Below are 112,981 nucleotides of genomic sequence, written 5' to 3' on the forward strand. Positions count from 1 at the left end.
TAATAATCAGCACCGTGTGGTGGTGGATTTTGCGCCCTTTCTTTTTCATTCGCCCCATCCAGACTATGTCATCTATCAAGATCGCGCCCATTTCCTGCGCTTTCAACTCCTGGATGGCAATCTTAACTGGGATGATTACCGGATGATTTTTCCTATCGAAGACCTGTATCATCAGCGACTGATACCAAGCTGAGGCCATAGCAGCATCATATGACCTCCGCCAGCAGCGCCTCACCCTGTGCTGATGGAGACCAATCAATGAACCCAGTGCGCCCAAACAAGCTTCAACTCAGTAAATGGACAGCCTTACAACCTCGCGACAAAGAAAAACACTTTCTGGTGACACAGGTGGAATATGATGAAGAAGGTCGGGTGAGCTTATGCCTGCTTGAAGCCATCATGTCAAAGCACGAATACAGTATTGATTGGACAGAACTCAAAGATGCGGCCCGCTGGCGGCAAGGCTGGCACTAGGTTAGGCCTGCATGGAGAAGAAGATGGATTTTCAGTTTTCTACTGGGCAACACTTTGATCACTGGCTCGATCCTGAGCGTCAGTGGTTTTTGTTTGTCGAAAGCTTTGATCTGCAACGCTTCAGTCTGCGTGTTGGCAGCGTTGTCGATTCAGAAGACTTGGGCTCTTGCATCGCACAGGATGATGCCACACTCAACCACCAACTACGCCAGCTCTATCAGCACTGGCTGGATCAGCGATCTCGCTAAAGCCAGCGCATCAGGAGACCTCTATGCCTCTGTGGCTTTTTACTCTACTCTGCTTTTTACACCTACAGTTCACCGGCATGATCGCGATGGGCTTGATTTTTATGGCCTGTGCAGAAGGCAACTATATCCATGAGCGCAAGCATAATGACCGCTTGGTAAGACTCTGGTTTCTCTATAGCTTTTCTATCCCGTTCAGCTTGGGATGGCTCATTTATGGCTATGCCACCGACCAGAGCCCTCGCTTCTACTGGTGGTTTGCCCTGCCTTGGGCACTCCTACTGCTGATGCTCAGCTACTGGCGAATCACCGGGGTCTCGCCTCGGCAAGCGTCCAGCCAAACAGAGCAAGAGACAGACCACCCAGATTAAATGCCACCTCAAACACGTCTTGTTTCTTGTCTTCTGTGCCGCGCAACCTCTACACTGTAAGATTAGTTATCGAGCGCAACTACATTTCAGCCACAAGACACAGACCTAACCGAGACGGCATTGAACATCTTTAGCTTGCTTAACCTCACCAGCGGCCTGCTCCTTTTAGGCCTCTCTGGCTTGGCTTGGCGTTATCGCGCCTTTCCTGCCGGCAAGACCTTTATTGCTCTGATGCTGTGTGCTGCCACCTATAGTGTGGGGCTGGGATTGGAAGCCTTAAGCCACAATCTGGATCAGGCCTGGTGGTGGAGCCGCGTGCAATATCTGGGTATTCCCTGGATCTCTCCACTGATTCTGCTGCTGGTTCTGCAGTTTTGTGGCTATGCACTCAACACACCCGCCGCCCGCGTTGGGCTCAGCCTGATGTTCTCTTTTTCTGCTCTCGTGATGTTGGCGCATTGGACCAGTCCCGGCCATGACTGGTACTACCTGAACATACAGCTGGCCCACTGGCACAAGATTGGCATAGTGCAATTTACACCTGGTGGCCTGTATCAGGTGTTCAGCGTCTATTATCTTGGCGCATCTTTTTTTAGCCTGTTGATCCTCGCGCTACGCTCAATGGAAGTGAAAGGTGTCTTACGCCGCCAGACCTTGATCGTTCTGCTGGGTATTTCTATCCCGCTGGCCTTTAACCTCTCCTACCTTTTTCACTGGACACCCGAGCAGCTCGATATCACCCCACTGGCCTTTGCCTTGGGAACCCTGCCTCTGGCCTATGGGCTGTTTGTCAAACGCCTACTGGATTTACAACCTATTGCCATGCGGCGCGTCTTTCGCTCTATGCCCATCGGTTGTTTGGTAACAGATCAGCGTGGCCTGCTACTGGATTACAATCCCGCTGCACGGCAGATCTTTCCGCTGTTAACGGAACAGTTGATTGGCGAGCCGCTCGCTGAACACCTCCCCGCTGAACTCGAGCTGGTCAATAAACTCCAGCAAGGCAAGCGTTTAGATCGGCTGGATCAGCCGTGGACCTTAGATGGACAGCATTTCTATCGTGCTGAAATCACAACACTTTATGACGCCACTGGGCCTGTTGGGCGGCTGGTGATGATCCATAATGTGACGGAGCACTACTGGGCTGAGAAAGCACTGCGCCAACTCGCAGAGCGCGATAGCCTGACCCATCTATTGAATCGGCGCAGCTTTGATGAGCAGTTCACCTTACTCAGCCACAGCAGCGAATGCTACCGCCAGCCATTGGCCCTGATTTTGCTAGATATAGATCACTTCAAACAGCTGAATGACACCCAGGGCCATCAACAAGGCGATCAGGCTTTGATTGCCGTGGCTCAGTGTTTAAACGAACTGCAACGTCCGCAAGATATCGTCGCGCGCTATGGGGGTGAAGAATTCGTCCTTCTGCTCCCCGAAACCTGTCTCGATGAAGCCCTAGAACAGGCCGAACACATCAGAGCGCAGATTGAGGCGACCACACCTGTCACCGCCAGCCTCGGCGTCGCAAGCTGTACTTCGATGCAGGTCTGCAATCAGCAGCAGCTGCTTCAATTAGCGGATCAGGCTTTATATCGTGCTAAACAGGCCGGCCGCAATCAGGTACAAGCGCAAGCCAGCATAGCGAGTTGACCTTTAGCAAAGGATTGCGACTAAAGAAGGGCACGCTGCCAACAGCGAAAAACACATATTTATGCTATAAAAAGATCAGGCAAGATCTTCACGTCTTAACAAGAGGGAGAAGTCATGGCCACCTTACCTGCTTCACAAGAGCAACTCACCGGTCAGAAGCTGCGCCTAGCGATTGATGAAGGCATTCAGCATCAGCTGATTCGTCTCCAGCCAATGGAGAAAGATGACCTACCCAATGGCGATCAGACTTGGAAGGTCGATCGCGTCCTTTTGGTGCGTGAGACCCAGCGCCTCAAGCTGACACTCAGCGCGAATGAAGCCGACTTGGCTTTTCTAGCCAAACATCATCTTTTTCGTGTTTATGTCAAATTTCGCAACCTGCTTCATCATAGTGAACCTCTCGAGGTAGAGCGCATCCAACCTGGCACCAAAAACCTGACGCTGGAACTGCCTCTCCCTCAGCAGCTCACTCAGGTGTTTCATCGCGAGTTCTTTCGTGTCTATGTTGCCGGCCATCTGAACATTGAGGCCGAAGTCCAGACATCCATTGGTAGCCTGCGTGGCCAACTGGCCGACTTATCTGCCTCTGGCTGTCGGATTCAACTCCCGCCTCAAATGGCCTTACACCTGCTGCGCCCATTGGATCCTTTATTTAGAGTACGGCTGATTTTCCCCTCGCAAAAGGATATTCATACCCCTTTTGAGATGACCTATCTGCGTCCAGATGATCAGTTTGAACATGCGCTACTGGGCTGCCATTTCTTACATGCTGATCAAGACGAGGAAAGACGCTTCTTTCGTCTCACGCTTGATGTCGAGCGCGAATTGGCGAAGGTGACACGTCAGGATCAAAACCATAAGCGCTCATCATCACTTTTCTTAGCACCCAGTAAAAGCAGTCATCATCGCCCAGTCAAGGCCACCAGCAAGCCCTTGCCTTCGTTGATTCAGCCCGAGCAGCGCAAAAAAATTCAGCGCATGGCAGACCTTCTGGCCTGCCAAGCCTTTTTGATTGCCCTGCAAGAAAACCTGAATGCAAAAATGATGCAGCAGCTGGCTAGTTCGCTGCTACAAGAGCTAGAAAAAGATGAACAAGGGTTTATTTTTGCCCTGAATCAACCTCACCCCAAAATCCATCCGACTATTTTGCATAGTTTGCGTGTAGCGGCACGCAGCTTTCCGTTGATGATGAAGATCGGGGTGAGTCATCGCATCGAGCTGGCCGTGATGGCCTCGCTCCTGGTGCATGATCTTGGCAAACTCTTTGTCAGCCGCCATCCCTGCTTTAATCCGCTGAAGCTCTCCCCTGAGCATTTACGCTCGATGAAGCGCCAGCATATCGCTGTTTTACGCTCTACTGCATCGATGAAATGGATTCCACAACGCATTGGTGAATCCATCATCGTCAACAGCAATGAGCGCTTGGACGGCAGTGGCTATCCACGTGGTTTGGCCGGCGAAAAGCTCGATTCTTTGGCCCGCACGGTTGGTCTCGTCAAGGTACTGGACTGCCTTGTGTCTGGCCTCAATGATCCGGCCGTGACTTGGCGTGATGCCTACCGCTGGGTCGGCCAGCACAAGGAATGGTTTGATACAGGTTTGCTCAAGCGCTTTATGCAGCATTATGGGCTACGCCCTCTTGGCGCTTATATCGAATTTGGTGATGGCAAGGTCGCCAGTGTCAATCGTGTCGATACCCAAGGCATCGCGACCAGTGTGATCCTGATCGAAGGCAATGATCCAGGCAGTGAGGTCAAACTCACCCCCGAACTCGTCGAGCAATGGGGTGGCATCAAAGCAGAAGTGCTCGCGCCACCAGTGGAAGAAGCCTGAGCACAAGCCGACTAGAAGCGCTTGTCCTTGCCGCCGTGATCATCTTGTCTCCCTTTGCTGGAGACGGCTGCTTGCCCACTTGCCTCACGCTGTGCCACCGCGGATAAGTCGATCTTGGCATGCAAATCACAGCCGTGTCTGACCTGCCCATTCTGACGCTCACTCTGGCTGGGCATGGGCCAATAAATAAGCCTGCCAAGCTTCGGCGGCCAGTGGTGGTGAGTAGAAATAGCCTTGCACTCGGTCGCATCCAAGTTCACACAGTATCTGCTGCTGCTCTTGTGTTTCTACGCCTTCTGCAATCACGATGTGGCCGAGCATATGGCCGAGGTTAATCATCATCTCAACCAGCAGTCGATCTTCTTTATGCTGCTCTAGGCCAGAGATAAAAGCACGATCGATCTTCAGCTTATCCAGCGGCAATTGTTGCAGATGGCTCAAGGACGAATAGCCAGTACCAAAATCATCCATCGCCACCTTGATGCCTCGATCACGCAAGCCTGCAATCAATTGCTGCAAGGCGGCAGGGTCCTCCATCATCATGCTCTCGGTGATTTCAAGCTCAAGGTCTTCAGGTGTAATGCCGGTCTTCTGCAAGGCCTGATCCACCTGATCAAGAAAATGCGGATCGATTAACTGGCGCATCGAGACATTCACCGCCACAGTCAAGCGTTGCCCTGTTTCACGCCACCAACGCTGCTGCTCATGGCAGGCGGTCTCCAACACCCAGGCACCGAGAGGCACGATCAACCCCGTGGATTCAGCCGCCTCAATAAACTCAATAGGCGAGACCAGCTGCCCAGCACGCCGCCAGCGCAGCAAGGCCTCTGCGCCCATCAAGGATTGTGTTTGCAGGCAGTGTTGCGGCTGAAAATACACTTCGAGCTCACCACGCTCAATGCTATAGCGCAGTTCTTGGGCCACGCTCAAGCGCTGCTGCAAAGCACGCTCAAAGGCATGATCAAACAAGCTCAGCAAACCACGACGTGTATTCTTGCCATGCTTCATCGCAATGCTGACGTTTTGCAGCAAGGCTTTGGCTGTCTCTCCCTGTCCCGGATAAAAAGCCAGCCCAAGAGTGAAGCTCAACGGCAGGTCGTAGCCTTCGACATCCAATCCCTGATCCGTGGCTTCTTTAAAGGCTTCGACCCAAGGGTTAATCTGCTCAAGGCTGGCCTGTGGCAGCAACACGCTAAAGGTGTCCGCCGAGAGGCGAGCAATCAAAGCCGCTTGATGAAAATGCTGTTTCAACAGCACTGCGATCTTTTTCAGCATCGCATCGCCAACGCCATAGCCCAGCCCATCATTGATCGATTGAAAATTATCGACATCCATCATCAACACCGCAAAGGGTGTTTGATCCTGAATCAAACGCTCACAGGCCTCAAGGCAAGCATGCCGATTGGGCAGCAGCGTTAAGGTATCATGTAAGGCTTGGAACTCCGTTTGCTCGAACAGCTGGGCATTCTCAAAACCCACGGCGATATTGATTGAAAACAATTCAATGAGGCGAATATCCATCTCGGTCAAAGGGCGATGGGTTTCAATACGCACCACCAGTTCATCTTGGCGCGGCGATTGAATATAAAGCAGCATATAGTCACTGCAGATCACATTCTGCTTGCTGCGCATGGCGTCGAGGATGGCCTCACGCACAGTGAGATCTTCAATATCCTGCACGCTCTGCCCGATCAAGTGTGAGTAATGCCCTGCGCCCGCCAGAATTCTAACCTGCTGATCTTGACTGTCCTCATGGCAGCAGATAAAACCATTTTCATCTATATCCAACAGGCTACACAACTGCAGCAGCACGCCCTGGGCGAAATCCTGTGCCGAATGGCGCAAAAACAAGTTCGGCGCATTCTTGATAATCATCGCTAGACCAGTGCGGCTTTGTTCCAGCATACGAATTTGCTGATAAGAACGCAGCGAAGCAATCAATGCCGTCACCAAGCGTGTGCGCGATAGCTCACTCTTATGCTTATAGTCATTAATATCGTACTTTTTGATGACCTCCAGCTCTGGCGCATAACCAGGCTGACCCGTACGCAGCACGATACGCACCTGCTGATCCTGCAGCTGATCACGAATATAGCCGACCAGCTTCAGGCCGGCTTGCTCTTCTTCCATCACCACATCAAGAAAGACACAGGCAAAAGGCCCTGCTTGCTCTAAAAGTTGACGCGCTTCAGCGGCTGAATAGGCGCTCATACACTCAATAGAACGTCCTAAGACTTCCAGCCCGAAAAAGGCCATTTTAGTGGCTTGATGCACATCGATATCATCATCAACAATCAAAATGCGCCAAGCTGGGCCTTCCATCAGCGGAGCCGTGATCGACGCCTCATCGGCAAAGAGTAAAAGATCGTCTTCATTCGACTTCACGTGGCGTGTCTCCCTTAGACTGTTTTTGAGGTGCGATAAGCGGTAAAACCAAGCGAAAGACCAGTCCTTGACCCGCTGGGTGAGTCACACTGATCTTTCCCCCAAGCACGCCTTGCACCAGGTTATAAACAATATGCAGCCCTAACCCTGAGCCACCTTGACCCAGCTTAGTCGTAAAAAAAGGATCAAAGGCTTTGCCGAGCATCTCTGGTGGCATCCCTTGTCCTGTATCTTCGACCCAGATCACCACCTGCTCACCCTCTGGCGGTTCCATACGCAGGGTGATCACCCCTGCCTGCTGATCAGGAAAAGCGTGGATTAATGCATTACTGACCAGATTGCTGATGACTTGACCTAGAGCGCCAGGGTAGCTATCCATCTGTACGTGAGGCAGCAAATCCAGCTGGATCTGATGCGGCGTAGATTTCAATTGCGGCTTCAAGGTATAGACAACCTCTTCCAGCGTTTTTTGCAAATCAAAACGCCGTCGCTGGGCGCTGGTTTGATCAACCGCCACCTGCTTAAAATGCTGGATGAGATCAGCGGCCTTTTGCACATTGCGATACAAAAGCTGCCCAGCTTCTTGCATCATCTCTAAATAGCCCTGTAAATCAGAGCGCGTCAACTGACCACCGGCCACCTTCTTGCTCAGGCTATCCGTATGATCGAGCATGGTGGTGGCAACCGTGACACTGTTCCCCACAGGGGTATTGATCTCGTGTGCCACCCCAGCCACCAATCCACCCAAGGAAGCGAGCTTTTCTGACTGAATCAAGCTCTCCTGCGCCTGCTTGAGTTGCGCCAAAGCCTGCTCGGCGGCTTCTCGGGCACGATGAGCACGTTCTTCAGCTTCAGCCTGAATCTGCAAGCTCTGGTTGTATTCATAGATCAACTGACCCAGTTCATCGGAAGACTGCCAGTTCACTGGCTGCTTTTCTCCCGTGGCTTGGTAATGACGCAGGCTGCGTGAGAAAGCGCGTAAGGGCCGCAAAATCATCTTCTGGAAGGTGCGCAAAGTGAAAGAAGCAAAGACGGTAAAAATCAGCAGGGTCAGCAGCAATGAATAGATGATTTCGCGCACTAATGCGGGTAGCGAAAACGAAGAAGTCGCCCAAACAGTCAACTCAGCGAGTTCTCGTGGCCCACCTGGTGACTGATACACCACAGGTCGGCTATAAACTTCCATTCCAGCAGACTGTTGATCACAAGAGCCAAGCTGGACAGGCTGACGTAAATCACGGGCATGCTCGAGCCGCACGCAGACCACCGGCTCCTCCTGATAGAGACGAATCAGAATGCTGTGGATCACGCTATCCGAGAAACGCCACACGGGTTCTTCCAGTAGCTGTGCGGTTTGCCCCATTTGAATCTGCATAAACTGATCTTGTAAGGCTCGCTGGTTATGCAGCTGCTGATAAAGCATCTCTGCAATAAAGAAAAGCAGCACCAGCAATAAGGCAGGTAGCATACGCCGCAAGTAAAGTTTTTTTAATGACAGGGCTGGAGTGCTCATCTCTCATCCTCGTTCAGCATCCATTCAGATGACCTAAGTCCAGTCTAGCCAAAGCAGTCCAAGTTTGCTTTTTCTTTATCAATCAGCCACTCCTGATGTGATTCCTTTCTTTTTTGTCTTTTTTTGCCTTCATCGACTCAAGGATGCTAGGGTTGAACTTCTCGATCCACGCTGGCGTTCTACTGCGAGACTCATCCTATGCATCGTTTCTTACTGCTTGTGTGCTCTGGCTGGCTCCTTTCTCTGTCCCCTGTCTCTGCCGCTGAGCCTATTCGCCTCTGTATTGGTGATGGTAACCCTTGGCCACCCTATTCTTATTTTGAACGCACTGCAGAAGGTGAGCCTGACCCGTCGACACTTGATGGCAGTGCGACGCAACAGCTGCGCCAAGCCCTTGACCAGGCCGGGCTCGACTACCAGTTCTTCTTTATGCCCTGGGCCAGAGTGATGCACGAAATGGCCGCCCAGCAAGGGCTCTGTGATGTGGTGTGGAATGTCAGCTATTCTGAGCAACGTGCCACTTTTGCGCTATTTTCTGAAGTGCAATATCACACCCAGCTGGTTTTATTTTCAATGGAGGCCTCAACAGCACAACACCAGCCATCATCACTGGCACTTGCTGAGTACTGTGGCGTTAATGGCTATAACTATCAGCCCTTTGGTTTGTCAGAGAGCGAGTTGATCTTAGGAGATTCCATTCAACAGGTGCTGAATATGCTTGAAGCCCAGCGCTGCCAGTTTTTTCCAAGTGAGAGAGAACCCTTACTGAGCGGCGGCGAACTGGGCATTTATCAACTTCCAGTCGGTTTAACTTATCAACCACTCCACCTCACCAAGGCCTTTCATGTCATGATCAGTCGCCGTCATCCACAAGCCACCACCTTGCTCGAGTTGATCAATCACGCCATTGCCACACACCCCCTGGATGAGACACTGTCTTTTTAAACGATCCGCGTACAACAGGTGAGGGCCACCAGAGGGTGAGGACTATTCAGCATCCCTTTCCAAGTACAGCCTATCAAAAAGATCAATAAAATCATGGTAGTAATGATAACCATGCCAGTGCGCGAGGGTAAAAGCCAGATGCCCTGTGTGCCGCTCAACCACACGGATTTCTTGCGGTAAACTCCCCTGCCATTCGCCATCTTCCACCATACGTGCCAGCTCCTGTTCGATGGAAAGACGATCATTCATATAACAATCAATACGTTGATCCATCAGCATCAACAGATTCTGCCAGTTGGTTTCTGCTTCACTGAGCTGCACCTCACCTCGTTGCACCGCCAGCCAGAAGGCCTCACCACCAAAAGCGAATCCCTGGTTGATGCCAATAACGCGCCCAAAAAAATCAGCCGGCCAACGCCGTGGATGAGAGGTAAACAGGTTTCTGCGACAGAAGAGCACCACTTCTTCTTGATAGAGGGGAACAGAATAGTGGCCGATATAAGGCCGAACTGAGGCAGGATAAAAATAGGGAGGAAAGATGGCCAGCACTTCACCGGCTTCTAAAGCAGCCAGAGCCCGCTCCCAGGGCACCAGCTGGATTTCGATCGCATAATCGGTCATCTGGTCAAAAATAGGGCGCAATAAATCAACATAGATGCCACTCGGCTCACCGGCCGCATTCAGATAACTATAGGGCGGATAGTTCGCATCGCCGAAAATCACCACTGGCTGACGCGCGACAACAGAGGACGAATACCCGAATCCGGCCAATAGCAGAAAAAGAAAAAATCGGCGCATAAAAAAACCTCGGTAACAGGCCTATGAGATCTAGTCTAGCCAAGCCATCAAGGTTTTGCTGTGCAGAAGAGGGATGAGCCGCTGACGGCCTATCTAGCCGCCAATAATCGCCACGGCGATGGATTTAATGACAAAGCCGACCACACCCAGCCCAAGCGCAATAAACAAGATGGTGGTACCAAAACCACCAGCATTGGATTTACGCGCTAAGTCCCAGACGATAAACCCCATAAACAACACCAGCCCACTGATCAACAATGGCAGGGCCAGGGCCTCGAGTTGCGTGTAATGCATTTTCTTTCCTCGTTTAATCAAGAGGTTGTAGGGGAGCAAAGCCCATCACCAGCCACTTTTCTCCAACCTGATCAAAATGAATTAACAGTCGTGTTCTCTCGCCCTGTCCTTCTGCATGCAGAATCACGCCCGTACCAAACTTTTTATGGCTCACTCTTTGACCTATTCGCAGCGCTTGAGTTGCAAGCGCATCCTGTCCGGCCTGCTTGAGGGTGGAAGAAGCAGAGCGCACTACGGCCGCATTGGGCAGGGTCGAACTGGCTGACGGGCGCGAAGAAAAGCTAGATGGGCGCTGCGCCGTGCTGCTACCCGTTGCATAGGGGCGACTGACACTGGATTTCAGGCGCACCTCATGCAGCAGCTCAGCGGGCAGCTCCTTCAAAAAGCGCGAGGTCCGACAAGGCTTTTCACGCCCATAAACGCGCCGACTTTCAGCATGGGTCAGATAGAGCTGGCGCATGGCACGCGTGATGCCCACATAACAAAGCCGTCTTTCTTCTTCGAGGCCAGTGGCACTATCACGCATGGCCATTTCGTGGGGGAAGAGGCCTTCTTCCATCCCGCAGAGGAACACAATCGGAAACTCAAGGCCCTTGGCAGTATGCAGTGTCATCAGCTGTACCGCATCCTGATCTTCTTCTGCCTGCTGCTCGCCGGCATCCAGGCTAGCATCCGTTAAAAAGAGCGCCAGAGCTTCGCGGCCTTCGACTTCCAGCTCGGCTGGCTCCTCAACAGGTTGACCAGATACCAGTTCAGCCGCCAACTGGGCGAAGGGCATGCTGGGTTGATAAGCACTGACAGCGGACACCAGCTCTTTTAAGTTATCCACACGGGCTTGGCCCTTCTCGCCCTTTTCCTGCGCATGAAAATCCAGCAATCCAGATTCTTGAATCACGGTTTCAACCGCATCAGCCAGTTTGAGGGCATAGATTTTTTCATCCAACCGCTCAATCAGCTCAATAAACTGACGCACACTCTGCTGGGCTCGGCCAGTGAGCTTATTTTGCGCCAGCATTTCAACGCTGGCATCCCACAGTCCAAGACCTTCATCACGCGCATAGACGCGAATTTTTTCTAGACTGGTTTGCCCGATGCCCCGCGTTGGGGTGTTGATAATCCGCTCAAATGCGGCATCATCCGCACGATGGACGATCAAGCGCAGATAACCCAAGGCATTTTTAATCTCAAGGCGATCATAAAAACGATGGCCGCCGTAAACACGATAAGGAAGGTTCTGGCGTAACAAGGCTTCTTCTAAAGCGCGTGATTGGGCATTCGAACGATAAAGCAGTGCACAATCGGACACTCGCCCTCCGGCCGCCTGATGCTGCTGGATCATCTCGACAATAAAGCGCGCTTCATCCTGCTCATTAAATGCCGCGTAGACCTTCAGCGGCTCACCTTCTTGGTCCTCAGTCCACAGGGTTTTGCCAAGACGATCCGCATTGTGATCAATCAGCGCATTGGCGGCGTTGAGAATCCGGCTTGTCGAGCGATAGTTTTGCTCAAGGCGTAGCAACTGAGCCTCTGGATAGTCACGCCGAAAATGATGGATATTCTCTATTTTTGCGCCTCGCCAGCCGTAGATGGATTGGTCATCATCGCCGACCGCCATCAAATGCCCTTGATCGCCCTTGAGGAGACGTAGCCATGCATATTGCAAGCTATTGGTATCTTGAAACTCATCCACCAGCAGATGCTGAAAACGCTGCTGATAATGGCGCAACAAAGCTGGGCTATCGCGCAGCAGTTCTAAGGCGCGCAGCAGTAGCTCGGCAAAATCCAGTACACCTTGGCGCTGACACAGCTGCTCGTAAATCGCGTAGACCTCGGCCAACTGCTGCTCATGGAGGTTGCCTCGCACATAGGCTTGCACCTGCGCGGCGCGTCGTCCTTCTTCTTTGTGGCCGTTGATAAAGGCGCGGACATCCTTGGGGTTGACCTGCTCCATATCCAAGTGCTGATCCTTCATGATGCGCTTGATCAGACTCAGCTGCTCATCACTGTCGAGTATCTGGAAAAACTCGGGGAGCCGTGCTTCTTGCCAGTGCAATCGCAGCAGGCGATGCGCCAGACCATGAAAGGTACCAACCCACATACCACGCAGACTCAGATTGAGCTGGCTTTCCAGACGCAAGCGCATCTCCTTGGCTGCTTTATTGGTAAAGGTCACCGCTAAAATGGCATAGGGGGATAAACCCTGATCACGCACCAGCCAAACAATGCGTTGTACCAAAACACGGGTTTTACCACTACCGGCACCGGCTAAAACCAGCATATCTTGATGAGGCGCAGCAACCACTTGGGCCTGAGCGGGATTGAGACCTTCAAGGAGAGGATGAGTCGCAGACATAAAACAACCTGAGCAGTCAGAAAAGTGCCCCAAAACGAGTCAACACGCTTGAGGAGGAAAAGGGATGCTTGAGTCACCAAATACTAACATAGTCTGCATAGCCAGCTGGATTGAAGTCTGTTATACCTAACAGTCAGCGCGATTTTTTGAGCGTCAACAGGATTGCATTGACGCTCATCACCGGACAATTTCAGATAATAACAACAATGTTGACGACCCCAAGATGACTGCACATCAGCACAAATTCAGGGTGGCGCCCCATCTTCTCCAGCAGGAATGGCTGAGTTCTTCTCTCACGGATGCCGAAGCCTTCTATTGGGTCTCGCTGGTTGCCGCCAGCCTCGCCCTGCCTTTTCTTTGGTCGTGGATCGAACCCAGTCTGCTCGGTGGCTGGTGGCTGAGTCTACTGCTGCTGACGCTCGTCGGGCGTGCGCTTACCCAGCGGGCGCGGCCAGATCCAGCAGAAGCACCCGCGCCTCAACCTCAGCAGGATGCCCGCCGCCTCGCTCTATTACAGCTAGGGGCCTTATGCCTTGGCTCTGTCTGGGCGGCACTCCTGGCCTGGAGCCTGCCCGCTCTTCAGCACCAGCCCTTTGCAGTCGGGATGCTGCTCTGCCTCTGGTTTGCTGTTTTACTCCTTGCCTCTAGCATTTATATCTATTTCTTTAGTGTGGCGCTGGCCTTTACGCTGCCGGGGTTGATCAGTTTGCTTTTAGTCAGCTGGACGGAATCGCAGCTTTTCTGGAGCTTGCTGGCGCTACCGGCACTGGCTGCAGTGATTTTCAATGCTTGGCATAATCGACGCTTACTGCGCAAAATGCTGGCACATCAGCTCCAGATTGCTGCCTTGCTCGAAGAGCAGCAAAAGCAACACAGCCAATTAGAAGATATGGTGCAGCAGCGCACGCAGGAGCTGGAGGCCGCCCTGGCACAACATCAGCACACCAGTTTAGAGCTCCAGCAACAACGCCAGCGTATCAGCCAAGCCATTGAGGCCAGCCAGCTTGGCCTCTGGGATTGGGATCTTGATAGCGATTCCATCTACCACTCACATTTCAGCCAGATTTTTGGCTATGCCGAAGATGAAATCCCGCATTTTATGGGGCATTTGCAACCACTGGTGCACCCAGATGATTATCCTCACCTGCGCCAACAACTGATTCACGCGATGAAGGGCCAGACGCGCCATTTTCAGTGTCGTTTTCGTATTCAACACAAAACACTGGGCTGGCGTTGGATTGAAGATCATGGCGAAGTTGTTGAGCGGCATCCGATTAATGGTAAGGCCCAGCGTATGCTCGGCACGCGTCGTGATGTGACCGAAGAACAAGAAAAAGATGACTATCTCCAGCTGGCGTGGCGCGCCTTTGAGGCTTCCAGTGAGGCCACCTACATCATTGATGCAGAGAGCCGCATTATCTTCGTTAATCAGGCGTTTGTGGAGACGACAGGCTATTCGCGTCAGGCCGTCTTACAGCAGAACTTCTGGCAATGCCCCTGCTTTGCACGGGAGCAGGCCACCTATAAGAAAATCGCACAGCTGCTGCGCCAGGAGCCACGCTGGGAAGGCGAGCTGATACAAGAAAGGCAAAATGGCGAGAGCTATCCCCAGTGGCTGCGTGTGGTGCGCGTCACCAGCGGCTATCAATCCAGCGCCTATACGATAGGGATCTTCTCTGATCTCACCCAGAAGCGCCTGACTGAAGAACGCCTGCTGTATCTGGCTGAATATGATGAACTCACAGGACTGGCCAATCGGGCTCAATTTTATGATCGCCTCCATCAAGCACTCGGGCAGGCCCGTCTTTCAGGCCAGCCCTTAGCACTGCTGAGTTTTGATGTCGATCGTTTTAAAGCCTATAACAACTCGCTCGGACACCATGTCGGTGACTTCTTGCTGAAGAAGATCGCTGAGCGTGCGGCCTATCAGCTACCTGATGCAGAGATACTCGCACGCACCGGAGGCAATGAGTTTGCAGCCTTGCTGCACGCGGATCTCGATCAGGCGCTGGTATTGGCTCAGGATCTGATGAGCAGCATCCATCAAACCATCCACTATGAGCAGCATGAACTGCGCCTGACACTGAGCCTGGGCATCAGCGCCTATCCAGAACATAGCCATGAGCTGCAAGTGTTGATGAATCAGGCTGATCAAGCCAGATTGCGCAGTAAGGCCCTTGGGGGGCATCAAGTCCATGTTTATAACGATGCGATGCGCCAGAGCAATCTAGAGCAGCTGCATCTCGAACAGGAGTTACGCCTCGCGCTAGAAGGACAGCAGCTGGCCGTCCACTTTCAGCCCAAGTTAGATCTGGCAACTCAGCGCATCAGTGGTGTCGAAGCCTTGGCCCGCTGGCACCATCCGGACATGGGGTGGATTCCGCCCAGTGCATTTATCCCCTTGGCTGAGCGCACCGGATTGATCCACCAGCTTGGATCATGGGTTTTAGAGGCGGCTTGCGCCCAGGCAGCGCATTGGTTTGAGCAGGGCTACAGCATTCAAGTGGCAGTGAATATCGCCGCCCAGCAGATCGAGTCAGGCCAGCTTGTGCACGAGGTGGATCAGCTGCTCAACCAGCATGGATTACCAGCCCAGCTGCTCCAGCTGGAGCTGACAGAAAGCACACTGATGGAAGATGTCGAGGCCTCAGTCAGCGAGATGCAACGCCTGCGTCAACGGGGGGTGTCCCTCGCGATTGATGACTTTGGCACTGGCTACTCCTCCTTGAGTTATTTGCAGCGTTTTCCATTAGATCTGCTCAAGATTGATCGCAGCTTTTTGCAAACTCAGCAAACCTCACATCAGCAAGGCACACTGACTCAGGCGATTATTGCACTCGGCCACGGCTTAGGGCTCAAGGTGGTCGCTGAGGGGGTGGAGTATGCTGACCAGCTCGAAGCCTTGCGCGGCTTGGGCTGTGACTATGTGCAGGGCTACCTGATTAGCCGCCCTTTAGCCGCCGAACAATTACAACCCCTGCTGGTGGAGAAGGCAGACAGGCGCGTGACACAAGACAACCCACTTTGAAAGGAAAGCCCGCGCTGAAGGACATCAGCGCGAGTCAGATCAAGAACGCAGCCGATCTGGCAGGCGCAGACCCTGCAAGCTGCGTTTGACCGCTTGCAGATGCTCCACCAATTTTGGCCCGCGCATCTTCGCCACGCCAACGGCCAGCACATCAATCAACACCAGATGCACAATACGTGAACTCATCGGCGTATAGATCTCGGTATCTTCAGGTACATCCATAAAAAGTGGTAAGGTCACCATCTCAGCCAGAGGCGAACCTGAAGGGCACAGACCAATCACACTGGCTCCAGCTTCCTTCGCCAGCTGAACGCTTTGCATCAAAGACTTGGTGCGCCCTGTTTGCGAGATGGCCACCACCACATCCCCCGGTGACAGGGTGACCGCCGACATATTCTGCATATGGGGATCAGAATAAGCCGCCGTCGACATTTGCAAGCGGAAGAACTTGTGCTGGGCATCCACAGCAACCGCGCCTGAGGCACCAAAACCATAAAACTCAACCCGATTAGCATGGGTCAGCAGCTGAATGGCCTCATGCAAGAGCCCGGTATCCAGCTTATCGCGCACCTGCAACAGCACACCAATCGTGGAATCAAAAATACTGCGCGAGAACTCAGCGACGGTATCGCCATCATTCATTGAAAATTGCGTGAAGCTATTATCTGTGGCCAGCACCTGAGCTAAACGTAGCTTAAAGTCTTGAAAGCCATCACAACCCAAAGCACGGCAAAAGCGCACCACCGTCGGTTCACTGACATGGGCCTCGGTCGCCAAATCGACAATGCGCATATGAATCACTTCATTCGGATTCTTTAACACATAGTGGCCGACCTTCTGCTCTGAGCGCCGAAAGGTGTCCATGGTTTTTCTGAGGTGTTCCAGAATATTAATCACTGTGGCTCTGCTTCATCATCAAGGAGTAAGCTTTTATTCTACCCGCCTGTTCCACAAGTGATAACCCATTTTTCTTTTTTCTCTGGTGTTGGCTGGCTGATCGCTCACGACAGCTGTGCCCAACAGCACCCAACCCTGACTGCATTGCATCAGCAGCACTTATTTTTAATGCATACGGCCAACTTGCAATCTTGGCGTAAAAAATGCAGATTAATTTAACAGGTGACCCTTCCATAGGAATCAAGCCATCTTGTTTTAGGAGGTGTGTTATGCCCGCAACATCAACCCCTTTAGACCAAGTGAAAGCTGATTTACTTGATATTTTCAAGAATATTAAAGAAGAAGAACGCCGCTCGCTCGATGCTTATCGCACTCAACGCTGGCGCAAAGCACGACAATCCATCGAAGAAAAAAATGAAGCTGAGCGCTTAAAGCAGGAACTCAGCGATGGCTGGGAGGAAGAGGCTGGCCCACGTCATCACTAGCCCTACCTCATCCAAGGCTTGACTTGACCTGATCAGCAGAGAACTTTTCGCCTCAAGCAGGGTATAAAGGGTTCGCTCTGCTGCTTTATTGCCTGTCACCAGTGTGAAACCCCCTCAAGGTTTTACGCTGGCTTTCTATTTTTTATTTGAAGGAGATCATCTTGCCACCCTTGCTGACTTGGATCGGCCGTCACGCCCTCTTCCTGACTTTTCTTGGTTCCAGCCTGATTCTGGCTTCTGCTTTTGCCTATGAAGCCATCACTGGCCTGCAACCCTGTCATCTGTGCTGGATTCAACGCTGGCTGTTTGCTGGCCTCGCCCTAATCAGCTTTCTGGCTTGGTGCCTGCCTGCTCAGTGGCTGCGACGCCTGCTCGCACTGCCCTTTGTGCTGCTGGCTCTCAGTGGTATCGGTGTGGCGCTGCGCCATCTGTATATCAAACTCAACCCTCATACGGTCAGCTGCGGGATGGATGTCGAAACCCTGCTCGATTTCCTGCCACTGCGTGAGGCAATTCAAGAAATGCTGCTCGGCAGCGCCGATTGTGCTCAGGTGGCCAACTTCTTAGGCTTGCCTCTGCCCTCCTGGACGCTGAGTGGTTATCTGCTCTTAGGTGGGCTTGGGTTGTATGGTTTGCTGGCTCGTCGCTCACGGCGCTCAGCATCTCAGCTGCTGTAATCCATCACGCTAGAAGAATCTGGCCGCACCGCCAATCACCTCTCTTGCTCCATCAAAAAAGCCCCGACAAGATCGGGGCTTTTTGTTGCCAAGCGCTCAGCGCCAGCCATGATACCTGCTGAACGTCATCCCTACTGGAAGGTTCTGGGTCTGACCACAGCAGGGCGCAGTATCGGCTTTTCTCCCAGATTGTCATGATCGCCTAAAAGACGCCCTTGCTGCTCAGTACCGTAATCACCATGCACATGGAAGGTATCGAGATACAAGGCGCGTGTCTCATGCACATCCCCGGTATAACGTGGGTCCTGGGGACGCTCTTGACGGTTGATATAGGCCGCAATATCCCAAGACTGCTGCACGCTCATGGTATAAGGCTGGCCCAGCGGCATATTGTGATGGATAAAACCCGCCAGCGTATGATGACGAATAATCCCCGCCCCCCAGTTGTAGGACAGATCCCCCCAAACCGCGGGGAAATGGGGTGTGCCATCAACACGCATACCACTGCCATCCTGCGCATGACACAGCGCACAGTTGGCCTCATAGAGCGCCTGCCCCCGTTCATAAGAAGGCTCTTCATCTGGGCGGTCAATCGAGTAGCCACGGCCATAGTAGTCGGTCAGCTGATAGGTGGGGACACCCCGCGCCAGCCACTGGTGATAGGCCGCCAATGCGACCATATTATCGCTGCCATATTCAGGTGGAATCCCATTCATCGAATAGGTAAAACAACCGGCAATCCGCTCTTCCAGGTTGTTCACATGCTGATTCTTGGGACGAAAATTTGGCAGCACCACCGCAGCACGCCACACAGGGCCAGCAAAGGGAAGACGCCCTTCGCCCATATGACAGCTGCTACAGTTCATATCATTAAATACATTCTCGCCACGCAGCTGTTGGGTGTTCACAAACAGATCATGCCCGCGCCGAATCACTCTTTGTAACTCAGGGTGCATGCCTGAGGTTTCCAGCTCATCCAGCGTGGGGGGCACATGCACATACTGGCCTTCTCTTGGCTCAGGAGGATTGACCGGAAAACGCAGCTCGCGCTCGGCCAGCAGTTGTGTTGCTGAGCCCAGCAAAATCAACGCGCTCAGTGCAGAAAGAACAGGTAAGGGTCGAAAATTGAATGTCATGGCAGCATCTCCTATTGCGCAGGCTGAGAAGCCAGCCAAGCTGAAACAGCGCGAATATCGCGATCATCCATCCGCTCAGCAATCGCCAGCATCAGATGTTGAGGGTCGTTATCCCGCTGGCCTTGCTGCCAGTCTCTCAGCTGACGCTCGATATAACCGGCATGCTGGCCCGCTATACCCGGAAAATGCGCTCCTGCCCCCTGATTATCTGGACCATGACAACTGGCACAGGGCACGATATAACGATCCCAATCACCGCGTGTGGCTAGGCGCTCACCGTGCGCGAGCAGCTCTGCATCCACACCTTGATAGCCTGAGGCAGGTGTCGCCGGCAGCTGACTATAGTAGACAGAGACATCGCGTAGCTGCTGATCATTGAGCATCTGCGCAAAAGGGGCCATCGTGGCATTGGTGCGACGGCCCTGCTGAAAATCCAGCAGCTGTTTGTAAAGGTGCTCGGCATTCATGCCCGCTAGGCGCGGCCAGGATTCACCGCCTGGGATATTCAAACCACTGCCATCGGCTTGATGGCACGCCATGCAGACGGCCGCCGCCGCTTGCCCCCGCTGGGCATCACCTTCGAGTGCCCACACTGGCAAGGTCAGGCTCACCAGCCCAGCCGCCCAGAGTAGTTGCTTTATTTTTTTCATGATGTTCCCCTCATCCATCGGCACCGCGATTCTTGCGGTCGGTTTAACCCTACCGAATCTAAGGTCAAGGGGCTATTAGGAGATCCCCTCACCCACTAAAGGATTTTCTTATTCACGGCAGGTCGATGGAGAAGAAAAACAAACGAGAGGTAGCCTCTTCTTAGCTGGGCAAGGTTGAGACCCAACCCAAACGATAGGCCTGATGAATTAACGCGGCCAGATGCTGCGCCTGCATTTTGCTCAGAATATGATGCCGATGAACATCCACTGTCTTCACACTGATCTGCAACTGATCAGCAATCCGCTTACTGGGGTGGCCTGCCACCAGCCACTGCATCACCTCCTGCTCTCGGGCTGTTAACTGCGCATAGCGTTGACGCAGCTCGGTGACGGCCTCAGCCGCCTCCAGGCTGGCCTGATGTGCCGCCAGTGCTTGGTGGATGGCATCAATTAAAGCCTGATCCGACATGGGCTTTTCAAAGAAATCTCGTGCGCCCTTTTTAAGGGCCGTGACCGCCAGCCCAACATCGGCATGACCGCTCATCATCAGCACCGGCACTTCTGGGTGGCGCTGCTGCAAGGCGCTCAGCACATCCAAGCCATTCACCTGCGGCAAGCGAATATCCAGCAGCACACAAGCAGGATGCTGCGCATCAAAGGCCGCCCAGAAGGGCTCCAGCTGCGTAAAGGTGCGTGCTTTTAAGCCCACCGTGGAGACCAGCCAAGCCAGAGAATCACATAAGGCTGGCTCATCATCCAGAATCCAGACACACGCCTTGGCCTGGGGAGAGTGCATAGGTAGCAAGGTTTCCATTAGGGATCTCCTCCTGATGGGAATGGATCAAGACGGCAGGGGCAGGCGGATACTGGCCACCACACCGCCATGCGGACTGGAGCACACACTCAGTTCACCTTGGTGGGCCTGAATCAGCGTGCGACTTAAACTCAGCCCCAAGCCCATGCCCTTGGCCTTGGTGGTATAAAAAGGCTCAAACAAGCGCGCTGGATCTTGCAGCCCACAGCCATAATCCACCACGCTGAGCAACAGATGCGGCCCTTCTCGCTGGGCCTGAATCTCGATCTGCTTGTGTTCGGCCTCGGCCAGCGCATCCAAGGCATTGGTGAACAGATTGAGCAGCACTTGCAACAGCTGAACAGGATCAGCATACAGGCTTTGTGCACGCAGGGCGTCACTGCAGTGCCATTCAAGCGTGACCCCCTGCTGCTCGACTTGGGTGGCAATCAGTTCTTGCGCCTGATCCAACAGACTCCCCAAGGTGAACGGCTGTTTTTGTGTCTCACCACGACGCAAAAATAAGCGCAGACTTTTGATCCGCGCGGCCGCCTGCTCAGCTTGTAACGCAATCCGCTGGGCCACTTGATGCAAAGCAGCCTGCTGCTCAGTGGCCATCGGTGATGGTTGATCGGTCACAGCGGTGGCCAACAAGCGCTCAGCACCTCGGGCATAGTTGACTATCGCCGCCAAGGGCTGATTGAGTTCATGAGCCAGACCAGCGGCCAGCTCCCCCATCAGCGCATAGCGTGATAAATGCTGTAGCTCACGCTCCTGCTGACGCAGGCGAGCCTGAGTCTGGCGCTGCTCTTCCAGCGTGGCTTCCAAGACGCGGGTTCTGTGGCGCACCAGCCGCTCCACCCAAAAGTGATGGGCAAAAATCAGCAGCAAGACCAAGGCAAAAGAGAAGATCCAAGCGCGATACTCAAGCAGGACGGCCTGCAAGGGATTTTTGGGAAAAGCGGCAAAAGGGCCAACGCGGAGGCGCTCAAACAAGGCATACACGGCTTGATAAGAGGCGGCTGCCGACCAGAGCCGGTCACCTGTGCTTGCATCCTGCATCTGTAGCAAGGCCATCAAGACCTGATCCGTGACCTCTGTTGGTGCACGCCCCGTACTAAGAAAAGGCCAATCTGGATAGAGAGGCGTAGATGTCAAACAGGGATAGCCCTCCACCGGCTGGGCTTGCAGCACCCGAAAAGCCTGCATATCGATCTGGCCCTGCGCTGCCAGCTGCTCCAACAGGCAGGAGCGCAGCACGATGGCATCCACCTCGCCAGCAGTCAGCAAGGGCAGCAGCCCCTCCATCGGAAAACCAGTAAACACCCACTCGCCCACATCCTGTTCTCGATCCAGCCCATGGTGTTCTAGCGCATCCCAGATCAGCTGAAAACCACCAAAAGCAGCTGGCTCAACCGCAGCAATCCTCGCCATCGCCAGATCTTGCCAATGCTGTAAATGCGAGTCTTCTGCACGCACCACCAAAGCCGAACCCACTGCTTGGGTGCGCTGATGAATACCTGGAGCACGAAAGGTTGCCAGCGGCGCGAGTTCAAAATGAGGTGTCAGGGTCACAAAATGCCCTGGATTGGTGAGCAGATAATCCAAGCGGCCAGCAGCCAGCGCCTGTTCGATTTCTGCCAGAGATAAGGGCTCTAACACCCATTCAATTTGAGGAAACTCCGCCTGTAAAGCGTTCAGCGTCGTTGTCCATGAGGAGGTGGGCGCGTCAGTCCAACTCAACACGCCCAAATGCAGCTGGACAGGTGCCGCTTGTGCCACACCTGCCCCAAAACACAGCATCCAGACTAAACAGATTAAGCTTCCTTGGCGCATCGTTCATCCACTTATGCTACTTTTTGGAACATCTTAATCTGAATAGCCCTTTTTTGGTGCAAATTATCCTACGTTCTCTTAGAGGTGGCCCACGAAGACCACGACCACACCTATCGGTGCCAAGAAGCGCGTGATCAGATTCCAGACGCTGAAATCATAGACATCCATACCCAGCTCTTGACGCACGCTTTCTTTATCCAGAATCCACGACACAAACAGAATGACCCCAAAGCCAGTCAGCGGCAGCAGGTACTTACTAGTCAGCGTATCGAGGAAATCAAACACATTCAGGCCAAGGAAGAGGACTTCTTCCCAGACGTTAAACGACAAGAGCGCGGCAATGCCCAGTAACCATACAGCCAGACCCGCAGCCAAGGTTGAACCAACACGGCTTAAAGGCGTGCGCTCTTCGACCAGCTCAACGACAGGCTCCAGCAGCGAGATTGCTGAAGTAATAGCCGCAAAAGTCAGCAGCACAAAGAAGGCCACGCCAACAAACCAACCGGCTGTGATGTTACCAAAAGCCACAGGCAGGGTGATAAAGATCAAACCTGGGCCTTGGCCGAGATCCAAATTGTTAGCAAAAACAATCGGGAAGATCGCCATACCGGCTGCCAGCGCAATCACGGTATCCATGATCACCACAGTGCGTGCTGATTGCAGCAGATTGATATCTTCACCCAGGTAAGAACCATAGGCCATCATGATGCCCATACCCAAAGACAGGGTGAAGAAGGCATGACCCAAGGCGGCCAAGAAGGTGGAACCGTCCACGCCGGACCAATCAGGCTTGAACATAAACAGCAAGGCTTCTTTAAAGCCAGAGGTGGTCATACCATAGATGACCAACAGCAGCAACAAAATACCCAGCGCCGGCATCAAAATCGTGGCTGCACGCTCCAAACCACCCTTCACACCACGCGCCACAATGCCGACAGTGATCAACATAAAGAGTGTGTGCCACAGCACCAGCTTCCACGGATCAGCCAACATGCCGACAAAGAGGGCGAGGATGCCATCGCCCTGCTGACCGCTGAAATTACCAACCACAGCGTCTTTAATGTAGGCCAGCGACCAGCCACCAATGACACTATAAAAAGAAAGAATCAGGAAGGCCCCCAACACACCAGTGATACCAAAGAGTACCCAGATGCGCGAGGCATTATTCTTCTCAACCAGTTCCACCATGGTGTTGATCGGGTTCTTCTGACCACGACGGCCCAACAACCATTCAGAGACCAGAATGGGAAGACCAATCATAAAAATACACAGCAAGTACAGCATCACGAAGGCCGCGCCCCCGCTATCACCCACCATATAAGGAAACTTCCAGATGTTACCTAAACCTACAGCTGAACCCGTCGCAGCCAGGATAAACCCCATACGCGACGACCACTGTCCGTGTACTTTGGTCATTGATGACATAGCTAGCCTCTTTTAACAGCCAAAAAAAGAAAATGATCGCTCAGAAGTGAGCTCCGCCGAAACTTATGCAAGTTTTGTACCCAAACACCAGTTGAATCCTCCTGATCCACGCTTAAATAGCGACTAAAGCCAGTGGGCTCTGCTAAACTGTGCCGATCCTCTGTCCACTTTTTCTGGAGACAAAGACCCCATGACGCAATCCAACAGCGCGACCCCAACGGCTTCTGCACAGATCGAGAAGCTGTGGGGTGGACGCTTTAACGAACCCACCGATGCCTTTGTTGAAGGCTTTACTGCTTCAGTCCAATTTGATCAGCGTTTATACCACCACGATATTCAAGGCTCGATTGCCCACGCCACCATGCTGGCCAAGGTTGGCGTGCTGACCGAAGCCGAGCGTGATGCCATCATCGAAGGATTAAACGCAATCCGTCAGGAAATAGAAAGCGGGAAATTTAACTGGTCGGTCAGCCTAGAAGATGTGCATATGAACATCGAAGCTGCGCTGACCGCTAAAATCGGGATCACCGGCAAGAAACTCCATACTGGCCGCTCACGTAATGATCAGGTGGCCACCGATGTGCGCCTCTATCTGCGTGATGAGATCGATCTGATTGCCGCTGAGCTGACACGGCTACAACAAGGCCTGATTGCGCTGGCTGCACAAGAAGCCGCCACCATCATGCCCGGTTTTACCCATCTCCAAACAGCCCAGCCCGTTACCTTCGGCCACCACCTTCTGGCATGGAATGAAATGCTGCAGCGCGATTATGAGCGCTTGATGGATACGCGTAAGCGGGTCAACTTCCTGCCACTAGGGGCGGCGGCCCTGGCGGGAACCACCTACCCAATCGATCGTACTCTGACCGCTGAGCTGCTTGGCTTTACTCAGCCTACACGCAACTCGCTCGATTCTGTCTCCGATCGGGATTTTGCGATCGAGTTTTGCAGCTTCTCCAGCCTGCTGTTGATGCATCTCTCACGCATGAGCGAAGAGCTGGTGTTATGGACCAGCGCCCAGTTTGATTTTATTCGCCTGCCGGATCGCTTCTGCACTGGCAGCTCGATCATGCCGCAAAAGAAAAACCCCGATGTACCTGAACTGGTGCGCGGCAAAACCGGCCGTGTCTATGGTCATCTAATGAGCCTGTTAACGCTGATGAAATCTCAGCCGCTGGCCTATAACAAGGATAACCAAGAAGACAAGGAACCCTTGTTTGATGCGATTGATACCGTCAAGGGCTGTTTGCGCGCTTTTGCCGATATGGTGCCTGCGCTGGAGCCTAAGCGTGAAGTGATGCGTGAAGCGGCACGTCGTGGCTTTGCCACCGCAACGGATCTGGCAGATTATCTGGTACGCAAGGGCATTGCTTTCCGCGATGCGCATGAGATAGTGGGTCAATCCGTCGCTTACGGTGTTGAAACAGGGCAAGACCTGGCCGACATGACGCTTGAAGAACTCCAGCGCTTTTCTCAGGATATCGAAGAAGATATCTTTGATGTTTTGACCTTAGAAGGCTCAGTCGCCGCTCGGGATCACCTGGGTGGCACCGCCCCTAAGCAGGTTCAAGCTGCCGCTGAGCGTGCACAGGCGCTGCTGGCCGAACGAGGCCAGTAAGATGCGCTTCTGGCTAGGAGGGCTCTTTTGCGCGCTCTTGCTCAGTGGTTGTGGGCAGAAAGGAGATCTCTACCTGCCCACCGCCCAACTGGAAGCGCAATCCATTTCGCAGCATTCTGAGGTGAACAGGCACTATGGACTACTTTAATTACCGTGATGGCCACTTATACGCCGAAGATCTGGCCGTTAAAGAGCTGGCCGAAGAATTTGGCACGCCACTCTATGTGTATTCTCGCGCCACACTCGAAAGACACTTTCAGGCTTATGATCAGCCGCTGCAAGGCCATCCTCATCTGATCTGCTATGCCGTCAAAGCTAACTCGAATCTGGCCGTTTTGAATGTCCTCGCTCGCCTTGGTGCGGGTTTTGATATTGTTTCTCAAGGTGAGCTAGAACGTGTACTCGCCGCTGGGGGCGATCCTGCGCGCGTGGTTTTCTCTGGCGTGGGCAAGCAGGTCAACGAGATTCGCCGTGCGCTGTCTGTCGGCATCAAGTGCTTTAATGTGGAGTCTCTGCCAGAACTAGAGCGCATCGATAGCGTGGCAGAATCCATGGGCGTCATCGCACCGATTTCGATTCGCGTCAACCCTGATGTCGACCCCCAAACCCACCCCTATATTTCAACCGGCTTGAAAGCCAACAAGTTTGGCATCGCCTTTGATGAAGCCCCAGCGGTCTATCAGCGCGCAGCCAGCCTGAGTCATTTAAAAATCGTCGGCGTTGATTGCCATATTGGCTCCCAGATTACCCAGCTTGCGCCCTTCCTGGATGCTTTAGAGCGTTTACTGGTATTGGTTGAGCAGCTCAAAGAGCAAGGCATTCAACTTCAACACCTGGATTTAGGCGGCGGATTGGGCGTGACCTATGATCAGGAAAATCCACCTTCTCCTTCAGACTATGCCAAGGCGGTCATCGAGCGTCTTGGGCAGACAGATTATGAACTGATTTTCGAGCCGGGCCGTTCCATTGCCGCCAATGCGGGATTGCTGATCACCCGCGTCGAATATCTGAAACAGGGCGAAGAAAAGAACTTTGCGATTATTGATGCAGCGATGAATGATCTGCTGCGTCCCGCGCTCTATGACGCCTGGCAGGCCATCGTGCCAGTCGAGCCACCCAAGCCAGGAGCGCTGCCTGCACGCTGGGATCTGGTCGGCCCAGTCTGCGAAACGGGCGATTTTCTCGGCAAGGATCGACAACTGGCGCTGCTGCCAGGAGATCTGCTCGCCGTGCGCTCTGCTGGCGCCTATGGCTTTGCCATGGCCTCCAACTACAACACGCGCAATCGCCCAGCTGAAGTGATGGTGGATGGTGCCCATCGGCAGCTGGTACGCCAGCGTGAAAGCTACGAGCAGCAGATGGCGGGTGAACAGCTGCTCTCTCGTTAAGGCAAGGAACCTATGCTGCTGCACTTTACTAAAATGCATGGCCTCGGTAATGACTTTATGATGCTCGATCTGATCAGCCAAAAAGTCCGCCTCAGGCCAGAGCAAATACGCCGCCTCGCGGATCGTCATCGAGGCGTTGGCTTTGATCAGCTGCTGACAGTCGAAGCGCCTGAGCGCCATGATGCGGACTTTAAATATCGCATCTTTAATGCAGATGGCTCAGAGGTCGAAAACTGCGGCAATGGCGCACGCTGCTTTGCGGTATTTGTGCATGATCGTCGCCTAACCCATAAAAAAGAACTGCTGGTTGAAACCGCTGGCGGCCTACTGGGCTTAAAGCTGGCAGATCAAGGTCAGGTGAGCGTCGATATGGGCGTCCCTCGCTTGCATCCCGACGCTCTGCCTTTTCTCGCCCAAGCACAGGCCACAAGCTATGCGCTCCAAGTCGAGCAGCAAACCTATGACATTGGTGCCGTATCGATGGGCAACCCGCATGCCGTGTTGCGTGTCGAGAGTGCGATTCAAGCCCCAGTCGAGACGCTTGGCCCGCTGATTGAGCAGCATGCTCGCTTTCCCAAACGGGTCAATGTCGGTTTTCTCGAAGTGCTGGATCGCCAGTCTGGCCGCTTACGTGTTTATGAGCGCGGCGCTGGAGAAACTCAGGCCTGCGGTACCGGTGCCTGCGCGGCAATGGTCTATGGCCGCCTGCGCGGCTGGTTTGATGAGCAGGTCACACTGCAGCTCCCAGGAGGGCATCTGCAGATTCACTGGGCGGGTCCAGATCAGCACCTGACCATGACCGGCCCGGCTCAAAGAGTCTTCGAAGGACAGATTTATCTATGACTTGTGATACGACCCTTGGCTCACAACCTGCGACCATCACCCCATCCCTCAGTGAAGCAGAGGTGGCAGCCTGGCTGGCAGAGCATCCTGATTTCTTTCAGCAGCAGCCTGCACTGCTCAGCCAGATGGAGCTGAGCCACCCTTGCGGTGATGCTGAATCACTGCTGCTCTATCAGCTGCGCCTGCTGCGCCAGCAACTGGGCAGCTTACGCACACGTCACGATCAGCTGCTCGCCATCGCGCGCGAGAACGAGCAGCGCTTAAAGCGTTTTGAGCGGCTGCTGATTCAACTGGTGGAAACGCTCAATACAGCTGAACTGCTGCAGGTTCTCAGTGAGCAGCTCCAGCAGGAGTTTGCTATTCCTCAGCTTCGGCTCTGGGGTTACCATCAGATGGACACGCTGCTGCAAGCGGACGAGGCACGACAGAAAGCCCAGCTCAATCTGCTCGGCCATCGTGCGGCGCGGGCCTTCACCCTCCAGCAGGAACACCTCGCGCTGCTTGGGCTCGATGAACAAGTGGCTGGCGGCTCAGCCGTGATTTGTCTGCTCGAACATGAGCACACCGCTGGCCTGTTAGTGCTCGCCCATCCTGAAGCCGAGCACTTTCGACACCGAGATACTTTATTTATCGAGCATCTCGGCAAAGTAATCAGTCATCTGCTGTATCGTGATCTTCGGGTGCGTACTCAGGACGAGCCTCGACCAGCGTCTCAGTCTCGGTCTCCACGCTAGCCCCCACTTCAAGCTGCTGGTCCAGCCATCGCCACACAGGGGCGCAGCCTTCGCTCTTTAAAGAGGAGAAGAGCGCCACCTGCGCCGCGATGCCTTCTTCTTCAAGCTGCTGCTGAACCGCCAACAACTGGTTCTTGGCTGGTCCACGCTTGAGCTTGTCGGATTTGGTCAGCAGCACCAGCAGGCATAAGTCACGCTGATGCGCGACCTGAATCAACTGCCAGTCATAGTCGGTCAGCGGATGACGTATATCCATTAACAGCACAAAACCCCGCAAGGCCTGACGCTCCAGAATATAGCGCCCCAGCTGCTCGCCCCACTGACGCCGCATGGCTTCAGGCACCTTGGCATAACCATAGCCCGGCAAATCCACCAAACGCCGCTGCTCATCCAGACTGAAAAAGTTGATCAACTGCGTCCGTCCTGGCGTTTTACTGGTGCGCGCCAAGCGGGCCGAAGTGAGACAATTCAGCGCACTGGATTTCCCTGCATTGGAGCGCCCAGCAAAGGCGACCTCCCAGCCGGTATCCTCTGGGCACTCTTTCAAACTCGGCGCACTCAGTAAATACTGCGCCTGTGCATAAAGTTGGGGTTGCTTGTCCGCGCTGGGCTTACCCTGCGGTTGATAAATAATCGGAGGATGTGTGGCTTTTTTCTTCTTGACCCGACGCATGGTATTGGCCCGTTGAATGGTTTTAGCTGAATGGATAAGAGATCTGGCATTCCAGTTAGCGCCAGGCTTAGCTATAATGCTACGACTTTAAAAGTGATAGTTTATCACTGGGCGTCCGTTGGTGCGATGCGCGGGTCTATCGGCTAAGCAATGCGGGCGACAGCTTCAAAGAATAAGCCAATTGATGAGAATGGACCAACCATGAAAAAACTTCTACTCGCAGCAACTTTAACTCTTGCCGCCACTGGCCTTGCTCAAGCTGCTGGTGATCCTGTTGCCGGCCAACAAAAAGCCGCTGTTTGTGCCGCCTGTCACGGTGCTAATGGTGTCAGCATGGTCCCGAACTGGCCAAATCTGGCGGGTCAGCATGCCAGCTATCTGACTAATCAAACAATCGATATCCGCGATGGTCGCCGTAGCGTGCCTGAGATGGTTGGCATCGTCGACAACCTGACCGATCAGGACATCATGGATATTTCCGCTTTCTACGCGCGCCAGCCTGCCAACCTGGGTCAAGCCGATCCGGCTCTGGCCGAGCGTGGACGTGATCTCTACCGTGCTGGCGACATCGCCAAAGGCATTCCAGCTTGTACAGCCTGCCACATGCCCAATGGTGGCGGTAACGGTCCTGCGGCCTTCCCAGCTCTTTCTGGTCAGCACCCAACCTACACCATTAACCAGCTGCAAGCCTTCCGCGATGGTCGCCGTCATAACGACCCGAACGCCATGATGCGCATGATTGCTGAAAAAATGACCGATGCTGAAATGGAAGCGGTGGCCTCCTACATGTATGGCCTACATGGAACCAACCGCTAAGCCAAGGATCAGAAAAGGGCCGCTCGGCCCTTTTTTATTGGAGAAATCAGATGTTATCGATCAGAAGACCACTTCTTGCCTTTTGTTGTGCCCTGTTCATCTCGCTTCCAGTTTGGGCGCAAGGTTATACCCAGCTCAGCCAGCCTGTTGAAACTCAAGTCGCCGCCTCCAAAATCGAAGTGGCCGTCATTTTTTCTTATACCTGCCCTTACTGCTTTCAGCTAGAGCCTTTAATCCAGGCCTGGGAGCTGCAGCAGGCTGACGATATTGAAGTGGTTCACCTGCCTGCTGCCTTTAATCCCACTTGGCAGCACTTTGCTCGGGTTTACTATATTGCCGAAGCCTTAGACCTGCTCGATCAGGCCCATATGGCTATTTTTGAAGAAATTCATATTCGCAACAATGGCAACGCTCTGGCCAGCATGAACGGCCTCAAGCGCTTCTTTGCCCGCTTTGATGTTGAGGGTGATCAAGTCGAGAGCCTCTACAGCAGCTTTGGCGTAGAAAGCTATTTGCGCGCTGATTTTGAGCGCTTGCGGGCTTCACAGGTACGGGCTGTGCCTGCATTGATGATTGATGGTCGCTATATTGTCGATGGACGCAGTGCACAAGGTCTAGGTAATATGCTACGCGTGACCGATCAGCTGATCTCACAGATTCGTACTGAGCGCGCACAGTAGCCATCGCTTGCAACTCCTGTTCAGCTGACGTAAAAGAGCAGGAGTTGTAGAAAAGGCTGCCAAGCTTTACAGGCTGAAACGGACAAAGCCTGTTTTTGGCACTATGATAGTGGCTCTATCTCCCTCTGCTCGACAATGGTCTTGCTGTGAATACAACCGACGAAAACTATGGACAGACGCCTCAGCCTGCTGAGACGACCCAACCTGGCTCCTTCGCTTCTAATATGAAAAGCGAAACAGAGGAAGCCAAGGAGAGTCGTGTCGCACGCGAGCGCGAGCGCTTACGTTGGGAAGAAGAAGAACGTCAACGTAAGATCGAAGAAAGGGAAAAGGCAGAGAAAGAGCGCCTTGAAGCTGAACGTCGGGCCCTCTATGCCGAGCTGGAGAATGTCGATTATGACCTGCTCGCCCTGCTGGACTATCCCACGGATCACGAAATTTATGCGGCCAAGCGCTCCCGCACCCTATGGTTTATTGCGCTGGGCTCTGCTTTATTCCTCTTTTTAGCCAGTTTGTTGAGCTTAACCAGCCCTTGGGTAGGCGGTATCGCAGGTGGCCTCGCTTTTGTTTTATGGCTGACCCATGGCGCAGGCATGATGGCCTACTTTCCTTCTTTAAATCGCTACCCTCAACTGGTGATGCAGCGTAAGCGCTTAAAGAGAAATCTGATTGAATATATTCGCAACCTCGAAGGCCGTCAGGGATTTATTCACCGCATCTATCCCCTAGCGCAGCATAATGCTCGCCTTGGTGCGCGACGTTTCAAGCGCCTGGCGCTGATGTCTCGCGAGCATACGCTGTTAGCGAATCTGAAAACTCTGCAGGATACACGTGCCTACCATGAATTTATGGTCGAGGCCTTGCGCGGTTATAAAGAGCTACTGCAAAAAGAAAAAGAAGATGCCTTCGTCCAGTCGATGGACTTCGATCCTGATCTGCTCGAAGAACAAGCCACACCAGAAACAGCCTCAACCCAGGCTGCTGCTCACACTGCACCAGCCGAGCCTGATCCCTCAGCAGCGCAAGCAACTCCCACTGCACGCCCTGCTGCACAAAGTGTTGAAGATATCCTCAATAAGAGCTCTTGAGCAATGAAGGGCTCTTTATCAGGTCTGACTGCTGACCTAGGAAACCTCTGATTCACGACTGCGCTGGGTGATGCTGCGTTGAAGTTGACCTGACCTGCGCTCATGACGTTAATCAGAGGCTGCCTAGGCAGACTTGAGCCATTCTTTTCAGCCTATGGCGAGTCAAGGTGGCGCTTAGTCGCCACCCAGAGACCTTCAGTATTCAATCAATCGGGCGCAGGCCCACCTTCAGAATCTCGTCACCATCGACTTCAACCACCACCCAGTTAATGCCATGCCACTCCATCTGATCGCCGACAACAGGGTGGCCGCCAAAGCGATTTTTCAGCAGCGCACCCAGCGTCAAATGCTGCTGATCTGGGCTGATCGTCAGTCCATATAAGGCCGCCAAATCCTTGAGCGGTGCATCACCCGCCAAAGTAAAATCACCAAAGAAATGACGAAACTGTTGTTTGGCTTTCGGTGCTTCATTGAACATCCGGTTCAAAACAGGCAGATCGGCCTCACGCCCGATAATGCATAAAACATCCTGCTGTTGGAGGCGCGTACTGCCCGAAGGATGGATCAAACGCTGATCACGAAACAAGGCTCCGATTCTGGCACCGGAAGGAAAGCGCAGATGGCGCAGCTCCACTTGATCCAAGGCATCACTGTTCACGGTATACACCATGCATTCATAGTCTTCTTCTGGATAGATGCCCAGCTGAGTACGGCGCTTGGGTTCAAAACTCTTCGGCACTTCCACTTTAAAACGCTTCGCGGCCCAAGGTAGGGTCGAGCCTTGGATCAGCAGAGAAATCAGTACGACGTGAAAGGCAATATTGAAAAACAAACTCGCCTGCTCCACCTGCGCAATCACTGGGAAGATCGCCAGCACAATCGGCACAGCGCCGCGCAAACCCACCCAAGAGATAAAACCCAGCTCGCGCCACTGAAATCTAAAGAAGGGCTTCAGACAAAGCAGAACCGCCAAGGGCCGCGCAATAAAAATCATCGCTAAAGCCAGCGCCGTGGCAGGCAACGCAATCGCCAGCATCTCATGTGGTGCCACCAGCAAGCCTAAGATCAAGAACAAACCTATCTGACTGAGCCAAGCCAAACCATCATGAACCGGCAAGATATGCTGCAAATGACGCGAGCGGCTATTGCCAATCATCAAGCCAGCCAAGTAGATCGCGACAAAGCCGCTGCCACCCAGCATATTCGTGGCGGCAAAAAGACCCAAGCCTGCTCCCGTCACCAACAGGGGATACAGCCCTGGCGTTAAATCTACCTTTTTCAGCAGCTGCACAAACAGCCATCCACCCAGCACGCCCATCGGCAAGCCCAGACCAAACTGCTGCACAAACATCAGTCCGGCCTGCCAGATACTGCTGGTTTCTTGAGTGATGAGTGTGATCAGTGTGATGGTCAGGAAGATGGCCATCGGATCGTTGGTGCCGGATTCGATCTCCAAGGTGGCACTCACCCGCTCATTGAGGCGCACCCCCTTGCCACCCAGCATCGAAAACACCGCCGCCGCATCAGTTGAGCCAACAATAGCCCCAACCAGCAGACCTTCCAGCAGACTGAGATTAAAAATCCACATCGCCAGCAGGCCAGTCACGCCACTGGTGCAGAGTACGCCCAGTGTAGCGAGCGACAAGGCCGGCTTCAGGCCGACCCGAAAGGTCGTCATACGCGTGCGCATTCCGCCATCAAGCAGAATAATCGCCAGTGCCAGATGGCCGATAATATAGGCCGCATCATAATTGCTGAACGCGAGACCACCTACCCCATCCTCACCCGCCAGCATCCCTATACCAAGGAACACCAGCAGCAACGGCAAGCCGGAACGGGCCGAAATCAGACTCGCCAGAATACTCGCGCACAGGAGCAGGGAGCCAATCAAAAAGAGACTATTTAAGTTATCCACAAGGGGCTCTCTATGGATGGATCATGTCACGCATTGTGCCATAAGCTAGGATCGAGGCGCACCTGAGTTTATGGGTGATCGCCTCGATCTGGCTTGGCGTTAACGGCCTGCTAGCTGCGGTAAGAAGAGGGCGATCTGCGGGAAGGTCATGATCAGCGCGGTGGCCAGCAGCAGAATCAGCACAAAGGGCGGCGTGCCACGAATCACCTCCCAGTAGGGGCGCTTAAATACCGCAATCGCTGTAAAAATATCACAGCCGAAGGGCGGTGTCGCAGAGCCGATCGCCACCATCAGGGTGATCAGCACACCCACCAGCACTGGGTCCAGACCGGAACTGGCAATCGCTGGTGCAAAAATGGGTGTCAGCACCAGAATCACGACGATCGGATCGACAAACATACAGGCAATAAAGAAGGCGATGGCAATCGCAAACAACACCCCAACGGGGCCAGCCTGGTTGATGCCAAAACCTTCAAGCAGCAGCTGTGGAATCTGGGCAAAGGAGATAATCCACGAAAAGCCATTTCCGACGGCCACCAGAATAAACACCACGGCAGTGATCAAGCCAGTCGAGCGGGCAATACTGAATAAATCCTTGAACTGCAAGGAGCGAAACACGACAAATTCGAGTAACGCCGCATAGAGCACACAGGCCGCGGCGGCTTCTGTCGGGCTGAACACCCCACCATAGATCCCACCCACGATAATGATTGGAAAGCCCAGCGGCCAGAGAGCCTGCTGAATGGCCTGCGCTCTTTCTGCCCAAGTTGCCTTAGGTTCCGTCGGGACCCTGTGTCGCCAGGCGTAATACATGCTGTAGGCCGAAAAAAGCAGCAGAATCAGCAGGCCGGGGCCGATTCCTGCCAAGAACAAATCACCTATCGAGGTGCCGGACACCACGCCATAGATAATCATGCCGATACTGGGTGGAATCAAAAACGCAATATCACTGGCATTGATAATCAGCGCCAGCGTAAAAGAATCCTTATAGCCCGCTTGGAGCATGCGTGGACGCAAGGGTGTGCCTACGGCCACGACGGTTGCCTGCGTCGAGCCTGAGACCGCACCAAAAAGAGTGCAGGAGGCAGCCGTACTGACAGCCAATCCGCCTTTGATATGACCAATAAAGGCCATCACCAGATTGACCAGACGCTGCGCAGACTGACCACGGGTCATGATGTCGGCAGCCAGAATAAACATTGGTACGGCAATCAAGGCCGTGGGCCGAATCCCCGCCATCATTTGTTGAATCAGGGTTTCTGTATGCTGCAGATCACCAAAAACCCACACCAACCCCACCAGACTGCCAACAGCAAGAGGCACCAGCATCGGATAGCCCAGCAACAAAAGCAGCAGCATGGTGATCAACATGGCGGTCATCATGATGGCGTGTCCTCACTGGGGGCATAGCGATCCACCACCTTGGTGGACAGATAGGGCTGGCGGCTAAGCAGATTTTTAAGGCCCGTCAGCAGATATTGCAGTGCTGTGAGTGCAAAGCCTAGCGGGACCCAGAGGTACATCCAATAAACAGGAATACCTGAGACTGGCAACACCCTCCCCGTGCCATACACACCCTGCACATAGAGAAAGGCGTAATAACTCAGCATCCATAAGAGCGCTGAAGTCGTCCACGCCATCACCAGCATCAGATAACGCCGCCCCTGCGTAGGCAAGAGATCATAAAAAGCCGACATACGAATATGTCGGCCCTCGCGTGCGGCATAACCTATTCCGGCAAAGGTCACCAAGACGATCAAGATCCGATTGACCTCTTCGGCAAAGTGTAGACTTTCACCCAACGCGAAGCGGCCGATGACATTGGCCATAGTGTTGATGGCCATCAACAGAATAGCTGCGACCAGCACACTGGATTCAATGCGACTGATCAACCGACCCAGCGCATCGGTCACACGCTGGATCGGTTGCAACCAGGTCGGTTTTTGGCGCGTCATGCTGCTGGTTACTCTTTGCGTACGGCGTCAAGATCCGCCTTAAACTGCTCCAGCAACGCCGCACCACGCTCTCCGGTCATTTCGATAAAGCGGGCTTCTACCTGTGGGGCACGATCACGAAAAGCTTGGCGCTCTTCTTCAGTTAAACGTGTCACGGTGACCTGATCACTGGATTCCAGAATGCGCTCCAGCATGGCATCGCTCAAACCAGGCACATATTCAGTGATGTAGTCAAAAGCATAGGCAGTGGCATCGCGCACCAGCTGCTGATCTTCTGCGCTCAGACCATTGAAGAAGTCCTGATTCGCCATCAAGGCTGTAGTGAACTGGCCATGGCCGGTAAAGATCAGGTTGGGTGAAACCTCATACAATGCACCGGATTGAATCCAGAAGATCGGGTTTTCCTGACCTTGCAGAATATTGGTTTGCAAGCCGCCATAGACTTCACCCCAGGGCAGTGGGGTCGGTGTCGCGCCAAAGGCACGATAGGTTTCTGTTAGCAAGGGATTCGGCATGGTACGAATGTTCTTGCCACGAAAATCCTCAGGGCTGCGCACTGGCGTATCTGCCGTCACCACCATCTCGCCTTCTGGATACATGGTGAGCAGCTCTAAGCCTTGCTCTGCATAAAGCGCAGGAAACAGCTCGTTGATCGCGCGGCTAGTGCGAAAGAACTCGACCATCTGCTGGTCATCAACAGGCAGGAGATAAGGAATAAAGAAAATCTGGGCCTCGGGTATCAAGGCACCGGTAAAGCCAGGAGATTGGTTCACAAAATTCAGGATACCGGCCTGCGTCTGCTCCATAATATCTTCTGATTCACCAAGATCACCAAAACGGAAAATCTGCACCTGATGCTCTGAGTGGGTCTCGATATACTCGCGGAATTTTTGTGCAAACACATCCTGTACATCGCCTTCAAATTCTTCATGGGCATAACGCCACTGCTGTCCTTGGGTGCTGGCTTCTTCGCTGCTACAGGCGACAAGCCCAGTCAGAAACGCGCCAGCGACCCCTGCGGCAAGAAGTTTTTTCAGTTGCATGGTTTTCCCTCTTCACTTAGTGAAATCTGTGGATCAGTCCACCTGCCTCTCTTATCCACCCTCTTTTAGGCTGGGCATCGGCTCAATAAGTCGTCAGACTGGCCGAATAGATCGACGCGCATCACAGGTTCTAGCGGATCGCGCGGTAGGAGAGCGCAGGCTCAGCCCACAAGAATGGCAAAGCAGCTTATAGATGGCAAGCTTTATGATAAAAAAATATTATCAATCATCGAGAGAGGCAGTGAATGAAAGCGCTGATTCAACGCGTTAGTCAGGCCAGTGTGACCATTGAAGGTGTCGAAAAAGGTGCCATTACTCAGGGGCTGGTGGTCTTTCTGGGCATTGAGAAAACCGACACCCCGGCCATTGCACAAAAGCTGCTCAATCGCTTGATTGACTATCGCATCTTTAGTGATCAAGAGGGTAAAATGAACTTGAGCCTGCGTGATATTCACGGTGGGCTGCTGATCATTTCTCAATTCACTCTCGCGGCAGAAACGCGCAAAGGACTTCGTCCGAGTTTTTCGAGCGCCGCCCCCCCTGAGCCAGCAAAAAACCTCTATACTTTTTTTGTTGAACAGGCGCAGCAGCAGCTGGATCAGGTTGCCCAAGGGGAGTTTGCCGCCGATATGCAAGTACAGCTGATCAACGACGGGCCAGTGACCTTTTTGCTTGAGGCCTAGGCGCAGTCATCACCTTGCTGATGCAAGGTTTTTTTAAGGAGTAGCGAGCTTGAGTCAATCGAAATCCAAACCTGTTGCCCTAATTACAGGCGGTGCACAAGGTCTCGGCCGTGCCATCAGCGGGGCCTTATTGCAACAAGGATGGCAGGTCATGATCGCAGACCTAGATGGAGAGGCAGGCACTGAATGCCTGCATCTGTTTGATCATCTAGGTCCGGTGGCTTTTGAGGCAGTGGATGTGGCTCAGGAAGCCCAAGTCAAAGCCTTGATGCAGACCACTGCAGAACGCTTGGGGCAGGTACAGCTGCTTGTCAATTGTGCGGGTATCAGCAACCCTTTTAGCGGTGCGCTGGAGGATCTCGATCTGGCCACCTGGCAGCGCTATATTGATGTCAACCTGACGGGCACCTTCCTCTGCGTCAAGCATGCAGCGCCGATGCTGCGCGCCACACGGGGCAGCATCATCAATCTGGCATCAACACGCGCGCTCCAATCAGAACCAGATACCGAAGCCTATTCCGCCAGCAAGGGCGGTGTCGTCTCCCTCACGCATGCCTTAGCGATCAGCCTTGGCCCCGAGGTACGCGTGAATGCAATCAGTCCGGGCTGGATCGAGGTCGGCGAATGGCAAAAATCCAGCTCACGCTATCAGCCCTTCCACTCCCAAGAAGATCATGAGCAGCATCCTGTTGGCCGTATCGGCAAGCCAGATGATGTGGCTGGCTTGGTACTCTGGCTGGCCTCAGATCTGGCGAGTTTTGTCACTGGGCAAAACTTTGTGCTCGATGGTGGGATGACACGCAAGATGATCTATCAGGCCGACTAGCCACCGCATTAGGGACAAATCGATCCAATAAAAAAACGCGGCTACCAAGGCAGTCGCGTTTTTTTATCCTCGCTCACTCAGCCATCAGAGGCTGACCAAGACCAGACTCAGGGTTTAGCGGGCGATATCGAGCAGCTCAACCTTAAACACCAGCGCTTCATTCGGGCCAATCGCGCCACCGGCACCATTGCTGCCATAAGCCAGTTCAGCTGGGATATAAATCATCCACTCGCTACCGACAGGCATCAGTTGTAGCGCTTCCTGCCAACCCTGAATCACTTGATTCACACGGAAGCTGGCGGGCTGGTTACGGGCATAGGAGCTATCAAACACCTCGCCATTCACCAGACGGCCTTCATAGTGGACCTGCACCTGATCGGTCGCGCTAGGACGGGCACCCTCCCCTGCACGCACCACTTCATACTGCAAGCCACTGTCGAGAGTTTGAACGCCATCACGCTGCGCATTTTCAGCCAGATAAGCTTGTCCACGCTCGAGGTTCGTCTGTGCTACCTGCTGATGACGCGCCATAGATTCTTCCATCAAGCGCTCTTGCAGTGCATTGATGATTTCACCTATCTGCTCATCATTCAGACGTGGGGTATTGCCAGCATAGATATCTTGCAGCGCCAGCGTAAAGCTCTCGATATCCAATTGATCGATATCTTCATGCAACTGACGACCCACCATCACACCCAAGCTATAACCCGTACGGGCTTCTTCCGTGTTCAGCTCATTGGCCATGACCTGAGTGGCCGTTAAGCTTGTCAAGGTGAGGCCTGCGGCCAAAGCCCATTGCCCTAAGGGTTTCAACATACCAACTCCTTCATTCATTGTGACATGAACCAGCGCCATCAGGCACACCGGCTTGTATTACCTTTCTAGTGTCTCTATTGGAGCACTGAAATTCAATAAGTTCACTGATCCATTTGGCCTTTTTTATCTTCCAAGGACGCTGCCACCAAGGGTCTGGCGATCACATCAGCCCGCGCCTGCACGCGCGCGATCACTTGCGCGGCCACTTCTTCGGCCTCAGATTCATCCAGATAAAGAGTCAGCAAGGTCAACAAGGCCGCCACATTCAGGGTCTGGGCATCATCAAAGCACTCGATCAGATTGGCGATCAAGGCCGCCTGCGGCTCTTCACACACCACGAGACCCTGACGCTGCTGATAGTAGTAGTAAAGAATCGCCTGCTCCTGCTGCTCAGAGTATTCCTCTGCCTTTAACAGATGCTCACGCATCCGATGCAGCGGGCCATGTTCATGACGATCACCGCGTGCGGCCAGAGTTTTTAACTGACGACGTTGCAAGCGCAGACTTTGGGTAAAATCCTGATTCCAGTTATGGAACTGACGAAAGGCCTGCTGCCAATCGGGTGCCAAACGCAGTTTCTGTCTGGAGCTCCACAAGGCAAACAACAGCAGGTTGATATTCGCGCCCGATTCATCCTGCAAGGTCAGACACGCCTCTTCGAAGCGTTGGACCTGATAGAGTCCCAGCGAAAAACGCCAGAAAGGGTTATCATGCAGCAGCATTTTTTTGATCCTTTTTTGTTGCCCCAGGAGCCAGAACCATGATTTCTCTCAATCAGCTCACACTCAGACGTGGTGCCTTATGCCTGCTGGATCAGGCCAGCGTCAGCCTGCATACAGGCTGGAAAGTGGGGCTGACCGGAGCCAATGGAGCTGGCAAGTCATCGCTGTTTCAGCTTTTGCTCGGCCAACTTACTCCAGATGCCGGCGAGCTGCAAATGTCTGGCTATCAAGCGATGGCCCATATGGCGCAAGAGGTCGATGCGCGCCAACGGAGTGCTCTCGATTATGTGCTCGATGGCCACCAAGCTCTGCGTCGGGTCGAGGCAGGTTTGATCGAAGCTGAAGCGCAGGATGATCATCAACGGCTGGCCGAGCTACACGGCGAATATGATCTGCTGCAAGGCTATAGCAAGGTGGCTGAGGCGGAGCAGCTACTGGCTGGCTTGGGCTTTGCTCAGGAGAGCTTTCATCGTCCGGTCAGTGACTTCTCCGGTGGCTGGCGTATTCGTTTGAATCTGGCACAAACCCTGTTTATGCCCTCGGATCTGCTCCTGCTGGATGAGCCAACCAACCACTTGGATCTGGATGCAACCCTCTGGTTAGAAGGCTTTTTGAAGGCCTACAGCGGCACGCTGATTCTGATCTCTCATGACCGAGACTTTCTCGATAGCGTGATCACCCATCTGCTGCATGTTGAGCACAAAAAGCTCAACCTCTATAAAGGCGGCTATAGCGATTTTGAGCGCCAGCGGGCCGAGCGTCTGGCGCAACAACAGGCGCAGTATGATAAGCAGCAGCGTGATATTGCCCATATGGAAAATTTTATTCGCCGCTTTAAAGCTAAGGCCAGCAAAGCCAAACAGGCGCAGAGCCGTGTCAAAGCGCTCGAAAGAATGGAGAAACTGCTGCCCGCGCATCTGGATTCACCCTTTGAGTTCAGCTTTCCGGTTGCAGAGCAGATGTCCGATCCACTGGTGGTGCTGCGTGAGGCGCAGCTCGGCTATGCGCAGCAGCCCGTCTTAACCAACGTCGGCTTCACGCTACATCCTGATCAACGTATCGGCCTGCTAGGACCCAATGGCGCGGGCAAATCAACGCTGATCAAAAGTCTGGTCGGTGATCTGCCCCTCGTACAAGGCACCCGCGTGGTCGGCGAGCACCTCAAGATTGGCTACTTTGCTCAGCATCAGCTAGAAGCGCTGGATATCCATGCCTCACCCCTGCTCCATCTACAACGCCTTGCCCCGCAAGAGCGCGAACTGACGCTGCGTAAGTTCCTCGGCGGCTTTGGTTTTCAGGGGGATGAAGCCTTGGCGAGCATCCAGCGTTTCTCTGGCGGCGAGAAGGCGCGTTTGGCCTTGGCAATCATTGCGTGGCAAAGACCCAACCTGCTGCTGCTTGATGAACCCACCAACCATTTGGATCTGGATATGCGTCATGCCTTGACGCTTGCACTCCAAGCCTTTGAGGGGGCGGTGCTTGTCGTATCGCATGATCGCCATCTGCTCAAACATTGTGTGGACGACTACTGGCTGGTTGCTGAAGGGCGTGTCGCGCCGTTTGATGGCCTGTTAGAAGACTATGCCCAGTGGTTGAAGCAATATCAGCTGGCGCAGAAAAAAGGCAAGACGACCTCGGCTGAGCCTTCACCCAGCGAGCCTTCAGCCACAACCCAGATCGTGGATAGCACACCCAGTACGACGGGCAATAAAAAACTTGATCGCCAAGAAGCGGCCAAAAAGCGTGCCCAGCTGCAACCGCTGAAGAAAAAAATCCATCAATTAGAAGACAGGATGGAGCAACAGCGCCAACAGCTGGCTCAGATAGAAGAGCAGCTTGGAGATGCTGAGCTGTATCAAAATCCGCAAAAACGTGATGCCCTGCAGACTCTACTCAAACAGCAAAGCCAGCACAAGCAAACGCTGGAAGAGCAGGAAATGCAGTGGTTAGAACTCAGCGAAGAGCTGGAAGCGCTGACCCTGGCTCTTGGTCTGTAAATCGGGGGCTTTCAGTCAGGCGCCTGAGTCTCTTCAAAATCAAGCATAAAAAAAGCGGCCCTGCCAACCCGAGGCAAAGCCGCTTTTTTGCAAGGTGACAGATCAAAGCATCGACCTGAAACCCAAGCGGATCTCAGCACAGCAACTTAGGGCTTCATGTCTTCAAAGAACTTTTTCACACCATCAAACCAGTTGTTCTTTTTGGGAGAGTGCTTCTCGCCACTGGTATCTTCATGGAAGCGACGCAGTAAATCTTTTTGCGCCTCAGAAAGATTGACCGGTGTTTCCAGCACCACACGGCACAAGAGATCACCCGTCATGCCGCCACGCACGGGTTTGACACCCTTACCGCGCAAGCGAAAGAGCTTGCCTGTTTGCGTCTCCGCTGGAATCTTGAGCTTCACGCGGCCTTCCAGCGTTGGGACTTCCAGCTCACCGCCTAGTGTGGCATCCACAAAACTGACGGGGACTTCGCAGTAAAGATCCGCACCCTCTCGCTCAAAAATCGGATGGGGACGCACGTTGATCTGCACATAGAGATCGCCCGTTCCGCCACCAAGACGTCCGGCTTCACCCTCGCCTGAAAGACGAATCCGATCTCCGGTATCCACACCAGCGGGGATTTTGACTTCAAGAGTTTTGGTCTTCTGCACTCGACCTTCACCATGACAGCTCTTACAAGGGTTACGAATCACCTTGCCAGAGCCGTGACAGCGTGGACAGGTCTGCTGGATCGCGAAGAAGCCCTGCTGCATCCGCACCTGCCCCATGCCATTACAGGTCGAACAGGTTTCGGCTTGGCCATCTTCTGAGCCAGTGCCGTGACAGGCATCACACTCATCCAAAGTGGGCACCTTGATTTTCACGCTGGTGCCTTTGACGGCATCTTCTAAATCCAGATCCAGCTGGTAGCGTAGATCCGCACCACGCTGAGCACCACTGCGACCGCCTCGGCCACCACCGCCGCCAAAGATATCGCCAAACATATCGCCAAAGATGTCGCCAAAACCGGCACCACCTTGGAAGCCACCGCCACCACCGCCCATTTGCGGATCCACACCAGCATGCCCAAAGCGATCATAGGCTGCACGCTTATCGGCATCGGCTAGCACTTCATAGGCTTCGGTCGCTTCTTTGAATTTTTCGACTGACTCAGGGTCGTCTGAATTGCGATCCGGGTGGTATTTCATCGCCAAGCGACGGTAGGCTTTTTTGATCGCCTTCTCATCGGCGTCGCGTTCGACCCCCAGGATTTCGTAATAATCACGTTTTGCCATGGTTTCTCGTCACCGCTTTTGCCACCCGTTACAGAAAAACCAACGCGGGAACTGGCCCGCGTTGGCATCAGGCGCAAGCCGCTGCTCGCGCACTGTGTGGGTGTAGAGTTAAATGGGTGCTTACTTCTTGTCTTCTTTCACTTCTTCGAACTCAGCATCCACTGCATCATCTGGGCCCTTGCCAGCTTCTGGCTGGGCTGCACCTTCAGCTGCGCCTGCATCAGCATAGAGCTTCTGCGCTAAGCTGCCTGAAGCGGTGGCCAGAGCTTGCGTCTTCTCTTCGATCTGCTCTTTGTTATCTGATTTGAGCGCCTCTTCGAGATCGGCAATCGCCTTTTCAATCGCTTCTTTCTCACTGGCTTCAACCTTATCAGCGGCTTCAGTCAGTGTTTTGCGCGTGGCGTGAATCATACCATCGGCTTGGTTACGTACTTGCACCAGCTCTTCAAACTTCTTGTCTTCTGCTGCATGAGCTTCGGCATCACGCACCATCTTCTCGATTTCTTCATCCGACAAGCCAGAAGAAGCCTTGATCACGATCGACTGCTCTTTGCCTGTCGCCTTGTCTTTGGCCGATACATTCAAAATACCGTTGGCATCCAGATCAAAGGTCACCTCAATCTGAGGCACACCGCGCGGTGCGGGTGGAATATCAGCCAGATCAAAACGACCCAGGGATTTGTTCTGTGCCGCTTGCTTACGCTCACCTTGCAACACATGGATGGTGACCGCATTCTGGTTGTCATCCGCTGTCGAGAAAACCTGCGACTTCTTGGTTGGGATGGTGGTGTTCTTCTCAATCAGAGAAGTCATCACGCCACCCATGGTTTCAATACCCAGCGTCAGTGGTGTGACATCCAGCAGCAGAACGTCTTTCACATCACCCGAGAGTACCGCACCTTGAATCGCTGCACCCACGGCAACGGCTTCATCTGGGTTGACATCTTTACGTGCTTCTTTGCCAAAGAATTCAGCAACACGGGCTTGCACCTTCGGCATCCGCGTTTGGCCACCCACCAGAATCACATCATCGATATCTGAGGCTGACAGGCCAGCATCTTGTAAAGCCGTACGGCAAGGCGCTAAAGAACGCTCAACCAGATCTTCAACCAAGGCTTCGAGCTTGGCGCGGCTGACCTTGACGTTCAAGTGCTTAGGACCTGAGCTGTCTGCGGTGATATAGGGCAGATTGACATCTGTTTGCTGGCTAGAAGACAGCTCGATCTTGGCTTTTTCAGCCGCTTCTTTCAGACGCTGCATCGCCAGAGGATCACCCTTCAGATCAATACCGCTGTCTTTTTTGAACTCGTCTGCGAGATACTCGATCAGGCGCAGGTCAAAGTCTTCACCACCCAAGAAGGTGTCACCATTGGTGGCCAGCACTTCAAACTGGGTTTCGCCATCAACATCGGCCACTTCGATAATCGAAATATCGAAAGTACCACCACCTAAGTCATAAACTGCGATGGTTTTGTCACCACGCGATTTATCCATACCATAGGCCAGTGCTGCTGCTGTTGGCTCGTTGATAATACGCTTCACTTCAAGGCCAGCAATACGGCCGGCATCTTTAGTCGCCTGACGCTGGCTGTCGTTGAAGTAGGCGGGGACAGTAATCACCGCTTCTGTCACTTCTTCGCCAAGATAGTCTTCTGCTGTTTTCTTCATCTTTTTCAAGACTTCGGCAGAAATCTGTGGAGGCGCCATCTTCTTGCCTTTGACTTCCACCCACGCGTCGCCATTGTCGGCTTTCACGATGCTGTAAGGCACCATTTTGATGTCTTTTTGTACCACTTCTTCTTCAAAGCGACGGCCAATCAGACGCTTGACTGCATAGAGGGTGTTTTGTGGGTTGGTCACGGCCTGACGCTTGGCACTCATCCCCACCAGGGTTTCGCCATCTTCTGCATAAGCGATGATGGAAGGCGTGGTACGGCCACCTTCAGCATTTTCAATGACCTTTGCCTTGTCACCATCTAAAACAGCCAAACAAGAGTTAGTTGTACCTAAGTCAATACCAATAATACGGCCCATAGTCTTTCTCCAATAATCAATTCATTCTGTTCATGCTGAGGGCTCAACGCATGAGCCTTGGCGTTCTTCTACTGCTTGATAACCCTTAAATGTGTTCACTGAGGGCTGTTTTCAAGTCAGTCAGTCATCTTTTTTTGCTGGACCACCTGTAGCCACAACCACCATCGCAGGGCGCAGCAGGCGCTCATTCAGGGTGTAGCCTTTTTGCAAAACGTCCATCACCGCATGCGCAGGCAGCTCAGGGTTGGGCACCATGCTCATTGCTTCGTGGAACTGGGGGTTAAAAGTCTCGCCTTGAGGATGGACCTGGTGAATGTTGAACTTCTCCAACGCACCGATAAACATCTTCAGCGTCATCGCCACACCTTCACGCTGGGATTCTTCGGCGCTGACCATCGCATCGCTGGCTTTTTCAAGGCTATCAGCAACGGGCAACAGCTCTTTAGCAAACTTTTCAAGCGCGAATTTGTGCGCCTTTTCAATATCCGCTTCAGCACGGCGACGGGCATTTTGTGCATCGGCCGCCGCACGCAGCATCTGGTCCTTGGCTTCAGCCAGTTCTTGCTGCAAGGTTTCTATCTGTGCGGTTAAACCGGCAATCTGCTCTTCTGGGCTGAGATCGAGCGGCTCAACAACGGCCTCATTAGTCTGCTCTTCAGCCGCTGTTGGCTTGCTGTCCTCTGGATGACTCATGCTTAACTCCGTTGGGTCACTTAGGTTAGTCTGTGGATCGGCCTGAGAGGGCTAGGAAACCCCTCATGAACTCGCTAGTGAACCTAGCATGCGGCCGAAGCGGGATGGATTAAATGATCAGATGAGGGCAAGCCCCCAGTCTTTCAAGGGGTGAATAAAAAATTATTGACGCGACTTGTTCCGCTGCGCAGACTCAGGTATAAAGCTACTGTATAAAATATCAGGGAGCCTGCCATGCTGCTCAGCCTTTCCATCCAACAACTGGCCATCGTGGATCATCTGGAGCTGGATTTTAAACCCGGCATGACGGTGATCACTGGTGAAACCGGCGCGGGTAAATCGATCCTGCTTTCAGCTCTTGGTTTGGCGCTGGGCGATCGTGCCGATAGTGATAGCGTGCGTCATGGCGCACAACGCGCTGAAATTACTGCTCGTTTTGATATCACCCATCTTGCCGAAGCCCGAGATTGGCTGGCGGAGCATGAGCTGGAAACCCGCGAGTGTATTTTACGACGCAGCCTGCTCGCCAACGGCCGCTCTAAAGCCTGGATCAACGGGCAACCCTGCCCAGTTCAGCATTTGAAAGAGCTCGGTGAGCTGCTGATGGATATTCATGGCCAGCATGCACACCAATCGCTCCTGCGCCGCGACCAGCATTTGCGCCTGCTGGATCACTATGCAGGACTGGATCATCGACTCACGCAGCTCAATAGCCAGTTTCTGTTGTGGCAAAAAGCCCAGCGCCAGCTCAAGCAGTTCGATACGCAAGATGCGGCCCAGCAAGCCAGAATCCAGCTGCTGAGCTATCAGGTAGAGGAGCTCGACCAGCTCAACCTACAAGAAGGCGAACTCGAAGAGCTTGAAGCCGAACAGCATCAACTGGCGCATGCCGAGGCCCTGATTCAGACCAGCCAAGAAGCCTTGGATTTGTGTGATCATGATGAAGGCGCAGCCCTACAGGCCGTGAATCAGGCTCTGCACCGTCTCGCCAGTCAACAACACCCCAAAATCACTGAGATTCTTCAGCTTCTCAGTGAGGCGCAGATACAACTTCAGGAAACCAGCCGCGAACTCAGCCATTTTATCGGCCAGCTCGAGCTTGATCCGCAGCGGCTTCTCTGGGTTGAGGACAGACTGAGTCAGGTGTACCAAATTGCACGCAAGCATCAGATCGATCCTGCTGAACTGCCGCAACATCATCAACAGCTCCAACAATCACTCCATGATTTGATGGGGCCAGAAGGCGGTCGTGAAGCCTTGGAGGCGGAGCTGATCCAGCTCGAACAGATGTATCTTGAACAGGCCGAAGCCTTGAGCCAAGCGCGTCAGGAAGCGGCACGACAGCTCGAGGCAGCTGTTGATCAGCAGCTCGCTCATCTGGGCATGGAAAAAAGCCAGTTTAAACTTGCCTTCCAACGCACCGCCCATTATCAGGCCAGCGGTCTTGATGAAGTGGAATTTCTGATCGCGCCGAATCCAGGTCAACCGGCCAAACCTTTAATCCGCATTGCCTCTGGCGGTGAACTGTCACGTATTAGTCTGGCGATTCAAGTCGTTACCGCACAAACCAGCAGCATTCCCACACTGGTCTTTGATGAGGTAGATGTAGGTATCTCTGGCGCGACCGCCGAAATTGTGGGGCGCTTACTCCATCAACTGGCGCAACGCGGGCAGATTCTCTGCGTCACCCACCTACCGCAAGTGGCGGCGCAGGGCGATCAGCATTTGCATATCCACAAAGAAAGCGATGAACACTCAACACTCACACGGATGCAGCTGCTGGATCAGGCTGGGCGTATTGCCGAGCTAGCACGGATGCTAGGCGGTATTCACCTGTCTGCCCAAACCCTAGCTCATGCTCAAGAAATGCTCCAAAGTCGCCACCATTAGCCGCACTCAGCATCAAAAAGGCTCCCTAAGGAGCCTTTTTTAATCGCTATTATTGAACCCGCTTGGTCTTACTCTGCGTCTTTTTTACGGCGCACATATAAAACCAAAGAGTGATCCACCAACTCAAGGCCATGCGCCTTCGCCAGTGCATGCTGACGTTTTTCGATCTCTTCATCGAAAAACTCGATCACTTCACCCGTATCCACATCCACCATATGGTCGTGGTGCTTCTCGCCCGCCAGCTCAAAAACAGCATGGCCGCCATCGAAATTATGCTTATCCACCAAGCCTGCTGCCTCAAACTGAGTCAGCACACGATAGACAGTTGCCAAACCGACGTCTTCACCATTTTCAATCAGAATACGGTAGACATCCTCTGCGCTGAGGTGATCTTCTGCATGTTTCTCAAGCACTTGCAGTATCTTGATCCGTGGCAAGGTTACTTTCAGGCCGGCTTTTCTTAACTCATGATTTTTGTCTGCCATCAGAATTCTCTTTTATAAAGTGATCAGAATGCTTAGCCCAACGGCTCGCTTGTGAGTAGAATGCTTTAGCAGGTATTATCGACTGAACTGACTCAGAGTTAAAGCGCTTCACCATGAAAAATCCGACTAAATTACTCACCTTTGTTTTTTTCGCCCTGTTTTTAAGCGGTTGCGGCCTTTTTTCTCCTTTCCAACAGGAAATTCAACAGGGCAATCTGCTCGATCAAGACGATGTGGCCCAACTGCGTGAAGGCATGACCGCCGAACAGGTCACCTTCTTGCTCGGCTCTCCCTTGCTTCGTGACCCTGAGCGCCCGCTTGAATGGCACTATATTGAGCAAAAGCGTGTAGGGCGCGCCCTAGTGCACCGCCATGAAGTACGACTGGTTTTTACTCAACAGCAAGGGCAACTGCGCGTGGCATCAATTGAAACCACCCGCTTGACCAACCAGTAAAGCTCAGACTAAGATCGGATACAAACCCACATCCAAGGAAGGGACTAGCCATGCAACCAGTAGGAACAAACAACCTATTCAACTCGATGGCATTTCAGTCTTTTACTGAAAAAAGCAATCAACAGCTTGTTGATCCTCAACGTTATGCTGATTTCACGGTGGAAGTTGGTGAAGAAACCAGCTCCAGAGGGATATTAGGCGGTGTGCTGAGTCAGGAAGACTATGACAAGTTCATGGAAATCATCAAAGACTTTAATGTACTTGATGCCAGCACCAATGAAATGAAGCAGCTAAGAAGTCAACTAATTCAAGCAGAATTAATGGATTATGAAGTCGGCAGCACGTTCAGCGGACCCGCCACCTTTGCACTCGATAAAAACCCAGAAAATTATGATAAGAAATACAATCAGCTCGGTTATCAATTTGGAAAACTACCACGTTACGCAGGCAAAGAATACGATCAAGTACGCGATAAAGTCATAGATGCTTTTAAAATTGTCGCTGCTGTTGCCAACAGCTCACCTGCTACGGGCCAAACTATCTCACCTGATGTCGGTTACACACTAGAAACTCCAGCTGGCGTTCAGGTTAATATCTCAGAGTTTGCTCAACGTCTCGCTGCTGGTGAGGATATCGAAGAAGACAAAGAGCCAGACCTGATGGAGATCATCAAGGCGCTTCAGCTTGCAGCACAAATGCGCCGTGAAGCTGAACAGCATAATGAAGAAAAGGAATAAAGCGGGCCGAATCCGAGGATCAACCCTGCTCTTTTTTCTCCGCTCTTTTTGCTCTAGATTGTTTGGGATCGGCAATCAGCGGGCGGTAGATTTCAACACGATCCCCTTCCCTGACTTGTTCCTGCTCAGGCTTGGCAACCAGCTTGCCAAAAATGCCTAAGCGCGCGTTGGTCAGATCCAGTCCTTCAAAGTCTCGATCCAGTCCTGAACGCAGCGCGGCCTCACGCACACTGGTGCCTTCTTCTACCTCAAGGACAGCGATTTTCTGACGCTCTGGCAGGGCATAAGCCACTTCGATACGCATCATCTTTTGCCATAGACCTCATCAGCTCGTTTAACAAAAGCTTCAACCTGACTTGATGCCATCTGCGCAAACAACGGGGTTAAGGCTTTGGACACCAATCGTCCTGCAATTTCAAAATCGATCTCAAAATGCACCTTGCAAGCCTGCTCGTTGAGTGGCTTGAAGAGCCAGAGGCCGTCTAGCTTCTTGAAAGGACCATCGACCAGCGTCAGCTCAATGCGTTCAGGGGCAAAAAGCTGATTGCGTGTTGTAAAGCGGTACTTCATCCCTGCCTTGCTCAGCTCCAATTCACCGATCAAAAAATCTTCTTGGCGCTCAATCAAGCGTGCATCACTGCAACCTGGCAAGAATTTAGGGTAAGATTCGCAGTCATTAACCAGTTCAAACATCTCTTGCGCTGAATGCATGACCAAAGCCGAGCGGCTAATAAGACTCATAGAGTGACTCCCGAGTGGGCCTGATAAACGACAAGATTCTAACACGAGCCTGGGCTGTGCGGCGCACTCATCCCTCTCTCACCCTGATACACTCATCTGGTCACTCTCATCCATCTGACCTGCTCGCCATTTTTTATTGAAAGAGTTTTTATTATGGCCAAAAAGAAAAAAGTCGATAGCAATACCATCGCCGTCAATCGTAAGGCGCGCCACGAGTACCATATCGAAGAAACCATCGAAGCGGGTGTGGTGCTGGCTGGGTGGGAGGTCAAAAGCCTACGCGCGGGTAAGTGCCAGCTGACCGATACCTATATTTTGATCAAAGATCAGGAAGCCTGGTTGCTGGGGTCTCACATTACCCCGTTGAATACAGCCTCGACCCATGTGGTTGCTGACCCAACGCGCACGCGCAAGCTCTTAATGCATCGCAAGGAGATTGCTAAGCTGCTGGGGCAGATCAACCAGAAGGGTTTTACCTGCGTACCGCTTTCACTTTATTGGAAGGGGAATAAAGTGAAGTGCCAGCTGGCGGTCGTGAAGGGCAAGCAGCTGCATGATAAGCGCGCCTCTGATAAAGACCGAGACTGGAACCGCCAGAAAGGTCGCATTATGCGCGAGAACACCAAACAGGGCTAAATGCATGCCATCAGAGGAACTTTTCTGGAAGGCTAGGGTTTAACGAAAGAGCGTGTTAGAATAGCGCTACATTTTGGGGACGTCCTGGCTTCGACGCCGGTAGCAAAACCTGAGGTGCATGCCGAGAGGGAAGTGACTCTCGTAAATCAATTGCTTCAATTGTTATAGTCGCAAACGACGACTCTTACGCTCTAGCCGCTTAAGGCTACTCATGAAGCCATGTTGCCTATCGCAGGTGGATTGAGATTATGAGCGCAGCCAGATAGGATCGCAGCAAAGATCGCCTTCGTCGGCGCTGCTAAAACTGAATCGAAGGATCGCTGAAGGGTATCCTGTTCGTCGGAGACCTGCCAGTTAAAGCAAATGACGAAACTAAGCATGTAGATCCAAGGGCGGAGTGCCGACGGACGCGGGTTCAACTCCCGCCGTCTCCACCATTTTCGCTTTAAAAACAACCACCTATGGGTGGTTTTTTTATGCCTATCAATAACTTAGCATTTCTCCTTGTTTTATCTAATTGCACCAAATTGCATAAAATGGCAAGATCTTTCTGGGTAACTTTCTGGGTAAGATCTTTCTGGGTAAGCGAGGGGAATCATGCCAAAAAAAGCACGCGAACTTTCAGCCATTGAAGTAAAGCGGCTGGCAACAAAAAAAGGCCGTCATGCAGTTGGGGGGGTCGCTGGCCTGCTGCTATCGGTATCCAGCAACAAAGCCGCATCTTGGCTGCTGCGCTACTCCACTGGCGAAATACGCACAAGCAGCACGGGTAAGCCCTTTGTGGCGAACCGCGATCTCGGCTTAGGCAGCTATCCCGATATAGGACTTGCCCAGGCTAGAGAGCTGGCGCGTGCCATGCGCGAAAAATTGGCTAATCAAATCGACCCTGTAATGGAACGAAAAGCCGCAAAGCAGGCGCGGCTGGCTGAACTCAAGCGCCTGGTCACTTTTGAGGAAGCAGCCAAGCACGTTATCCGTAAAAAGCAGGCCGAAAGCAGCAACGCCAAGCACGCCTACCAGTGGGAGCGCACCCTAGAGGTGTACGCCTACCCCACTCTTGGAAAAATGGCCGTTGCTGATATTGAGCTGGGCCACATCACCAAAGCCTTACTGCCCATCTGGGAAGAAAAAACAGAGACAGCCTCAAGAGTGCGCCAGCGTATCGAGGCGGTTCTAAGCTGGGCCACGGTTCACGGCTACCGCGAAGGCGATAACCCCGCTCGATGGAAAGGCAACCTTGATGCCGTATTACCCGCACCTAGTAAAGTGGCAAAAGTGCAGCATTTACGCGCCCTTCCCATTGATGAAATGCCTGATTTTATGCTGGCGCTGAAAGACAAAGCCGGAACTGCTGCTGATTGCTTGGCCTTTACGATCCTGACAGCGACCCGCTCAGGTGAAGCTAGAGGTGCGACTTGGGAAGAGATCGACCTAGAGAACAAGCTTTGGGTAATCCCCGCCGAACGCATGAAGGCAGATAAAGAGCATCGCGTTCCCTTATCCAGTGCAGTGCTAGAGCTACTGAAACAACAGCAACCCGCCACTTCTGGCTTTATCTTTCCCAGCGCCAGCGGTAAGCCGCTATCTGATGTTGCCATGACTCAACTACTCAAGCGGATGAAAGTACACGACAGGGCAACCGTGCATGGGTTCCGATCCACCTTTAGGGACTGGACTGCTGAGCGCACCGCTACGCCCCACCATGTGGCTGAAATGGCCTTGGCCCACTCTATCGGCAATGCAGTTGAGGCCGCTTATCGGCGTGGTGACTTGCTGGCCAAGCGTGCCAAGTTGATGCAGCAATGGGCCGACTTCATCACCCAGCCGCCAATGGCGAAGGTGACACCGCTCAACGTCAACACCGAGGCAAGGGAGGCTTGAGGATGGATGAAAAAGAGGCAGCTTGCAGGCATACCCTAGCCTACGCATGGAAGCGATTACAGGAAGAACCCCACCTAATTTTCTTTGAAGATTACCTTGAGGTGAATGAGCGGATAGAGCGTATTTTCAGTAGGCCGCTTGAAGCAGAAGACCAGGATGAAGCCAGCTTTCTAATTGCGTTAAGGGAGTTTGTTTCAGCTAAGACTGAATACCTTTTTTCTCAAGCAAAACTGAGGGCGATAGAGACAACACGAGAGGAGGTTATTTTTGATCTGGCCAGCAAGGATAGGCGCTATTTTGATGTTGCGCGTGCATCTGCAACCCTGCTTCTGGAGAAGACCGGAAAACTGCCAGAGGGGGAGCTTGGACGCTTGTTTATTGCACAAAACAGGGGGGATATTCAGCCACCGCCACATAAGAAAACCGTCAATGAAAATCGTAAATTCAGAATTGTTTTTCTTCTTGTTTTGGCGCGGCTGCATGGATTCCCGTTTAAATCGGATACACGCAAAATATCAGACAAACCCTCTGCTATAAAAATGGTTGGCGATATTGTCAGCATTGCCCCCTCTACACTTGCTGGCTCAGACGGTTTCCGCGCATTAACCAGTCAGATTTTAAAAAGGCTGAGGGAAAAAAAGGGGGGGTTATTACCTGCCCTAATCTCCCCTCTGTAGCACCACCATCCGAACCTCTACGATTCGCCTTGTTGTCACTAATTGAAGCGAGGCAAATTCACATGCAGCAAAACACCACCCACACCGCCCCTGAGCAATCCTTTCTCACTGTTAAGGCCACTGCAAGCCGCTTTGGTGTTTCACCCGCCACGGTCTGGCGCTGGGTACGCAATGGCCGCTTTCCTGCACCTGTTCGCCTCAGCGATAACTGCACCCGCTGGCGCATTGCTGACATTACAGCTTGGGAAAACAGCCTAGAAACAGCATAAAAAAAGCCCCGACCTTTTCAGGTGGGGCTGGCACATCCTTTTGCTGCTTTTTCAGGCTAGAACTCAAAAACGAATCTAGAGACTAGCACCTCAGCAGTAAAAGGGAAACCCTAAACCCATAGGAGATCCCCTTTTATGAGTAATGCCAAACTGAGCCTGAGCAAGCGCCAGCGCATTATCTTGAGTCTTTTACTCAACACCAACCAGGGCATGAGTCAGCAAGAGCTGCGCGATCACATGCCACCCGTGAACGGCATTCCCCAATCTATCCAGAGCTTGCGCCGTGTGCATGGCTTTGAAGGCCTGCTTGTCACCGATAGCATTAAACCAGAAGGGGCTGCACCCTTTGGGCGCTATCGCTTAACCGAAGCTGGCCGAGCCAAAGCCCGTGCGCTGCTGAGCGCTAAGGGGGTGCATCATGCAGCATAGTGTTGAACTGGCCCCACGTTTGAGCTATATTCTTCCTGCTGGTGCAAAATCACCAGTCAGGCGTGGAAACCTGAGTTTAAAACGGCGTACAAGCGCCCCCCAAAGCATTAGGCGCTTTTTTTGTGCCTGCTGCTCGATCTATGGCGGCCTGTACGGGGCAAGCTTCGGCTTGGCTGGTTTCCGTTTTAACCAGTTTTCCACCCCCGTGCAGTCCGTCACCAATCATGTGGAAATGGTTGTTGACGGTTCCAACCTAAAACGGAGCCGTAACCATGAACAACACCCCCACCAGCCCGACCCTTTCACACGCCCCAGCCGTTCGCCTGTACCGCTGGCGCTTATCTTGTGCCAAAGGGCACTACCCGCTGCAAATCATCGCGGCCACCTCAGCAGAAGCACGGCGCATCTTTGGCCGTTTTTATCCGAGCGTCAGCGCAGCTATCAGCCGCCGTTTACCCGTTTAAATCCAATCTCTGAGGTGACACCATGAACAACCAGAGCCAACTGGCAGGCGCACCTGCCCGACTGACAGACACCGACCGCGCAAACATCGCCAGTGCCGAGCGCGTGGGCAATATCCGCACACTTAACAAGGCATCTGCTGCCCTGGATGCCATTATTGACGTGCTGGGTGATGAAGGTATTCGCGCCAGCACCCGCGCAGGGCTTCATATCGCGCTAGGTATCGTATCCGAGAGTCTTTCTGAGCGCGGCGAATTCTTGATTGAGCAGCAGGCCGAGCTTGGCTTTGGGGGTGGTGATGATGAATGATGGAAATTATATACCAGACCGCCCCATAGCCTTTAATCGTGATTTTGCTCGCTTAGGTATCGGCGTGACAGGTGCGTTAATGCTCAGTCAGGCCGTGTATTGGTCGAAGCGCACAAGCAATGCTGATGGCTGGTTTTATAAAACCCAAGCTGATTGGGAAGAAGAAACCGCGCTGAGCCGCTATGAGCAAGAGACTGCACGCAAACGCCTAAAAGCGCTGGGTATTCTGGAAGAAAAGAGGCAAGGCATACCTTGCCGCTGCTTTTATCGTGTAAACACTGAGAAGCTAATTAGTGCCTTGCAAACAAGTATGCGGGAATCCAGCAAACTGGATTGCGGGAATCCAGCAGACAAGACTGATGGAATCCAGCAGAGTAATACAGAGAATACACAGAGACTACAGGCAGAGACTACAGAGAGCACGCACGCGAACGCGCCCGACTTGACCCCAGCAAACCCACCTGCTCAGCAACCAGCCGAACAGGGGCCAGCTCAGCCTGACCAACCCCAGCCCATGCGCAACGACTGGGAACCCGTTATCGACCAACTGACCGCCTCGCTGAGCATGGCCATGATCCCCGAACCAGTGGCCCATGCCCTCGCTAACGACCAGGAGTTAATCGGCCAATTCAAGATTCACCACTCAGTCAGCTATGGCCGTGAACACACCCGCACAGGCTGGACTGCACAGCTGGCCAAGTGGCTGGCGCGTGACTGGCAGAAAATGGGCCGACCCCAAACAGCGCCAGAATACGCCGCTCAGCGCGGTTTAGACCCAACCATAAGCGGATGCCCTACCCAAGAGCTGCACGCCTTGTGGAGCGCAAAACTGGGCGATATTAAGCCAGTTCCAACGCTATCCGAGTGGCAACGCTCCAAGTCTGCCTCAAATCTGGCCCAACGTTGGCATGAAGGCTTCACCACGCCACTGAACAGCGATCCTAACCAGATGCGATACCACGACCAAGAAACGGGCTTGAGCTGGTGGGGTGGCCTGTTTGATGCGATCCGTAACAGCACCACACTCAGCAAAGACAACTGGATAAACTTACAGCGCTTAGGCAGCCTTGACACGCTGGCGCAGGTTGTCGGCCAAGTCCTACTTGAAGCCAAGGGAGTGAGATCATGAATCAGCGCGTTACCCCTGAGATTCAACCGCCTAGCCTTTGGCACGCTGAGGCAGAGCAAGCTGTTTTAGGGTGTGTGTTTCTGGCCTGCTCCAACCATGACCCGCTGCCATTGCTGGAGATCCGCGAACGGCTCAAGCCCAGTGATTTCTGGCTGGCAGAGCATGGCGAACTGTTCCGCGCCCTGATGCAGATGGAAGACGCTGGCCAAGCGATCGACCCCTTCACCCTTGCCCAGCATTTTGAGGCGCAGGGAGTCAGCCAAGAGCGCCGCCAAGCCCTAGAGTTCAACGCTTTGGAGTGTATGCGTTCGGCGTGCCAGTCTTCGAGCCTAGCCGCCTATGCTGAGGTGGTGCGCACCGATTCCACCCGCCGCCACCTGCTGGCGCTGGCTGAGCAACTGCACCGACTGGGCCAAGATGCGACCCAGACACCCGCAAGCCTGATTAGCGCCGCCACTGAACAGCTGCTCAAGATTCAGGCCGACAACCACAACGGCATGAAGACGGGCCGCCAGCTGGCCGAGGACTTTAACCGCGACCTGCAAAAGCGCATAGCAGGTGACTTTAACCCAATGGGCCTACCCACTGGCCTGAGTGATTTTGACCAGATGACACTGGGCCTTCACCCTGGGCAGTTGGTCATCCTTGCCGCTCGCCCCGCTATGGGCAAAACGGCGCTGGTGATGAACTGGGTAGCCCATGCCATGCCAACCCGCCCCGTGCTGTTCGCCAGCCTTGAAATGTCAGAGCAGCAGCTAAGAGAGCGCTTTATCTCGATGCTGGCTCAGGTGGATGGGCGCAAGCTCAAAGACCCGAACGGCACGCTATCACCCAACGCCAGCGCCTTAGAAGATCATGAGTTTGACCGTGTGGCTTTGGCCATGCAGCAGATGGGCGACAGCAAGCTAGAACTGCTCGATGCCGCCGCGCTGAGTGTGAGCCAGCTGAGGGCCAAGGCTTTACGCATTCACGCCAAGCACAAGGAGCAGGGAGGGCTGGCGCTGGTGGTAGTGGACTACTTGCAGCTGATGACCAGCGACACCAGCAAGCGAGCAGAGAACCGGACGCTAGAAGTCTCTGAGCAGACCCGCGCCCTCAAGATCATGGCTAGGGAGCTGGGCTGTCCGGTGGTGGTACTCAGCCAGCTGAGCCGCGAAGTTGAGAAACGGGCCAACAAACGCCCCATGCTGGCCGACCTGAGAGAGTCAGGCAGCATTGAGCAAGATGCGGACGTGGTGGCCTTTATCTACCGCGATGAAGTGTACAACCCAGACACCCACCTCAAAGGCGTGGCCGAAATCATCATAGGCAAGCAGCGCGAAGGCGAAACCGGAACGATCCACACCCGCGCCCAGCTCAGCCGCTCAAGATTCAGCGATCTCACCGCGCAAGAAGTGGCGGCCATGCAAGCCGCTGCACCCAAGCCCAGTGGGTTTAGGGCATGAACCAAACCGAAAACAACCAGCATAAAAGGAAAATCTCAATGTCAGATGACCACCCGCACCCCCTAGAAGCTGAACTCAGTCATGAAGAACGGATTAGCCACCTAATCCTAGATTACGACCAAGCAGCCCCCCTCCCCCCCCAGAAAAACGAGGCGAGCAGGGACAAAACAGGGATAAAGCAAGGACATTTCTACCTGATACCCAGCAGGTTCTCGACAATCGGGTTCAGTTCGTCAGCCTGCAAGTCCTGATCTACCACATACTCCCAAACAAGCCGAACCTCCGTCTTATCGCGTGCCCTGATGCGGGTCATCAGCAGTCTGATGAAGTTTTCACGGGCATAAGTCGCTTGATCCAGCTCACAACCAAAAAGGGCGTATTTGTGCCTATCCAATTCACGCCAGAACTGGAGTTCACGCACGCAGTCGGCCAGCGTCCAGGGTAAAAGGTTCTTGTGCTGAATGAATCTGGATTCAACATCCTCAGGCGCGTGGCATCCAAGCCGGTCAGTCTCCAGCCCGGCCAGTGCATCAATGCAGAATTGTTCTTGTGGTGTGGTGAAGTAATCGCCTTCACCAAAGATGACCACGGCTGCCTCACGCTCCTTTTTCTTCTCCAGGGTGCCCCTAGCCAGACCCTCAAGGTTGCAAAATCCCATTGAGCTGAAGGCGGCCACCAGCGCACCCCTCTGAGATGCCAGAATTGCAGCATATCGGCTCTCAATCGCCCTGAGCGTTTCCTCATCAAGCCTTGATGCCATTGCAAGCGCATGTTCGATCAATGCAGGCTGCCCCGTTTGGATCATTTCACGCAGCCAAAGTATGGCATCGACCTCCTTGTCACCCGTCTGAATCCGTTGCGGTGGTGGTTCGACCACGGCCAGCTCATGAGTGCCACCAGTGGAGCCTATGGCTGGCTCAGGAAGTCGAAAGAAGTCTCGATGCTGGGGATTGGTGAGGATTGCGGTATCACGGCGGGTGATCGTCTTAACCGTGCCCTCTGGTAGCCCCATCATTTCGGCCACCTGCTTTACGCTGTAGCCGCTTTGACGCAGCGCCAGCACCTTAGCGCGTTGCTCTTCTGAATAAGCCCGTGGTTTTGCCATTGCCTGAATCTCTGAATGAATCGGGATTCAATGATACCACAAGAGGGGGGGGTTCAAATCCTGAGTTCAAATGACAAACCCACGATTGAACCAGAGACTCTTTGATTTTGCATCATGCCGCTTTCGGTACTTTTGCGGAGGTTTACTCCACTTAAAAGCATTGCTGAGCAATACTTTCAGGTGAATTTATACCTATTACCCAGAAAGAGACCCAGAAAGAACAAATAAAGGAGAACAAGGATAAAGCGCTGTTTTACCCATTCTGCTAAATTAAAGCTATGCTGTTGCTTTTAGTGGCATAGAAAGGCACTATTTATCTGGGGTTTTTTCTGGGTAAGATTAAAAAAATGGCTATAAGCTATTGTTTTTTAATGGTGGTTCTTTGTCGCCGTCTCCACCATTTTCGCTTTAAAAACAACCACCTACGGGTGGTTTTTTTATGTCTGCGATCTGGAATGAAAAACATATTGAGCAGAAAGGACGCAGCTGGCCTGTGCATTAGGCTACAGCAGCAACCATCCACTTAGTCGAGGATGACTAGCGGTTCTCCACTTTATAACGCTCCTGGACAAACCCATTGCCCGATGCGACCGCCTCAATCAGTGTGAGTGACTGCGTTGGATAAACGCCTCCAAAGAGAGGGAGGCCGTCTCCAAGCAGAACAGGGATACGGGTGATGGTGAATTCATCGATCAATCCCTCCTTCAAAAACCCTTGTATCGTCACGCCACCATCTATGTAGAGGTGCTGCATGCCCATGCTGGCCAGTCGCGCCACGATGTCACTGGGCCGCCCTGATTCATGTTGCACTGCACCAGCAAGTTGCTCAGGAATGAAGAGATCCGTGTTGGACAGTACCACCACTTGGATAGCTTGATAGGGCCAAGCGTCAAAAGAGAGCACCTTCTCAAAGGTCTTTCGACCCATAACAATGGCATCGACACTGGCAATGAAGGCTTCATAGGTCAGGCCGGATAACGGCGCTGCATTGTACTCTGGCTTTGCAAGCCACTCGATGCCACCGTCCAATGTCGCGATGTATCCATCAACACTGGCCGCAATAAAAACAGAACATTGGATCGTCATTGACCCTCCTTTAAGATTGTGATTCATCAGGGGCAGGCCGCCATCAGACCGCTTGGCCTACTCTAGGATGATGCAGCGCCACCAGCGCGAGCTTGCGGATCACTCCACCAGTCTCAAACCCTCATAGGCCATCAGTTCCTCGAGGCTGTGCATTTGCCTCAGGGCTCGCAAGCAGCGGGCCAGTCCTTGATGCTCCACCTGACGGGTCAGAATCGATAAACCACGACGCAGGGCCTGGTGCTCAGATTGAGTCAAGGCGCGCCATTGATAAAGCACTGGTAACCAGCCCAACAACGGAAAATCAATCAGCAACTTGAGTCCAGCCAGATCAAGGCGCGGGCCTTGCTCAAGCCGTGCCGCCAGACCAGATTGATCTAAAAACGTCATCCAGCCTGCGCTTTCTGCCTGCGGAAAAGCCTGAGCTGGCAATCTGGCAAGAAAGTGCACCAATGCCGTCGATTGAGGCCAACCAAGCTGAGCCAAACGCTGGCGCGGTGGCTGCTCTAGTGCGGCAGCATAGTCGGCATCTTCGGCCCAGCGACGCGCCAGATCAAGACAGGTGGCTTGCAGCAGAAAAGGGCCAGTCTGTAGCTCTTGTGCAGCGCCAGCATAAAGGCAGGCCAAACGCAGCAAGGTGAGCGCACAGGGCGAATCTTCAACGGCCATCAGCCAGACAGCAGGAAAACTCTCGCGCCAAGGCTGCGCGGCGGGATGCGTAAAGAGTTCAGGCAAGGGGGGCAGTTCTGATAAGGAGAGGGCGGTACGCCGTCCATCGCCCTCTAGACGAAAACAAGCCACATCACGCGCAGAGCTCCCGATCACCAACCCCTGTAAACCCAGTGGTCGCCAGAAGGCACCGCGCAGATGCAACTCTCCTTGGCGGGCGTTCCAAGTGATCAACAGAGCGTCTTCAGGCGTGGACAGTAATTGAGACTGTGGCAGAGCGCTGGGCATGGCTTTCCTCCATCGAGACAGCAGATCCGTAACCACCCAGAATGGGCGGCAGTGAACTCGCTGCTATCTTAACCACAAAGCTGTATCTATATCCAGTAAAAAAAGAAGCGGGGATCAGGGATGAAGCGCCAGATAAAAAACGGCATAATCCAGACTGATCGATAACGAGGAACTTTTATGCGTTTGCTCATGCTGTGTCTTTTGGGGCTGGTTTTTTCTTTCAATGCTCAGGCTGAATCCACGCCTCAGGGGCCGACTCTACTGACTGTCAGTGGCGCGATTCAGCCCACGGCTTCTGGGCAGCCAGTGCGCCACTTTGATCGTGCTCAGCTTGAGGCACTCGAACAAGCCAGCACAAGAACACACACACCTTGGACAGAAGAAGCCCATCTCTACCAGGGTGTACTTTTCCGCGCCTTGATCGAGGCTGTTGGTGCCTCACCCTCTGGCACTTTACGCCTGACTGCGCTGAATGACTTTAGTGCCGATATTCCCGTTGAAGACCTGCTCACCTATCCGGTGATCTTAGCCACACACAAGGATGGGCGTGTGCTGAGAATTCGCGATCGTGGTCCGCTGTTTGTCATCTATCCTTTTGATACCTATTCGCAATTGGAGACAGAGATGTACTACAACCGCTCAGTCTGGCAAGTGCGTCATATTGAATTCTTACCTTAAAGGTGAGCTGATGCCCTCCACCCACTCACCTCTTTCTCGCACCGGCAGCCAGTTTTGGTTACTGCCGGTGTTGGCGATTGTGTTCTTATGCGCAGCGCTCAGCTTAATGTGGGTGCTGCAAAATCAAGAACGACAGATGCGCGCGGCTGAAAGAGATGATGCGCTGTGGGCGGCTTATCAGCTCGATCGTGAGAATCTGAAATTTGCAGCCCAGCTGAGCGAGTATCAAGCACGAGGGCAGCTCTGGGCCAATGTGGATCTGCGTTTTGAAATCCTCTACAGCCGCATGGCACTGTTACAACGCGGCCAATTTGCGCAAGCCTTTGGCGCGCATCCCATCCCGGATGATGCCAGTCATCTGGCCGCCAATATTATTGCGCAGATGGATGCCATCATGGAGCAGGGTGAACAGGCACAAGAGCAGGTCACTGCGCTGCTCAATCTTTCACAAGAGCTCCAAGCCACGACTGAGCCACTGATCAATTTTATGAAGGGCGAGACCAGCCTAATCAACTCAGAAACACGCAAGCAGCTACGCAGCCTGTACCAGACTCTTTTTATTTTGATTATTCTGCTGACGCTGACCATGAGCGGCATTATTCTTGTTCTGATTCGCCACACGATTGCAGCGCGGCAGGCGCAGTATCAAGCGCAAGCGATGACGCAACAGCTGGAGATCACCGCACAGGAAGCCAAGGCAGCCAATCAAGCCAAAACTGATTTTTTGGCGACCCTCAGCCATGAAATCCGCACGCCGATGAACGGCGTACTTGGACTGAGTGACCTGCTACGCGAAACCCAGCTGGATAAAGAGCAGCGCAAGTACACGGATGCTATTTTCAACAGCGCGCACTCATTAATGCAGCTACTGAATGATCTTCTTGATGTCTCACGCCTTGAAGCCGGGAAACTCCAACTCTATCCACAGCCCGTCCAACTGGCGCCCCTACTGGAAGAGACGGTGGATTTCTTTGCTGCAGAGTTAAATCGCAAAACACTGGATTTGCAGGTGGAGCTGGCACCTTCTGCACGTGGCTGGTATCGACTCGATCCGCTACGACTGCGCCAGGTGCTGCTCAATCTGTTGGGCAATGCACTCAAGTTTACCGAGCAAGGTTCGATACGTCTCACGCTTTGGCAAACCGCTGATCGATTACACTGCCATATAGAGGATACCGGCATCGGGATCAGCGCTGAGGCTCAGCAGCATCTGTTTGCCATCTTCAGTCAAGCCGATTCATCGATAGCGCGCCGCTACGGTGGAACAGGCTTAGGGCTTGCGATCTGCAAAGGCATTATCGAGCAGATGGGCGGGCAACTGGAGCTCAAAAGCGAGACAGGCCAAGGCAGCTGCTTCTTTTTTGCACTGCCGATCATACCAACAGAATCTGAAGCTGAGTCCGCACAACAAGCCCAGCACACCACGGACTGAACAGCACAACCCTGGCTGATCAAAAAAACAGCAACCTGCGCCATCTTGTACTAGGCTGCTGCATGGACATCTGTTTTTTAGCGAGGGACGCGCAGCATGCCATCCATCGAATACCTTGAGCCTGCACACTATCAGATGGCGCTGGATCAAGCCGACCTAGAAGAGGCCACCCACCTTCAGATCCAACTGGACCTCAGCGCCCACCCTGATGATATCCACCCCTATATCGAGATGCGCTTTACGCTCCAGTGCCAGTTTTATGCCCAGCATCGCCCTTATCGTGCCAAGGCCAGTATCAGCTATATTGATTGGACCCCGCCCTATTCACCGCTCAGCGCGCCGCTGCAACATCAGCATACCCAGCTGGAGTTCTATCTCACCCAAGCCATCCAGTCTCTGCGCGCACGCTTAGAAGCCAAATTAGAGTGCTCACTCAGAGATCAAGCGGCCTTTCGAGCGGATGCACAGCAGATCCACCAACTAGCGCAACAGCTCTGGCAAGAGGTCAGCCAAGCCTAGGGAACCTAGATCACATCAAAATGCTTCAAATCCTGCTCAATACACGCATCAAGACGAGCCAGATAGGCAGCGCGGGCCTTGAGTTTGGTCTGTGCATGGGCCTTCAGGTTCAGCTGCTGCATCGCTTTGGCGACCTCATCAGCCCGCTGCATCACCGATTCAGCTGGCTGGACTTCATCAAGAAAACCGGCCTGGCAAGCCATCTCAGGTGAGAACATCTCGGCGCACACCACCGCACGATGGAAGAAGGGCGCCAGCAGGCGTTCACGCGCCATTTCAACCCCAGCGTGGTGCATGGTCATACCGATGGCAACTTCGTTGAGTCCTAAACGAAACGGCCCTGCTGCACCAATACGATAATCCACCGACAAGAGCAAAAATGCGCCCTTGGCTATCGCATGGCCTTCACAAGCAGCAATCACCGGCAAGGGAAAGGCCGCTAAACGCCGAGCGAGGCGCGATCCCACGGCGACCAACTCCATCGCAGCCTGCGGGCTTTTCTGCATTTCTTTCAGATCATAACCTCCTGAGAAGATCCCCTGCTGACCCGCCAGAATGACGACAGCCTGATCCTGCTCGGCTCGATCCAAAGCCTGATTCAGCTCAGCCAATACCGCATGACTCAGCGCATTGACCTTGCCATGATTGAGACGCAGCGTCGCGACCCCTTGCTCTAACGCATAATCAACCAGCATCTTGTTCTCCTTGATCTTATTCGAGGTTCAAACACTTGTTTTAAGCTTACCCCAAGTCTTGAACAAAAAGCATCCTTGCTGTTGATCCTATTGCTGACACGCCGTGATCTAGGGGGACATCAAGCCCGTTTGCACGCGCCATTGCGCGGCATAGCGCCCATTCAAGGCAAGAAGCTGCTGATGCGTACCCTGCTCGACCAGCTGCCCGCCTTCGAGCACGACTATCTGATCGGCCTGCACGATCGTTGACAGCCGATGCGCAATCATCAATACCGTCCGGCCTTGACTGATCTGCGCTAAAGAACGCTGAATGGCGGCTTCGGTCTCGTTATCGACCGCGCTGGTGGCCTCATCCAGCACCAGAATCGGCGGATCTTTGAGCAGCGCTCGCGCCAGAGAAAGACGCTGGCGCTGACCACCAGAAAGACGAATACCCCGCTCACCAACCTGCGTGTCCAAGCCATCAGGCAGCGCGCTGATAAAGCCCCAAGCCTCAGCCAAACGTGCCGCTTCGATGATCTCGGCTTCGCTGGCATCGGGACGGCCATAGGCCAGATTCTCGCCAATCGTGCCTTCAAACAGGTACACATCCTGACTCACCAGCCCAATCGCGCCACGCAAGGCAGCTAGGCTGACCTGATCTATCGGTTGATCATCAATCAAAATGCGCCCTGCCTGAGGCTCATAAAAGCGCAACAGCAGCTTCATCAGTGTTGATTTGCCTGATCCCGTTGCCCCCACCAGAGCCAAGGTCTGACCTGCGGGCAAATGCAGGGAGACTTGATCCACCCCACCAGGGCTAGAAGGATAGTGAAAGCTGACCGATTCAAAGCGGATCTGACCTTGCACTGGAGCCGACCAGGTCGCATCAGTCAGGTCTTGAATGGTGACCGGAGTATGCAGCAGATCCAAAATACGGCGTGTACTGGCCATCGCACGCTCAAACAGATCGATCACCTCCGCCAAACCCGTCAAAGGCCATAGCAGACGCTGAGTGAGAAACACCAGTACACCATAGGCTCCTACGTTTAAATCACCGCGCAGTGCTAAAAAGCCGCCCACAGTAAAGGTGGCCAAAAAGCCAGCCAAAATGGCCATGCGGATCACCGGAATAAAGGCAGAGCTGACACGTATAGCGCGTTGATTGGCCTCGACATAGGCCTCACTGACTTGGCGAAGTTTTTCGGCTTCTCGCGCCTCGCTGGTAAAGCTTTTAATCGTGGCGATACCGGCCAGATTGTTAGAAAGCCGGCTGGATAAATCACCCACCTTCTGGCGCACATCGGCATACAGAGGGCCAGCTTTTTTCTGGAAGAAAAACGCGCCCCAGATAATCAGCGGAATCGGCGTAAAGGCCAGCAGTGCAATCAAGGGCGAGAGGACAAAAAAGACCGCGCCCACCGCCACCACCGTGACGCCCACCTGTATCAGCGCATTGGCCCCGCCATCCAGAAAGCGCTCCAGCTGGTTCACATCATCATTCAGCGTCGCGACCAGCTGGCCTGAGCTTTGCGATTCAAAGTAGGCCATATCCAGGCGCTGCGCCTGCTCATAGGTCTCTAGCCGCAGATCTGCCTGTAAACGCTGCGCAAGATTGCGCCACAGAATTTTATAGAGGTACTCAAAGATCGATTCACCCGCCCAGATAAAGAAGGTCAGCACCGCCAAGACCAGCATCTGTTCTTGTGGCGTCACAAAACCCAAACGTGCGACAAAACTCTGCTCCTGATTGACGACCACATCAATCGCTACACCAATCAGAATTTCAGGGGCGATATCAAAAATCTTATTGATAATCGAGCAGCTGGTGGCCGCAATAATGCGCCGCCGATAACCGCGCGCATAGCGCAACAAACGTAATAAAGCAGCAAAACTGCTGCTGGCATGGGAGGCCGTACCCGTGGACATGTCTTTTCCTTTCAATCAAGCCAAAACAACATAAAAAAACCAGCCCTGAGGCTGGCTTAAATGACAACAAAAAGCAATCTCAGCTGGGTTTAAAAGGCGGCCGCAGCACGCGAGGCCTGATCATAGATGCCTGAAAAAGCCCGCATCGCACCAGCTAGGCGATGCATTTCTTCTGGACTGATGCCCAGCGTGGAGAGGGAATCGACCAAACAGGCTTCACGAATTTCCGCATAGGTGCGGCAGGCTTGCTGTCCCTTCTCAGTGGTATGAAACAGGGTTTCCTTGCCCTGTTTTTGGCTGGTTACTAGCTCTAGACGCATCAGTTTTTTCAGTGCGTAGCTGACGGTGTGGCTATCTTCTACATTCAACACCAGGCAGATATCGGAGAGCTTTTTCGGCCTTTGGCGATGGTTCACACTATGCACCACCAGCACATCCAGCGGACTCAGCTCGGAGTAGCCAGCGGCGGTCATGCAGCGCACGATCCAGCGGTTAAAGGCATGGCCTGAGATAATCAGGCCAAACTCAAACTCGGATAGCTCTCGCGCCTGATGCGAAAGATGCTCGGAAGAAACGATTGGCCCTAGGCTCTCACGCGTTTTTTTGCCAGCCATATTAGTTTGTCATTGCCTCTGGTAGGTAGGTCACAATTTCTGGGAAGAGAGTGATGATCACGATACCCAGCAGCATCAGCAAGAAGAAGGGCAGCGCAGCCTTAGCAATCTGCATAATATTCTTGCCGGTGAGTCCTTGTAGCACAAACAGATTAAACCCAACTGGCGGTGTGATCTGCGACATTTCTACCACAATCACCAGATAAATCCCAAACCAGATCAGATTAAATCCTGCCGCCTCGACCATCGGTAACATGATCGCAGTGGTCAACACCACCACAGAAATACCATCCAGAAAGCAGCCCAACACAATAAAGAACAGCGTGAGGGCCACCAGCAGCATCCAAGGCGATAGCTCATAACCGGCAATCAAGGCCGCCAACTCAGCCGGCATGCGCGTAAAGCCCATCGCCGCAGTGAGGAAGGAGGCACCGGCCAGAATAAAGGCGATCATGCACGAGGTCTTTACCGTGCCCAACAAGCCTTCATGAAAGTTGCTCCAGTTGAGGCTGCCAGAAAAATGCGCAATCAACAAAGAAAGCACCACACCCACGGCGGCGGCTTCAGTGGGCGAAGCAATACCGGTATAAATTGAGCCTATCACCCCCACAATCATCAGCAGCATCGGCAGCAGACGGCGTGAACGGCGGAACTTTTCACGCAAGGGCAGAGCTGGCTCTGCGGCAGGAACACGCTCAGGATTCAACCAAGACCAGATCATGATATAGGCCGCAAAAAGGCTGATCAGCATCAAGCCAGGAAAGACCCCGGCCAGAAACAGGCGCGCAATCGATTGGTCAGTGGCAACGGCAAAGACAATCAGAATAATCGAAGGTGGAATCAGCAAGCCAAGCGTGGCTGAGCCTGCCAGAGTGCCCAACACGAGCTGATCATCATAACCACGACGCTTCAACTCAGGCAGTGTCATCTTGCCCATAGTGGCGCAGGTGGCCGCAGAAGAGCCAGATACAGAGGCAAACAAACCGCAGCCAACAACATTGGTGTGTAGCAGACGACCTGGAACACGCTGCATCCAAGGAGACAGGCCAGTAAACATATCGTCGGCCAAGCGTGAGCGAAAGAGGATCTCGCCCATCCAGATAAACAAGGGCAGGGCGGTTAATTCCCAGCTATAGCTTGAGCTCCATACATCTGAGGCCAGCATATCGCCGACTGGAATCGAGGTGAAAAAGTGCAGCCCCAGCCAACCCAGCGCCATCAAAGAAAAGGCGATCCACACACCGCCGCCCAGAAAAATCACCAGTGCAATCAACAGCACAGACATGATCAATAACATAATTGGCTCCGCTTATTCTTGGGCGTGGTCATCCGCCACGTAGGTCTGAGGGCGCAACAGCGCTATCTTGGCGGTTCCCCACCAGGCTTCGAGCAAGGCCAAGGCAAAAAGCAGGATGCCAGCGGTCAGCACACTCTGCGGAATCCACAAGGGCGCACTCAACAGGCCATAGGACATTTCGCTAAAGGTCCAGCTGTCTTCAACGAGGCGGGCCAGAAAAAAAGCCAGATAGAAAGTCAGGGCGACAGCCAAGGTCAAACAGGCCATTTCAACCCAGACGCGCCAGCGAGGCGCAAGACGGCTGATCAACAGCGTGACGCGGATATGGCCGCCTTCGACAAAGGTGTAGGCCAATCCCATAAAGCTCACACCAACCAGCAAAAAGCCAGCGATCTCTGAGAGACCTGGAACAGACCAGCCCAGCGTCTCCAAACCCACCAGGCTCAACAGCACATCCAACAAGCGACAGAGGATTTGCGCGCTAATCAGGGCACAAATGGCCACCAAGGACAGCGCAGACAAGTAGGCCCCTGCGCGATACAGGGGCATCAATTTATAATCAATCATAGTGACTCCTGGGCTGGGAGAACCCCAGCCCTTGGGGATTAGTCTGCTGCGCGATAGCGACGTAGAATTTCTTCACCTGCGGCACCGGCATCACGCTGCCATTCGGCCGTCATGGTCGCACCCACTTCACGCAGTGCGGCATCCAGTTCGGGGGTGGGATCGCTCACATGAATACCATTCTCGCGTAGGCCCACCAGAGCACGCTCGGTTTCTTCACGGCTCATCTGCCAGCCGCGCTCCTGCGCCTGCTCTGCTGCAGCAAACAAGGCCGCACGCGTTTCTTCAGATAAGCGACGCAGCGCACGATCACTGACAATGACCATATTCTTCGGCAACCACAGCTGGGTATGGTTGTAGTGGCTGAGATAATCCCAAGCCTGGGTATCCACACCTGTCGCCGGAGAAGTCATCATCGCCGCCACACGCCCTGTACCGAAAGCCGTGGGGATATCAGGCACTTCCACCTGAGTGGGCACCGCATTCACCAAGCGCGTAAAACGCTCGCTGGAGGTGTTATACGCCCGCATACGCAGGTTGCGCAGATCTTCGATACGCGTGATTTCACTGCGCGAGTAGATGCCCTGAGGCGGCCAAGGCACCACAAACAGAATCTGCAAACCTTGGCGAGCCAGTTCGGCACGAATGGCTGGCTCCGAGGCTTCCCACAGGGCTTGGGCATCTTCATAACTGGTGGCCAGATAAGGCACAGAATCCACATTGTAGATGGCGTTTTCATTCGCCAAGCGCGACATAATCAGCTCCCCCATCGGGACCAGATTACGGCGTACGGCATTTTTGATTTCAGGATGGGCAATCAAGGAGCCACCAGAGTGCACATTGATCTGCAACTCGCCTTCCGTCAGCTCAGCGACATCCGCTGCAAATTGACGAATATTGACGGTATGAAAGGTTCTCTCTCCATAGGGTGTGGGCATATCCCATTGGGTTGTTGCCCAGGCTTGGCTCAGCATTCCCAGCGAGAGCCCACCCGCGATGACAGACTGCATTAAGGCTTTCAGCATCTCGTCAATCCTCACATTGTTTTGTTTTTTTGATTAAGAAGACTCATGTCCGGCACGAGCTTTACAGCAGGTAACAGGGCCAGATTAGTCAATCAACGTGAAATTCGTCAATAATTTTCTTGCAAATTATCGACAATTTGTCTTCAATTTAGTGAAAACATAACAAGATTCTGGAGATAGATTCCATGACTATTCGCCTTAATGCCGATGCGGGAGAGAGCTACGGCCCTTGGTCTATGGGCCGTGACGCCGAACTGATGCCGCATATTCATCTGGTCAATCTGGCCTGCGGTTTCCATGCGGCTGATCCCCACACCATCCGGCGTTCAGTCGCGCTGGCCAAGCAGCTGGGGGTGCAAATAGGCGCCCACCCAGGTTATGCCGATAAAGAAGGCTTTGGCCGCCGCTCCATTCCTCATACGCCTGAAGAGATCTACAACCTGACGCTCTATCAACTTGGAGCTTTGGATGCCTTTTGTCGCGCTGCCGACTGGCCGCTGCGCTATGTCAAACCCCACGGCGCGCTCTACCATGACATGATGCAGCGGCCTGAGGTCTTCGCGGCCTTGGTCGCTGCTGTCGCTGACTTTAACCCTGAGCTGGCGCTGGTTCTGCTGGCCGTTCCTGAGCGCGAAGCCTTGATCGCCCAAGCCAAGCAACGCGGCCTCACCCTCTGGTGGGAAGCCTTTGCGGATCGGGCTTATCTGGCCAATGGTCAACTGGCCCCTCGGGGTCAGGCTGGTGCCGTGCACACCGACCCCGCGCAGATGATGGAGCAGGTCAGACGCATTATGCAGGGCGAGCCCCTGACCACGCTGGATGGGGGTGAAGTGTGTTTACAGGCGGATTTAATCTGCGTGCATGGTGATCACAGCGAATCCATCGCCCTTGTGGGCCAACTGCGTCAAATGATTGAAGCCGCATGAGAGGAGCACAAGGCTTACCACGCCTAGAGCGGGCTGCGATCAATGCTTGGCTGATTCGCCTGTTTGATCAGCTGGATGAGCAGAATCTGGCCTGGATTGCTCCGTTGCAGCGTGCCTGCGAGCAGACGCTGGGAGAGGTACTGGTCGACCTCACGCCTTCCTATACCAGTCTGCTGGTGGAGTTTGATCCACGCCGCGCCGCGCCTGAGCAAGTGCATCAGCAACTCAGCCAACTGCTCAGCCAACTCCAGCCAGACGATGCTGAGCAGGTGCAGCGCGAGCACCAGCTGCCCGTCTGGTACGACCCCAGTGTCGGCCCAGATCTTCTGGCGCTCGAAGAGCGCCTCGGTCAGTCTTGGACAGACATCGTGGCGCTGCATGCCGGCCATCCCTATCGTGTTTTTGCGCTGGGTTTTGCTCCAGGCTTTGCCTTTATGGGCAGTGTGCCTTTGGCACTGCGCCAGCCGCGTCTTCGCACACCACGCAAACGAGTGGCCGCCGGCAGTGTCGCCATCGCAGAACAGCAAACCGCCATCTATCCGCGTGAGACGCCGGGTGGCTGGCATCTGCTAGGACGCACACCCAGCTGCTTATTTGATCTGCATCGTCAACCGCCAAGCCTATTTCAAGTGGGCGACAGGGTGGTGATCGAACCCATCGACCGCGCCACCTTCCTCCGTCTTGGTGGCAATATCAGCGCACAAGAAGTTTAAGTCATGACACCAAGTCCACTCTTTGAGGTGCTACAAGCTGGCCCACTCACGCTGCTACAAGATCAGGGGCGCTTTGGTCTGCGTCATCTGGGTGTCACTCAGGGCGGGCCTGCCGATGGGCTGGCCTTTGCCTGGGCCAATCATCTACTCAATCAAGCGACTCAACTGCCCTGCCTAGAAGTCCTCTATGGTGGTCTGAGCCTGCTCGCTCTGGCCGACTGCTGGATCTCGGTCACCGGAGCCGAATTAGATCTCACACTGGATGGCCGCAACCAGCCTCTTTGGGAGGCTTTCCCCGTACGCGCAGGACAAAAGCTCACCCTGGGTTTTGCACGTCGCGGCCTCAGAGCCTACCTTGCTCTGGCCGGTGGCTGGCATGCCCCCTTGGAAATGGGTAGCTGCGCTGCCGTACCAAGAGAAGGGCTAGGAGGACACCAAGGCGGTGGCCGAGCCTTGGCCAGTGGCGATCAGCTGCTCGGGCGGGCTTCGAATCGCGCACCCAATCATCGGCCCACGCCACCGGCTGCGCTGAAGCAACTGGACTATGTCTTTGCTGGTCCACTTGATCTGCTCCCAGGCGCCCAGATTCACGACTTTAGCGGTGCCAGCCTCTTTGCTGCTTTTAACCAACCTTGGCAGGTCAGCCAGCGAGCGGATCGTATGGGCGTGCAACTGCTCGGGCCGCGCTTAGACTATCGTGGCTCTGGCATGATTTCCGAAGGGATGCCGCTGGGGAGCGTGCAGGTGCCGCCAGATGGTCAGCCTTTTGTGCTGATGCAAGATCGTCAAACGATTGGTGGCTACCCGCGTCTCGGCGCACTAACACCCTTAGCTTGTAGCCGTCTTGCCCAACATCCGCCAGGCAGCCCACTGAGATTACGCGCCTGCACTGAACGCCAAGCGCTGGAAAGCCTCTCAATCTGGCAGCTAGGTTGATCAACAGAGCCTGTCCGCTCCAACCCAAGGCTGCTAATATGGCGCGGTGGACCTGGCTCCCTTTTTTGATTGCGCAACCCATGAGAGAGATGATGACCTCAGCACCCAAAGCAGTCCTGATTTACTCTGGCGGTATGGATTCCTTTACCTTGCTCCATCAACTGCGAGCACAAGGCTATCAGGTCTTCCCTGTCTCTTTTCACTATGGTCAGCGCCATGCCAAAGAACTCCAGGTCGCGGCACAGGTCTGTCAGCAACTCCAGCTTCAGCATCAAATTATTGATCTGCGCGCCATTCAGCCATTGATTAATCAGTCTGCACTCACTGGGGATCAAGATGTCCCCCTGGCAGATTATGCACCTGATAATCTCGCCATCACCTTTGTTCCCAATCGCAATATGATTCTGCTGTCACTGGCGATTGGCTATGCCGTCAATCTGGGTATCGAAGCCTGCTACTATGGCGCACACAGCGGCGACCATGCTCTCTACCCTGATTGCCGCCCCGAGTTTGTTGAACGCATGGATGAGCTGGCCCAGCTGGCGAATCTGCAGCCTGTCTCCCTTCGAGCGCCCTTCCTGCATCTGAATAAAACCGAGATCTTGCAGCAAGGCTTGGCCCTTGGATTGGACTACAGCCAATCCTGGACCTGCTATCAAGGCCAAACGCTTGCCTGCGGCCAATGCAGCGCCTGCCGAGAACGACTCGATGCCTTTGCACGCTGCGGCCACACTGATCCGCTCAAGTATCAAACAGCTTAAACCGGAACTCGGCACCCTATCCATTGCTGGATACAGTAATGTCCATTTTTTGCTTTATTTGACTACAATAGACACAACTGTATCCATTTGGGCGTTTCTTATGAATTTCACCTTTTAATAGAATAAATCTCAATTTAGATGCCATGGTATCCAATGTTGATAAGGCTGAGTATCGAGTATTCGGCATTCAGGTCTAAAAATTTTTTCCCATAAGGTAACTTTGTGTAGACCTCGGGGTCCGCGCAACGCGCTTTTACCATCGCTGAGGTAAATACTGCGTGAAATACAAAGGCATCACGATATTGGTTTGTTCTAACGCTGAAGAGCCTTGTGTACCCGTTAACTTAAAGGTTTTACTGGGTGCACATTTTTCAACGTAGGATGCCAACGATTTTGCTCTTGTACGTTTACCACTTTTGACTTCAACAGGGACGATATCGCCTTCATCGGTCGCCAAAATAAATTCGATTTCGGCACGGGCGTCATGCCATGAATAGCTTGGGTCAACGCCAATGGCAGTGAGCTCTTGTTGCACAAAGTTTTCAGCCACATAACCTTTGTATTCATAGTTTTGTTGCTTAATCTCTTTATAACTACTGCCCAGCATATGATTAAGCAGGCCCACATCAAACAGAAACAGTTTCACCATGTTTTCTTTTTTATAGGCCGCCAACGGAGATTTCGGCAATCCTTCAACAGGGTAGTTTGGCAAAGCTAAGCGGCAGCAGTCAAGCCAATGGATCGCGGTTTCAAAGTCGCTATAACGAGATTTACGCTCATGCACATGCTTAAATTTAAAGCGTTTAACCGACTCATCGCTGACAAGTGATAGCTGGGCTGGAATGCTATTAAATACCGATTCAATCAGTGTGGAATCAACCTTGCCCGCGTACTTACCAAAATCGCGGCGATAACCTTCAACTAAATCGGCATGAATTTTTGTGACTTTTTCAACACGCTCTAGAATGCTTGAATCCTTAAACTGATACCAAGCAGAAACGGCTTCCGGCATACCACCGGTAAAAAAATAGTCAGTGAGTTTATCCATCAATTTAGTGTGCACCGCCGGTGTGCTTGCTTGACTATCAAATGCTTTGATCAGTGCTTGCTCGTTGGATGCGTAAATAAATTCTTGGAAGGTCAGTGGTCGTAAATTGTATTGTTCTACCTTGCCCACAGGGAAGGTGTTGAGCAAACCAATGTTCGAACCACTGGCTGCGACAAAATAGGACGGCGCTTTTTCGGCAAAATATTTAAGCGAAGTTACGGCACGTTCACACTCGCCAATTTCATCTAATATCAGCAAGTCGGTTGCTGGGTTGAACGCTTGGTTGGTTAACAACTCAATGTTCATGACTAGCTCGTCAGGTGACAGTGAGCCAGCGAACGCTTCTTTGTAAGCAGGGTTTTCAAGAAAGTCGATACGAAGGATGTTGGCAAAGGTGTTCCCAAACAACTCTTGCAGCAGATAGGTTTTACCTGTTTGTCTTGCACCATCGATCAATAATGGCTTGCGCACCGGTTGATTTTTCCATGCTATTAGGGCGTTGAGTAAGTTGCGCTGCATTGTCATTTCCCGCCAATTAAGACTGTTAACTGCCTGTAGTATAGCTCAACCTACACTTTTACGCGCATAAAAGTGCGTCATTTTACATTTTAATGCGCATAAAAGTGTTGCAGCGTTCTCATTGAGCAAGACATTCTTGGGCGGGTAACTTTCTACCCAGGAACCTATTCGATGTTTTGGATCTGCTCGCGCATCTGCTCGATCAAGACCTTGAGATCGACTGAGGTTTGCGTCATCTCCATACTCATGGCTTTTGAGCCTAGCGTATTGGCCTCGCGGTTCATCTCCTGCATCAAAAAATCCAGACGCCGCCCCACTGGCTGCTGGCTCTTCAAGGCACGGCGCACTTCAACAAGATGCGTTTTCAGTCGATCCAGCTCCTCGGCGATATCCTGCTTTTGCGCCAACAGCACCAACTCCTGCTCAAGGCGCTGTGGCTCCACCTGCTGACCCAGCTGTGCGGCACGTTCTTGTAGCTGCGCTCGCCAAGCGGCCAGCGCTTCTGGCAGATGCTGCTGTGCGGCCTCTAGGTGCTGAGCAATCTGGTCTAAACGTTCGACAATCATCTCTGCCAAGGCCGCGCCCTCACGCAGACGATGCTCCTGCAAGCGGCCTAACGCCTGCTCAAATAATGCCAGTGCCGCAGCATGCAGTGCCTCTTCGTCTGTTTCGGTGGCTTGCAGCACTCCTGACCACTGCATCAACTCAAGGGGATTGATCGCCGCTGTATGTACCTGATGGACGCTGGCTGCCTGCTCGATCTGTTGCGAGGCTTGCAGCAGCTGATTCAGCAGGTCGCTATTAAGCTGCAGCCGATCTCCCTGCACGGCGGGCTGAAAGCGCAGTGTGATATCCAGCTTACCGCGTGCAAGATGCTTTCTCAGTCGCTGGCGTAATTCTGGCTCAATCACCCGCAAGGTCTCTGGCAAACGAAACTGAGGTTCTAAATAGCGTTGATTCACTGAGCGGATTTCCCAGCTCAGGTGTCCCCAGGGATGCTGTTCTTCGCAACGCGCGAAAGCGGTCATACTGGCCGTCATGGGCTGTCCTTCCTGTGTATAATGGTGGGTCAAAAATGAATTTAACTAGGTGACTTTTCTATGCGTCCAAGCGGTCGAGCGGCGAATCAACTCCGTCCTATTACTCTCCAGCGTCATTTTACTCGCCATGCCGAAGGCTCTGTTCTGGTGAGCTTTGGTGATACGCAGGTGATTTGCACTGCCAGTATTGATAAAAGCGTCCCTGGCTGGCTCAGAGGCAAGGGGCAAGGCTGGCTGACCGCTGAATACGGTATGTTGCCCCGTGCCACCCATTCGCGCAATGCGCGTGAAGCGAATCGCGGCAAACAAGGTGGACGCACGCTAGAAATTCAGCGCCTGATTGGCCGCTCGCTGCGCGCGGCTGTCGATCTGAAAAAACTGGGCGAATACACCCTGACGCTCGATTGCGATGTCATACAAGCCGATGGCGGCACTCGCACGGCCTCCATCACCGGCGCTTGCGTGGCCTTGGTTGATGCCCTGCGTCATCTGCAATTACAAAAGCTGCTGAAGAAAGATCCCTTCGAACAGTTTGTTGCCGCTGTCTCGGTTGGCATGTATCAAGGCGAAGCGGTGCTGGATCTGGATTACGCCGAAGATGCCAACTGCGGTACTGATATGAACGTCGTGATGACCGAAGATGGCCGCTTTATCGAAGTGCAAGGCACCGCAGAAGGTCAGGCTTTCACACGTGATGAAATGAACGCCATGCTCGCGCTGGCCGAAGAAGGCGGACAGCAGATTATTGCGCTACAAAAGGAAGCCTTGCGTAGTCTTTAATTTGCGCAGCTTTTAGGTTGCCACAGCAGTTGGCGGCTCAGCAGAGATAAGGAAGCCAAGTGCTTCCTTATCTTGATGGCCAACAAGACCCATCTTGACCAACTCTACCCCTCGATCGGCATGCAAGATCAAGGCTAGAATCCAGCTGGGTAGGGGCACATCACATTGATGAAAGGGACGCCATGCAGCAAATCGGGATTTACGAACAACTGATTACGCAGCTGATTGCCAGTCAGCTCGATCATGAGCGCTTTTATGTTGGAGAGCGCGAGTTGACAAGTAACGAAGCCTCAATCTGGTTATCGCGCTTTTTATCACCTATTCTCGAATATGCCATTGAATCTATCCCCGCTGGGGATGACCGATTACAGCAACAAATCGACCTTGCCAATCAGATTCTCCTCTGGCTCAAAACACAAATTCAAGATCAATGTTTTATTGAAGAAAATCTGATCGCCAGCCAAGGTAAGATTCTGACTGCGCTCTATGAGTTCGAAAATCCAGTTGCTGCTGATCTTAAACACTATATTAGCGAGATCTTTCCGCTCACTGGCCTCACGCAAAGCGAACTTTTTTGTGGTAGCAATGCTGGGCTCTCACTAGAGTCAGAACTCAAAAGAGAAATCTTATCCGCAGATCGCATTTATTGGTTGGTGTCTTTTATCAAATGGGCTGGAATTCGCATCTTCCGTAAAGAGCTTGAAGCCTTTACTGCCAGCGGCCGAGAGTTGAAAATCATTACCACCTCCTATATGGGGGCAACAGATGCAAAGGCCGTGGAATACCTTGCCAGCCTACCCAATACTCACGTCAAGCTAAGCTACAATACTGATCGTGAACGCCTCCATGCCAAAAGTTATCTCTTTTTACGTGAGACTGGCTTCCACACTGGCTATATAGGCTCCTCCAACCTCTCTCATTCAGCACTCACAAATGGCTTAGAGTGGAACTTAAAAATCACTGCGCAAGAAATTCCGCACATCATCAACAAATCACTCAGTACCTTTGAAACTTACTGGGCCTCAGATGATTTTGAATCCTTTAGCGGTGACACTCAAAGCACTGAAAAACTGAAAAAAGCCTTGAATCAGCAGCGTAACGGTGATGATGCAGGCCCAGCACATTTCTTTCATATCACTCCCTTCCCTCACCAAAGAGAGATTCTTGAGCAGCTGGTGGTTGAGCGCCAGGTGCACCAGCGCTGGCGTAATCTCGTTGTGGCAGCAACAGGAACAGGTAAAACGCTCATTTCAGCCTTCGACTTTGCTCGCTTTATCCAAGCCAAGCCAGAGGCCAACTTTTTGTTTGTGGCCCATCGTGAAGAAATCCTCAAACAAGCTAGAGCAGCTTACCGTGGTGTCTTGCGCAATAGTGCATTTGGTGAGCTCTGGGTAGGCGGCCATACACCTGAGCACTACCGTCAACTCTTTGCCTCAGTACAAACACTGAACAATCAACTTAGCCAGCTCGATCTCACGCCAGATTATTACGATTACATTGTCATTGACGAAGTCCACCACATCGCGGCAAGCAGTTACCGCGCGCTGCTCGATCATTTCTCACCATCGATCTTACTCGGTCTCACGGCAACGCCTGAGCGTCATGATGGAGGCGATATATTAGGAGATTTTTGTGGCGTGATCGCAGCAGAAATCCGCTTGCCTGAAGCCATCAATCGACGCCATCTCTGCCCATTTCAGTATTTTGGTATAGAGGATGATACTGATCTGCGCGGTATTTCTTGGAGTCGTGGGCGCTATGATATTGCTCAACTCACGCACCTTTATACCCACAATCAAATGCGGTTCGATAAGATTCTGCTGAGCCTGCAAGAAATCATCACTGACCTGAACACCATGAAAGCCTTGGCCTTTTGTGTGAGCCGTGAGCATGCTCAATACATGGCGCAACAATTTTTGTTGAAGGGCATCAAGGCTGATCTTCTCACTAGCGATAACAGTCATGAGCGCCAACAAAAACAACAAGCCATTCGCACTGGCCAGATCAATCTTTTGTGTGTAGTGGATATTTTTAATGAGGGTGTGGATATCCCCGAAATCGATACACTGCTTTTTTTGCGCCCAACAGAAAGCTTGACTGTTTTCTTGCAACAGCTTGGTCGAGGATTACGCCTCGCAGCAGGGAAAGAGTGCTGCACTGTCTTAGATTTTGTCGGCAACTCGCGCCCAGAATATGATTTTGCCAATAAATTTAGGGCCCTTGTAGGAAGGAGTCCGCGTGCCATTAGCGAAGAGATCAAGCAAGGCTTTCCTCATGCACCACTGGGCTGCCGAATCGAGCTTACCAAGCGCACTCAAGAGATGATTCTCAGCCATATTCGGCAAGCCTCACTGACACTCAAGCGCCTCGTTGCAATGATCCGGCAGTTTCCTCAACATTCTACCTTGCCGCTAACGCTGACCAACTTTCTTGCACAGCATCCCGATATTGATCTGCATGAGCTTTATAAGCGTGGTAGCTGGGCTGAACTGGTCGCACAAGCCAAGGATCAAATAAAAGAGAACACACTGGATGACCAGTCACGCAAAATAATCAGAAGAGCCATCCATACACGTATTTTGGCTTGTGATGACTATGCCTACCTGCACTTTCTAAGGCAGTTGTGCCTCTCAGACTTTACGATCAACCTACCAGCGGCAAGCGAGAGAGCATCTCGCCAAATACTGATGTGTCATTACGACTTTTGGCAGAAAACGGGGCCTGAATACGGGTTCAGTTCCATAATACAGAGCTTGCAAAAATTAAATCAGCTGGGCGTGCAAGCAGAGTTGCTTGATGTACTCCATTGGCAGTGTGCTCAAGCCAAGCACGAGCAGCCTATGATGGAAGATCTTCCTGATGTCCCCCTGAGGCTTCATGCTCGTTACGCACGCGAGCAGATCTTAGTTGCCTTTGGCGCCACTTCTTTTGAACATCAGCCTCCGGCACGTGAAGGCGTCTTTGCGCTGCAAGAGCAGAATAAAGAGCTGCTTTTTGTCACCTTAAATAAAAATGAAAAACAGTTTTCTCCTGCCACCATGTATCACGATTATGCAATCAGCGAGCATTTATTTCATTGGCAGTCGCAGAATAGCGCTAGGCCAGATCGAGGACGAGGCAAGAGTTACATCGAACACCGAAAAAGCGGCAAACGCTTATTTTTATTCGTGCGCGAGCAAACAAAAGATGAGTACGGGCGTACAATGGGCTTTGTGAATTATGGCGAAGTTGAGTATGTCTCTCATACAGGCTCACAACCTATGAGCATTCACTGGCGGCTTAAAACACCTATGCCTCATTTTATGTGGCAACAAGCGGCTAAACTCGCTGTCGGCTAAGATCTGAGCGCGCATGAAAAAAGGAAGCCTTCGCTTCCTTTTTCAATCCATCCACTTTTTTAAGGCATCAACCTCTAAAGATCATATTCCACAATCACTGGCGCATGATCGGAGAAGTTCACGCTGCTATCAATCCAGGCTTTTTTCACGGCACGACGCAGATTGGGACCAACGACTTGATAATCTAAACGCCAGCCTTCCTGACGTAAACGCTGGCTGCCTGCATCTGGCCAGTAGGTAAACTGATCCGCATCGGTGTTCACCTCACGCAAGCAATCGACATAGCCAAGTGGACCAAAGACCTGATCCATCCACGCGCGCTCTTCTGGACGAAAACCTATGCTGAACTGGTTATCCTGCCAGTTGGCAAGATCCAGCGTGCGATGGGCAATGTTCCATGTGCCACAGATGATGTACTCACGGCGTTTACGGCGCAGTTTGGTTAAGAAATCCAGATACTGCTCCATAAAGAGCTTCTTTTCAGCGGGGTTACTGCCTGATGGCATCAAAAAGCTGGCAATACTGACCTTTTCGAAATCCACTTGCATAAAGCGGCCTTCGCGATCAGCCAGCTCAAAGCCCAGCCCGGTCATTACTGCCTTGGGCAAACGACGACAGTAAATGCCCGTACCAGCATAGTCATCTTGCTCCGCATCAAAGAAGTAGCCTTCCCAGCCATCGGGGCGTTCTATGGCGTCGCCAAGTTTCCAGGTTTTTTCACGCACATCCTGTACGCAAACCACATCTGCATCCTGGTCCTTGAGCCAATCCAGGAAGCCTTTTTCTACGGCTTGTTTGATGCCGCCAACATTGAGGCTGATCACTTTCATTTTTCAGCGCTTCCCATTCCCGCGTGGTGAGTCATAACATTAGCGTGTATGATACTTGACTTTCGTTGTTTTGGGGAATCTTTGGGGTGTGACTGTGCTCAAGTATCAAAAAGAATTTATCGAATTTGCTCTGCAACAAGACGTACTGCGCTTTGGCCAGTTCACCTTAAAATCTGGGCGTGTCAGTCCCTACTTTTTTAATGCGGGCCTCTTCCATTCTGGTGCGGCACTGGTCCAGCTAGGGCAGAGCTATGCTGCCGCTTTAGAGGCCACAGGCTGGGATTACGATCTACTTTTTGGTCCAGCTTACAAAGGTATCACCCTGGCTTCTGCAACGGCCTGCATGCTGGCAGAGCACCACCAAAAAACCACCCCCTTTGCTTTTAACCGCAAAGAAGTGAAGGATCACGGCGAAGGCGGTCAACTAGTGGGTGCCAGCATGGCTGGACAAAAAGTCGTGATCGTTGACGATGTGATCACCGCCGGTACCGCGATTCGTGAGGTGTTGCCGATGATCGAACAGGCGGGGGGGCAGGTTGCGGGTATCTTATTGGCGCTGGATCGCCAAGAACGCGGGCAGGGCGAGCGCTCCGCCATTCAAGAAGTTGAACAGGATTTGGGCATTCCCGTGACCAGCATTATCGCCATGCAGGATTTGATTGCCTATATCGAGACGGAACGGGCTGATCTCAAGCAGGTCTTAAGCGACATGCAAGCCTATCGTCATGAATACGGCGTTTAATATTGATTGATCCAAGAGGCCTTCTTATGCAAGCCAAAAACATTCTTTCTTCTGTGACTCTGGCATCCCTGCTGGCTATCGCAGGCAATACCCAAGCCTTTAGTCTTTCTCCAGGTGCGGTTGAAGCCAATCTGAATAATGAAACCCTCCAGTTTGAAGTTGAGCGCAGCTTTGGTGGCAACTTAAGCCTGAATGCCGGTTTTCTATACACCGAAGAGCATGATGCTGGCTCAGCGACGCTTGGGCAGGTGGGGTTTCAAGGTGTCGAAACCGATAACCGTACCTATCGTGCCGCAATCGGTGCCCGCGCTTACTTCTACAGCACACCGGATTCAGACACTGGCTCAGCCCTTGCTTTTGGTGGTCTGTTTTACCACGTGATCCCCGGTGCTCAACGCCTCTCAGCCGGTGGCTATGGCTGGATTGCGCCAAAAGTGACGAGCTTTGGCTCAACAGAGCAGTTCTATGAAGCCGGTGGTCGCGTGGCTTATCGCGTCATCCAAAACACTGATGTGTTTGCTGGATATCGCTATACCTACTTAAAGCGCGATGATGGTTTTGATGAGAGCTTTGAAAGCGGCCCGCATCTTGGCTTTCGTATTAACTTCTAAGTCCCTGTTGATGGGTTGATAACAAAATCGTGATAGCAAGATTGTGAGCGAGGCGAACGCAACGATGTCTCCGATGCAGTGGACGCAACTTCTTGATCCGCAGCGCTTGGGCGCCCCCAGGCGCTCGGCCTCGGAGCCGGCTCGCAGCCCGTTTCATAAAGATCATGACCGCATCATCTTCTCCGGTTCTTTTCGTCGCTTGGGGCGCAAAACTCAAGTTCACCCCCTAGTCAGAAATGATCATATCCACACCCGACTCACCCACTCGCTTGAAGTCGCCTGTGTCGGTCGCAGCCTTGGTATGCGGGTGGGTGACAGTCTGCGCCAAGTCTTGCCTGCTTGGGCACATCCAGCAGATTTAGGTGTGATCGTGCAGGCCGCTTGTTTGGCGCATGATATCGGGAATCCACCTTTTGGGCATGCCGGTGAATACGCCATTCGTGACTGGTTTGGTCAACCTGAACAAGCCCACCTGCTCGCCCCGCTGACTGAGCTAGAGCGCCAGGATCTGCTGACCTTTGAAGGCAATGCCCAAGGGCTGCGCGTGGTCACTCAGGTGGAGTACAACCAGTTTGATGGCGGGATGCGCCTGACCTATGCCACGCTGGGCGCGATGCTGAAATATCCCTGGACCGTGGCGGATGCTGGCAGTAAAGGCAAGTTTTCTGCTTATCAAAGCGAGGCTGGCTTTTTGCAAGAAATCGCGCAACGACTCGGGCTGATCCAGCTCGACACCTGGCGCTGGGCTCGTCATCCGCTGGTCTATCTGGTTGAAGCGGCAGATGATATTTGCTACGCCCTGCTGGATTTAGAAGATGGTTTGGAGATGGAAATCCTCAGCTTTAACGAGGTGGCTGAGCTGCTGATTTCGATTGGCGAAGGCGCACCGGCTGATTACACCCGTCTGGCCTCGGCTTCGCGCCGCCGCCGTATTGCGGCCCTGCGCGGACATGCGATGGAAAAGATGATTGATGCTGTCACGCTGGCCTTCACGCAACAGCAGCAGGCCTTGCTGGCCGGTGAGCCGATCGGCGATCTGATCGATCTCTGTCCGGCTCCGGTTGCCGAGGGTATCCATCAAGCCAAGCGTTTAGCGCGCGAACGCATCTTCCAGAATCAACGCAAGGCCAAGATGGAGATTGGGGCCTTCACCACGCTGGGTACCTTGCTCGACACCTTTATGTCGGCCTGCTTTGCCCTTGATGGCCCCAACCTGAGTTATAAAAATCAGCGGGTGCTGGCATTGATTGGTGAGAATATCCCCGATGCCAGCTGGCCGCTCTATCAGCGTTATCGCCGCGCGCTAGATTATATCGGCGGGATGACCGACCAATATGCTGTTGATGTCGCGCAGGAAATGAGCGGCCGCATCGATCACCGCTAAGCCGCACTCGGAGGTGGCAGCTCATCCAATACAGGAGCTGGCTGTAAATAGGCCATAGCCGCAGCAGCATAGGCCTTGGCACCACCAGCTAAACCCTGCGTGCCAAAGATGCGATTAAATTCAATAAAGTAGGGCTGATCATTCACCCAGGCAACATCAAAGCCGGCATGATCGATACCAAACTGGCGCGCCACACAGGCCACCATATCCAACACCGCCTGGGGGACAGGATCACGCACCACTTCCCCGCCCTGCGCAACATTATTTAAAAAGCCACCTTTGGGAGCCAAACGCCAGTAGGCATCCAATACCTGATCACCCACCCAAACCACCCTGACATCTCGGTCGATCTCTAGCCTTTCTTGCACATAGAGCACCTCGTGGTTCGCAGCCCAACTAAAGAGCTCCGCTTCATTGTGCAGCAACGCCACACCCTCACCGCGCGCACTTTTGACCGCCTTCACCACCAGAGGGAAGCGAAACTCCACCAGAATACGCTCTAAAGAAGAACGTGAGCTGCCATAGATGGCCGTCTTGGGCATCCAGTGTGGGAAAACAGCCTGCATCGCACGCGTCTGCTCAATCTTGTTATGCCCCAGATAATAGCTGGCAGGGCTAGGAAAGATTCTGGCCTTCAAACCATAAAGTAAGGTATTGATTTGCCAGTATTCAGGAAAGAGCAAAATATCTGCCGCCTCGATCTCCTGACGATGAGCAAACATCTGCTCAGGTTTGATATAGCGCGCAGGAGGAAAGGCCAGAGTCCGCAAAGCGTCAAAGGTCAGCAAGGTCACAGGGTATCCCTCAGTGGGCAAAAGATCGGCATCAAGGCGGCCGCTCAAGAGACGAGCAACCAGAACCGGCGCATCATAAAATGAAGCCAATCACTTGCCAAGCAAAAGTCTTTCACCCCTTGGCTGCCAAGCACTGGGGACATCATCCCACCAGCCCCAGGCCTGCAACAGCGGTGTAAAACGTGCCTCAAGCGGGGCATCCAAACACAGCGGTGCGCCAGTCAGGGGGTGCGCAAAGCGCATCTGCACGCAGGCCAACCAGAGACCACGCCCAAAGGTGTGCTCCATATAGCGATTGTGCGGCCCCTTGCCTTGTTTCACATCACCTAAAATAGGATGTCCCAGATGTTTCAAGTGGCGGCGCAACTGATGTTTACGGCCTTCATGGGGTTGAATTTGCACCAGCGCATAGCGAGTGCTGGGGTAGCGATCCACCTGGATAGGTAGCTCCACCTGCGCCAAACACTGATAATCACTGACGGCCGATTGAATAGGCTGCTCGCGCCGATCCTGCTTATTCACGGGATCGCGCTTTAAGGGGTGATCTATCCGCCCTGCTGCTGCAGGCCAGCCCCGCACCACGGCCAGATATTGTTTTTCAACCTCACGCGCCATCATCGCCTGCCCCAGTGTTGACGCCACCTGCGAGGACAAAGCAAAAACCAGCAGGCCAGAAGTTGGCTTATCCAAACGATGCACAGGGAACACCTTCTGGCCGGCTAACTCGCGCGCATAATGCAAGGCAAACTCGGTTTCATGGCGATCTATCGCACTCGGATGCACCAACAATCCGGCGGGTTTATGCACAACCAGCAGGGCCTCATCGCGATACAGGCAGCGCAGGGGTTGATCATTCAGCATGGCAAAGACTCAAAAAAGCACAAAAGACCCAGCAGTCGGGCGTAAGACTGCCTTGGGACGAAGGAGTCTGGCATACTCAGACCTACCTCAAATGATAACAAAAACAAGGAATCCAAGATGCCTTCTGCTCAACACCCACTCAAGATGGAAGCCGCTGCTCTCAGCGCCTTCCTGAAGCAAGCCTTCCCGCAGTTTCATGGTGAGATTCTCAGTGTGACTGAATCGGCCAGTCGTGTGCGCCATCAAGTGAGCGCTGAACATCTACGCCCAGGCGGGACGGTCTCCGGCCCGACCTTGATGACCCTCGCCGATGTGGCGCTCTATATTGATCTGCTGTCTAAGATTGGCCCTGTGCCCTTGGCAGTGACGACCGATTTCACCTGCCATTTTTTGAACAAACCAGCAGCGCATACCGCCATCGAGGCCGAAGCACGCCTGCTGAAACTCGGTCGCCGCCTGGCCATTGGTGAGGTTTATTTATACAGCGAAGGGGTAGAAAACCCTGTCGCACACGTGGTAGCGACCTACTCCATACCGCCACAAGAAAAAGTTTAAAAACAGAACTTTAGCGCCGAAACCTATACTATTCGCTCCAGTTCGGCGCTTTTCCTGCCTTTTCAAACACTCCACTCGAATGACAGATAAGGCTTGCGCCTCACATCATCTTTGACTAATATCGCATCACAAGCACAAATTAAAACAGTTGTTTAAAAACCCCCCTCAAGGATGAGCGCTTCTCTCTACAAGAGATCATCTATGCTCAATCGTCTGAAAATCAGCCACAAGTTCTTTATTCTGGTGGCCATCACTCTTTTGGCCTTCATCATCAGCCAAGGCTACACCTTACTGACTGAGCGTAGTAACAACGCGACGCTCGAGCACTTGAATAATCAGCTCTACCCTGCTGTGGAATTAACCACCCGCAACCTCTCACTGTTGCAGCTGATGGAATTCCAAATCAACAGCGCCGTTACAACGGGGGATGACCAGCCGCTTGAAGAGGCCCGTGCCAACTACCGCACATTGAATGCTGCTCTGCGTGAGCTCCCTCAGCTGAGCGCCGCTTTCGCCCAAGAAAGCCGTGCCGCTGAACAAGCACTCGAAGTCTGGTTCTCCAGCGCCAGCCAGATTGCTGAAGAATTTATCAGTGGCAGTGTTGATTTCAGTCGCATAGGCGAGCAGGCAGCGACCAATGCGCAGCGTCTCGAAGCCCTCCATCACCAGCTGCAACAGATGAGCCACAACACTGCAGCTGGCTTTAGTGCCGCGATCCAATCGACTATTGAGCAATCACGACGTGCCAACCAGATTGCCGGTTTAATCGCATTACTGGCGATCATCGTGCTGGCAGCACTGAGTCTGGCGACCAGCCGTTCGATCACTGGCAATTTAGCGCGGGTTTCTCGATTGCTTGCAGAAATGAACTCAGGCGAGGGGGATCTCACCGCGCGCATTGAGTATCAAGGACAAGATGAGATTCGCCCCTTGGTCGATAATGCCAATCAGTTTATTGATCAGCTTCATAGCACCTTTGCGCAAATCGCACGCGAGATCCAGGGCCTCGACCAGGTTGCGACACGGCTGACGAGTTCCAGTACCGATAACTTTCAGCGCATTCAACAACAGTCTGAAGCTATTGCCTCAACGCACAGTTCGATCCAAGAGCTTTTGCACAGCGTGGAAGAAGTCGCCAGCTTTGCGGCCAAAGCCTCGGATCAGGCCCAACAAGCCAAAACCTCGGCAGATCAAGGGCAGGATGCCGTTGCAGCGACCATTCAGACTATTAACAGCCTCGCTGCTGAGGTGGGGCATACTTCAACGGCAGTCAACCGCTTTGGTGATCTGGCACAGAATGTCAGCCACCTGCTCAAAACGATTCAAGCTGTTGCGGAGCAAACCAATCTGCTGGCATTGAATGCGGCCATCGAAGCAGCGCGCGCCGGAGATCACGGGCGTGGCTTTGCAGTGGTTGCTGATGAAGTGCGGGTGCTTGCCGTGCGCACCGCCGAAGCCGCTGACGAGATTTACAAAATCATCAATGAACTAGGGCAAGCCTCGCAAGAAGCCATTGCGGCAATGGAGGTCAGCGTCAGCAAGGCGCACCAAGGCGTTGAAGCCACGACCTCATCTGGCTCAACGCTCGAGCAGATCATCAGCAATGTCGGCACCATCAATATGATTAATGAACAGATTGCCTCCGCGACCTATGAGCAAAGCAGCACGGTCGAGACAGTGATGCAGCATGTTCAGCATATACACACCAATGCGGAGCAGGTGACAGAGGAAACCTCGCGCCTTGATCAGATCAGTCAGGATATTGATCAGATCACCCGCACACTCACCCAAGTGGCCAGCCAGTTCCGCGTTTAGGCGCGGCTGCAGCAGGCCGAATATCACCTGATTTTTGTCTCACCTGACCATCAAGAGGAAACACCTATGTTCTCACCCCTCAAGCGTCTCACGCCTGTGGCGGCCGGCCTTGCCCTCGTGGCGGCAACGCAGAGCAGCAGTCTGCTCGCGGCGGATACGGCTCGTTTACAGCAAGTCGAACAGCAGCTCGCCAGCTTACAGCAACAATTGGCTGGCCCTCAGGCTGAACGCCTGCAATTCAATGGCTTTTTCAGCACTGGCTATAGCCGCGCGACCAATGATGCCGGTTATGCGGGTAACACAGAAAAATCCGCACTGGCCGAAAACACCCTGCTCGGCTTACAGGGCCGCTACAATCTCAGCCGTGACACCAGCCTGACGCTGCAAATGGTTGCCCGTGGCAGCGATGATTGGTCAACGGAAATGGAATGGGCTTACCTCAGCCACCGTATCACCCCCAGCTTGCAAGTGCGTGCAGGTAAGCTGCGCCTGCCACTGTTTATGCACTCAGATGCCCTTGAAGTAGGCTATGCACAAACCGCCTTGCGCCCCAATCGTGAGGTGTATGGTGTCGTGCCCGTCAATAGCTATACCGGTGCTGATCTGACTTATGATCACTTCCTACCCTATGGCAGTGTCAGCCTCCAGTTATTTAGCGGGCACTCAGAAGATACGACTGCAATCGGCGGCAATCCCGTAGATATTGAAATGCGCAATGCTGTTGGTGGTGTGATCACCTGGACGGATTTTACCTGGACACTGCGCGTTAATGCAGCGACCGCTGATACCAGCATTTCTGGTGCAGCAGCCCAGAACGCGGGCTTTGGTGATGGCAGCAGCCGTGGCAATTTCTATGGACTGGGTGTGCAGTATGATGATGGCTTGTGGCAAATCACCTCAGAGATTACCCGTATCGAAGTCGATAGTGCTTATTCAGATACAGACTCGGCCTATCTGACGGTGGCCCATCGCCTCGGCAGCTGGACGCCTTATATCAGTGCTGGCTGGCTTAAAAGCCAAGATGATGACGACCGCCGTGGTCAGCCGCTACAACAAGCCTTGTTCAATATCGAGCGCCAAAGCTATAGCCTCGGCTTGCGCTGGGATCTGCTCAGCAATACCGCCCTCACAGCAGACTGGACCCATGTCAATGAGCTGGACGATACCCTCGGCGGTTTAAGCGGCAATATTGATGCCGGTCGTCAAGCCTTCTCCAACAGCAATATCTACAGCCTACGCCTCGACAGCGTCTTTTAAGGAGGCATGACCATGTTGAAAAAACTTCTCTTCACCCTCGCCTGCTGTTTGATCAGCTTACCCTTGCTGGCAGCGGATCTGGTGGTCATCGCCCATCCATCCGTACCGGACGGCCTGAGCCAAAATCAGATCCGTGATATCTATCTTGGCCGTAACCAGCAGCTGCCGAATGGCCAGCAAGCCACGCCTATCGAAATGAGCGATAACTCGCCCCTCAAGGCCAGCTTTCATACTCAAGTGACAGGCCGCTCTTTGGCCCAGCTGAATGCCTTCTGGTCACAGCAGGTCTTTACCGGTCGCGGCCAACCACCGCGCAGTGTTGAAAGCCCTGCCGCAATGCGTGCAGCCGTCGCGGCCACACCCGGTGCACTGGGCTATCTGCCGGCCAGTGAAGTCGATGCCAGTGTCAAGGTGCTGCTGCGCCCTTAAAATCTGATCCGCCTTTAGGCTCTCAACAGCGTGGAGCACCTCGCCGTGCTCCATCGCTGATCCTTCTATCACGATCACACCTCCCTCGGCTGCCTACTGCCTCACGCAAAAGTAGGGTAAAATGCCAGCCTTCATTTGCGGAGGCCCTATGCAGATCACTCTTAATGGTCAGGCTTATTCCTGCAGCGCTGCACTCACCATCAGCGCCCTGCTGGATGAACTTGGTTTCACCGGACAGCGCCTCGCGGTCGAAGTGAATCAAGCGATTGTCCCCAAAAGTCAGCACGCCACCTACCAGCTTCAAGCTGAAGACAGGGTCGAAATTGTGCACGCGATAGGCGGTGGCTAAAGGCAAGACATGAGCACTCTGAGGCACAGCATCCTCTCGCTAACCTGGCTGCTGTCCTGCTTTTCTGTTTTAACAATCCGAGGTGGCTATGTATTCAGCAGCAGAACAAGAGACCTTCCAGATCGGCACCCGCCGCTTTTCTTCTCGCCTTCTGGTCGGTACCGGCAAATACAAGGATATGAATGAGACGCGCGATGCGATTGCCGCTTCTGGCGCTGAGATCGTCACTGTCGCCATCCGCCGGACCAATATCGGCCAGAACCCCGGCGAACCGAACCTTTTGGATGTGATCTCGCCCGAGCGCTATACCCTGCTTCCTAATACAGCCGGCTGCTACACAGCCCAAGAAGCAGTGCGGACGTGTCAGCTGGCGCGTGAGCTGCTCGATGGGCACAATCTGGTTAAGCTTGAAGTGCTGGGCGATCAAAAAACCCTCTATCCCAATATGCGCGAAACACTGGCCGCCACCGAAACGCTGATCGCCGATGGCTTTGAGGTAATGGTCTACTGCAATGATGATCCTATTGCCGCCAAGGAACTCGAACAAATGGGCTGCGTGGCGATTATGCCGCTAGGCTCCTTGATCGGCTCTGGGCTCGGTATTCTCAATCCACACAATATCCGTCTGATCATGGAAGAAGCCCAAGTGCCAATCCTGGTCGATGCTGGTGTCGGCACCGCTTCTGATGCCGCCATCGCCATGGAAATGGGGTGTGATGGCGTCCTGATGAACACCGCGATCGCCCATGCCCGCAATCCCATCTTAATGGCCAGCGCGATGAAAAAAGCCATTGAAGCTGGCCGTGACGCCTTTCTTGCTGGACGTATGCCCAAAAAGGCCTATGCCAGCGCCAGCTCTCCACTTGAAGGACTGATTCATTCATGAGCACCGATGCACCCCAACAACCCACACCGCCCACAACATCTGTTTTGGGTGTGAACAAGCACGACCGCGCGGATGATGCGATCCATGACAAGCGCATTAAGAGCTTTGTACTCCGCCAGGGGCGGATGACCGCTGCCCAGCAGCGCGGCATGGATGACTACTGGCCCCAGTTTGGGCGTACTATCGAGCAGGGCCCCTTTGATCCCGAGGCAGTGTTTGGTCGTCAGGCCCCACTGGTGGTCGAAGTCGGCTTTGGTATGGGCGCATCTTTATTGGCCCAAGCCCAAGCCATGCCTGATCACGACTTTGTGGGTATCGAGGTGCATCAACCGGGTGTGGGTAAGTTATTGTGTGAAGCGGGGGATTTAGGACTGACGAATCTGCGCGTCTATCGTGCAGATGCTGTGGAAGTGCTCCACCAGTGCTTTGCTGAAAACACCATTGACCTCTTCCAGCTCTTCTTTCCCGATCCCTGGCATAAAAAGAAGCACCATAAGCGCCGGATCGTGCAGCCACCTTTTGTTGAAGCTATTCGTACGCGCCTCAAGCTGGGTGGACGCTTTCATCTGGCCACCGATTGGGAGGCCTATGCCGAGCATATGCGCGATGTGATGAATGCCGCACCGGGTTACCAGAACACCGCAGCAGAAGGTGAGGATTTTGTGCCGCGTCCTGCCTCTCGCCCACTGACCAAGTTTGAACAGCGGGGCGAGCGGCTTGGTCATGGTGTCTGGGATCTGATTTATCAGCGCAGCGCCTAACACCAACCGGCGTGCCTTCAGTCAGAGGGACGCCGGATGACTCACTGAGACACGCCAAAAAAGGGCCTAGCCTTCGATGATCAGCTTGCCGCGCATCATCATGCTATGGCCGGGGAAGGAACAGAAGTAGGTCAGATCACGACCACGTAGCTCAGTGACCGAGAACTCCACACTGGTCTGCTCACCACCGCCAATCAAACCTGTTGCCGCCAGCACGCGCGAATCGCCAGCAGGAACATAGTCCTGATCGACTCCAGCTCGAATCGCATCAGTGGACAGCCCCTGCACCTGATCGGTTTCTGCTAGCACCCAGTTATGCCCCATCGCATTGCGTGGCAGACGACCACTATGGGTCAGTGTTAAGCGCACCCGCTCACAACTGGCTGGCACCACCAGCTCTGCTGCTGAAAAGCGCATTTGATCATTACTATCAATCGTCAGCTCACAGGTGGCCGCCTGCACGCTCATCGACATCACTAAAGCGATAACACTCACAAGAATCAACTTCATCACTGATCACCTCCTCCATAAAACCCCCAATTTAATAGCAGCTCATTTTATTTGCAAATGATTTTCAAAAGCGATAAAAAAGTGAGACAAAACCTGCATCCAACCCTTCGCTAGGCTATAATTGCAGCTCAGCTTTGAGGGGCGTTGCAGCAGTGATCACTGTCAGGCTCAAAGCAGAACACCCTTCAACGACGCCCGTTAAACTCAAAAGATTCAGCCACCAGCTGAGTCCTTTTTGCTCAACGGAGTGTTTATGACAGATTTTACTGATTACAAGGTCGCGGATATCACGCTGGCAGATTGGGGCCGCAAAGAGCTGCGCATCGCAGAAAGTGAAATGCCAGCACTGATGGCGATTCGCGCCAAGTATCGCGCTGAACAGCCCCTGAAAGGTGCACGGATCGCTGGTTGTATCCACATGACCATTCAGACCGGTGTCCTGATCGAAACGCTAGTCGATCTGGGCGCTGAAGTACGCTGGTCTTCGTGCAATATCTTCTCGACCCAGGATCACGCTGCGGCGGCAATTGCGGCAGCTGGGATTCCTGTCTTTGCATGGAAGGGTGAGACAGAAGAAGAGTATCTCTGGTGCATCAAGCAAACCATCGAAAAAGATGGCTGGGTGCCCAACATGGTCTTAGATGATGGCGGCGATCTGACCGAAATCCTGCACAACGAATATCCTCAACTGATTGAAGGCATTCATGGTGTTTCTGAAGAAACCACCACAGGTGTGCATCGTCTGATCGAGATGATGAAAAAAGGCACGCTGAAAATCCCAGCGATCAATGTCAACGATGCTGTCACTAAGTCCAAAAACGACAACAAGTATGGTTGCCGCCACAGCCTCAATGATGCGATCAAGCGCGCGACCGACCACCTGCTCTCAGGCAAGCAAGCCTTGGTCATCGGCTATGGCGATGTGGGTAAGGGTTCCGCCGCTTCTTTGCGCCAAGAAGGCATGATCGTCAAGGTCACCGAGGTCGATCCCATCTGCGCCATGCAGGCCTGCATGGATGGCTATGAGGTGGTTTCTCCCTATCTAAACGGCCAGAACACAGGCACAGATGCAGGTATCGATACCGCCCTGCTGGGTAAAATTGATCTAGTGGTCACCACCACAGGTAACGTCAATGTTTGCGATGCACCCATGCTGAAAGCCCTCAAAAAAGGCGCGCTGGTGTGCAATATCGGCCACTTTGATAACGAAATCGATACCGCCTTTATGCGCAAAAACTGGGGCTGGCAGGAAATCAAACCCCAGGTACACAAGATCTTCCGCGATGGTCAACCTGAGCAGTTTGATGAGGCCAGCGCTGATTATCTGATCCTGCTGTCAGAAGGTCGTTTGGTCAACCTAGGCAACGCGACCGGCCACCCCAGCCGCATTATGGATGGCTCTTTTGCTAACCAGGTTCTGGCGCAGATCCACCTCTATCAGGCCGGCTTTGCCCATCTTTCTGCTGCTGAAAAAGCACAGCGCATCACGGTTGAAGTGCTGCCCAAGCAGCTGGATGAAGAAGTCGCCCGCTATATGGTAGAAGGTTTTGGCGGGGTCATCACTCAGCTCACTCAAGATCAAGCTGATTATCTGGGTGTGCCCCAGCAAGGGCCCTTTAAGCCAGAAGCCTACCGCTACTAGGCCTTGCGCTGATCAAGAAACCCACGCCTGACGCGTGGGTTTTTTATTTTAGTTTTCGTTGTTGCTCACAGAGTTTATGCTAGTCTGAATCTATCGTCGTTTTAAGGAGGAAGACAGTGAAAGACCTGCCCAAACAGCAATGGCATCATCTCGCCGAAGAGGATGTCTACAACGCCTTGAAGACAGATCATCAAACCGGACTCACCAGCAGTGAGGTCTCAGAAAGACTGAGTATTTTTGGCGAAAATGCCATTTCCGCCCAAAAACCTATCTCCCCTTTTAAACGCTTTATTCTGCAATTTCACAATCCGCTGATTTATATCCTGCTCGTCGCCACACTGGTGACTTTTTTCTTAAAGGAATATATCGATTCTGCGGTCATCTTTGGTGTCGTCATCATCAATGCCATTATCGGCTATCTGCAAGAAGCCAAGGCAGAAGATGCGATCAACTCGCTCAAACGCATGATGTCGGCCTCCGCCAGTGTCATCCGTGACGGTAAGAAGGTATCGATTGAAGCCACGCAGCTGGTGCCCGGCGATCTGGTGCTACTGGCTTCAGGCGATAAGGTGCCCGCTGATATGCGCCTGGTCAAATGCCGTGACATGCAGATCGATGAATCGGCTCTGACAGGTGAATCCGTTGCGGTACAAAAAGAATGCACCCTGCTTGAGCAGGACACCGTACTCGGTGATCGCGTTAATATGGCTTTTGCTGGCACGCTGGTCACCTATGGCGGCGGCATGGGGATCGTCACCGCGACAGGCGACGACACAGAAACCGGCAAGATCGCCGATATGATCTCTCAGGCAGTCAGCCTTGATACGCCGCTGACGCAGAAGATCCATGCGTTCAGTAAAATCCTGCTGTATGTGATTCTCGGCCTCGCCGTGATCACCTTTGCTGTTGGCCTGCTCCACGGTCAGGATTGGGTCAGCACCTTTATGGCTGCGGTCGCACTCGCGGTTGCCGCAATTCCCGAAGGTCTACCTGCTGTTGTGACCATCACACTGGCAATTGGTGTGCGCCGCATGGCACTGCGTAACGCCATCGTGCGTAAACTGCCTGCGGTTGAAACCCTTGGCTCGACCACGATTATCTGCTCGGATAAAACCGGCACCCTGACCGAAAACCAGATGACAGTGCAAAAAATCTTTGCCGGTGATCAGGAGTATGATCTTTCAGGTAGTGGCTATCAGCCAGAAGGCGAGATTAAAAACGGGCAGGGCGAGACCCTAGCCGATCTGCCCGAAGGCCTGCGCCTGTGTTTGCTGGCTGGCACCATCAGCAATGACTCCCAGCTGCTGCAAGAAAATGGCTTATGGAAGGTGCAGGGCGATCCGACCGAAGGCGCACTGATCGCATCCGCTGTTAAAGCAGGCCTGGCACAAGAAGAGCAGATGCAAGCCTATCCGCGTCTGGATGTCATTCCTTTTGAATCCGATCGCCAGTATATGGCGACCCTGCATCAGTTTGATGCCGAACAGAACATCATCTTCTTGAAAGGTTCTTTAGAGCAAACGCTGATTCGCTGCCGTGATGCGCTGGATCAGCAGGGCAACAGTCTAGCACTGGATCGCGACAAGATTACCCAAACTGCCGAACGCTTTGCTGCGATGGGCCTGCGCGTACTGTGTATTGCCATGCAAAAGGTGCCCAAAGATGAGCAGACTTTTGAACGCTTCCAGCAGCAAGAAGCCGCTGAGCAGCTGACCTTTATCGGTCTGCAAGCGATGATCGATCCCCCGCGTGCTGAAGCCATCCGTGCGGTCAATACCTGTCAGAAGGCGGGTATTGCCGTCAAGATGATCACTGGCGACCACGCCCTCACCGCTAGAGCTATTGCCGAACAAATCGGCATCAATAATCCTGATCCCAGTGCAGATCAGCATCGCGTGCTGACAGGCAAAGAACTGGCAGAACTGTCTGATCATGAGTTGCTGGCCGAGGTTGAAAAGGTCTCGGTCTTTGCTCGGGTTGCGCCTGAGCAAAAACTGAAGCTGGTCACGGCCTTACAGGCCAAGAAGCATGTGGTAGCGATGACAGGCGATGGTGTCAACGATGCACCAGCACTGAAGAAGGCCGATATCGGTGTGGCGATGGGGATCGCCGGTACAGAAGTCTCCAAAGAAGCCGCCGATATGATTCTGACCGATGATAACTTTGCCACTATTGAAGGAGCCGTTGAAGAAGGGCGCAACGTCTTTGATAACCTGCTCAAGTTTATCACTTGGATTCTGCCCACCAATATGGGGCAGGGCATGGTGATCATGGTCGCCATCTTAATCGGTGCTTCACTGCCCGTACTGCCGGTACAGGCCCTCTGGTTGAACATGACCACGGCGGTGTTTCTCGGTCTGATGCTGGCCTTTGAGCCGCGCGAACCAGGCATTATGAAGCGCATGCCACGCGATCCCAACTCACCGATTCTGAGCAAGGAAATGGTGGGGCGGATCTTGTCTGTCAGTACGCTGTTGCTGATCGGCGCCTTTGGTCTGTTTAAATGGGCATTAATCAACGGTGAAACCGAAGAGGTGGCTCGCACCTTGGCCGTCACCCTGTTTGTTGTGGTGCAAAGCGTCTTCTTGTTCAACTGCCGCTCTTTGTCGGTCAGCCTGTTTAAAACCCCCATCTTCTCCAATCCTTGGATCTGGGGTGGTGTTGGCGCGATGCTGGTTGCGCAGCTGCTGTTTATCTACACCCCTGTGATGAACACCCTCTTCCAAAGCGCCCCGCTAGAGCTGGCGCACTGGGGGATGATGCTCGCCTATGGCGTGCTGGTGCTCTTCTTAGTCGAGATCGAGAAAGGCATCTGGCGCGGCATCAAGGCACGCCGCTCAGCCTGATCAGCATTGATCTTCCCTTCACCTCACTGCTTGCGGGCAGTGAGGTTTTTTTTTGCCTATTCAGCCAGCGTAAAAGGGCAGGGTGCCACCCAGGTCATCGGCAATTGAGTCTGTGGATGCGTCAAGGAAAGAGAAAGGGCGTGCAAGGCTAAACGAGGACTGGCCGCTAAGGCCTCACCCTGTGCATAAAAACGATCACCCAAGATGGGACAGCCCAAGGACAAGAGGTGCACGCGCAGCTGATGAGATCGCCCGGTCACGGGATACAGCTCCACCAAGCTGGTGCGACCATCCGTTGACAACACACGATAGTCTGTCACTGAGGGCTTGCCCGTCTCCCAGCATACTTTCTGCAAAGGGCGGCGCGGCCAGTCGCAAATCAAAGGCAGATCAATACGCCCCTCTGACTGTGGCAGCTGCCCCCATACCTGAGCACGATAGACCTTCTGGGTTTGACGCTCTTGAAACTGGACTTTTAGGGCTGATTCGGCATTTTTACGCAGCGCAATGGCCAGAACGCCCGAAGTATCCATATCCAGACGATGCACGGGTTCGGCATAGGAACTCAGGCTTTTAACGCGTGTTTGTACACTGTCCTGCAAACCAGGATCGCGCCCAGGGTTAGAAAGCAATCCAGAAGGCTTATTGATCACCGCCATCCATTCATCTTGGTAGAGGACGTCTAACCATGGCTCGGTAGGTGGATGATAGTCTGCTGCGCTATAGACACTTTTCACCGGCCATCACTCTGACTGAGCCGACGCAGCGAGTTCACTGGCACTCAGTGGCTGTACCAGCACCCAAGGTGCAATGACCAAGGCCCACAACTCGACTTGCTGATGATGCCACTGATGCGCCTGCTCTTCAGCAACAGGGCCGACCTGCCCTGCTGCCATCCACTGCTCAAACTGGGCTTTATGATCCTGCGTCAGCTGATAGCCCACTTCGACCAGATCCAGCTCAGGTTGCACCAGCACCACCACACCACGGGCATAAAAGCTCTCTAGCTCACGCCAACCAATTTTGGCCGTTTCTAGGGCCAACTTATCGCGTAACAGGGCGACTTCTTCAGACATGATTTTCCTCGCTGCGCCCCGCATGAGGCGATCAAAAATAAATAAACAGGAATAAAATTGCGAAACAGAGCACAAAAACCAACTCAGCCGCTGAACTTGGTGCGCTATTTTAGATCTTAGGCCGTCGGCTTGCATCTTGTGACGGCTGGCTAAAACACATTTATTTGTTTTTTCTTTTTATTTAGGTCATCAGTAATGAATCAATCCTCTTTGTTGCTTACCCTACTCCTCTCAGCAGCGATACTCAGCGGCTGCTCAGATGGCGGCTCCTCTATGTCTTCTGGCTCAACACCTGAGCAGGCTTTTAGCCGACCACAAGACCCGCTGCTACCCTGGCAGTGGCATCTATACAATACAGGCCAAAATTTAAATGGTCTGCGGCCCTTAGCTGGTGCCGATTTGAACATCTGGCCGTTATGGAATCGCTGCCCAGTAACAGGTTGCGCAGGTGAAGGCATCCTCGTGGCAGTAGTCGATGATGGCCTAGAAATCCGCCATCCTGACTTACAAGCTAATGTCAGCCCACTGGCGCACCGTGATTTTATGCATCCGCCCTCTAAAGCCAACCAAGACCCCAGCCCCACCGATCCGGATGACGCCCATGGCACGGCCGTCGCCGGCCTGATTGCTGCACGAGACAATCAGATTGGTGGTGTTGGCGTGGCACCACGCGCGCAGTTATTGGGCATCAATCTACTCGCCATAGATTTTACAACCCAGCATGAATCCGAAGCCATGCAGCATCAGATCCAGGCCGTCGCCGTGTCGAACAACTCCTGGGGTGCACCAGATGGCACAGGATTTATCAACCCAGCGAGCAGCCCTTGGCGCCAGGCGATCGAACAAGGCATCACCCAGGGCTATGAGGGGCGCGGCATTGCCTATATCTGGGCTGGAGGTAATGGGCATGATCAAGCGGGCGAATACTTCTATGACTATTCCAATCTGGATGGTCAGGCCAGCTTTCATGGCGTGTTGGCTGTTGCTGCACTGAATGCTGAGGATCGACGCTCCAGCTATTCTGAGCAGGGCAGCAATCTGCTGATCAGTGGTTTTGGCGGTGAATTCTGCAATGGTCTGGCCATCACAACCACCGATTTAACACAGCGCAACTGGGGCTATAATCCACCTCAGATTGATTTTGTCGATGATCTGCCGGATCCCCACTATACGCGCTGCTTTAACGGTACTTCTAGCGCCGCGCCGACTGTGGCAGGTGTGGTAGCGCTGATGCGTCAAGCCAATACTCAGCTCAGCTGGCGTGATCTGCGCTGGCTACTCGCCCACCACGCACGGCAAAACGACCCTCAGCACCCTGGCTGGATGACCAACGGGGCTGGGCTAACGTTTAACTCTGAATATGGTTTTGGGGCCGCTGATGCCAGCGCCAGTGTCGAAGCCGCGCGCCAGCATCCACTCTTACCAGCCTATCAACGCCTGACGCGTACAGGTCCAGAGTCTCAAACAATGCCGGCCCAACAGATTTTTACCTCAACACTCGATCTACAGGCCCCGCTGGTCTTAGAATTCGTCGATCTGGCTATCCAAATCAATGGGCTGCCTGCACATCAGGATACAGGTGAGCTGAGCCTCTCTCTGATCAGCCCCAGCGGCACACGCAGCCTGCTCCTGCCCAAGCGACGCTGTCATTTCTTTGATGAAGATGACAACACAGTCCCGACAGCATGTGAGGATCGGCTCAACTTCACCTTCGGCAGTGTGCAGTTTTTAGGTGAAGATGCCCAAGGCCCGTGGCAGCTTGAAATCGATGCCCGAGGCATGAGTCAGCCCATCACACTCAATCAATGGCAGCTGACTTTTTATGGTCACACCCCCTCTGCCGCGCTTTAATGGAGTTTAAAATGAAATTTTCTTATCTTGTCGGTTTACTGCTGCTCGGTCTGGCCTCAGGCGCCAACGCGCAGAGCTGGTATGATGGGCAGCAAGAACGACGCCTGTATGTTGATCAACTACTGCGTGCGCAGATCGATTTTCCTGAAACTGAAGCTAGTACGCGGGCAGCCAGCCCCCAGACCTCACAAGGCCCAGCGCGCATTCGCCTGGTGCGTGATGAGACCCGCGAAGCTCGCCGCGCACGGACTGAGCAAGCCGCCAGCAGCGGAGCACAACTCGTACCTGTGTATCGTGACTTCCCGCATGGGCCCATTCGTGTGGCTAGCGGTGGTGTACTGCTGCGCCTGCCTGCTGACTGGCCGCTGGAGCAGCAAGCCCAGTGGCTAGCACAAGAAAACCTTGCGGTGATCAACTCACCCAACGCCTCCAATGGTTATTGGCTCATTGCCAGTCCGCCCGGCGAAGCCAGCCTCGCCTTGGCTGCCGAGCTTTTTCAGCAACCTGAAGTGATCAGCGCCAGCCCCAACTGGTGGCAGCCGCGCGTCAAACGCTAGGCTGTACTCGCCCTCTCACCCTGAGTCGAATGCCCTGCTGCTCGAATCAGGGTTCTGTGGGGCTAGGCCGCGTCCTCTGCGGCCTGTGCCTCTCTTTGAATAGAATTCAATTTTGTAGCGAAAAACTTTCAGTTTACTCCTATTCTATTCAAGCATCGGTCAGGGTAAGCTGTTGAAATACAGATCACTATTGAAGAGAGCCCGACCATGCCCCTCGCGACGACCCCGATTAGCTTTGAATTCTTTCCCCCTAAAACCGAAGCTGGACAGCAGAAGCTGCTCCAAGTCAGGGATGCACTGGCCGCAACGCAGCCTGAATTTTTCTCTGTGACCTATGGCGCAGGTGGCTCAACCCAGAATGGCACCTTACAGACAGTGCTGGCCCTGCGCGAAAGCGGTATTGATGCTGCCCCTCACCTGTCTTGCATTGGTGCCAGCCGAGCAGAATTACGCCAGCTACTGAGTGAGTATCAGCAGCAGGGCATCACACGTCTGGTCGCTTTACGGGGAGATCTGCCATCAGGCATGGGGATGGGCGGTGAACTCCGTTATGCCAATGAGCTGGTGGCCTTTATACGCGAGGAATTTGGGCGTCACTTCACGATTGAGGTTGCGGCCTATCCAGAAACCCACCCACAAGCGCCCAGTTTTAGTGCCGATTTACAGCACTTTGTGCGCAAGTGTGCCGCAGGTGCCGACAGTGCCATCACCCAGTATTTCTTTAATGCCGATGCCTACTTCCACTTTGTCGAGCGGGCGCAGGCTGCGGGCGTCACCATCCCCATTCTGCCCGGCATCATGCCCATTACCAACTACACCAAGCTCGCACGCTTCTCTGATGCCTGTGGTGCCGAGCTGCCACGCTGGATACGTAAGCAGCTGGAAGCCTATGGCGATGACAGTGCTTCGATCCAGGCCTTCGGCACCGAGGTCATTGCACGTCTTTGTGATCAGCTGATCGCCGGTGGCGCTCCTGGCCTGCACTTTTATACACTCAACCAGGCGCAGCCCAGCCTTGATATTCTGGCGCAGCTGCAAGGCTAGGAGGCCTCGGTCAGCGAATCAATTCACACCACTGCTGGCCGGTCGATAGCTCAGCGCCTCCAGCAGGTGCTGACGCTCAATCTGCTCACTCTGCTGCAAATCCGCCAAGGTGCGCGCCACCTTTAACAGACGATGCGCACTGCGCGCAGAAAGCTGTAAACGCTGCATGGCCTCAATCAAGAGTGTCTTTTCTGCTGGTTGCAAGATCGCATCTCGCTCCAGCTCCGCCGCACTCAGCTGACCATTGAGCTTACCCGCACGTGCCAGCTGCCGTGCTCGTGCTTGGCAGACACGTTCACGTACGGCATGACTGGTTTCTTCAGCAGGACGCGCAAACAGATCCTCAGCTGGCACCGCCGCGACTTTGACATGCAAATCGATACGATCCAAAAGCGGGCCAGAGACGCGGCTTTGATAACGCTGTACCTGATGCGGGCTACATTGGCAGGCCTTATGTGGATGTCCAAGAAAACCACAGGGACAGGGGTTCATCGCACTCATCAATAAAAACTGCGCCGGATAGGTGGCCCGACTACGAGCACGCGCCAAATGGATTTCACCCGATTCCAGTGGCTCACGCAGCACTTCAAGCACCCTGCGATCATATTCAGGCAGCTCATCTAAAAACAGCACGCCACGGTGGGCTAGGCTGATTTCACCCGGCTGCGGATGACTGCCACCGCCGACCAAAGCAGCAGCAGAACTAGAGTGGTGGGGCGCACGATAGGGACGCTGTCGCCAACGCCGCACATCAAAACCCTGACTAATCGAGGCCATCGCAGCCACCTCCAACGCCTCAGATTCATCCAGAGGCGGCAGCAAACCAGGCAGACAGCTCGCGAGGAGGGTTTTACCGCTGCCCGGCGGTCCATTCAACAAGAGGTTATGTTGACCGGCCGCCGCAATTTCAAGCGCGCGCTTGGCAAACAGCTGACCTTTGACGCTCGACAAATCAGGGTAGAGAGAAGGGGCAGCCGGCGCTAAGGTTGGCGGAGAACAAGACTGAGGTTGACGCCGCTCAAGCTGCGCGACTAAGTCCAAGAGACTCGATGCTGGATAGAGAGGCAGGCCTTGCACCAAACTGGCCTCATCTCGATTCGCCGCAGGTAAGGCCAGCGCCAACTGCTGTTGATGCACCACCAAGGCGGTGGGCAAGACACCACGTATCTGGCTTAAATCGGCATTCAGTGCCAACTCACCGATAAAGACGATCCCTTCTAAGCAGGCTTCCGCCAGCTGGCCTGTGGCCACCAAAATACCCAAAGCGATGGCCAGATCATAGCGGCCGCCTTCTTTGGGTAGATCAGCAGGAGAAAGATTCACGGTAATCCGCCGACTGGGAAACTCAAACCCCGCCATCAACAGCGCACTGCGTACCCGATCACGGCTTTCCTTGACGGCCGTCTCGGGTAATCCAACCAGATGAAAGGCGGGCAAACCATTCGCGAGATGCACTTCGACCTGTACTTCAGGTGCGCTTAATCCCAACAAAGCGCGAGTCGCCACACGAGCAAATGTCATCCTGACCTCCTTGTCCTAGTCTGCTGCGACCTCTCCAGTCTAGATGACACCGGGCCTAGTGCGCCAGTTCAGCGCTGCCTGCACCAATGCGGCCCTCCCCTCAACTGAGAAAGTTCAAATTAAGAAAGCCCAGGTGAAGAAGGCAATACCTGCGCCTCCAACTGCGCCACGCGTGCAGCGAGCTGATCCATTTTCTGACGGCTACGCTGATGTATCGCCAATAAACGCTGATAATCCTCTTGCGTCACCAGATCCAGCTTGGCTGCCGCCTGCTGAATAATCTGCTGAATCCGCGCTGGATCAAGATGGGCTGCCTCCTCGGCGCCTTTGCTGGCCGTGAGGCGCTGAGTAATCTCTTCAATCATCGCTTGTAAAACAGGGTGGTCTTTCATGATGGCTCCTTCGGCATTGAGGTGTCTTGGTGCTGATGATATCAGTCTCACCCAACAGATCAAAAACGCACCAAAGAGGAACACGGTGCGCTTTAGTTTGGTGCTTTTTATTTCCTGAGCAGCCTCAAACAGATGTATGAATCAATAAAATCATCGCTAAGCTGCTGTTTATCTTTCACAAATCCATTCGTGGCACAGCTGATGCAATTTTCCCAGTGAAGCGGTGAAGACCGGCAAGGTCACACTTTTCTACCCTAGGCTGAGAGGAAACTAGCATGAAACTGGTAACAGCCATTATCAAACCCTTCAAACTGGATGATGTCCGCGAAGCCCTTTCTGATATCGGTATTCAAGGCATCACTGTCACTGAAGTGAAAGGCTTTGGTCGTCAAAAAGGCCACACAGAACTCTATCGTGGTGCGGAGTATGTGGTGGACTTTCTTCCCAAGGTAAAAATTGAAATCGCGATTGATGATGCGCGCATTGATCAAGTGATCGAAGCGATTATCAACGCCGCCAACACCGGCAAAATTGGCGATGGCAAGATTTTCGTCACCCCAGTGGATGAAGTCATCCGTATTCGTACTGGCGAGCGCGGCAGCGACGCTGTGTAACTGCTGACCAATTGAGGATAAGACAATGGAAGAAATCATTCACCTATCCTATGCGATAGATACCTTTTACTTCTTGATGTGTGGTGCGCTGGTCATGTGGATGGCTGCGGGCTTCTCGATGCTTGAAGCCGGCCTTGTGCGCTCAAAGAACACCACAGAAATTCTGACCAAGAATATTGCACTCTTTGCGATTGCCTGCACCATGTACCTCTTTGTTGGCTACGCAATCATGTATTCCAGCCCTGAAGGCGGCTTCTTGCCCAACCTGAGCTTCCTGATCGGTGCTGAAAACTCAATGGATGCGGTCCTCGCTGGTGGCGAAGATGCACCTTACTACTCCATGCGTTCTGACTTCTTCTTTCAGGTCGTCTTTGTCGCTACAGCCATGTCGATTGTCTCAGGTGCTGTTGCTGAGCGGATGAAGCTCTGGGCTTTCCTGGCCTTCGCTGTGGTCATGACGGGTGTGATCTATCCTATCTCTGGCTACTGGACTTGGGGTGAAGGCTGGTTGGATGCCGCTGGTTTCAGTGATTATGCTGGATCGGGTATCGTTCACATGGCCGGTGCGGCTGCAGCTCTAGCTGGTGTTCTGGTGCTGGGTGCGCGTAAAGGCAAGTATGGCCCTAACGGTCAGATCAATGCGATTCCTGGTGCGAACATGCCACTGGCTACACTGGGTACCTTCATCCTGTGGATGGGTTGGTTCGGCTTCAACGGTGGCTCAGAGTTAAAAATGTCGGATGTTGGCTCGGCCAATGCCGTGGCTCAGGTCTTCGTCAACACCAATGCCGCCGCTGCTGGTGGTGTGATTGCCGCGCTGATCCTGTCTAAACTCTGGTTCAAAAAAGCGGATCTGACTATGGCGTTGAACGGTGCTCTGGCGGGTCTGGTCGCGATCACAGCGGGTCCTGACACCCCCACAGCTCAAGGTGCGGCGTTGATTGGTGCCATCGGTGGTCTGATCGTTGTTGCCTCGATCATCACACTCGACAAGCTGCGTATTGATGATCCAGTCGGTGCCATCTCTGTCCACGGTGTGGTCGGTATCTGGGGTCTGATTGCGGTGATCTTCACTAACGACGATGCCACCTTGGGTGCACAGCTGCTGGGCGCAGTCAGCATCTTCGCCTGGGTCTTTGGTGCCAGCTTGGTCGTCTGGCTGATCATCAAAGCGCTGATGGGTGTTCGTGTCAGCGAGGAAGAAGAATATGCAGGTGTGGATCTGGCTGAGTGTGGTATGGAAGCCTACCCAGAGTTCACCCGCGGTAAGTAATCTGATGACGGGCAGAAGGTGGAATCCTTCACCCACACAAGAGTGAGCATGGAAGTTTGGGCATCCTTCGGGGTGCCCTTTTTTGTTTGTGACACCAGTTCTATTTGCTGTTTGCTAGGTGTACCCTTTATGCTTGGGTGAAAGTTGATGCCGATCAAAATCGGCTCACTGAAAATCGATCTGATCGTTTATGGACTCTGCTGAGGAAGAAGAATGAAACTGGTCACTGCTGTAATCAAACCCTTTAAACTCGATGATGTCCGTGAAGCCCTCTCAGAAATTGGTGTGCAGGGAATTACTGTCACTGAAGTCAAAGGCTTTGGACGTCAAAAAGGCCATACTGAGCTGTATCGTGGTGCTGAGTATGTCGTGGATTTCTTACCGAAGGTGAAGCTGGAGATCGCTGTTGATGACAGCCAGCTCGATGCTGTACTGGATGCGATAGTCAGTGTTGCCAATACAGGCAAGATCGGGGACGGCAAGATTTTTGTCTCACCCTTGGAGCAGGTCATCCGTATTCGCACTGGCGAAACCGGAAAAGACGCGGTCTAGTCTCTTGATTCACTCTGATGGGCGTACCACCTAGGGTGGGCGCTTGTCAGCAGCGCTTAACCCGATTCCACCACATCTGAACAGAGCTGATCACGAATGATGGCCAGCTCCTGTTGTTGATTCAGCATCACCTCAACACAGTCTGCATCCAAATGAGAACCTGCAAGACGGCTCAGTTCAGTTAAGGCTTGATCCTGCGACCAGGCTTTTTTATAGGGTCGCTCACTGGTCAAGGCATCATAGACATCAGCCACAGCAACAATGCGTGCCTCAATCGGAATCTTCTCGCCTTGCAGGCCAAAAGGATAGCCAGTGCCATCCATTTTTTCGTGATGATAAAGCACCAGATTGCGCAGCAGATGGACATCCGGCAACTGCGTCAGGCCATGCTGCTCAATTACCTTATCCAGAAGTTCAGCACCAAGAAGCGGATGCTGCTGCATCTGTGCAAATTCACTGGGGGTCAAGCGCCCAGGCTTGAGCAGAATACGGTCACTAATGGCGATCTTGCCGAGATCATGCAAGGGGGCAAAGAGATATAAATGCTGGATCTGACGATCACTGAATGTCCAGTGCGGAGACAGATGGCTTGCGATCAATTGTGTATAAAGCGCCATACGCTCCAGATGCTCACCTGTCTCAGGATCACGGCCAGCACAGAGTGCCAACATGGACCGGACAGCGGCTGTCAGGGTACGAATCCCCGCATGATCTTGAAAAATCAGCTGCGCAATCAACTGCCCATAAAGCTCCAATTGGCCTAAACGCTCTCCTTGAAACACCTGCGTTTGACGAGAGTTGAAAAAAACAAAGCCTAAAAGCTGATCAGCCACGATTAGCGGCAGGGTAAAGCTGGAGCGCCAGCCTTGTTGATACAAGCGCGCGGTATGTGGATTGACTCGCCCCGAAAAGTGTGGCGGCAGCCAGTCGGCCAGATCATCAATCACGCGGGGCTGGCGTGAGTGCGCGATTTTCTGCAAAGACCAGGTCTGTTGCAGATTGAACTCATAAGCGGTGAGCGCCTGATCTTCAGGGCTGGTGGTAAAAAAAGACCTGACCTTGTGCGTTTCAGATTGATAGAGCGCGACAGAAAAGCGCTCGACCTCTGGCATCTGCTGCTGTATCTGCTGCCCTAAGAAACGCAGCTTACAGGCTAACCCTTGCTGCTGACTCAATGCGTGCACTAATCCGATGTGGCTCATCACGGCCTCGCTGATCATTCATTTGGGCAACAGGCAACCGGTTTAACCCACGCAGGTCTCCAGTGAGAGCTGGCTGCCCAAGGTCAGACGAAGCTGATCACCCGAAGACAAGCGACCCACGCCAGCAGGCGTACCCGTCAAAACAAGATCGCCAGGCAACAAGGTGAAGTAGTGGCTGATCTCACTTAAAAGCTCAGGCACAGTGTAGATCATCTCTGCGCTCTTGCCATGCTGCTTACGTTCACCGTTGATCCACAGTGCAAACTCCAGCTGGCTCCAATCTTGCTCAGCCGGACAGGCCAGCAGCGGTGTGACTGGGCAGGCACCATCCCAGGCCTTGGCTTTTTCCCAAGGCTGACCCTGTTGCTTGAGCTGTGTTTGCACATCACGCAGAGTTAAATCCAAGGCCAAACCCATGCCACTGATTGCCGCAGCCGCTGTGGCTTGATCGGCGCGGGTCAGGCGCTGACCTAGCTGCACCACCAATTCTGCCTCATAGTGCACCTCACCGAGTTCGTGAGGCAGCACCAAGGGCTGGCGCAAATCGGCCAGACTGGTGGAGGGCTTGATAAATAGCAGGGGAGATTCAGGCACAGGGTTATTCAGCTCAGCAGCATGAGCAGCATAGTTGCGCCCGACACACACCAGCTTGCTCGGCGCAGGTTGGCCACACCACATTTCAGTAGGCAGCAGCGCATTCGGTAAGGACATTCTCTTTCCTCGAATTCAGTCACTTCGGCGCGACGAGCGCTTGTTGCAGATCAAACGGCGTCTGCTTTCAGCGCTCGTAGCGGTGATGTTATTGATGATCACTCATTAAATTGAGTTCCAGCCTGAAAGCATCAATCAGATGGCGGCAGCTCGGACTGAAGACCTCGCCCATTTCGGCCAGGGCGTGCAAATCGGTGGACAGGCTCGCTTGTTCGCTAAAAGCGGCATAGCAGTCTTCTGCTCGTGCCTCATAACTCGTATCATTATTCTGTATCGCCGTGCGCCATTCTTCGATGCTGATCACTGGCTCCTGCACTGGCGTTTCTTCAACACCGCAAGCCGCGAGTAGCAGCACCCAAGGAATGACTAAGCCTATTTTTTTCACATCCATCTCCTGATAAATCCATGAACAGAGATCTTAGCAAGCATGCTCCACTTGTGCACTGAGCCACCACGATGATCAGCCTCGGCAGCGTTTTTGTGATCAGCCTGTTATCCGCCACTCTCTTGCCTGGCGGCTCTGAAGCGCTGGTCGTGGCCCAAGTCTGCCTTGGCGCCCCTTTATTCTGGCTTTGGCTGGCCGCCACGCTCGGCAATACCCTCGGTTCTTGGGTCAACTGGGCGATGGGGCGCTATCTGCTCAGATTTGAGCAGCGACGTTGGTTCCCTGTCTCACCAGCACAGAGGTTAAAGGCAGAGGCATGGTTTCAACGCTGGGGGCAGGGCAGCCTGCTTTTTGCCTGGCTGCCTGTTGTCGGCGACCCCCTGACGCTGGTTGCGGGGGTGCTGCGTGTTCACTGGCTGCCTTTTTTACTGCTGGTCGGTTGTGGCAAAGCCCTGCGCTATGCCTTGGTGATTTGGCTGGCAGGGCTGGCGTGCACAACGGCTAGCTAAAAATATGGCGATGCCCTTGGGCCCAAACCTGCTTCACTCGACCCTTTAAAGGCTGCTGCCAGACTGGCGTATTCCGCCCAGCAGACTGCCAAGAACTCGTGGCCGGTGTCCACACTTCCTCAGGATCAATCAAAATTAAATCCTGATGGGCCTGAAGACGCGGCATCGGCAAGCCCAGCGCCAAAGCGGGGCCAAGCGTCATCCGCTCGATCAGTGTTGGTAGGCTCAGTTCTTGCGCCGCAACCCGTTCCAGAAGCAGTGGCAGGCAGACCTCAAGCGTGCTTTGCCCTGGCTCTGAAGCCGCAAAAGGGGCCATCTTGGCAGCGCGTTCATGCGGTAAATGCCCAGAAGAGATCGCACTGATCACCCCTGCCTGCACGCCCGCCATCAGCGCTCGACGATCTTCTTCACGGCGCAGCGGCGGCTGCAGGTGGAAGTGGCTATCAAAGTCCTCCAGCGCACTATCGGTATAAACAAGGTGCGTCAGGGCCACATCAGCGGATACGGGCAGGCCTTTAGCTTGCGCGGCGGCCAATAGCTCAACACTGCGTGCAGTAGAAAGATGGCTGAAATGCGCACGCACACCTGCCTGTTCAATCAGCAGCAACCACTGAGCCACGGCGAGGGTTTCGGCTGTCTCAGGAATACCCTGTAAACCCAGCTGAGAGGCCATTGCTCCCTCATGCGCACAACCACCTGCCACTAGGCTCGGCTCTTCAGGATAGAGAATCACCGGCAGATCAAAGGTTGCCGCATATTCCAGACAACGGCGCATCACCAAAAAATCTTGCACGGGTTGACGCATATTGGTGACCGCGACACAACCAGCAGCTTGAAGCGCGGCCATATTGCTGAGCAGCTGACCTTCTAGCCCTTGCGTCAAGCCACCGACTGGCCAAACCTGCGCTTGCGCGGCCTGCTGCGCCTTCTCACGCAGGGCTTGCACCAAGGCTGGAGAATCCAAGGGTGGCTGAGTATCTGGCCGTGCACACACCTGCGTAAAACCACCCGCCAAGGCCGCCAGGGTTTCGCTCTTTAGATTCCCCTTATAGCTGGGGCCAGGATCACGCAGATGGCAGCTGAGATCGATCCAGCCCGGCGTCGCAAGCCAGCCATCAGCAACCAGCGTTTCATCCGCATGAAAATCACTGGGCGCGGCACCGATGGCCATCAGCTGGCCATGATGCAAATGCACATCCTGCACCTGATCCAAACCAGCTGCGGGATCAATGACTCGTGCGCCTTGAATGGTCAACTTCATGCTGGCTCTCCCTTATCGCTATTCACTGTCGTGAGCCCTTCTTCTTGGAGTTGTGCTCTTTCTTGCATCTGACCACTCATCGCCATACTCATCACCGCCATACGGGTAGCCAGACCATAGCTGACCTGCTGCAAAATCACTGAGCGCGGGCCATCCGCCACCGCAGACTCTATCTCGACACCGCGATTAATCGGCCCTGGGTGCATCACGATGGCTTCTGGATGGGCATAGGCCAGCTTCTCTTGTGTGAGGCCATACAAACGATAGAACTCCGATTCTGAGGGCAGCAGCGCACCGCTCATACGCTCTTTTTGCAGGCGCAGCATAATGACCACATCCACATCGCGCAGCCCTTGCTCCATACGCGTATAAACACGCGCCCCCATCTCTTCAACACCGACAGGCAGCAGAGTATTGGGAGCAATCAAACGCACTTCAGCCGCACCCAGTGTCTTGAGCGCGCGGATCTGCGAGCGGGCCACGCGTGAATGCAGGATATCGCCAACAATCGCCACCTTGAGCCCTTCAAACTCCCCTTTATGGCGGCGAATGGTCAGCATATCCAGCATGGCTTGCGTGGGGTGAGCATGACGACCATCACCGGCATTGATAATCGCTACTTTGGGGGTGATCTGGCTGGCAATAAAATGCGCCGCCCCTGAATCAATATGGCGCACCACAAACATATCGGCATACATGGCTTCGATATTTTGCAGTGTATCCATCAGCGTTTCGCCTTTGGAGGTCGATGAGGTTTTGATATCCAAATTCAGTACGTCAGCAGACAAGCGTTTGGCTGCCAGCTCAAAGGTCGCTCGGGTTCGGGTGGAGTTTTCAAAAAACAGATTCACAATCGTTTTACCGCGCAACAGCGGGACTTTTTTGACCGACTGCTCACCCATATTAACGAAGGATTCCGCAGTATCGAGAATTTCTGTCAGCAGGCTCTTGGGCAAGCCATGAATACTGAGAAAGTGTTTGAGGCGGCCATCACTGGTCAACTGGACATCACGGGGATGCGCTCGGCTCATGCAGGAGTCTCCTTAGCGTGGATAGCTGACAAGGTTCAGTTCAAGGGGCGAGGGACCAGAGAGCTTGATCCTTTGATCAGGCGCCAGCTCTAAATGTAGCGCGCAGCAATCCGGCTGGATCGGCAGCTCGCGCCCTGGTAAGGACACCAACGCCGCCAAGCTAATCGAGGCAGGGCGACCAAAATCGAACAGCTCGTTCATCGCCGCCCGAATCGTGCGCCCTGTCATCAGCACATCATCGACCAGAATCAGATGCTGACCTTCGGTGGTCAGCGGCAATACGGAGGGTTTGACCGCCGGTGTCAGGCCTTGCTGGGTATAGTCATCACGATAAAAAGAGATATCCAGCACACCCAAAGACCAGCTTGCAGGTAACCGAGCTTTCAGCGCTTCTGCCACCCAGGCACCACCAGTATGGATACCCACCAGATGTGGGGCGCTCAGCTGCCGCTCTTCGGCCCAAGCCAAAAGCTGCTGCGCAAGGCGATCCAGCAGCAGGGCCACATCAGGAAGATGGGCGGTCGTCAGCGGGGATGCAGAAGCACTTGATACAGGTTTGTCAGATACAGTTTTGTCAGATACAGGTTTGTCAGATACAGACATGCGGGTTTTCTCTCTTGCTGCCTGTCGATCCATTCCAGGCAAACTATCAGTTAACGATCAGAGGCTGGGGAGGGTGCAGGCGGGGCAGCATGATACTGAGGACCAGCAATCAGGCTCTGCTGTGCAGCCTCAGGATCGAGCTGCAACCAGGCTTCTAGCAGCAGTGCTGCGGCCAGACTATCCACCGGATCTTCACGATAATTGCCCTTGTGGCCCTGCTCACGCACGATCGCCTTAGCGGCACGCGTGGTGCCTCGTTCATCAATACTAAAACAGGCCTGACCATAGCGACCAAAAAGACGCTTGGCCATTTTACGCGCACGCAGGCTCAGCGGCGTATCACGTCCATCTTCTTCGAGCGGCAACCCCATCACAAAGCAATCTGGCTGCCATTCTGCCACCAGTTGATCAAGCAGCTGCCAAGCCGGAATACCATCCTGCGCCGGCAGGGCCGTCAAGGGCGTCACGCTGGCCGTCAGTTCATTGCCCAGCGCGATGCCGTGGCGCTTGGTGCCAAAATCAAAGGCCATAATACGGCGCGGTGTCTTGGCCTCAAGCATGGCCAGCCTGCCCAGTGAGCAAATCCAGATTCACCCCTAGGCTCTGCGCCGCCGCCTTGCGCCTCTGCGCTGGCGGTAGATCAAAGAGCACTTCAGGCCAAGCAGGGCAGGTCAACCAAGTGTTGTCGATCAACTCTTGCTCAAGCTGGTTAGGCTGCCAACCAGCGCAACCTAAGGCGATTAAAAACTGGGATGGGCCTTCACCTTCGGCCAAGGCTTCAAGAATATCGACCGAAGTGGTGAGGCTGATCAGAGGTGTGACGGCCAGACTCGATTTCCACTGGGCCGCACCTGTGTGCAGCACAAAACCGCGCTCTTGATGCACAGGGCCGCCGCGATAAATCGGGGCGTGGGCATGACGCCCATAGCAGCTTGGCAGATCCATCTGGTCGAGCAGCTCACCCAGGGTCAGCTCCAAAGGCTGATTGACGATCAAACCCAGCGCGCCCTGTTCTCCATGCTCACAGAGATAAGTCAAGCTGTCCGCAAAATGCGGATCATCCAACTGCGGCATAGAAAGAAGAAAATGATCCCTTAATGTATTCACAGGCGACTCTTTTTGCTCCGAAATAGAGCTAATTCTGGCGAAATTCAACCCAAATGGAAAGCTTTGTCTGCGGCGACTCAAGTGAGATGCCAGCACTGATCTTTCGCGCACTGCACAACAGCGGGTCAGCGAGCGCGCCAACCATCGCCAAACTGCCAAGTGCGGATGATTTCCAGCACCTCGGTTTCAGCGCGCAGGCTTTCAGGTAAGGGCGCAAAGGGGGCCGCCAGATTCAAAATACGGATGGCCGCTTCATCCAGCTCAGCATGACCTGAGGAGCTGAGCAACTGAGCCTCACGAATACGGCCATCGGCATAGATAGACACCAGCAGGCGCAGCTGGCCTCCTAGGTTCTGGCGTCGCGCCTCTTCTGGGTAGTTTTGATTGCCGATGCGCTCGACACGCGCTTCCCACTGCTGCAGATAAAAAGCCAGTTCAGGATCAAGCTGCGTTGCTGAAGTCACCCGCCGGATACGAGGACGCTCCACCCATTGCTGTTGCTGCACCTGCCATTGGGCTTCCAGCTGCGCCATGGCGAGGCTCCGCTCGGCCAAACGTCGGCTTGATGTCTCAGGCAGCGGCGGGTCAGATGGGGGCAGTGCTGGGGTAGCAGCAGAGGGATCGATAGGCGGCTCGCTCACTGGGGGCGAGATCGGCTCCGCTGAGGAAGTCGGTGCTGATACCTCAGGAGGAGGGGCAGGCATCGGCTCGGCTGCGGCCGGTTCTGGCACCTCCACTTCTTCAGGCAGAGGCTGTTCAGAGATGGCTGGCTCGGTAGGGGCCTCAGCTTCTGGCGGTGTGGCTGGTGGTTCTTCAGGCAAGGCAGGCGTGGACCAGCTGACCAGCTCGACCTGAGTCGAGACCTCCATCCAACGCAGGATAGAGGGTGGCTCTGGCACTGGACTCGGCCGTTGCGCCAAGAAGAGCCCATGCAGACTCAGCGCTAGAGTGAGCGCCAGCAAGAGCGGCCTCTGCTGACGCATCAGGGCCCACGACCTCCAGATCACTGGCGTTGCAGCAACTCAGCTTCGAGACAATCCATCAGCTGGCTGGCAATATCCAAACCACACTGGGCATCCAGCTCGCGCACGCAGGTTGGACTGGTCACGTTGATTTCAGTGAGATAATCACCGATCACATCCAGACCCACAAAGTAGAGTCCCTTGGCTTTCAGCGTGGGGGCCACCTGAGCCACCAGCCAGTAATCACGCTCAGTCAGCGGCCGTGCGACGCCTCGGCCTCCTGCCGCCAGATTGCCACGGGTTTCACCCGCCATCGGAATCCGCGCCAGACCAAAGGGCACTGGCTCACCATTGATGACCAGAATCCGCGTATCGCCCTCTGTGATTTCCGGCAGATAGCGCTGCGCCATAATCGGGTAGCGGCCTTGTTCGGTGAGCTGTTCAACCACGGCACTCAGGTTCATGCCATCGGCCGCAATACGAAACACGCCCATACCGCCCATCCCATCGAGAGGCTTCAAAATCACATCTTGATGCTCAGCATGAAAAGCACGAATCAGATCCAACTGACTGGTGACCAGCGTCGGCGGACAGCACTGGGGAAACTGCTGCGCAAAGAGCTTTTCGTTACAATCGCGCAGACTCTGCGGCCGATTGGCGACCAGCACGCCCTCTTTTTCTGCCGCTTCCAGCAGCCAGGTCGAGGTGAGAAAGGCACGATCAAAAGGTGGATCCTGGCGCATCAGCAGAATATCCAGCTCGGCCAGCGGTGCAGTGACAGGCTCGCCGAGACGAAACCACTGCTGCTCATCGGCCATTACTTGCAGATCACGCATCCGCCCCCAAGGCCGACCCTGGTCTAAATAGAGATCATCAATCTCTAGATACTTCAGCTGCCAACCTCGCTTTTGCGCGGCCAGTAGTAAGGCCAGCGTGGTGTCCTTCTTGTAATTGATCTGCTGAATCGGGTCCATCACGACCCCAAG

At 53.6% G+C, this 112,981-nt stretch carries 114 protein-coding genes, 1 other RNA gene and 1 riboswitch (2 of these 116 cut by a window edge); of the genes, 62 read left to right on the forward strand and 53 right to left on the reverse strand.

Annotation, left to right across the window (positions count from 1 at the left end; all coding sequences use genetic code 11):
* The 6 genes from V6U78_RS04010 to V6U78_RS04035 all read left to right on the forward strand — a co-directional run.
* A protein-coding gene (locus V6U78_RS04010; protein ID WP_405337441.1) for a DUF2442 domain-containing protein crosses the window boundary here: on the forward strand, positions 1–193 show its 3' portion. Its footprint begins 59 nt before the window's first position; only the last 193 of its 252 coding nucleotides appear in the window; its start codon lies off the left edge, out of view; it ends in the stop codon at positions 191–193.
* 65 nt (positions 194–258) lie between these two features.
* Entirely contained in the window at positions 259–474 is a 216-nt protein-coding gene (locus V6U78_RS04015) for a TIGR02450 family Trp-rich protein (RefSeq protein WP_405337443.1), read from the forward strand.
* Between the two features lie 23 nt (positions 475–497).
* On the forward strand, positions 498–722 hold the full coding sequence (locus V6U78_RS04020) for a hypothetical protein (RefSeq protein ID WP_405337444.1): 225 nt from the start codon (positions 498–500) through the stop codon (positions 720–722).
* Between the two features lie 23 nt (positions 723–745).
* Positions 746–1,090: a hypothetical protein gene (locus tag V6U78_RS04025; RefSeq protein WP_405337446.1), complete on the forward strand. Its 345-nt coding sequence runs from the start codon at positions 746–748 to the stop codon at positions 1,088–1,090.
* A 120-nt stretch (positions 1,091–1,210) separates the two neighbouring features.
* Positions 1,211–2,740, forward strand: a complete 1,530-nt coding sequence (locus V6U78_RS04030; protein ID WP_405337448.1) for a diguanylate cyclase — start codon at positions 1,211–1,213, stop codon at positions 2,738–2,740.
* A 114-nt stretch (positions 2,741–2,854) separates the two neighbouring features.
* Positions 2,855–4,573: a PilZ domain-containing protein gene (locus tag V6U78_RS04035; RefSeq protein WP_405337450.1), complete on the forward strand. Its 1,719-nt coding sequence runs from the start codon at positions 2,855–2,857 to the stop codon at positions 4,571–4,573.
* Between the two features lie 159 nt (positions 4,574–4,732).
* Here the strand turns inward: V6U78_RS04035 and V6U78_RS04040 are convergent, their stop codons facing one another.
* Complete coding sequence (locus V6U78_RS04040; protein WP_405337452.1) at positions 4,733–6,958, reverse strand: two-component system response regulator; 2,226 nt, start codon at positions 6,956–6,958, stop codon at positions 4,733–4,735.
* Positions 6,945–8,471 carry a sensor histidine kinase gene (locus V6U78_RS04045; protein ID WP_405337454.1) on the reverse strand — a complete coding sequence of 509 codons (1,527 nt, stop codon included), beginning with the start codon at positions 8,469–8,471 and terminating at the stop codon, positions 6,945–6,947. Before V6U78_RS04045 ends, V6U78_RS04040 begins: the two co-directional genes overlap by 14 nt.
* A 198-nt stretch (positions 8,472–8,669) precedes the next feature.
* Between V6U78_RS04045 and V6U78_RS04050 the strand changes: the two genes are divergently transcribed.
* Positions 8,670–9,416 (forward strand): substrate-binding periplasmic protein, encoded by a 747-nt coding sequence (locus V6U78_RS04050; RefSeq protein ID WP_405337456.1) that lies wholly within the window; start codon positions 8,670–8,672, stop codon positions 9,414–9,416.
* A 42-nt stretch (positions 9,417–9,458) separates the two neighbouring features.
* Here the strand turns inward: V6U78_RS04050 and V6U78_RS04055 are convergent, their stop codons facing one another.
* The 3 genes from V6U78_RS04055 to uvrD form a co-directional block, all read right to left on the reverse strand.
* Entirely contained in the window at positions 9,459–10,214 is a 756-nt protein-coding gene (locus tag V6U78_RS04055; RefSeq protein WP_405337458.1) for a substrate-binding periplasmic protein, read from the reverse strand.
* Between the two features lie 93 nt (positions 10,215–10,307).
* The gene (locus V6U78_RS04060) at positions 10,308–10,508 is read right to left on the reverse strand and encodes a DUF2788 domain-containing protein (protein WP_405337460.1); all 201 of its coding nucleotides are present in this window, start codon (positions 10,506–10,508) and stop codon (positions 10,308–10,310) included.
* A 13-nt stretch (positions 10,509–10,521) separates the two neighbouring features.
* Entirely contained in the window at positions 10,522–12,861 is a 2,340-nt protein-coding gene (uvrD, locus tag V6U78_RS04065) for a DNA helicase II (protein WP_405337462.1), read from the reverse strand.
* Between the two features lie 223 nt (positions 12,862–13,084).
* Here uvrD and V6U78_RS04070 point away from each other — a divergent pair, with 223 nt between their 5' ends.
* The gene (locus V6U78_RS04070) at positions 13,085–15,889 is read left to right on the forward strand and encodes a putative bifunctional diguanylate cyclase/phosphodiesterase (RefSeq protein ID WP_405337464.1); all 2,805 of its coding nucleotides are present in this window, start codon (positions 13,085–13,087) and stop codon (positions 15,887–15,889) included.
* A 39-nt stretch (positions 15,890–15,928) separates the two neighbouring features.
* On the opposite strand, the gene hexR is transcribed toward V6U78_RS04070, so the two are convergent.
* On the reverse strand, positions 15,929–16,786 hold the full coding sequence (hexR, locus tag V6U78_RS04075; RefSeq protein WP_405337466.1) for a transcriptional regulator HexR: 858 nt from the start codon (positions 16,784–16,786) through the stop codon (positions 15,929–15,931).
* 269 nt (positions 16,787–17,055) lie between these two features.
* Between hexR and V6U78_RS04080 the strand changes: the two genes are divergently transcribed.
* Both V6U78_RS04080 and V6U78_RS04085 read left to right on the forward strand, forming a co-directional pair.
* On the forward strand, positions 17,056–17,271 hold the full coding sequence (locus V6U78_RS04080) for a hypothetical protein (RefSeq protein ID WP_405337468.1): 216 nt from the start codon (positions 17,056–17,058) through the stop codon (positions 17,269–17,271).
* Between the two features lie 161 nt (positions 17,272–17,432).
* Positions 17,433–17,948, forward strand: a complete 516-nt coding sequence (locus tag V6U78_RS04085) for a disulfide bond formation protein B (protein ID WP_405337470.1) — start codon at positions 17,433–17,435, stop codon at positions 17,946–17,948.
* A gap of 131 nt (positions 17,949–18,079) precedes the next feature.
* On the opposite strand, the gene V6U78_RS04090 is transcribed toward V6U78_RS04085, so the two are convergent.
* From V6U78_RS04090 to V6U78_RS04110, 5 genes are all read right to left on the reverse strand, one after another.
* Entirely contained in the window at positions 18,080–19,084 is a 1,005-nt protein-coding gene (locus V6U78_RS04090) for a c-type cytochrome (RefSeq protein WP_405337472.1), read from the reverse strand.
* An 11-nt stretch (positions 19,085–19,095) separates the two neighbouring features.
* Positions 19,096–19,734 carry a c-type cytochrome gene (locus tag V6U78_RS04095; protein ID WP_405337474.1) on the reverse strand — a complete coding sequence of 213 codons (639 nt, stop codon included), beginning with the start codon at positions 19,732–19,734 and terminating at the stop codon, positions 19,096–19,098.
* Positions 19,735–19,894: 160 nt separating this feature from the next.
* Positions 19,895–20,548, reverse strand: coding sequence for a response regulator transcription factor (locus V6U78_RS04100; protein ID WP_405337476.1), 654 nt, complete (start codon positions 20,546–20,548; stop codon positions 19,895–19,897).
* Positions 20,549–20,575: 27 nt separating this feature from the next.
* The gene (locus V6U78_RS04105; protein WP_405337478.1) at positions 20,576–22,363 is read right to left on the reverse strand and encodes a sensor histidine kinase; all 1,788 of its coding nucleotides are present in this window, start codon (positions 22,361–22,363) and stop codon (positions 20,576–20,578) included.
* Positions 22,364–22,441: 78 nt separating this feature from the next.
* Complete coding sequence (locus V6U78_RS04110) at positions 22,442–23,788, reverse strand: sodium-dependent transporter (RefSeq protein ID WP_405337480.1); 1,347 nt, start codon at positions 23,786–23,788, stop codon at positions 22,442–22,444.
* A 190-nt stretch (positions 23,789–23,978) separates the two neighbouring features.
* Here V6U78_RS04110 and argH point away from each other — a divergent pair, with 190 nt between their 5' ends.
* The 5 genes from argH to V6U78_RS04135 are packed head-to-tail and all read left to right on the forward strand — an operon-like array spanning position 23,979 to position 28,371.
* Entirely contained in the window at positions 23,979–25,406 is a 1,428-nt protein-coding gene (argH, locus tag V6U78_RS04115) for an argininosuccinate lyase (RefSeq protein WP_405337482.1), read from the forward strand.
* 1 nt (position 25,407) lies between these two features.
* Positions 25,408–25,554, forward strand: coding sequence for an LPS translocon maturation chaperone LptM (lptM, locus tag V6U78_RS04120; protein WP_405337485.1), 147 nt, complete (start codon positions 25,408–25,410; stop codon positions 25,552–25,554).
* Positions 25,541–26,794, forward strand: a complete 1,254-nt coding sequence (gene lysA, locus V6U78_RS04125) for a diaminopimelate decarboxylase (protein WP_405337488.1) — start codon at positions 25,541–25,543, stop codon at positions 26,792–26,794. Before lptM ends, lysA begins: the two co-directional genes overlap by 14 nt.
* Positions 26,795–26,806: 12 nt before the next feature.
* Positions 26,807–27,637: a diaminopimelate epimerase gene (dapF, locus tag V6U78_RS04130; protein WP_405337491.1), complete on the forward strand. Its 831-nt coding sequence runs from the start codon at positions 26,807–26,809 to the stop codon at positions 27,635–27,637.
* Positions 27,634–28,371: a DUF484 family protein gene (locus V6U78_RS04135; protein WP_405337494.1), complete on the forward strand. Its 738-nt coding sequence runs from the start codon at positions 27,634–27,636 to the stop codon at positions 28,369–28,371. Before dapF ends, V6U78_RS04135 begins: the two co-directional genes overlap by 4 nt.
* On the opposite strand, the gene yihA is transcribed toward V6U78_RS04135, so the two are convergent.
* A complete protein-coding gene (gene yihA / locus V6U78_RS04140; RefSeq protein ID WP_405337497.1) occupies positions 28,289–29,044 on the reverse strand; it encodes a ribosome biogenesis GTP-binding protein YihA/YsxC in 756 nt (251 codons plus the stop codon). The two genes, V6U78_RS04135 and yihA, sit on opposite strands and share 83 nt — an antisense overlap.
* A gap of 201 nt (positions 29,045–29,245) precedes the next feature.
* Between yihA and V6U78_RS04145 the strand changes: the two genes are divergently transcribed.
* The 3 genes from V6U78_RS04145 (at position 29,246) to V6U78_RS04155 (ending at position 31,628) form a co-directional block, all read left to right on the forward strand.
* Positions 29,246–29,860, forward strand: coding sequence for a c-type cytochrome (locus V6U78_RS04145; RefSeq protein ID WP_405337500.1), 615 nt, complete (start codon positions 29,246–29,248; stop codon positions 29,858–29,860).
* A gap of 50 nt (positions 29,861–29,910) precedes the next feature.
* Complete coding sequence (locus V6U78_RS04150; protein WP_405337503.1) at positions 29,911–30,540, forward strand: thiol:disulfide interchange protein DsbA/DsbL; 630 nt, start codon at positions 29,911–29,913, stop codon at positions 30,538–30,540.
* A gap of 146 nt (positions 30,541–30,686) precedes the next feature.
* Positions 30,687–31,628, forward strand: coding sequence for a hypothetical protein (locus V6U78_RS04155; protein ID WP_405337506.1), 942 nt, complete (start codon positions 30,687–30,689; stop codon positions 31,626–31,628).
* A 202-nt stretch (positions 31,629–31,830) separates the two neighbouring features.
* On the opposite strand, the gene V6U78_RS04160 is transcribed toward V6U78_RS04155, so the two are convergent.
* From V6U78_RS04160 to V6U78_RS04175, 4 genes are all read right to left on the reverse strand, one after another.
* Positions 31,831–33,543 carry a potassium/proton antiporter gene (locus V6U78_RS04160; RefSeq protein ID WP_405337509.1) on the reverse strand — a complete coding sequence of 571 codons (1,713 nt, stop codon included), beginning with the start codon at positions 33,541–33,543 and terminating at the stop codon, positions 31,831–31,833.
* Positions 33,544–33,642: 99 nt separating this feature from the next.
* On the reverse strand, positions 33,643–34,926 hold the full coding sequence (locus V6U78_RS04165; protein ID WP_405337512.1) for a TRAP transporter large permease: 1,284 nt from the start codon (positions 34,924–34,926) through the stop codon (positions 33,643–33,645).
* On the reverse strand, positions 34,923–35,498 hold the full coding sequence (locus tag V6U78_RS04170; protein WP_405337515.1) for a TRAP transporter small permease: 576 nt from the start codon (positions 35,496–35,498) through the stop codon (positions 34,923–34,925). The genes V6U78_RS04165 and V6U78_RS04170 overlap by 4 nt, the downstream gene beginning before the upstream one ends.
* An 8-nt stretch (positions 35,499–35,506) precedes the next feature.
* Complete coding sequence (locus V6U78_RS04175; protein ID WP_405337518.1) at positions 35,507–36,541, reverse strand: TRAP transporter substrate-binding protein; 1,035 nt, start codon at positions 36,539–36,541, stop codon at positions 35,507–35,509.
* Positions 36,542–36,786: 245 nt separating this feature from the next.
* Here V6U78_RS04175 and dtd point away from each other — a divergent pair, with 245 nt between their 5' ends.
* Together dtd and V6U78_RS04185 are read left to right on the forward strand one after the other, a co-directional pair.
* Positions 36,787–37,224 (forward strand): D-aminoacyl-tRNA deacylase, encoded by a 438-nt coding sequence (gene dtd / locus V6U78_RS04180; protein WP_405337521.1) that lies wholly within the window; start codon positions 36,787–36,789, stop codon positions 37,222–37,224.
* Between the two features lie 49 nt (positions 37,225–37,273).
* A complete protein-coding gene (locus tag V6U78_RS04185; RefSeq protein ID WP_405337524.1) occupies positions 37,274–38,050 on the forward strand; it encodes an SDR family oxidoreductase in 777 nt (258 codons plus the stop codon).
* A gap of 114 nt (positions 38,051–38,164) precedes the next feature.
* Here the strand turns inward: V6U78_RS04185 and V6U78_RS04190 are convergent, their stop codons facing one another.
* A complete protein-coding gene (locus tag V6U78_RS04190; protein ID WP_405337527.1) occupies positions 38,165–38,866 on the reverse strand; it encodes an FKBP-type peptidyl-prolyl cis-trans isomerase in 702 nt (233 codons plus the stop codon).
* 101 nt (positions 38,867–38,967) lie between these two features.
* Complete coding sequence (locus V6U78_RS04195) at positions 38,968–39,588, reverse strand: TIGR02444 family protein (RefSeq protein WP_405337530.1); 621 nt, start codon at positions 39,586–39,588, stop codon at positions 38,968–38,970.
* A gap of 38 nt (positions 39,589–39,626) precedes the next feature.
* Between V6U78_RS04195 and V6U78_RS04200 the strand changes: the two genes are divergently transcribed.
* Positions 39,627–41,585, forward strand: a complete 1,959-nt coding sequence (locus tag V6U78_RS04200; protein WP_405337533.1) for an ATP-binding cassette domain-containing protein — start codon at positions 39,627–39,629, stop codon at positions 41,583–41,585.
* 146 nt (positions 41,586–41,731) lie between these two features.
* On the opposite strand, the gene dnaJ is transcribed toward V6U78_RS04200, so the two are convergent.
* From dnaJ to grpE, 3 genes are all read right to left on the reverse strand, one after another.
* Entirely contained in the window at positions 41,732–42,862 is a 1,131-nt protein-coding gene (gene dnaJ / locus V6U78_RS04205) for a molecular chaperone DnaJ (RefSeq protein ID WP_405337536.1), read from the reverse strand.
* 120 nt (positions 42,863–42,982) lie between these two features.
* Positions 42,983–44,896 carry a molecular chaperone DnaK gene (dnaK, locus tag V6U78_RS04210; RefSeq protein ID WP_405337539.1) on the reverse strand — a complete coding sequence of 638 codons (1,914 nt, stop codon included), beginning with the start codon at positions 44,894–44,896 and terminating at the stop codon, positions 42,983–42,985.
* A 120-nt stretch (positions 44,897–45,016) separates the two neighbouring features.
* Positions 45,017–45,589: a nucleotide exchange factor GrpE gene (gene grpE, locus V6U78_RS04215; RefSeq protein ID WP_405337542.1), complete on the reverse strand. Its 573-nt coding sequence runs from the start codon at positions 45,587–45,589 to the stop codon at positions 45,017–45,019.
* A gap of 234 nt (positions 45,590–45,823) precedes the next feature.
* On the opposite strand from grpE, the gene recN reads away from it, so the two are divergent.
* Positions 45,824–47,479, forward strand: coding sequence for a DNA repair protein RecN (gene recN / locus V6U78_RS04220; RefSeq protein ID WP_405337545.1), 1,656 nt, complete (start codon positions 45,824–45,826; stop codon positions 47,477–47,479).
* Between the two features lie 68 nt (positions 47,480–47,547).
* Here the strand turns inward: recN and fur are convergent, their stop codons facing one another.
* Entirely contained in the window at positions 47,548–47,964 is a 417-nt protein-coding gene (fur, locus tag V6U78_RS04225; RefSeq protein ID WP_405337548.1) for a ferric iron uptake transcriptional regulator, read from the reverse strand.
* Positions 47,965–48,077: 113 nt separating this feature from the next.
* Here fur and V6U78_RS04230 point away from each other — a divergent pair, with 113 nt between their 5' ends.
* Both V6U78_RS04230 and V6U78_RS04235 read left to right on the forward strand, forming a co-directional pair.
* Positions 48,078–48,419: an outer membrane protein assembly factor BamE gene (locus tag V6U78_RS04230; protein WP_405337551.1), complete on the forward strand. Its 342-nt coding sequence runs from the start codon at positions 48,078–48,080 to the stop codon at positions 48,417–48,419.
* Between the two features lie 50 nt (positions 48,420–48,469).
* Entirely contained in the window at positions 48,470–49,156 is a 687-nt protein-coding gene (locus V6U78_RS04235) for a hypothetical protein (protein WP_405337554.1), read from the forward strand.
* Positions 49,157–49,175: 19 nt separating this feature from the next.
* Here V6U78_RS04235 and V6U78_RS04240 read toward each other — a convergent pair whose 3' ends face one another.
* Both V6U78_RS04240 and V6U78_RS04245 read right to left on the reverse strand, forming a co-directional pair.
* Positions 49,176–49,463, reverse strand: coding sequence for an RnfH family protein (locus V6U78_RS04240; protein WP_405337557.1), 288 nt, complete (start codon positions 49,461–49,463; stop codon positions 49,176–49,178).
* Positions 49,460–49,897: a type II toxin-antitoxin system RatA family toxin gene (locus tag V6U78_RS04245; protein WP_405337560.1), complete on the reverse strand. Its 438-nt coding sequence runs from the start codon at positions 49,895–49,897 to the stop codon at positions 49,460–49,462. The genes V6U78_RS04240 and V6U78_RS04245 overlap by 4 nt, the downstream gene beginning before the upstream one ends.
* Before the next feature lie 153 nt (positions 49,898–50,050).
* Between V6U78_RS04245 and smpB the strand changes: the two genes are divergently transcribed.
* The 10 genes from smpB (at position 50,051) to dnaB (ending at position 57,134) form a co-directional block, all read left to right on the forward strand.
* Positions 50,051–50,533 carry an SsrA-binding protein SmpB gene (smpB, locus tag V6U78_RS04250; protein ID WP_405337563.1) on the forward strand — a complete coding sequence of 161 codons (483 nt, stop codon included), beginning with the start codon at positions 50,051–50,053 and terminating at the stop codon, positions 50,531–50,533.
* Between the two features lie 75 nt (positions 50,534–50,608).
* Positions 50,609–50,970, forward strand: a transfer-messenger RNA (tmRNA) gene (gene ssrA, locus V6U78_RS04255).
* A gap of 160 nt (positions 50,971–51,130) precedes the next feature.
* Positions 51,131–52,414, forward strand: a complete 1,284-nt coding sequence (locus tag V6U78_RS04260) for a tyrosine-type recombinase/integrase (protein WP_405337566.1) — start codon at positions 51,131–51,133, stop codon at positions 52,412–52,414.
* 2 nt (positions 52,415–52,416) lie between these two features.
* Positions 52,417–53,091 carry a hypothetical protein gene (locus V6U78_RS04265; protein ID WP_405337569.1) on the forward strand — a complete coding sequence of 225 codons (675 nt, stop codon included), beginning with the start codon at positions 52,417–52,419 and terminating at the stop codon, positions 53,089–53,091.
* 62 nt (positions 53,092–53,153) lie between these two features.
* On the forward strand, positions 53,154–53,360 hold the full coding sequence (locus V6U78_RS04270; RefSeq protein ID WP_405337572.1) for a helix-turn-helix transcriptional regulator: 207 nt from the start codon (positions 53,154–53,156) through the stop codon (positions 53,358–53,360).
* A 135-nt stretch (positions 53,361–53,495) separates the two neighbouring features.
* Positions 53,496–53,789, forward strand: coding sequence for a hypothetical protein (locus V6U78_RS04275; protein WP_405337575.1), 294 nt, complete (start codon positions 53,496–53,498; stop codon positions 53,787–53,789).
* Positions 53,790–54,061: 272 nt separating this feature from the next.
* Positions 54,062–54,253: a hypothetical protein gene (locus V6U78_RS04280; RefSeq protein WP_405337578.1), complete on the forward strand. Its 192-nt coding sequence runs from the start codon at positions 54,062–54,064 to the stop codon at positions 54,251–54,253.
* A gap of 22 nt (positions 54,254–54,275) precedes the next feature.
* Positions 54,276–54,560, forward strand: a complete 285-nt coding sequence (locus V6U78_RS04285; RefSeq protein WP_405337581.1) for a hypothetical protein — start codon at positions 54,276–54,278, stop codon at positions 54,558–54,560.
* Positions 54,553–55,689, forward strand: coding sequence for a DnaT-like ssDNA-binding domain-containing protein (locus V6U78_RS04290; RefSeq protein ID WP_405337584.1), 1,137 nt, complete (start codon positions 54,553–54,555; stop codon positions 55,687–55,689). The genes V6U78_RS04285 and V6U78_RS04290 overlap by 8 nt, the downstream gene beginning before the upstream one ends.
* The gene (gene dnaB, locus V6U78_RS04295) at positions 55,686–57,134 is read left to right on the forward strand and encodes a replicative DNA helicase (protein WP_405337587.1); all 1,449 of its coding nucleotides are present in this window, start codon (positions 55,686–55,688) and stop codon (positions 57,132–57,134) included. The genes V6U78_RS04290 and dnaB overlap by 4 nt, the downstream gene beginning before the upstream one ends.
* A gap of 190 nt (positions 57,135–57,324) precedes the next feature.
* On the opposite strand, the gene V6U78_RS04300 is transcribed toward dnaB, so the two are convergent.
* The 3 genes from V6U78_RS04300 to V6U78_RS04310 form a co-directional block, all read right to left on the reverse strand.
* Complete coding sequence (locus V6U78_RS04300) at positions 57,325–58,239, reverse strand: helix-turn-helix domain-containing protein (protein WP_405337590.1); 915 nt, start codon at positions 58,237–58,239, stop codon at positions 57,325–57,327.
* Positions 58,240–58,776: 537 nt separating this feature from the next.
* Positions 58,777–59,325, reverse strand: a complete 549-nt coding sequence (locus V6U78_RS04305; protein ID WP_405337593.1) for a dihydrofolate reductase family protein — start codon at positions 59,323–59,325, stop codon at positions 58,777–58,779.
* A gap of 99 nt (positions 59,326–59,424) precedes the next feature.
* Complete coding sequence (locus V6U78_RS04310) at positions 59,425–60,279, reverse strand: hypothetical protein (protein WP_405337596.1); 855 nt, start codon at positions 60,277–60,279, stop codon at positions 59,425–59,427.
* A 177-nt stretch (positions 60,280–60,456) separates the two neighbouring features.
* Between V6U78_RS04310 and V6U78_RS04315 the strand changes: the two genes are divergently transcribed.
* The 3 genes from V6U78_RS04315 (at position 60,457) to V6U78_RS04325 (ending at position 62,908) form a co-directional block, all read left to right on the forward strand.
* Complete coding sequence (locus V6U78_RS04315; RefSeq protein WP_405337599.1) at positions 60,457–60,957, forward strand: hypothetical protein; 501 nt, start codon at positions 60,457–60,459, stop codon at positions 60,955–60,957.
* Positions 60,958–60,967: 10 nt separating this feature from the next.
* Positions 60,968–62,389: a sensor histidine kinase gene (locus V6U78_RS04320; RefSeq protein ID WP_405337602.1), complete on the forward strand. Its 1,422-nt coding sequence runs from the start codon at positions 60,968–60,970 to the stop codon at positions 62,387–62,389.
* Between the two features lie 96 nt (positions 62,390–62,485).
* Complete coding sequence (locus V6U78_RS04325) at positions 62,486–62,908, forward strand: hypothetical protein (RefSeq protein ID WP_405337605.1); 423 nt, start codon at positions 62,486–62,488, stop codon at positions 62,906–62,908.
* A gap of 5 nt (positions 62,909–62,913) precedes the next feature.
* Here V6U78_RS04325 and V6U78_RS04330 read toward each other — a convergent pair whose 3' ends face one another.
* From V6U78_RS04330 to V6U78_RS04355, 6 genes are all read right to left on the reverse strand, one after another.
* Positions 62,914–63,603: a crotonase/enoyl-CoA hydratase family protein gene (locus tag V6U78_RS04330; protein WP_405337608.1), complete on the reverse strand. Its 690-nt coding sequence runs from the start codon at positions 63,601–63,603 to the stop codon at positions 62,914–62,916.
* A 108-nt stretch (positions 63,604–63,711) separates the two neighbouring features.
* Positions 63,712–65,511, reverse strand: coding sequence for an ABC transporter ATP-binding protein (locus V6U78_RS04335; RefSeq protein WP_405337611.1), 1,800 nt, complete (start codon positions 65,509–65,511; stop codon positions 63,712–63,714).
* Positions 65,512–65,600: 89 nt separating this feature from the next.
* On the reverse strand, positions 65,601–66,125 hold the full coding sequence (locus tag V6U78_RS04340) for a winged helix DNA-binding protein (protein WP_405337614.1): 525 nt from the start codon (positions 66,123–66,125) through the stop codon (positions 65,601–65,603).
* Between the two features lies 1 nt (position 66,126).
* On the reverse strand, positions 66,127–67,422 hold the full coding sequence (locus V6U78_RS04345; protein ID WP_405337617.1) for a TRAP transporter large permease: 1,296 nt from the start codon (positions 67,420–67,422) through the stop codon (positions 66,127–66,129).
* A 12-nt stretch (positions 67,423–67,434) separates the two neighbouring features.
* Complete coding sequence (locus V6U78_RS04350) at positions 67,435–67,989, reverse strand: TRAP transporter small permease (protein WP_405337619.1); 555 nt, start codon at positions 67,987–67,989, stop codon at positions 67,435–67,437.
* 38 nt (positions 67,990–68,027) lie between these two features.
* Complete coding sequence (locus tag V6U78_RS04355) at positions 68,028–69,011, reverse strand: TRAP transporter substrate-binding protein (protein WP_405337622.1); 984 nt, start codon at positions 69,009–69,011, stop codon at positions 68,028–68,030.
* Between the two features lie 185 nt (positions 69,012–69,196).
* On the opposite strand from V6U78_RS04355, the gene V6U78_RS04360 reads away from it, so the two are divergent.
* The 4 genes from V6U78_RS04360 (at position 69,197) to queC (ending at position 72,347) form a co-directional block, all read left to right on the forward strand.
* Complete coding sequence (locus V6U78_RS04360; RefSeq protein ID WP_405337625.1) at positions 69,197–69,937, forward strand: 5-oxoprolinase subunit PxpA; 741 nt, start codon at positions 69,197–69,199, stop codon at positions 69,935–69,937.
* Entirely contained in the window at positions 69,934–70,650 is a 717-nt protein-coding gene (locus V6U78_RS04365) for a 5-oxoprolinase subunit B family protein (protein ID WP_405337628.1), read from the forward strand. The genes V6U78_RS04360 and V6U78_RS04365 overlap by 4 nt, the downstream gene beginning before the upstream one ends.
* A gap of 3 nt (positions 70,651–70,653) precedes the next feature.
* Complete coding sequence (locus V6U78_RS04370; protein ID WP_405337631.1) at positions 70,654–71,586, forward strand: 5-oxoprolinase subunit C family protein; 933 nt, start codon at positions 70,654–70,656, stop codon at positions 71,584–71,586.
* A gap of 89 nt (positions 71,587–71,675) precedes the next feature.
* Entirely contained in the window at positions 71,676–72,347 is a 672-nt protein-coding gene (queC, locus tag V6U78_RS04375) for a 7-cyano-7-deazaguanine synthase QueC (RefSeq protein WP_405337634.1), read from the forward strand.
* Positions 72,348–72,600: 253 nt separating this feature from the next.
* On the opposite strand, the gene V6U78_RS04380 is transcribed toward queC, so the two are convergent.
* The gene (locus V6U78_RS04380) at positions 72,601–73,914 is read right to left on the reverse strand and encodes an ATP-binding protein (RefSeq protein ID WP_405337637.1); all 1,314 of its coding nucleotides are present in this window, start codon (positions 73,912–73,914) and stop codon (positions 72,601–72,603) included.
* Positions 73,915–74,078: 164 nt separating this feature from the next.
* Positions 74,079–74,954, reverse strand: a complete 876-nt coding sequence (locus V6U78_RS04385) for a YicC/YloC family endoribonuclease (protein WP_405337640.1) — start codon at positions 74,952–74,954, stop codon at positions 74,079–74,081.
* Between the two features lie 60 nt (positions 74,955–75,014).
* On the opposite strand from V6U78_RS04385, the gene rph reads away from it, so the two are divergent.
* A complete protein-coding gene (rph, locus tag V6U78_RS04390; RefSeq protein ID WP_405337643.1) occupies positions 75,015–75,734 on the forward strand; it encodes a ribonuclease PH in 720 nt (239 codons plus the stop codon).
* A 182-nt stretch (positions 75,735–75,916) separates the two neighbouring features.
* Positions 75,917–79,072: a DEAD/DEAH box helicase gene (locus V6U78_RS04395; RefSeq protein WP_405337646.1), complete on the forward strand. Its 3,156-nt coding sequence runs from the start codon at positions 75,917–75,919 to the stop codon at positions 79,070–79,072.
* A gap of 74 nt (positions 79,073–79,146) precedes the next feature.
* Here the strand turns inward: V6U78_RS04395 and V6U78_RS04400 are convergent, their stop codons facing one another.
* Entirely contained in the window at positions 79,147–79,902 is a 756-nt protein-coding gene (locus V6U78_RS04400; protein WP_405337649.1) for an exodeoxyribonuclease III, read from the reverse strand.
* A gap of 94 nt (positions 79,903–79,996) precedes the next feature.
* On the opposite strand from V6U78_RS04400, the gene pyrE reads away from it, so the two are divergent.
* The 3 genes from pyrE to V6U78_RS04415 all read left to right on the forward strand — a co-directional run bounded on the left by pyrE (position 79,997) and on the right by V6U78_RS04415 (position 82,639).
* On the forward strand, positions 79,997–80,644 hold the full coding sequence (pyrE, locus tag V6U78_RS04405; protein WP_405337652.1) for an orotate phosphoribosyltransferase: 648 nt from the start codon (positions 79,997–79,999) through the stop codon (positions 80,642–80,644).
* A gap of 26 nt (positions 80,645–80,670) precedes the next feature.
* Positions 80,671–81,255, forward strand: a complete 585-nt coding sequence (locus tag V6U78_RS04410) for a YfaZ family outer membrane protein (protein WP_405337655.1) — start codon at positions 80,671–80,673, stop codon at positions 81,253–81,255.
* A 64-nt stretch (positions 81,256–81,319) separates the two neighbouring features.
* Entirely contained in the window at positions 81,320–82,639 is a 1,320-nt protein-coding gene (locus V6U78_RS04415) for a deoxyguanosinetriphosphate triphosphohydrolase (protein WP_405337658.1), read from the forward strand.
* On the opposite strand, the gene V6U78_RS04420 is transcribed toward V6U78_RS04415, so the two are convergent.
* Both V6U78_RS04420 and V6U78_RS04425 read right to left on the reverse strand, forming a co-directional pair.
* Entirely contained in the window at positions 82,636–83,523 is an 888-nt protein-coding gene (locus V6U78_RS04420; RefSeq protein WP_405337661.1) for an ATP-grasp domain-containing protein, read from the reverse strand. The genes V6U78_RS04415 and V6U78_RS04420 overlap by 4 nt on opposite strands.
* Positions 83,524–84,294: a pseudouridine synthase gene (locus V6U78_RS04425; protein ID WP_405337664.1), complete on the reverse strand. Its 771-nt coding sequence runs from the start codon at positions 84,292–84,294 to the stop codon at positions 83,524–83,526.
* 117 nt (positions 84,295–84,411) lie between these two features.
* Between V6U78_RS04425 and V6U78_RS04430 the strand changes: the two genes are divergently transcribed.
* From V6U78_RS04430 to trmB, 7 genes are all read left to right on the forward strand, one after another.
* Complete coding sequence (locus tag V6U78_RS04430; RefSeq protein WP_405337667.1) at positions 84,412–84,849, forward strand: PaaI family thioesterase; 438 nt, start codon at positions 84,412–84,414, stop codon at positions 84,847–84,849.
* A gap of 201 nt (positions 84,850–85,050) precedes the next feature.
* Positions 85,051–86,664: a methyl-accepting chemotaxis protein gene (locus V6U78_RS04435; RefSeq protein WP_405337670.1), complete on the forward strand. Its 1,614-nt coding sequence runs from the start codon at positions 85,051–85,053 to the stop codon at positions 86,662–86,664.
* A gap of 66 nt (positions 86,665–86,730) precedes the next feature.
* Entirely contained in the window at positions 86,731–87,921 is a 1,191-nt protein-coding gene (locus V6U78_RS04440; protein WP_405337673.1) for a hypothetical protein, read from the forward strand.
* A gap of 12 nt (positions 87,922–87,933) precedes the next feature.
* The gene (locus tag V6U78_RS04445; protein ID WP_405337676.1) at positions 87,934–88,350 is read left to right on the forward strand and encodes a substrate-binding domain-containing protein; all 417 of its coding nucleotides are present in this window, start codon (positions 87,934–87,936) and stop codon (positions 88,348–88,350) included.
* A 148-nt stretch (positions 88,351–88,498) separates the two neighbouring features.
* Positions 88,499–88,699 (forward strand): sulfur carrier protein ThiS, encoded by a 201-nt coding sequence (gene thiS, locus V6U78_RS04450; protein ID WP_405337679.1) that lies wholly within the window; start codon positions 88,499–88,501, stop codon positions 88,697–88,699.
* A gap of 88 nt (positions 88,700–88,787) precedes the next feature.
* Complete coding sequence (locus V6U78_RS04455; protein ID WP_405337682.1) at positions 88,788–89,585, forward strand: thiazole synthase; 798 nt, start codon at positions 88,788–88,790, stop codon at positions 89,583–89,585.
* On the forward strand, positions 89,582–90,346 hold the full coding sequence (trmB, locus tag V6U78_RS04460) for a tRNA (guanosine(46)-N7)-methyltransferase TrmB (RefSeq protein ID WP_405337685.1): 765 nt from the start codon (positions 89,582–89,584) through the stop codon (positions 90,344–90,346). Before V6U78_RS04455 ends, trmB begins: the two co-directional genes overlap by 4 nt.
* Positions 90,347–90,412: 66 nt before the next feature.
* On the opposite strand, the gene azu is transcribed toward trmB, so the two are convergent.
* Positions 90,413–90,856 carry an azurin gene (gene azu / locus V6U78_RS04465; RefSeq protein WP_405337688.1) on the reverse strand — a complete coding sequence of 148 codons (444 nt, stop codon included), beginning with the start codon at positions 90,854–90,856 and terminating at the stop codon, positions 90,413–90,415.
* A gap of 130 nt (positions 90,857–90,986) precedes the next feature.
* Positions 90,987–91,060: riboswitch (S-adenosyl-L-homocysteine riboswitch) on the forward strand.
* A gap of 49 nt (positions 91,061–91,109) precedes the next feature.
* Here azu and ahcY point away from each other — a divergent pair.
* On the forward strand, positions 91,110–92,498 hold the full coding sequence (ahcY, locus tag V6U78_RS04470; protein WP_405337691.1) for an adenosylhomocysteinase: 1,389 nt from the start codon (positions 91,110–91,112) through the stop codon (positions 92,496–92,498).
* A gap of 116 nt (positions 92,499–92,614) precedes the next feature.
* Complete coding sequence (locus tag V6U78_RS04475; protein WP_405337694.1) at positions 92,615–95,344, forward strand: cation-transporting P-type ATPase; 2,730 nt, start codon at positions 92,615–92,617, stop codon at positions 95,342–95,344.
* 56 nt (positions 95,345–95,400) lie between these two features.
* Here V6U78_RS04475 and V6U78_RS04480 read toward each other — a convergent pair whose 3' ends face one another.
* The gene (locus V6U78_RS04480; protein ID WP_405337697.1) at positions 95,401–96,081 is read right to left on the reverse strand and encodes an RluA family pseudouridine synthase; all 681 of its coding nucleotides are present in this window, start codon (positions 96,079–96,081) and stop codon (positions 95,401–95,403) included.
* A 6-nt stretch (positions 96,082–96,087) separates the two neighbouring features.
* Positions 96,088–96,420, reverse strand: coding sequence for a DUF2288 domain-containing protein (locus V6U78_RS04485; RefSeq protein ID WP_405337699.1), 333 nt, complete (start codon positions 96,418–96,420; stop codon positions 96,088–96,090).
* Between the two features lie 195 nt (positions 96,421–96,615).
* Between V6U78_RS04485 and V6U78_RS04490 the strand changes: the two genes are divergently transcribed.
* The 3 genes from V6U78_RS04490 to metF all read left to right on the forward strand — a co-directional run bounded on the left by V6U78_RS04490 (position 96,616) and on the right by metF (position 99,872).
* On the forward strand, positions 96,616–98,271 hold the full coding sequence (locus V6U78_RS04490; protein WP_405337701.1) for a S8 family serine peptidase: 1,656 nt from the start codon (positions 96,616–96,618) through the stop codon (positions 98,269–98,271).
* A gap of 11 nt (positions 98,272–98,282) precedes the next feature.
* On the forward strand, positions 98,283–98,828 hold the full coding sequence (locus tag V6U78_RS04495; RefSeq protein WP_405337703.1) for a hypothetical protein: 546 nt from the start codon (positions 98,283–98,285) through the stop codon (positions 98,826–98,828).
* Positions 98,829–99,035: 207 nt separating this feature from the next.
* Positions 99,036–99,872, forward strand: a complete 837-nt coding sequence (gene metF, locus V6U78_RS04500) for a methylenetetrahydrofolate reductase [NAD(P)H] (RefSeq protein WP_405337706.1) — start codon at positions 99,036–99,038, stop codon at positions 99,870–99,872.
* Between the two features lie 18 nt (positions 99,873–99,890).
* Here the strand turns inward: metF and V6U78_RS04505 are convergent, their stop codons facing one another.
* Together V6U78_RS04505 and V6U78_RS04510 are read right to left on the reverse strand one after the other, a co-directional pair.
* The gene (locus V6U78_RS04505) at positions 99,891–101,393 is read right to left on the reverse strand and encodes a YifB family Mg chelatase-like AAA ATPase (RefSeq protein WP_405337709.1); all 1,503 of its coding nucleotides are present in this window, start codon (positions 101,391–101,393) and stop codon (positions 99,891–99,893) included.
* Between the two features lie 119 nt (positions 101,394–101,512).
* Positions 101,513–101,785: an accessory factor UbiK family protein gene (locus V6U78_RS04510; protein ID WP_405337712.1), complete on the reverse strand. Its 273-nt coding sequence runs from the start codon at positions 101,783–101,785 to the stop codon at positions 101,513–101,515.
* A gap of 275 nt (positions 101,786–102,060) precedes the next feature.
* Between V6U78_RS04510 and glnK (V6U78_RS04515) the strand changes: the two genes are divergently transcribed.
* The 3 genes from glnK (V6U78_RS04515) to glnK (V6U78_RS04525) all read left to right on the forward strand — a co-directional run bounded on the left by glnK (V6U78_RS04515) (position 102,061) and on the right by glnK (V6U78_RS04525) (position 104,224).
* Entirely contained in the window at positions 102,061–102,399 is a 339-nt protein-coding gene (gene glnK, locus V6U78_RS04515; RefSeq protein WP_405337715.1) for a P-II family nitrogen regulator, read from the forward strand.
* A gap of 25 nt (positions 102,400–102,424) precedes the next feature.
* Entirely contained in the window at positions 102,425–103,672 is a 1,248-nt protein-coding gene (locus V6U78_RS04520; protein ID WP_405337717.1) for an ammonium transporter, read from the forward strand.
* 213 nt (positions 103,673–103,885) lie between these two features.
* Positions 103,886–104,224 (forward strand): P-II family nitrogen regulator, encoded by a 339-nt coding sequence (gene glnK, locus V6U78_RS04525; RefSeq protein WP_405337720.1) that lies wholly within the window; start codon positions 103,886–103,888, stop codon positions 104,222–104,224.
* Between the two features lie 56 nt (positions 104,225–104,280).
* On the opposite strand, the gene V6U78_RS04530 is transcribed toward glnK (V6U78_RS04525), so the two are convergent.
* The 3 genes from V6U78_RS04530 to V6U78_RS04540 form a co-directional block, all read right to left on the reverse strand.
* The gene (locus tag V6U78_RS04530; RefSeq protein WP_405337723.1) at positions 104,281–105,426 is read right to left on the reverse strand and encodes an HD domain-containing phosphohydrolase; all 1,146 of its coding nucleotides are present in this window, start codon (positions 105,424–105,426) and stop codon (positions 104,281–104,283) included.
* A gap of 42 nt (positions 105,427–105,468) precedes the next feature.
* On the reverse strand, positions 105,469–106,137 hold the full coding sequence (locus V6U78_RS04535) for a fumarylacetoacetate hydrolase family protein (protein WP_405337726.1): 669 nt from the start codon (positions 106,135–106,137) through the stop codon (positions 105,469–105,471).
* Positions 106,138–106,225: 88 nt separating this feature from the next.
* Positions 106,226–106,522 carry a hypothetical protein gene (locus tag V6U78_RS04540; RefSeq protein WP_405337729.1) on the reverse strand — a complete coding sequence of 99 codons (297 nt, stop codon included), beginning with the start codon at positions 106,520–106,522 and terminating at the stop codon, positions 106,226–106,228.
* A 71-nt stretch (positions 106,523–106,593) separates the two neighbouring features.
* On the opposite strand from V6U78_RS04540, the gene V6U78_RS04545 reads away from it, so the two are divergent.
* A complete protein-coding gene (locus tag V6U78_RS04545) occupies positions 106,594–107,031 on the forward strand; it encodes a YqaA family protein (RefSeq protein WP_405337732.1) in 438 nt (145 codons plus the stop codon).
* Here V6U78_RS04545 and V6U78_RS04550 read toward each other — a convergent pair.
* From V6U78_RS04550 to gshB, 7 genes are all read right to left on the reverse strand, one after another.
* Complete coding sequence (locus tag V6U78_RS04550) at positions 107,024–108,292, reverse strand: dihydroorotase (RefSeq protein WP_405337735.1); 1,269 nt, start codon at positions 108,290–108,292, stop codon at positions 107,024–107,026. The two genes, V6U78_RS04545 and V6U78_RS04550, sit on opposite strands and share 8 nt — an antisense overlap.
* The gene (locus V6U78_RS04555; RefSeq protein ID WP_405337738.1) at positions 108,289–109,323 is read right to left on the reverse strand and encodes an aspartate carbamoyltransferase catalytic subunit; all 1,035 of its coding nucleotides are present in this window, start codon (positions 109,321–109,323) and stop codon (positions 108,289–108,291) included. The genes V6U78_RS04550 and V6U78_RS04555 overlap by 4 nt, the downstream gene beginning before the upstream one ends.
* A gap of 12 nt (positions 109,324–109,335) precedes the next feature.
* Complete coding sequence (gene pyrR / locus V6U78_RS04560) at positions 109,336–109,926, reverse strand: bifunctional pyr operon transcriptional regulator/uracil phosphoribosyltransferase PyrR (protein WP_405337741.1); 591 nt, start codon at positions 109,924–109,926, stop codon at positions 109,336–109,338.
* Between the two features lie 50 nt (positions 109,927–109,976).
* Positions 109,977–110,486 carry a Holliday junction resolvase RuvX gene (ruvX, locus tag V6U78_RS04565; RefSeq protein WP_405337744.1) on the reverse strand — a complete coding sequence of 170 codons (510 nt, stop codon included), beginning with the start codon at positions 110,484–110,486 and terminating at the stop codon, positions 109,977–109,979.
* Positions 110,479–111,033 (reverse strand): YqgE/AlgH family protein, encoded by a 555-nt coding sequence (locus V6U78_RS04570; RefSeq protein ID WP_405337747.1) that lies wholly within the window; start codon positions 111,031–111,033, stop codon positions 110,479–110,481. Before V6U78_RS04570 ends, ruvX begins: the two co-directional genes overlap by 8 nt.
* A 125-nt stretch (positions 111,034–111,158) precedes the next feature.
* Complete coding sequence (locus V6U78_RS04575) at positions 111,159–112,016, reverse strand: energy transducer TonB (RefSeq protein WP_405337750.1); 858 nt, start codon at positions 112,014–112,016, stop codon at positions 111,159–111,161.
* Positions 112,017–112,036: 20 nt separating this feature from the next.
* A protein-coding gene (gshB, locus tag V6U78_RS04580; protein WP_405337753.1) for a glutathione synthase crosses the window boundary here: on the reverse strand, positions 112,037–112,981 show its 3' portion. 18 nt of this gene lie beyond the right edge of the window; only the last 945 of its 963 coding nucleotides appear in the window; its start codon lies beyond the right edge, outside the window; the stop codon is at positions 112,037–112,039.

This window comes from Marinospirillum alkalitolerans, assembly GCF_045055655.1.
Lineage (GTDB): Bacteria > Pseudomonadota > Gammaproteobacteria > Pseudomonadales > Halomonadaceae > Marinospirillum > Marinospirillum alkalitolerans.

Bases quoted from the DNA above. Each gene is read 5' to 3' on its own strand.
- V6U78_RS04545 (WP_405337732.1), top strand. From the start codon at position 106,594: ATGATCAGCCTCGGCAGCGTTTTTGTGATCAGCCTGTTATCCGCCACT.
- V6U78_RS04555 (WP_405337738.1), bottom strand. From the start codon at position 109,323: ATGAGCCGAGCGCATCCCCGTGATGTCCAGTTGACCAGTGATGGCCGC.
- glnK (WP_405337720.1), top strand. From the start codon at position 103,886: ATGAAACTGGTCACTGCTGTAATCAAACCCTTTAAACTCGATGATGTC.
- V6U78_RS04200 (WP_405337533.1), top strand. From the start codon at position 39,627: ATGATTTCTCTCAATCAGCTCACACTCAGACGTGGTGCCTTATGCCTG.
- V6U78_RS04380 (WP_405337637.1), bottom strand. From the start codon at position 73,914: ATGCAGCGCAACTTACTCAACGCCCTAATAGCATGGAAAAATCAACCG.
- V6U78_RS04455 (WP_405337682.1), top strand. From the start codon at position 88,788: ATGTATTCAGCAGCAGAACAAGAGACCTTCCAGATCGGCACCCGCCGC.
- V6U78_RS04370 (WP_405337631.1), top strand. From the start codon at position 70,654: ATGACACCAAGTCCACTCTTTGAGGTGCTACAAGCTGGCCCACTCACG.
- V6U78_RS04260 (WP_405337566.1), top strand. From the start codon at position 51,131: ATGCCAAAAAAAGCACGCGAACTTTCAGCCATTGAAGTAAAGCGGCTG.
- V6U78_RS04400 (WP_405337649.1), bottom strand. From the start codon at position 79,902: ATGAAAGTGATCAGCCTCAATGTTGGCGGCATCAAACAAGCCGTAGAA.
- V6U78_RS04350 (WP_405337619.1), bottom strand. From the start codon at position 67,989: ATGATTGATTATAAATTGATGCCCCTGTATCGCGCAGGGGCCTACTTG.
- V6U78_RS04170 (WP_405337515.1), bottom strand. From the start codon at position 35,498: ATGACGCGCCAAAAACCGACCTGGTTGCAACCGATCCAGCGTGTGACC.
- dnaK (WP_405337539.1), bottom strand. From the start codon at position 44,896: ATGGGCCGTATTATTGGTATTGACTTAGGTACAACTAACTCTTGTTTG.
- fur (WP_405337548.1), bottom strand. From the start codon at position 47,964: ATGGCAGACAAAAATCATGAGTTAAGAAAAGCCGGCCTGAAAGTAACC.
- recN (WP_405337545.1), top strand. From the start codon at position 45,824: ATGCTGCTCAGCCTTTCCATCCAACAACTGGCCATCGTGGATCATCTG.
- V6U78_RS04410 (WP_405337655.1), top strand. From the start codon at position 80,671: ATGCAAGCCAAAAACATTCTTTCTTCTGTGACTCTGGCATCCCTGCTG.
- V6U78_RS04520 (WP_405337717.1), top strand. From the start codon at position 102,425: ATGGAAGAAATCATTCACCTATCCTATGCGATAGATACCTTTTACTTC.
- V6U78_RS04110 (WP_405337480.1), bottom strand. From the start codon at position 23,788: ATGTCATCAATGACCAAAGTACACGGACAGTGGTCGTCGCGTATGGGG.
- V6U78_RS04385 (WP_405337640.1), bottom strand. From the start codon at position 74,954: ATGACGGCCAGTATGACCGCTTTCGCGCGTTGCGAAGAACAGCATCCC.
- V6U78_RS04060 (WP_405337460.1), bottom strand. From the start codon at position 10,508: ATGCATTACACGCAACTCGAGGCCCTGGCCCTGCCATTGTTGATCAGT.
- V6U78_RS04305 (WP_405337593.1), bottom strand. From the start codon at position 59,325: ATGACGATCCAATGTTCTGTTTTTATTGCGGCCAGTGTTGATGGATAC.
- V6U78_RS04235 (WP_405337554.1), top strand. From the start codon at position 48,470: ATGCAACCAGTAGGAACAAACAACCTATTCAACTCGATGGCATTTCAG.
- V6U78_RS04055 (WP_405337458.1), bottom strand. From the start codon at position 10,214: ATGCGCCGATTTTTTCTTTTTCTGCTATTGGCCGGATTCGGGTATTCG.
- V6U78_RS04080 (WP_405337468.1), top strand. From the start codon at position 17,056: ATGCCCGCAACATCAACCCCTTTAGACCAAGTGAAAGCTGATTTACTT.
- V6U78_RS04050 (WP_405337456.1), top strand. From the start codon at position 8,670: ATGCATCGTTTCTTACTGCTTGTGTGCTCTGGCTGGCTCCTTTCTCTG.
- ruvX (WP_405337744.1), bottom strand. From the start codon at position 110,486: ATGCTTGAGGCCAAGACACCGCGCCGTATTATGGCCTTTGATTTTGGC.
- V6U78_RS04135 (WP_405337494.1), top strand. From the start codon at position 27,634: ATGACTTGTGATACGACCCTTGGCTCACAACCTGCGACCATCACCCCA.
- rph (WP_405337643.1), top strand. From the start codon at position 75,015: ATGCGTCCAAGCGGTCGAGCGGCGAATCAACTCCGTCCTATTACTCTC.
- V6U78_RS04145 (WP_405337500.1), top strand. From the start codon at position 29,246: ATGAAAAAACTTCTACTCGCAGCAACTTTAACTCTTGCCGCCACTGGC.
- V6U78_RS04105 (WP_405337478.1), bottom strand. From the start codon at position 22,363: ATGCGCCAAGGAAGCTTAATCTGTTTAGTCTGGATGCTGTGTTTTGGG.
- V6U78_RS04275 (WP_405337575.1), top strand. From the start codon at position 53,496: ATGAGTAATGCCAAACTGAGCCTGAGCAAGCGCCAGCGCATTATCTTG.
- V6U78_RS04020 (WP_405337444.1), top strand. From the start codon at position 498: ATGGATTTTCAGTTTTCTACTGGGCAACACTTTGATCACTGGCTCGAT.
- glnK (WP_405337715.1), top strand. From the start codon at position 102,061: ATGAAACTGGTAACAGCCATTATCAAACCCTTCAAACTGGATGATGTC.
- uvrD (WP_405337462.1), bottom strand. From the start codon at position 12,861: ATGTCTGCGACTCATCCTCTCCTTGAAGGTCTCAATCCCGCTCAGGCC.
- V6U78_RS04245 (WP_405337560.1), bottom strand. From the start codon at position 49,897: ATGAGTCTTATTAGCCGCTCGGCTTTGGTCATGCATTCAGCGCAAGAG.
- V6U78_RS04435 (WP_405337670.1), top strand. From the start codon at position 85,051: ATGCTCAATCGTCTGAAAATCAGCCACAAGTTCTTTATTCTGGTGGCC.
- V6U78_RS04395 (WP_405337646.1), top strand. From the start codon at position 75,917: ATGCAGCAAATCGGGATTTACGAACAACTGATTACGCAGCTGATTGCC.
- V6U78_RS04490 (WP_405337701.1), top strand. From the start codon at position 96,616: ATGAATCAATCCTCTTTGTTGCTTACCCTACTCCTCTCAGCAGCGATA.
- V6U78_RS04445 (WP_405337676.1), top strand. From the start codon at position 87,934: ATGTTGAAAAAACTTCTCTTCACCCTCGCCTGCTGTTTGATCAGCTTA.
- V6U78_RS04310 (WP_405337596.1), bottom strand. From the start codon at position 60,279: ATGCCCAGCGCTCTGCCACAGTCTCAATTACTGTCCACGCCTGAAGAC.
- V6U78_RS04575 (WP_405337750.1), bottom strand. From the start codon at position 112,016: ATGCGTCAGCAGAGGCCGCTCTTGCTGGCGCTCACTCTAGCGCTGAGT.
- azu (WP_405337688.1), bottom strand. From the start codon at position 90,856: ATGAAGTTGATTCTTGTGAGTGTTATCGCTTTAGTGATGTCGATGAGC.
- V6U78_RS04550 (WP_405337735.1), bottom strand. From the start codon at position 108,292: ATGAAGTTGACCATTCAAGGCGCACGAGTCATTGATCCCGCAGCTGGT.
- V6U78_RS04320 (WP_405337602.1), top strand. From the start codon at position 60,968: ATGCCCTCCACCCACTCACCTCTTTCTCGCACCGGCAGCCAGTTTTGG.
- V6U78_RS04430 (WP_405337667.1), top strand. From the start codon at position 84,412: ATGCCTTCTGCTCAACACCCACTCAAGATGGAAGCCGCTGCTCTCAGC.
- V6U78_RS04300 (WP_405337590.1), bottom strand. From the start codon at position 58,239: ATGGCAAAACCACGGGCTTATTCAGAAGAGCAACGCGCTAAGGTGCTG.
- V6U78_RS04330 (WP_405337608.1), bottom strand. From the start codon at position 63,603: ATGCTGGTTGATTATGCGTTAGAGCAAGGGGTCGCGACGCTGCGTCTC.
- V6U78_RS04195 (WP_405337530.1), bottom strand. From the start codon at position 39,588: ATGCTGCTGCATGATAACCCTTTCTGGCGTTTTTCGCTGGGACTCTAT.
- dtd (WP_405337521.1), top strand. From the start codon at position 36,787: ATGAAAGCGCTGATTCAACGCGTTAGTCAGGCCAGTGTGACCATTGAA.
- V6U78_RS04270 (WP_405337572.1), top strand. From the start codon at position 53,154: ATGCAGCAAAACACCACCCACACCGCCCCTGAGCAATCCTTTCTCACT.
- thiS (WP_405337679.1), top strand. From the start codon at position 88,499: ATGCAGATCACTCTTAATGGTCAGGCTTATTCCTGCAGCGCTGCACTC.
- V6U78_RS04355 (WP_405337622.1), bottom strand. From the start codon at position 69,011: ATGCTGAAAGCCTTAATGCAGTCTGTCATCGCGGGTGGGCTCTCGCTG.
- V6U78_RS04285 (WP_405337581.1), top strand. From the start codon at position 54,276: ATGAACAACCAGAGCCAACTGGCAGGCGCACCTGCCCGACTGACAGAC.
- V6U78_RS04325 (WP_405337605.1), top strand. From the start codon at position 62,486: ATGCCATCCATCGAATACCTTGAGCCTGCACACTATCAGATGGCGCTG.
- queC (WP_405337634.1), top strand. From the start codon at position 71,676: ATGATGACCTCAGCACCCAAAGCAGTCCTGATTTACTCTGGCGGTATG.
- trmB (WP_405337685.1), top strand. From the start codon at position 89,582: ATGAGCACCGATGCACCCCAACAACCCACACCGCCCACAACATCTGTT.
- grpE (WP_405337542.1), bottom strand. From the start codon at position 45,589: ATGAGTCATCCAGAGGACAGCAAGCCAACAGCGGCTGAAGAGCAGACT.
- V6U78_RS04365 (WP_405337628.1), top strand. From the start codon at position 69,934: ATGAGAGGAGCACAAGGCTTACCACGCCTAGAGCGGGCTGCGATCAAT.
- V6U78_RS04290 (WP_405337584.1), top strand. From the start codon at position 54,553: ATGAATGATGGAAATTATATACCAGACCGCCCCATAGCCTTTAATCGT.
- V6U78_RS04090 (WP_405337472.1), bottom strand. From the start codon at position 19,084: ATGACATTCAATTTTCGACCCTTACCTGTTCTTTCTGCACTGAGCGCG.
- V6U78_RS04280 (WP_405337578.1), top strand. From the start codon at position 54,062: ATGAACAACACCCCCACCAGCCCGACCCTTTCACACGCCCCAGCCGTT.
- V6U78_RS04025 (WP_405337446.1), top strand. From the start codon at position 746: ATGCCTCTGTGGCTTTTTACTCTACTCTGCTTTTTACACCTACAGTTC.
- V6U78_RS04425 (WP_405337664.1), bottom strand. From the start codon at position 84,294: ATGCTGAATGATCAACCCCTGCGCTGCCTGTATCGCGATGAGGCCCTG.
- V6U78_RS04440 (WP_405337673.1), top strand. From the start codon at position 86,731: ATGTTCTCACCCCTCAAGCGTCTCACGCCTGTGGCGGCCGGCCTTGCC.
- V6U78_RS04150 (WP_405337503.1), top strand. From the start codon at position 29,911: ATGTTATCGATCAGAAGACCACTTCTTGCCTTTTGTTGTGCCCTGTTC.
- lysA (WP_405337488.1), top strand. From the start codon at position 25,541: ATGGACTACTTTAATTACCGTGATGGCCACTTATACGCCGAAGATCTG.
- V6U78_RS04070 (WP_405337464.1), top strand. From the start codon at position 13,085: ATGACTGCACATCAGCACAAATTCAGGGTGGCGCCCCATCTTCTCCAG.
- V6U78_RS04345 (WP_405337617.1), bottom strand. From the start codon at position 67,422: ATGTTATTGATCATGTCTGTGCTGTTGATTGCACTGGTGATTTTTCTG.
- V6U78_RS04190 (WP_405337527.1), bottom strand. From the start codon at position 38,866: ATGTTGAAACCCTTAGGGCAATGGGCTTTGGCCGCAGGCCTCACCTTG.
- V6U78_RS04530 (WP_405337723.1), bottom strand. From the start codon at position 105,426: ATGAGCCACATCGGATTAGTGCACGCATTGAGTCAGCAGCAAGGGTTA.
- argH (WP_405337482.1), top strand. From the start codon at position 23,979: ATGACGCAATCCAACAGCGCGACCCCAACGGCTTCTGCACAGATCGAG.
- V6U78_RS04495 (WP_405337703.1), top strand. From the start codon at position 98,283: ATGAAATTTTCTTATCTTGTCGGTTTACTGCTGCTCGGTCTGGCCTCA.
- dnaJ (WP_405337536.1), bottom strand. From the start codon at position 42,862: ATGGCAAAACGTGATTATTACGAAATCCTGGGGGTCGAACGCGACGCC.
- V6U78_RS04535 (WP_405337726.1), bottom strand. From the start codon at position 106,137: ATGTCCTTACCGAATGCGCTGCTGCCTACTGAAATGTGGTGTGGCCAA.
- V6U78_RS04340 (WP_405337614.1), bottom strand. From the start codon at position 66,125: ATGGCTGGCAAAAAAACGCGTGAGAGCCTAGGGCCAATCGTTTCTTCC.
- V6U78_RS04095 (WP_405337474.1), bottom strand. From the start codon at position 19,734: ATGAAAAAAATAAAGCAACTACTCTGGGCGGCTGGGCTGGTGAGCCTG.
- dapF (WP_405337491.1), top strand. From the start codon at position 26,807: ATGCTGCTGCACTTTACTAAAATGCATGGCCTCGGTAATGACTTTATG.
- metF (WP_405337706.1), top strand. From the start codon at position 99,036: ATGCCCCTCGCGACGACCCCGATTAGCTTTGAATTCTTTCCCCCTAAA.
- V6U78_RS04415 (WP_405337658.1), top strand. From the start codon at position 81,320: ATGTCTCCGATGCAGTGGACGCAACTTCTTGATCCGCAGCGCTTGGGC.
- V6U78_RS04335 (WP_405337611.1), bottom strand. From the start codon at position 65,511: ATGTCCACGGGTACGGCCTCCCATGCCAGCAGCAGTTTTGCTGCTTTA.
- V6U78_RS04045 (WP_405337454.1), bottom strand. From the start codon at position 8,471: ATGAGCACTCCAGCCCTGTCATTAAAAAAACTTTACTTGCGGCGTATG.
- V6U78_RS04100 (WP_405337476.1), bottom strand. From the start codon at position 20,548: ATGGAAACCTTGCTACCTATGCACTCTCCCCAGGCCAAGGCGTGTGTC.
- dnaB (WP_405337587.1), top strand. From the start codon at position 55,686: ATGAATCAGCGCGTTACCCCTGAGATTCAACCGCCTAGCCTTTGGCAC.
- V6U78_RS04240 (WP_405337557.1), bottom strand. From the start codon at position 49,463: ATGATGCGTATCGAAGTGGCTTATGCCCTGCCAGAGCGTCAGAAAATC.
- V6U78_RS04015 (WP_405337443.1), top strand. From the start codon at position 259: ATGAACCCAGTGCGCCCAAACAAGCTTCAACTCAGTAAATGGACAGCC.
- yihA (WP_405337497.1), bottom strand. From the start codon at position 29,044: ATGCGTCGGGTCAAGAAGAAAAAAGCCACACATCCTCCGATTATTTAT.
- V6U78_RS04265 (WP_405337569.1), top strand. From the start codon at position 52,417: ATGGATGAAAAAGAGGCAGCTTGCAGGCATACCCTAGCCTACGCATGG.
- V6U78_RS04165 (WP_405337512.1), bottom strand. From the start codon at position 34,926: ATGATGACCGCCATGTTGATCACCATGCTGCTGCTTTTGTTGCTGGGC.
- V6U78_RS04035 (WP_405337450.1), top strand. From the start codon at position 2,855: ATGGCCACCTTACCTGCTTCACAAGAGCAACTCACCGGTCAGAAGCTG.
- smpB (WP_405337563.1), top strand. From the start codon at position 50,051: ATGGCCAAAAAGAAAAAAGTCGATAGCAATACCATCGCCGTCAATCGT.
- V6U78_RS04510 (WP_405337712.1), bottom strand. From the start codon at position 101,785: ATGAAAGACCACCCTGTTTTACAAGCGATGATTGAAGAGATTACTCAG.
- ahcY (WP_405337691.1), top strand. From the start codon at position 91,110: ATGACAGATTTTACTGATTACAAGGTCGCGGATATCACGCTGGCAGAT.
- V6U78_RS04505 (WP_405337709.1), bottom strand. From the start codon at position 101,393: ATGACATTTGCTCGTGTGGCGACTCGCGCTTTGTTGGGATTAAGCGCA.
- pyrR (WP_405337741.1), bottom strand. From the start codon at position 109,926: ATGTCTGTATCTGACAAACCTGTATCTGACAAAACTGTATCTGACAAA.
- V6U78_RS04230 (WP_405337551.1), top strand. From the start codon at position 48,078: ATGAAAAATCCGACTAAATTACTCACCTTTGTTTTTTTCGCCCTGTTT.
- V6U78_RS04360 (WP_405337625.1), top strand. From the start codon at position 69,197: ATGACTATTCGCCTTAATGCCGATGCGGGAGAGAGCTACGGCCCTTGG.
- V6U78_RS04485 (WP_405337699.1), bottom strand. From the start codon at position 96,420: ATGTCTGAAGAAGTCGCCCTGTTACGCGATAAGTTGGCCCTAGAAACG.
- lptM (WP_405337485.1), top strand. From the start codon at position 25,408: ATGCGCTTCTGGCTAGGAGGGCTCTTTTGCGCGCTCTTGCTCAGTGGT.
- V6U78_RS04175 (WP_405337518.1), bottom strand. From the start codon at position 36,541: ATGCAACTGAAAAAACTTCTTGCCGCAGGGGTCGCTGGCGCGTTTCTG.
- V6U78_RS04315 (WP_405337599.1), top strand. From the start codon at position 60,457: ATGCGTTTGCTCATGCTGTGTCTTTTGGGGCTGGTTTTTTCTTTCAAT.